Origin of the sequence: Bradyrhizobium barranii subsp. barranii, from assembly GCF_017565645.3 — a bacterium.
Classification (GTDB): Bacteria; Pseudomonadota; Alphaproteobacteria; order Rhizobiales; family Xanthobacteraceae; genus Bradyrhizobium; species Bradyrhizobium barranii.
Window position 1 is genome coordinate 3326825 of the sequence record NZ_CP086136.1, and the last position, 114765, is coordinate 3441589.

Below are 114765 nucleotides of genomic sequence, written 5' to 3' on the forward strand. Positions count from 1 at the left end.
AGCAATTGTTCGCAAGGCCCGCGCATCCCTACACGGACCTGCTGTTGCAGGCGATCCCGGTGCCCGATCCGGACGTGCGTCCCGTCGAGAGTGTGGCGACCGGCGAGCCGCCATCGCCGATTGCGCCGCCGTCCGGCTGCCGCTTCCGCACCCGCTGCCCGCGGGCCGACCAGCGATGCAGCGCGGAGATACCGGAGTTGCGCGAGGTCGCACCCGGCCAGTTCGCGGCTTGCCACCATCCGCTGGCCTGAACTAAGACCGCTCCCGGATTTGTTTCGTCCCGCCGGGCATGGCATGGTGGCGACGACAAGAAGTATGCCGGGAGGACGCCGATGAAGAGTTTCAAGGTTGCCGATTTCAAGGCGCCGCTGCAGGAGTTCGACGAGGCCACGCCGCAGCCGTCGGGCACGCAGGTGCTGATCAAGGTGAAGGCCGCCGGCGTCTGCCACAGCGACCTCCACATATGGGAAGGCGGCTACGATCTCGGCCACGGCCGCAAGCCGCTGTCGCTGAAGGATCGCGGCATCAATCTGCCGCTGACCATGGGCCATGAGACGGTCGGCGAAATCGCAGCCTTCGGCCCCGACGTGAAGCCGACCGACCAGGGCGATCTCAGGCTCGGCGATGTCGGCCTCGTCTATCCCTGGATCGGCTGCGGCAAGTGCGCCACGTGCCTGGCCGGTGACGAGAACATGTGCCTGACGCCGCGCTCGCTCGGCGTCTATTGCGACGGCGGCTACTCCGACCACATGCTGGTGCCGCATCCGCGTTACCTGCTTAACTTGAAGGGCCTCGATCCCGCCTCGGCGGCGCCCTACGCCTGCTCGGGCGTCACCACCTACAGCGCGCTGAAGAAGGTCGAGCAGCATTTTGACACGCCGATCGTGATGTTCGGCGCCGGCGGCCTCGGCCTGATGGCGCTGTCGCTGCTGAAGGCAATGGGCGGCAAGGGCGCGATCATGGTCGACATCGACGCCAGGAAGCGCGAGGCCGCCGAAAAGGCCGGCGCGCTCGCGACCGTCGATCCCAAGGCGCCGGACGCGCTGGAGCAGCTTGCCAAAAAGGCGGGCGGGCCGATCCGCGCCGTGATCGATCTGGTCGGTAACGCCGCGACCACGCAACTCGGCTTCGATTGCCTGACCAAGGGCGGCAAGCTCGTCATCGTCGGCCTGTTCGGCGGCGGCGCGACTTGGGCGCTGCCGCTGATCCCGATCAAGGCGGTGACGATCCAGGGCAGCTATGTCGGCAATTTGCGCGAGACGCAGGAACTGCTTGACCTCGTGCGCGCGAAGAACGTGCCGCCGATCCCGGTGACGAAGGCGCCGCTCAACAAGGCCAATGACGCGCTGGTGCAATTGCAGCAGGGCGCGGTGGTCGGTCGTACGGTGCTGACGCCGTAATAGACACTCTCTCCTTCGTCATTGCGAGCGAAACGGAGCAATCCAGGAATCCCTCTGCGGACACAGTCTGGATTGCTTCGTCGCTTCGCTCCTCGCAATGACGTCCTTGGCTCGCTCCTTCCTAAGGTCTCTCAAATGTCCGCAAACAACGCCTTTCACATTGCCGTGCTCGCCGGTGACGGCATCGGTCCCGAAGTCATGGCACCGGCCATCGAAGTCCTGCGCAAGATCGAGGCGAAGTCCGGCCTGAGCTTCCGCTTCACCGAGGCGCCCGCCGGCGCCAACAATTATCTCGCGACCGGCAAGTCGATGCCCGATTCCACCATCAAGCTCTGCGAGGAGGCCGACGCGATCCTGCTCGGCGCCTGCGGCCTGCCGTCGGTGCGCTACCCCGATAATACCGAGATCGCGCCGCAGATCGAGCTGCGGTTCATCTTCGATCTCTATGCCGGCGTGCGCCCGGCGCGGCTCATTCCGGGCGTGCCGAGCCCGATCGTCGGCGCCGACCAGCGCGGCATCGATCTCGTCGTGATCCGCGAATCCACCGAAGGCCTGTTCGCCTCGATGGGCAAGGGCGTCGTCACACATGAGGACGCGCGCGAGACCATGGTGATCACGCGCAAGACCTCCGAGCGCCTGTTCGAGTTCTCGTTTCGGCTCGCCGAGCGGCGCAAGGCGCGCGGCAAGCCGGGTATGCTTGCCTGCGTCGACAAGGCGAACGTGTTCAAGGCTTTTGCGTTCTTCCGCGGTATCTTCGACGAGATCGAGAAGAAGCATCCGAACGTGAAGACCGACCGGCTCTATGTCGATGCCTGCTCGGCGATGCTGGTGAAACGCCCCTGGGATTTCGACGTGATGGTGATGGAGAACATGTTCGGCGACATCGTCTCCGACATCACCGCGAGCCTGATCGGTGGCCTCGGCATGGCGCCGTCCGCCGACATCGGCGACAAATATGCCGTGTTCCAACCCTGCCACGGCACCGCGCCCGATATCATGGGGCAGGGCAAGGCCAATCCCACCGGCATGATCCTGTCGGCGGCGATGATGCTGGACTGGCTCGCCGACAAGCACGGCGTCGAGAGCGCGGCGGAAGCCGGCGAGCAGATCGAACGTGCAGTGGATCATATCTACGCCGGCGGCATCAAGCCGATGGAGTTCGGCGGCAGCAATGGCACGGCTGACATTACGAAAGCGGTGCTCGCTGCGCTGTAGTTACCGCAGGCGGCCGATATCGGAGGAGCCGGAAGTCAATGAGCAACCCGGTTCCCGAGCACTATCAGCACCTTCGAACCTTCGCCTTTGGCGACAATCCCGCGCTCGCGGATGAATTGGTCGAACTCGTCGTCAAGGGCGTCAAGACCGCGACTTGCAGCACGGAGGACGAACCGAACACGTCGACGCCGGGTGAGCGCTGGGTCGTACTCAACGGGCGCGGAGAACCGCGCTGCGTCATCGAATCCGTCGAGATCACCTATCGGCGCTTCAATGAAGTCGATGCCGCCTTTGCGCACGATGAGGGCGAAGGCGATCGAAGCCTCGCCTATTGGCGCAGCGCCCATCGGACCTATTTCGGTCGGCTCGGACGATTCAGCGAGGACATGATGCTGATGTGCGAGCGCTTTCGCCTGATCGAGGTGTTTGGTGATCAGAAGCTGACGCCTGCGCCTTGCTGAGCCCGGACGCCGAGGTTACTTGCCCGTAAACTGCGGCTTGCGCTTTTCCATGAAGGCCTGCCGGCCCTCGCGAAAATCCGCGCTGTCCATGCAGGCGTGACCGATCGCCTTGATCGCCTCCAGGTCGCGCTGGCTCTCGTCTTTCAACACCTGCGCGATGGTGATCTTGGCGGCCTTGATCGCGAGTGGGGCGTTCTCGGAGATGGTCTGCGCGATCGTCATCGTCTCACCCCACAACTCGTCGATCGGGAACAAGCGCTCGACGAGGCCAATGCGCAGCGCCTCGGCGGAATCGATCCGCATGCCCGTGTACATCAGAAGCCGTGCCCAGGACGGGCCGACCAGCGACACCAGATGCTTCAAGCCGTCATAGCCGTAGGCGATGCCGAGCTTTGCCGCGGGAATGCCGAACTGGCTGCCATGTGCGGCGAGGCGGATGTCGGCGAGCATCGCGACCTGCATGCCGCCGCCGAGGCAAAAGCCCTCGATGCAGGCGATGGTCGGCTTGGGATAGTCGGCGAGCAGCGCGCGCTGGGCGGCGCTGCGCTTGGCATATTCCTCGGACGCCGCCGCGTTGTGGCGGGTCTTCTCGAACTGGCTGATGTCGGCACCGGAGACGAATGCCTTGCCGCCGGCGCCGCGCAGGATCACGACGCGCACCGTCTCGTCATCGCGCAGGCTCGTCAGCGCCTCGCCAAATCCCTCCCACATCTCCAGCGACATCGCGTTGCGCTTGTCGGGATTGTTGAAGGTGATCACGCCGACGCCGTCGATGACCTGCTTGAGGATCTTGCCGTCGGCATGGGGTGTTTCGGTCGTGCTGGAAATGTCAGGCATTGCGCGCTCGCTGTCGTAGGCCGGGCGCAATGTGCGGCCGGGGCGCGGCCCGGGTCAACCGCGACGAGGGATGCCGCTCTGCATCCGCCTGTGCCGCGATTGCATGGCGCGAGAAGCGATTATTCCTTGAGCATGATCTTTTCGGAAAACCGCTGCACACTTTTCCGGATCATGCTCTACTGCGTTGCGTGCATGTGTGCGGTCAGGGGATGGCTGCCGGCATTGCTGAAGAACGCCGCCTCTTCGGCGGTGGCCTCCAGCAACTGCTCGTCCTGACTATAGACGTCGTTGCGGAACTGGACGGTCTGGTCCCTGGTCATCCATGCCGTGAGGTAAATCCAGGCCACCGGCACCTTCTTCGCCATGGCGACCTCGAGGTGCTGGCCGCTCGCAATCTCCGTATCGATCGCGGCGCGACTCCATTTCGGCTGGTCCTTCAGCAGCCAGGCGGCGAGATCGCGCACATTGTCGACGCGCGAGCAGCCATGGGAATCGAAGCGGTAGTCGTCGCTGAACAGGTTGCGCTGGTTGGTGTCGTGCATATAGACCGAATAGGAATTCGGCATGTCGATCTTCACCGCGCCGAGCGCGTTGAAGGTGCCGTTGTGCTGGCGCACGGTGAAGATCGGCGTGTGCGTGCCCGACCAGTCGACCGAATGCGGGTCGATCGGATTGTCGTGGGCGTCGAGCACCTCCATGTGCATGCGCGACAAATAGGTCGGATCCTTGCGCATATGCGCCGAGATCTCGGTCTTGGCGATCGAGGACGGCACCGTCCAGGTCGGATTGAGCACGACGCTGGTGATCTGGGCCGTCAGGGTCGGCGAGGGCTTTTCGGTCTTGCCGACGATGACGCGATAGCGCCGCACCACCACATCGTTCTCGACCGCTTCGGCAAACGCGGCGGGGATGTTGACCACGACATAGCGCTGGCCGAAGCCGAAATTCATGTTCTCGAGCCGCTGGAGCGAAGCCTCCAGCTGCCGGATGCGCTTCTGCACGGAGACGTTCATCGCCGCGACCGTGCGCGGCGTCACCGTGCCGGTCGGCGCCAGTCCATGGCGGGCCTGGAAGCGTTTTACGGCGTCGGCGAGATCTTGGTCGAAGGCGCCGGTCGCCTTGTCGGCGGCGAGATCGCCGGAGAGGATTAGTCGCTTGCGCAGCTGCTCGTCGCTGGCGCCTTGGACGCCGAGGGCGAACTTGGCATCGGCAGGGATGGTCGGCCAGCCGCCGCGTACGGCAAGATCGGAGTAGCTGAGCGCGGCATCCTTGATGCGCTGGGCCGAGCCCTCGTCATAGGTTGGCTCATGCGTCAGCGCGAGTGCCGCAGCGGAGCGGCTCTCCGCCGTCGAAGCGGGCGCGGCAGCCTTCGGCGCGGCAGCATGGGCCGGGTTCGCCGCCGCCGGTACCGTACCGGCCGTCGTGGCAGGCCTCGGGCCTGCCTGTCCCGTGGTTTCGGTTTGCGCCAGCGCGGAAGCGCTCGCGAGCACGCCGACGGCAACGATCATCGCATGGCGTTTCGACATGTGTCCCGTTTCCCCACGAGGACGAGGCCCGGACGGGCGCTCGCATTGGCAATTCCCGCTCGCCGCGCTGCGTGCGCCGATTCGCAAAAATCGGCGGGAAGCTAGCCCGTCTTATTCGTAAGAGTGCGCCTGAGGGCTGGCGAGCGTGGTGTAAAGCGCTGATGCGGCGTAGGATTCGGTTGCGAAGCCACCCCATCACCTTCAACCGCGAACGCCACGCCCGCCATGACCGATGATACGATTCTGCCCTTCTCGTTTCCAGCCGTTCACGCCAAGAAAGTCACAGCTGCCTTCGATGGCGGTCGCCTGACCTCGAACGGGGGCGTGATGCTTCTGGCGATGGCCGAGCGGCGTCTCGGCTTGGCCGACAATCTGGCCCGGGTGTTCCCGGATCGGCGCGATCCGACGCGGGTCGTGCACAGCCTTGTCGATATGTTCCGCGCGCGCATGTTCGCGATCTGCTGCGGCTACGAGGACGCCGACGACCTCGATCATCTGCGGTCCGATCCCGCATTCAAGCTGGCCTGCGGACGGCTGCCGGACACGGGCCGCGATCTGTGTTCCCAACCGACGCTGTCGCGGCTGGAGAATGCTCCGCGCCTGCGCGACGTGATCCGACTGACCTACATTTTGGTCGACGCATGGATGGATAGCTACCCGCGCGAGCCGGCATCCGTCACGCTCGACATCGATGATACCTGCGACGTCGTCCACGGCCATCAGCAGCTCTCGCTGTTCAACGCTCATTATGACGAACGCTGCTTCCTGCCGATCCACGTCTACGACACGGAGAAGAGCCGGCCCGTGGCCGTCGTGCTGCGGCCCGGCAAGACGCCGGGCGGCGTCGAGGTGCGTGCCCATCTGCGCCGCCTGGTACGGCATATCCGGACGCGATGGCACAACACGCAAATTACGTTCCGTGGCGACGGGCACTATGCCCGGCCGGAGGCCATGGCGTGGTGCGAGACCAACGGCATCGACTACATCTTCGGTCTGTCCGGCACCAAGCCTCTCGCCAGAAAAGTCGACGAGGTCGCCGACGACATCCGCACGCGACGCGCCATCGAGAACCTGCCGGTTCTGCGTGGCTATACCGAGACGCGCCACAAGGCAAAGTCCTGGGATCGCGAACGGCGCACTGTCGCCCGTATTGAGGCGACGATGCTCGGCCTCGACATCCGCTTCGTCGTCACCAGCCTCGATGTCGGCTCGGCCGAGTGGATCTACGACAGCCTGTATTGCGCGCGCGGCCAAGCCGAGAATCTGATCAAGCTGCATAAGACGCAGCTCGCCTCCGATCGCACCAGCTGCCGTTCGGCGCTCGCCAACCAGGTCCGTCTCGTGCTCCATACGGCCGCTTATTGGCTGATGCTGACCGTGCGCGACGCCATTCCCAAAGCCCGGGAATTGGCCGCTGCCGAGTTCGCGACGCTGCGTCTTCGGCTCTTGAAAATCGCCGCCCGTGTCGTCGAGACCACGAGCCGCATTCGCCTTGCGTTTGCCGCGGCATGTCCCGAAGCCGACCTGATCTGCGGCTTGCCCGGCGCGCTGCTGCCGCTCGGTCCTTGACCGGCGGGGCGTCCGCCCCCGTTCGCCCAACCCATCCCTCAAGCGCGTTGCAAAGTACCGGTCGTCAGGCGGCGAAAAGCCGAAGGCAATCCTGTGCGCCTCGTCAGACAAGATGTGCGGCCGCATCAATCGGGCCCAAATGCCGCACTCTCACGAATAGGACGGGCTAGAGCCCCGGAATTGAGGTCCCATTGAGCACGGCAGTCGAAAGCCCGCGCGTTCGAGGCGGGGCGTCTCGATTGGGTCGCAGCAGGGGTGGGATCGGTTCGCGAAATCCGCGGCGATGGTGGGCAAATTGCCGGGAAATCCGCAGCAAGAAACCCGCAAGAAAAAAGGGCGGCCTGACCGCCCCGAAAGGAGAGCCGCGCGCAAGCGCGCGGACTGGGTCTCGTTCAATCCGGCCGCGCCCCCGTGACGCGGCGGATTGAACATCGGCCGTAAAGGTCCGAGCCCGATCGGCTCAGGCCTCGTTCGCTGCGATCGATTCCATCAGCGAGACGAGCTGACGCTGCACCGTCTGGTCCTTGATCTTGCTGTAGGCGCGCAGCAGGCGGAGGCTGAAGGCGGAATCGAGGAACAGCAGGCTCTCGACTTCGCGCGCCTTGTTGTCGCCGTCATAGAAGAAGGTCACGGGCACATCGAGGGCGGTGGCGATCTGCTGAAGCCGAGCCGCGCCGACGCGATTGACGCCCTTCTCGTATTTCTGGACCTGCTGGAAGCTCACGCCGAGCTTCTCGCCGAGCTCGGCCTGCGAGATCTTCATCTCGACGCGCCGCAGACGGATCCGCTTGCCAAGCTCAATGTCCGGCTTGCCGGCGCTGCGCTGCTTCATTCTTTTCGCCGCTGCTTTCATACTCTCACCTTTGTTCTTCGGTTGAAAATCCCCCGAAGAGCTGGGTCAGGGGTTCGCCCATATACTCGTCCTTGAATTCATGCGGATGCACGAACTCTTCCTTAAACCACGGGAATCGCGCCGGATTGAAAGCTTCGATCAGCCAGTCAATCATGTGCCGAACGCGTGGAATCCGGCCGCTACCAGGGTGGTAGGACAACCAGATATCCAGCGGCCTGTTCAGCTCGACCTCCAGTGGAATCAACTTCCCGCCAAGCGCAATGGCGTAGCTCGGGAATACGCCGATGCCGGCGCCATTCGCGACCGCCCAATAATTGGCGCTTGAGACGTTGGTCTTCATGACCAGCAGGTCACGTTCCGGAACGCCTGGGAAGAAGCTCTCGAAGGTTTCCTTGGCGGCAAGCTGGTCGGCGAATTGCAGCACCAGGCGGTGCTTGATCAATTCGAGCGCCGAGCGCGGCGTGCCGTGTTTTTCAAGGTATTTTTCCGAAGCCCAGAACATCAGGTGCATGCGGCCGAGCCGCACCAGCTTGACGTCGAGCGCCGAGGGACGCGACAGATGGATGGCGACGTCGGCCTCGTGACGAGAGACGTCGGCCGAGCGCATCGCGCAATGCAAGTCGACCAGGATCTTCGGATAGGCCTGCTGGAATTCGACCAGCCGCGGGGCGAGCCAGAACGTCCCGAGACCCTCGGTGACGGCCACACGAACTTCGCCGGACAGGGCGTTGGCCGTCGAATCGCTGGTGCGCAGCACGTCGAAGGCGGCCGCCTCCATGCGCTCGACGGCGGAGACCACCAGTGCACCTTCATCGGTCAGATGCGTGCCGTGGACGTCGCGAGTGAACAGGGTGGTGCCGGTCTGGCGCTCGAAATCATCAATCCGGCGGCGGACGGCGTTGATCGACAGCGACAGGCGTTCAGACGCCGAGCGAAAACTGCCGCATCGAACGACTTCCAGGAATATGCGGGCCGCATCCCAATCGGAGAGGCCGCTGATGTTGATCTTTGGGCGTTCCTCCTGTGGAACGCCCCTTTCCGCCAAGGAGTGCATACAAGTCCCTTCGGGTTGCTAAACTGGCAGAATTGGGCGCAAACCACAACCACTGCGGGTTGGGGAACGGCGACTTTTGAACGCCATCGTTACTGCCTCGTGGGCGGTATCCGAGTGTTACCAAGGCTGAGAATCGAATCGGCCGACCAACGTTGGAATGAGGGGTGTGGCGTGAGTTCCGTTGCGAGCCCTGAAATGGCTGCAGGATTGTCGGCGCTTTCCGTCACGGAAGTCCTTGCGCGCGAGCTGTCGCCGCGCGGAATGGGTCGATCATCCGGTGCCGCGCGTTCGACTCCCGGCCACGACGATAATGGCGTCCCGCGCAGCGGGTCGATGTTCGCGGGAGCCACGGTTTCCCGGCAAAATCGTACTGAAATCATGTTCGGAGGCGTCGGCGCCTCGTGTTATTCTCGGTATCCCATGGGGGCCGAGGGGATTTCCAAAAACACGTCTCGCAGGCCGAACTAACGGAAAGAACGCCGGTGTCGCATTCAGACGAACAGTTGCAGTCGGTGCTGGAAACGCTTGAGGAGTGCCGCAAGGTTCTCAACGAGAGCAATAACCGCGAGTCGGCCGAGCTGCTGTCTATCGTCATCCTCGACGTGCGGATGAAGCTCAAAGGAATTGACAGTGCCGATCTCAAGGCGCTGTGCGACGAAATGTTGCGGAGCGCTGGAAGCGAACCGCAGCCCCCCTCCAAGCAGCAGGACCAGCCCCGGCGTCCGCTGCTCCGCGTGGTGAAGTAGCCGCGCCGCCGAGTCTCGCTTTTTGGCGAGGTTTGTGCGCGTCCCGATGCCGCATCTGTGATCGCAGACGGCATCGGGAGGAGCCTGGTTTCGTGCGCCTCTGTTGTGCGCATTCCCCGGCATCGGCTACACCAGAGCCGGTTCGGCTCCCGCCCGCGCGCATTCCCGGCGCGCGGCCAAAGAGCCTGAGATGGCTCCGACTGCATCATGCAAAATGTCTCGATCCCGGCGGCCCTGATTGCCGGCCTCGTCAGCTTCCTCTCTCCCTGCGTTCTGCCCCTGGTTCCGCCCTATCTGATCTATCTCACGGGCGCCACGATCGAGCATGTCGAGAACAAGGAGCCGGCCTCGGCGTCCAAGCGCGCCATCATGATGTCGGCGCTCCTGTTCGTGCTCGGTTTCTCCACGGTGTTCGTGGCGCTCGGCGCCAGCGCTTCGCTGATCGGCGGGCTGATTCGTGCCTGGTCGGCCGAGCTGTCGATCCTTGCCGGCATCGTCATCATCATCATGGGCCTGCACTTCCTGGGACTGACGCGGATCGGCCTGTTGATGCGCGAGGGGCGCCTGACCGCGCCCAAGCCTGTCGGCCTGTGGGGCGCCTATGTGATGGGCCTCGCCTTCGCCTTCGGCTGGACGCCGTGCATCGGCCCGATCCTTGCCGCGATCCTCTCGATCGCTGCGGCGGAGGCGACGGTGACGAAGGGGGCGGGCCTGCTCGCAGTCTATTCGGCCGGCCTCGGCATTCCCTTCCTGATCGCCGCCCTGATGATCGAGCAGTTCTCGAAGCTGTTCGCGCGCATGAAGGGCCAGCTCGTCAATGTCGAGCGCGCCATGGGCGTCCTGATGGTGATCACCGGCATCGGCTTCCTCACCGGCACGGTCTCGAATGTCAGCATCTGGCTGCTCGAGACGTTCCCGGCGCTGCAGACGATCGGTTAGCTCACGCGGTCGGCACGGTAGTCAGGTCAAGCCGGACATGCGCGACGATGCCGGTCGCGCCGCTCCGGTTCTGATGCATCAGCCTGAAGCCGTGCCGGTCGGCGGTGGATTTGGCGATCGCAAGACCAAGCCCGGTCCCCTCGACGCCCTGGGGCGCAGCCCTGAAGAAGCGGTCGTAGATGAACGGCATGGCGTCCTCGGGAATGCCTGGGCCGTCGTCGACGATCTCCAGCGCGCAAATCTTGCCGTCATTGACGACCCTGAGTTCCACGGAGCCGCCTGAACCTGAATAGCGAATAGCGTTATCCAGCAGGATGGCGATGAGCTTGGCGATCGCGTCGCGATCGCCGAGGAACCTGCACGGTGTCTCCGCCGTCATCGCGAGCTGGACGTCGCGCGCCTCAGCCAGCGGATAGAAGTCGGCCAGCAACGACGTCGCGAGCGCGGCAAGATCGATGTCGTCGCGCTTCTGGATCGAGGCGCCTTCCGTTCTGGCCATTTCGAGCAACTGGCTCGCCAGATGCGATGCGCGCCGCACGCCGTCCCGAAGTTCGTCGGCAAGCTCGCGAGTCTGTCCGGACAGGTCCGCGGCGATCAGGTTTTCCGCCTGGATCTGGAGAGCGGCCAGAGGTGTCCTCAGTTCGTGCGCCGCGTCCGCCACGAAGCGGCGCTGCGCTTCGAGTGCCGATCGGTGACGATCGACGAGCTTGTCGATGGCAACGATCAGGGGAGCCACTTCCGCCGGTACGCCCACCGGACGCAGGGGCTCCTGCGCATCGACGCTGCGCTGGCCGATTTCGGCCGACAGCCGTTGCAGACCGCCCATCGTGCGGCTGATCGACCAACCCAGAACGGCCCAGACCAGCGGGATGGCGAGCAGCAGCGGAAGCGCGGCGCCTGTCGCCGCGTGCAGCGCGATCTCGTGCCTGGCGCTCCACGCCTGCGCGATCTGGATATCGTGCTGCGCGTGGCTCCAGCGATAGACGCGCCAATCCTGCCCGTCGGCGGTCACGTCGGACAATCCCGGCACTGATTGCCAGGGAATATCGATCGGAGGACCCGCTCGATGCACCAGCGCGCCGGAGCGATCCCAGATGCGGACGACCAACTGATCCTCGTCTTCGCTTTCGAGCAGCGGACCCGCACCGTTGCGGTCGCCTGGACCGACATTGACGGCGATCTCCTGCAACTGCGCGTCGAGGAACTTGTTCATCTCATAGGCGACCAGGCCGAACGATGTTGCCGTCGCCAGGAGGCCGATGGCGGCCAGCAACAGCGTCGCACGCGTGATGATGGTCTTGCGAAGAGAGCTCATGATCCGGACTTCGTGACCATCCAACCGGCACCGCGGATGTTCCGGATGACGTCCTTGCCATACCGCTTGCGCAAGCCGTGGATGACGACGTCAACGGCGTTGCTCTGCACCTCGTCGCTCCAGCCGTAGATCCGGCTCTCGATCTGGCCTCGCGACAGAATGGTTCCGGGACGCTCCATCAGGACGTACATCACCGAGAACTCCCGCGCGGAAAGCGTCGATTGGATGCCGCGGAAGGTCGCCACATGGGTCGATGGATCGAGCGTGATCTCCTTGCTGCTCATCAGCGAATTGGAGCGGTCGTTGACCCTGCGCATGACCGCGCGGATGCGCGCGAGCAGGGCGCGCAACTCGAACGGCTTGACGATGAAGTCGTCGGCGCCGAGATCGAGTCCCGCGACCATGTCTTCGACCCGGTCGCGGGCCGTGATCACCAGGATGGGCGAAGCCTTCCTGCTGCGCGCGGCCTTGAGAATCTCGAAGCCGGTCATGCCGGGCAGTCCGATATCGAGCAGCGTGATCGCGTGCTCGGCGCGTTGCAGCGCGGCGTAGCCGTCCTGTCCGTCGCGGGTCCAGTCCACGGTCATTCCGTTTCGCTTCAATCCGCGGACGAGCGCCTTGCCGAACATCGGATCGTCTTCGATCAGCAGGAGGCGCATTGATTCAGGGAAATTCGCTGTGTTGGAGGGGCGGCGCGTCGCAGCACCAAGCGCCACATTCGACACCGTGGCCAAATGGTCAACCGCCTGCGCCTCAATTTAGAACTCTTACAAATTTGGGCGTGAGCGTAGAGAGGCTCGACCTATTCTAAATCCGATCTAATCCTCATCTAATTCTTCGCATTGCAGATGCGCCCCAGTTTGGGACCGCGAAGCCGTCTTTCAGAGCGGCACGCGAAGCTTTTGGGGCGTTGCAGATGGAATTGGGTTGTTGGGGTGGCCGTAAGGCGTTGCGTGGTTTTCTGCTGTCGACGACGGCAGCGCTGTCATTCAGTGGCGGGCTGACGATGCAGGCCGGCCCGGCCTCTGCGCAGCAGGGGCAGGCGGCGGGAGCCTTGCCGTCAGTCGTCGTTTCCGCTCCGCAGCAGCGCGCCCGCCGGGCGCAGACCGCGGCCACCTCGCGCGCAGCGCGATCGAATCGCCGGACGGCCACCGTCGCAGCGGTCGAGAAGAAGCCGCCGAGCGTCAACAATCAGGACGCGCGTACCGGCCAGAAGGGCTATGTCACGCGGAGCGTGACCAGCGCGACGAAGACCAATACGGCTCTCCTCAACGTGCCGCAGTCGGTGACGGTGCTGACGAAGGATTTCATCAGGGACCAGGCCTTCACCTCGATCGGCGAGGCGACCCGCTATGTGCCCGGCGTCATCTATCATCAGGGCGAATCGCATCGCGACGACCTCGTCATCCGCGGCCAGCGCAGCAACGCCGACTTCTACACCAACGGCATCCGCGACGACGTCCAGTATTTTCGCGACTTCTACAACATTCAGCGGCTCGAGGTCCTGAAGGGGCCGAACGCGATGATCTTCGGCCGCGGCGGCGGTGGTGGCGTCGTCAACCGCGTACTCAAGGAGGCGGACGGTACGACCATTCGCGAGGTGACGGTCGGCGGCAATTCCTATCCCGGCGCCCGCGTGACCACCGACGTCGGCCAGGCGATCAACGAGAACTGGGCCTTCCGCCTCAACGCGATGTACGAAAATACGCAGAGCTATCGTGATTTCGTCAACCTCGAACGCTGGGCGATCAATCCTACCGCGACCTTTGCGCCGAACGACACCACGACGGTCAAGCTGAGCTACGAGCATCTGCACGACCGGCGTACCGTCGATCGCGGCATCCCCTCGCAGATCCGCCCCGGAAACGCCTTCCCGCGCTATCCCTACGATACGTCGCCGTCTGCGTTCTTCGGTAACCCCAACCTCAACTATGCGCTCGCCGATGTGGATATCGGAACCGCTGTCGTCGAGCACGATTTCGAGAACGGGTGGACGATCAAGAATTCGTCGCAGATCGCCAACTACGACAAGTTCTACCAGAACATCTATCCGGGCGGAGGAGCCAATTCCGGTGCCGTCAATGCCGCCGGAACCTCGAGCAATCTGCAAGCATACAACAACGAGACCGACCGGACGAATTACTTCAACCAGACCGATCTCACCTACAAATTCGGGACGGGCCCAATTCGTCACACCGTCGTCTTCGGCGCCGAGGTGGGCCGTCAGAACGGCCTGAACTACCGGCAGAGCGGGCTCTTCAATGGCGTATCGTCGACCATCACGATCGATCCGAGGAATCCGACGTCGTACGTTCCGGTCACTTTCGCCAATAACGGGGGTACCGATGCCAACAACACCTACAAGCTCAATCTCGGCGCCGTCTACGTCCAGGACCAGGTCGAGATCACGCGCTATCTGGAGCTGATCGGCGGCCTGCGGTTCGATCACTTCGACCTGACGTCGCGAGACCGCCGCACATTCGTCGAGCTCAACCGGGTCGATGATCTGGTGTCGCCACGCGTCGGTGTCCTGTTCAAGCCGCTCGAAAACCTGTCGATCTACGGCAGCTACAGCATCTCGTATCTGCCGAGCGCCGGCGACCAGTTCAGCGCTCTGACACCGGGCCTGGCCATCGCAGCGCCCGAGAAGTTCGTGAACAAGGAAGTCGGGCTCAAATACGACATCTTCCCGTTCCTGCAGTTCGCTACGGCGATCTACGAACTGGACCGGACCAATCAGCGCTTTGCCGATCCCAACAATGCGGGATTCTTCATCCTGAGCGGAGCCACCAAGACCCGCGGCTTCGAAGCGTCTCTGACAGGCTACGTGACGGACGCCTGGCAAATCACGGGCGGCTACGCTTACACGGATGCGCGGATCACCAGCAACAACTCCGCGACCATTGTTGCCGGCAACCGCGTGGGACTTGTGCCGTACAATACCTTTTCTCTCTGGAACAAGTATCAGTTCACGGAGCAGTGGGCCGCGGGCCTCGGTGTGATCCACTACTCGAACTTCTTCGCATCGTCCGACGACACCGTGCTGATTCCGGAGTTCACGCGGGTGGACGCCGCCGTGTTCTTCAGGCTCAACGAGACCTGGCGGGCCCAGCTCAACATCGAAAATCTCCTCGACCGGAAGTACTATTCGACCGCGGACGGGAATAACAACATCACGCCGGGGTCTCCACGTGTGTTCAGATTGTCAGCCACGGCGAACTTCTGATGGTGTTGAGATGACACGCGCGAGTGGCCGAGCTGAAGGCAGGTCGACGGCACGCAAGAGCAATCGCGCCGCACAGGCGGCGCGACAGCGCTGCTTCGTGCTGGAGATCAACCAGAGACCGGTACTGGCGTTCTCGGCCAGCTCACTGCGATCCGCCCGGGCGCGCGTGCAGGAAGCGTGGTTCGTCCAGGAATTGGAGAGCATGCGTTCAGGTGGGCGTCCTCTCCTGTGCCCGGATCATGTCCGACAGGTCAGGCTCGCGCTTCCCGCCGAGATTGCCGCGGTGGAACTTGGACGCGGCCTCGATGAGGCGCGCGGCGAGGACGCCAAATATGGCTTCGCGTTTCTCGTTCCGATCGACGTGCCGCCGAATTAATGGCGTCGACCGCTTTTTCTATTGAACCGCGAAGCGCGCGAGCGCCTCGCGGTCGATATCGATACCTAGCCCCGGTCTGTCAGGCACCCGCACGAAACCCTTCTCGTGCTCGATCGGCTCCTTCAAAATCGCCTGTCGGATCGGATGCTCGGTGCGGTCGAATTCGAGCATCGGCTCGATCGGCGCAAGCGAGGTCGGCGTGTGTGACGGCAGCACGGCGAGGAGCTGCAGCGAGGCCGCGATCGCGATCCCGGTGCCCCAGACATGCGGATTGTAGCGGATGCCGAACGCCTCGCTCATGTCGGCGATCTTCTTGCATTCGGAGAGGCCACCTGCCGCGCAGGTGTCGGGCTGGGCGATGTCCAGCGCATGCGATGCGAACAGGTCGCGGAAGCCGAAGCGCGTGAATTCGCATTCGCCGCCGGCGATCGGAATCGTCAGCGCGGATCGCACCGCGCGATAGCCCGCGACGTCCTCCGGCGGCACCGGCTCCTCGAACCAGCCGATGTCATAGCGCTCGATCATGCGGCCGAGCCGGATCGCAGCAACGGCGTCATAGGCGTGGTTCGCATCGACCATCAGCGCGACATCCGGGCCGATCGCCTCGCGCACCGCGCGGGTGACCGCGGCATCCTCGGCGATGCCGAAGCCGACCTTCAGCTTCACGGCGCGGAAACCTTCCGCGGCGTAGCCGGCCGCTTCCTCCGGCAGGTATTTGAGCGGATCGCCTGATTTGCGCCGGTAGAGCCCGGTCGCATAGGCCGCTATCTCCTTGCGCGCGGCGCCGCCGAGAAGCTGATGCGCTGGCACGCCGAAATGCTTGCCCTTGATGTCCCACAACGCGATGTCGATGCCGCTCAGGCCCTGGATCACGACGCCCTTCTGGCCGTGATCGCGCAAGCGTGCGTAGACCATCTGCCACAGCACGTCGGTGCGCAGCGGATCCTCGCCGATCAGCCAGGGCGCGATGCTCTGCACCACCGCCGCCGTCATCCGCGCCGGCCCGTAGCATTCGCCCCAGCCGGTCAGGCCGTCATCCGTCTCGATCTCGACCAGCATCGCGGTGCGCGTGTCGTACCAGGCGCGCGAATAGGCGAACGGCTGCGAGAGCTTTGCTTCGAGGATGTGCGTGCGCACCTTGGTGATCTTCATCGCCGATGTTCCCTCAATCCGTTCACCGCGCCTCGTCCAGCACGCACGTCACCGTGCAGACGACGCCGCGCGGCAGGAAGTCGACGGTTGCCTCGCCGCCGAGCTGGTCGCGCGCGCTGCGCTCGATCAGGCGCGAGCCGAAACCGCGCTGCACCGGCTCCGTCACCGGCGGTCCGCCGATCTCACTCCAGATCAGCCGCAGCCGGGGCTTCGGCGTGTCGGCGATGACCTCCCAGTCCAGCGTGACCCGGCCGGTCTCGTTCGACAGCGCGCCGTATTTCGCGGCGTTGGTGGCGATCTCGTGCACGATCATCGACAGCACCACGGCGAGCCGCGGCGACAGCGGCACGGTGGGGCCGGCCATGCGGATGCGACCGGGATTGCTCAGCAGGAACGGCTGGAGCACGCGCGCGATCACATCCCTCAGCTCCGAGCCCGCCCATTTCTCCTGGCTCAGGAGATTATGCGCCTCGGCGAGCGCACCGAGCCGTCCCTCGAACTTGGTCCGCTCGTCCCGGCTTGAACTTCGGAAGGTCTGTACCGCGATCGCCTGCATCAAGGCCAGCGTGTTCTTGACGCGATGGTTGAGCTCCTCGATCAGCAGATTGTGCAGCATCTCGCCGCGCGCGATCGTGGTCGCCATCCGCACCGCGAAGGTCAGGCCGGTCAGCAGCAGGATGCCGCCGATCAGGCTGGTGATCGCGATGTCGCGCCAGAGCGGCGCGATCAGCGATCTCTCGGCGACACCGGCCACGACCGTCCAGCCGGTCAGCCGCGATCTCGTATAGGCGGAGGACAGCGCGACGCCGTCGAGCGAAACGGTGGATAGGGTCGCCTCCGGCGTCCGGGCCATCGCATCGTTCAGCGCGCCGGGGGCCTGCTTGCCGAACGTGTCGGCCGGGTTGGGCGCGCGCGCGAACACGCGGCCCTTGGTGTCCAGCAGCGACACCGTCCACTGATCGTTCGGCCGCTGCTGCTCGACCAGTTTCTGGAATGTCGCGATTGGCGGGCTGAAGGAGAGCGCGTAGACGACCTCATCGTTGCGCAGTACGGGAACCTCGACGGTCATGATCGGCCGGTTCTTGGTCGAGCCGGTGAACAGGTCGGAATATTGCGGTGACTTGCTCGCAAATACCCGCTCGACGATCTCGCGATTGTTGCGGGGCGGCAGGTTTGTCGTTTCACTCGTGACGGTCGAGAACAGCTGGTGCCCGCTCCCGTCCGCCACCAGCAGGACGCTGTCCTCGCCATATTGGCTGATGAACCCGGTTGCCAGCCGGCGGAAGTCGTCGAAGTCGCCGCTTTGCAGGGCGTTGCTGAGCGCCAGCACCTGCAAGCCGCCGGTCATTCGCTGCACTTCGGAATCGAGCACGAGGCGCATGCTTCGCACCGTCTCCAGCACGCGTCGTGTCGCGTCGCTGCGGTCCTGGCGGTAGTTGGAATAGGCAATCCCGACCGCAAAGACGATCAGCGGCAACATCGTTCCCGTGACCAGAAGAGCGAGCCGGACCGGCAGAGTGAGCTTTGACAAGCGCGGGCGTCCCGGTTCCAGCGCAGCGGCGCCGGATTATGATTTTGGGGAGACCATACGGGAGAGACTTGCACCGCGCCACGATTTTCGCGTCCGGCGAGCACGTCAGAGCGGGATTTTGCAGCGCGGTCGCGGGCGTCAAGTCGCGCACCGAGGCTGAAAGCGGCATGAAGACCGTCTAGGTCTGCACGTCCAACTGAGGAGAATGACGCAGTTCTGATTTTGGGGGCCGTGCCCGCCGTTCTGGTGCTCGGCGGCGGAATTTATCCGGTCGGCCATATGCACTACAACGACGGGCCCTCGCGATCGATCGCGAGGGCCCGTTCTTGTTGAGACGCAGCTCAGAGATTGCTCTCGGTGATCGCCGCATAGACCATGCTGCGCAGTTCGCGCCGGAGCGGATAGGCGCTCGACGGCAGCACCTGCGTCATGAAGATGGTGATCAGCTCCTCGGCCGGATCGATCCAGAACGAGGTCGTGGCCGCGCCGCCCCAATTATATTCGCCCGGGCTGCCGGCGATCAGCGTCTCCGCCGGGCGCATGGTCACGGCAAAGCCGAGGCCGAAGCCGATGCCGTTATAGGTGGCTTCGGAGAACAGCGAACGCGATACCTCCGGCAGCGCGCGTCCGCCCGGAATGTGGTTGCTCGTCATCAGCGCCAGCGTTTTCGGCCCGAGCAGGCGGACGCCGCTCAGCTCGCCGCCATTGAGCAGCGCACGGCAGAAGGTGAGATAGTCGGCGACCGTCGAGCATAGCCCGCCGCCGCCCGAGATGAACGAGGGCGGCGACAGGAACGAGCTCTTGGTCGGGTCGTCCTGGAGCGTCAGGCCCTCGCGGCGCTGGCCGGCATGGAAGGTCATGCCTCCACCGGGATCAGCTGAATAGCAGGCCGCGAAACGGTGCGCCTTGGCGGCCGGCACGTGAAAATCAGTGTCGGTCATGCCGAGCGGATCGAGGATGCGCGTTTTAAGGAACTGCTCGAAGGGAATCCCGGAGATCTTTCCGACGAGATAGCCAAGCACGTCGGTCGCCACCGAGTAGTTCCAGGATTCGCCCGGCGAGAACTCCAGCGGAATTTTTGCCAGCGCCTCGATCATGGTCTGGAGCGTGCCTGACTTCTCGACCTCGCCGATCTTTTCGGTGCGATAGGCGGCATCGACGTTGGAACGCTGCTGGAAGCCGTAGGTGAGACCGGCGGTGTGCCGCAGCAGGTCGACGATCAGCATCGGCCGGGACGGCGGCCGGGTCAGGAAGGCCGGCGCGGTGCCGGCGACGAACACGCCGAGATCCTTCCATTCCGGAATGTATTTGGCGACGGGCTCGTCGATCGCCACGAGGCCTTGCTCGACCAGCATCATGAAGGCGACGCTGGTGAGCGGCTTGGTCATGGAATAGATGCGGTAAATGGTGTCGTCCTTGACCGGCGCCTTGCGCTCGACGTCGGCAAAGCCCTGCACCGAGCTGTGGGCGACCTTGCCGCGGCGATAGACCAGCAGGTGCGTGCCCGGGAAGCGGCCGGCATCGATGTAACGGCTCTTCAGATGCGCATCGACGCGGTCGAGCGCGGCCTTGGACATGCCCACGGATTCGGGCGAGGCGGGGGTAGGGGCGAGCATCAGTTCCTCCGGGGCGTTTTGTCGGAAAGTTGATAGCGAAATGCCGGCCCCATTCCAAGCCGGTTGCGCTTAACGCGGCCGGGCCTGCTGGTGTAGGCTGCACTGTGGAACGCCTCCAAGGAGCCCACCCGGGCCAACGAGAAAACTCAGGGCAAACGCACCATGACCCAGTTCAACGAGACCGAACTCACCGAAGCCGTCGTCAAAAGCTTCGACAATACGCCGAACCCTCGGGCAAAATTCCTGCTCCAGGAATTGGTGAAGTCGCTGCACGATTACGTGAGCAAGACCGGTCTCACCTTCGAGGAATGGGAATACGCCATCGATTTCCTGACCCGCACCGGCCACAAATGCACCGACACAAGGCAGGAGTTCATCCTGCTCTCCGACGTGCTCGGGGTCTCCATGCTGGTCGACGCCGTCAACCACAGGGATCGCGAGGGCGCCACCCAGACCACGGTGCTCGGCCCGTTCTATGTCGGCGAGCACAAGGTCACCGCGCACGGCACCGACATCTCGCCGAACAATCAGACCGGCGAACGGATGTTCGTGCAGAGCCGCGTCACCGACCTCAAGGGCAAGCCGCTTGCGGGCGTTCCCGTCGACGTCTGGCATGCCGACGATGACGGCTTCTACGATTCACAGAAGCCGAACTACGACGAGGTCGGCGCTTCGGCGCGGGCGCGCTTCATCACCGACGCCGACGGCCGCTTCTTCTTCCGCACCATTTTGCCTTGCAGCTATCCGATCCCGACCGATGGCCCGGTCGGCGAGATGATCATGCAGACCAAGCGGCATCCGATGCGCCCCGCGCATGTGCACTTCCTGGTCAATGCCAAGGGCTACGAGCCGCTGATCACGCACGTCTTCATGGACGGCGACAAATATCTCGATTCCGACGTGGTGTTCGGGGTCAAGGACGACCTCGTCGCCAAGGTCGAGCCGCGCAACGATCCCGTGATGCCCGACGGCTCCAAGGCAAACGGGCAGTGGCACCTGATGACGTACGAATTTCACCTCAAGCCCGGCGGCGGCATGGCGCCGAAGCCGCTGGGGGTGAAGGCGGAGGAGCCGGCGTGAGGGCCCGCAGCTGGAGCGCACATTCGGCCGCTCGGTAGTCAGGGCGCGTGCGACGTCCGCTGTGCTTCTGGTAGCTGCGCAACAGCGGACCTCACTGGATGTCCGAGTTGGGCCAACAACAAACATACTGCGAACATAAGAAGACGCGAGGCGAGCCGGCCTTAACGCCCCCGGAGCGTCCCGATCAAGCAGGACGGATACCGCCTGTTCGTGCAGCGCGTGGGTTCACATGCCACTCCCTCCGCTACCGCCGCCACCACCAGCTTGTCTGGACGCTTCGAGATTTCTGTCTAAACGACTGGGTTCATTAGGGGCGTAACCGAAAGCTCCCGGATAGCCCTTCTTCGATCCCATTGTTTGCAGCTCATGCAGCGGAGCGTAGCCGGGGACGCCCGGGTGATGTCTCTTAGAGATCTTATGCTGCAGACCAACTGCTTTGCCTGGTACACCCTGCGCAAGCGCGGCTGGTGCGGCGGCGATGAGAGCGGCGGCACAAAGTGCGATGATCGTTGTCTTCACTTTTCGGTCCTCCCTCCTTGAAACAAAAGAGCCCGCGTTGCGGATTCAACGCCGTCGCGACGGCATAGTCGAGCGCAAAAACGTCTAGCCGCAGTCAACCTTTAAACCCAGCTAATCGCGCGATGTTTGGGCTATTTGGCCGATGTCGCATATGGGTCACCAGCGGCAATGCTCTGACGAACGATAATGGTTCCACTTGGCCGCTAGAAGTGGACGTCTGCGCCCTTCTGCGCCCTATCGCCCGTGCAGCAGCGCCAGCAGCACGACGACTGCGCAAGCAAGCGCTGCCGTGGTCAGCTTCCAGAACATCAGCGGGCTGCGCTCTAAGAGCGGCGTGATCCGTGTGTCGAGATAGGCCGGATTAGGCGTGCGAAGCTCGAAGACGAATTCGGACAGATCTTCGTGCCGCTTGTAGGGATCGGGATGGAGCGCGCGCCTGAGCGCGCCGTCGACCCAGGCCGGCACATTGCGGTCGTCGTCGGCCGGGCGGTACTGAAGTCTCCGCGCGTCCGCCTTGCGCCGGATCCTGGCGATCTGGGTGCCATAGGGAAGCTTTCCCGCCAGCATCTGGTAGCAGATCACGGCCAGCGAAAACATGTCGGAGCGCGGCGAGCCGCCTTGCCCAAGAAAATACTCCGGCGCCGTGTACTGGACCGTTCCCAGGATGTCGTCGGCCTCGTCTCGCGGCGCCGCCTCCGCGACGCCCGCGACCCTGACCGACCCGAAGTCGATGATCTTTGCGGTGCCCGTCTTGTCGATCAGGATGTTGTCGGGCCTGAGGTCCTGATGCAGCATTTCCATGCGGTGGAAGGCGCGCAGCCCCGCGGCGATCTGCTCGACCAGCCCACGGACGGTTTCGAGATCGGGGCGCGGATTGTCGGTCATCCACTGCTTCAGCGTCTGCCCTTCGACGAATTCGGTCGCGACGTAGAGATAACTGCGCCGTCTCGACTGTGACAGCGGCTTCAGCACGTGCGGGCTGTCGATCCTGCGCGCGATCCACTCCTCCATCAGGAAGCGCTTGAGATAGGCGGCGTTGTCGCGCAAATCGATCGACGGCAGCTTGAGCGCGACCGGCGCCTCAGTCTCCACATCGACGGCGAGATAGATATGACTGCGGCTGCTGCCGTGGATTTCCCGGATGATCCTGTAACCGTCGAAGACTGCTCGCGGCTCCGGCAGCGGCGGAAGCGGCAGCTGTGACGTCTGATTGAAGATGCCGGCCGGCTCGCGCTGCGGCACCGCGTCGATGCGCAGGATCTGGACGGTGATGTTGTCGTCGCTGCCACGCCGATAGGCTTCCTCGACGATCGCCTTTGCCGCCCCGTCGAGCTCGGCTGCGTGCTCGCCAAGTGCGCTGGTGATGAAACGCTGATCGACGAATTCGTAGGCACCGTCGGTTGCCAGGACAAAGGTATCGCCGGCCTCGATCTCGAAAGCCTGGTAGTCGATCTCGATCTGCGGATTGATGCCGAGCGCGCGGCCGAGATAGGTCTGCTCCGACGACACGATGATCCGATGATCGTCGGTCAGCTGCTCGAGCGCCTTGCCAGCGACGCGGTAGACGCGACAGTCGCCGACGTGGAAGATGTGCGCCGTAGTCGCCTTGATAACCATGGCGGTCAGGGTGCAGACATAACCCTTGTCGCGATCATAGGCATATTGGCTCTTGCGCGTCTGCGCGTGCAGCCAGGAATTGGTCGCGTCCAGCACGCGGCGGGCGGAGGTCTTCACCGTCCAGGATTCCGACGTGCAGTAATAGTCCATCAGGAAGCTCTTGACCGCCGACTCGCTGGCGATCTGGCTCACCGTGCTGCTCGAGATGCCGTCGGCGAGAACGGCCGCGATGCCCTTCAGGCTGAGCAGCGGCTCTTCCGGAATCAGGACGCCGTGAAAATCCTGATTGACGGGCTTGCGCCCCTTGTCGGAGTGCTGGCCGACGGAGATCAGGAGTCCGCGGGTCATCGTCATCACCAGGCGAAGGGAGCCTCACCCTGGTCGGGCGAGGCTCCTCTGTCGAGACGTATCAGGCCGCAACGCGGGTCGGCGCGGCCTTGCCGGCCTGGCGCTTCGGCTTGGTCATGACGTGGGTGGCGTAGAGGGTCATGCCGGTGAAGGCGAGGCCGCCGACGAGGTTGCCGAGCACGGTCGGGATCTCGTTCCAGATCAGATAATCCATGATCGAGAATTTGGCATGGAGCATCAGGCCCGACGGGAACAGGAACATGTTCACGACGGAATGCTCGAACACCATGTAGAAGAACAGCATGATGGGCATCCACATCGCGATGACCTTGCCGGGGACCGAGGTCGAGATCATGGCGCCGACGACGCCGGTCGAGACCATCCAGTTGCACAGCATGCCGCGCATGAACAGCGTCGCCATGCCGGCCGCGCCGTGCGCGGCATAGCCAAGCGTTCGGCCTTCGCCGATGTTTCCAATGGCCGCTCCGACCTTGTCGGGGTCTTGCGTGAAGCCGAACGTCGTCACGAAGGCCATCATGAAGGCGACGGTGAAGGCGCCGGCGAAGTTGCCGACGAAGACCAGGCCCCAGTTGCGCAGCACGCCGCCAAGCGTGACGCCGGGACGCTTGTCGATCAGGGCGAGCGGCGAGAGCACGAACACGCCGGTGAGCAGATCGAAGCCGAGCAGGTACAGCATGATGAAGCCGACGGGAAACAGTATCGCGCCGATCAGCGGCTGGCCGGTGTTCACGTTGATGGTGATGGCGAACCATGCGCCGAGTGCAAGGATGGCGCCGGCCATGAAGGCGCGGATGGCAGTATCCCGGGTGGACATGAAGATCTTGGACTCGCCCGCATCCACCATCTTGGTGACGAATTCCGAAGGCGCGAGATACGACATCAATGGTTCCTTTTGCTTCGTAAGTGAGATCGACACGCCCGAGAGAGCGCAGCTGAACATCATTGGCCGTGCGGACAGCTCTGCCGCGCACGAGGGCTTTGGAAGGTTTGGAAGCCTTGGGAATCGCGTCACGAGGACTGAGCCGGGAGGGCCGCGAAGCAGTTGAGCTTCCGGGATGCAACCGCCAGAGGCTGCAACAATGCGGCAAGCCGCAGTCTTCGTTGACGTCGGTGAAGAAGCAAGTTGCGTGCCGTGTTGGCGTGTTGGAAAAGGCTAGCGATATCAATCAGATGTCGCACGCGTTCAGCTGACTTTTGCGGACGCGCGGCCTTTTGCTTGGGCGGCTGCATAAGATTTGTGCGACGCACAAGGAGTGAGCAATTCGCAAGTTCCGCGTGCGCAGCAGGTCTGCGACAGTCTGGCGCGGTATCAATAACCCATTCATTTTTCGATAGTTTTCGAGGCGCCGGGCTTGGCATGAAGCTTGAATCATTCAAGCCGACGCCATTGAAGCCGTCCCGCGAGACTTCTCATCCGATTTGCCGACGCCACCAGACGGGGGTCTCCCCCGTCATGCGTTCGCATGCGCCTTTTTCTGGCGTCACGGACGGACGGGCTGCTCGCGAGCACTGACGCCATCAATTCTGCAACGATGCAAAGGACGACACTGCCTATGACCAAGCGCACCCGCCAGCCCTCGGGCCTGAGCCGCCGTCAATTGTTGAAGGCCGCCGGCTCGACCGCTGCACTTCTCGCCGCCGCAAAACTGAATTTCCCCGCCGGTGCGTTCGCACAGGACGCTGGCCCCGAGGTCAAGGGCGCCAAGCTCGGCTTCATCGCGCTGAGCGATGCCGGCCCGCTCTTCGTCGCCAAGGACAAGGGCCTGTTCGCCAAATACGGCGTGCCCGACACCGACGTGCAGAAGCAGGCCTCATGGGGCACCACGCGCGACAATCTCGTGCTCGGCTCGGAGGGGAACGGCATCGACGGCGCGCACATCCTGACCCCGATGCCGTACCTGATTTCCGCCGGCAAGGTGACGCAGAACAACCAGCCGACCCCGATGTACATCCTGGCGCGGCTCAATCTCGATGCGCAGTGCATCTCGGTCGCCAAGGAATATGCCGACCTCAAGGTCGGTGCCGACGCGTCGGTGCTGAAGGCGGCGTTCGAGAAGAAGAAGGCCGATGGCAAGTCGGCCAAGGTCGCGATGACCTTCCCGGGTGGCACACATGACCTCTGGGTCCGCTATTGGCTCGCCGCCGGCGGCATCGATCCCGACAAGGACGTCGAGACCATCACCGTGCCGCCGCCGCAGATGGTGGCGAACATGAAGGTCGGCACCATGGACGCGTTCTGCGTCGGCGAGCCCTGGCCCGGGCAGCTCGTGCATCAGGGCATCGGCTACACCGCCGTCAACACCGGTGAGATCTGGAGCAAGCATCCCGAAAAGTCGCTCGGCATGCGCGCGGCCTGGGTCGACAAGAACCCGAAGGCTGCCAAGGCGATCCTGATGGCCGTGATGGAGGCGCAGCAATGGGCCGACAAGATGGAGAACAAGGAAGAGCTCGCGACCATCATGGCGAAACGGCAGTGGATCAACTGCCCGGTCGAGGACATCGCCGATCGCGCCAAGGGCAAGTTCGACTACGGCAATGCCGGCAAGGTGGTCGAGAACTCACCGCACATCATGAAGTACTGGCGCGACTTCGCCTCCTATCCGTTCCAGAGCCATGATCTCTGGTTCATGACCGAGGACATCCGGTGGGGCAAATATGAAGCTTCCTTCGACAGCAAGGCGCTGATCGGCAAGGTCAACCGCGAGGACATGTGGCGCGATGCGGCCAAGACGCTCGGCGTCGCGGCTTCCAAGATCCCGGCCTCCACCTCGCGCGGCAAGGAGACCTTCTTCGACGGCAAGGTGTTCGACCCCGAAAATCCGGCGGCCTATCTGAAATCGCTCGCGATCAAGCGCGTCGAAGTCTGATGGAGCCAGCGGCCGCCCTTGGGCGGCCGCATCTTCCTTGAGCTGGAGAGAGATTGCGATGAACATGCCTGCCACGAAGATGGACATTGAGACTGCGACCCCTGCGGGCACCGCCGCGCCGGTCGTCGCGATGACGCCGAAGCGCCCGCCGCGCAGCGAAGCCTACGCGCGGATGGCAAGGGAGACCGCCGTGCGCGTGATCCCGCCGCTGGTCGTGATCGCGCTGCTGACGCTGGTGTGGGAGCTGATCTGCCGCCGCGCCGGCTCGACGCTGCCGCCGCCGTCGCGGGTGTTCAAGGACACCAAGGGACTGATCTTCGATCCGTTCTTCGATCATGGTGGCATCGACAAGGGCCTGTTCTGGCATCTCTCCGCCAGTCTCCAGCGCGTCGCGCTCGGCTATTCGTTGTCGGCGATCGCCGGCATCGCGCTCGGTGTGCTGGTCGGGCAGTCGGTCTGGGCGATGCGCGGGCTCGATCCGCTGTTCCAGGTGCTGCGCACCATCCCGCCGCTCGCCTGGCTGCCGCTGTCGCTCGCGGCGTTCCGCGACGGCCAGCCTTCGGCGATCTTCGTCATCTTCATCACCTCGATCTGGCCGATCATCATCAACACCGCGGTCGGCATCCGCAACATCCCGCAGGACTACCGCAATGTTGCGGCCGTCGTGCAGCTCAATCCGCTCGAGTTCTTCGCCAAGATCATGATCCCGGCGGCGGCGCCCTACATCTTTACCGGTTTGCGCATCGGCATCGGTCTGTCCTGGCTCGCCATCATCGCGGCTGAAATGCTGATCGGCGGCGTCGGCATCGGCTTCTTCATCTGGGACGCATGGAACTCATCGCATATCAGCGAGATCATCCTGGCGCTGTTCTATGTCGGCATCGTCGGCTTCGTGCTCGATCGCCTGATCGCGGGCATCGGCAAGATCGTCACCCGCGGCACGGCGCAGAACTGAGGGAGAAGGACACATGACCGCCTATCTGAAGCTCGACCATATCGACAAGGTCTTTACCCGCGGCGCCGCCAGCACGGAGGTGCTGAAGGACATCAACCTGACGATCGAGAAGGGCGAATACGTCTCGATCATCGGCCATTCCGGCTGCGGCAAGTCGACCCTGCTCAACATCATCGCAGGCCTGACCGGCGCCACCACCGGCGGCGTGTTGCTCGAGAACCGCGAGGTCAACTCGCCGGGGCCCGATCGCGCGGTAGTGTTCCAGAACCACAGCCTGCTGCCATGGCTGACCGTCTACGAGAACGTCAAGCTCGGCGTCGACAAGGTCTTTGCCAGGACCAAGTCCCGCGCCGAACGCGACGCCTGGGTCATGCACAATCTCAACCTGGTGCAGATGGCCCACGCCAGGGACAAGCGTCCCTCGGAAATCTCCGGCGGCATGAAGCAGCGCGTCGGCATCGCCCGTGCGCTGGCGATGGAGCCGAAGGTCCTGCTGCTCGACGAGCCGTTCGGCGCGCTCGACGCGCTGACCCGCGCGCATCTGCAGGACTCGGTGATGGCGCTGCATCAGAAGCTCGGCAACACCATTCTGATGATCACCCACGACGTCGACGAGGCGGTGCTGCTATCCGATCGCATCGTCATGATGACGAACGGGCCGAGCGCGCGCATCGGCGAGGTGCTGGAGGTGCCGCTCGCACGTCCCCGCAAGCGGCTCGATCTTGCGACCAACTCCACCTATTTGAAGTGCCGCCACCGCGTGCTCGAGTTCCTCTACGAGCGTCATCGCTTCGTCGAGGCCGCGTAAACGAAGGTTTAACGAGGAAGATAAGCGCGCCTAAATAATTGACACCTCGCTCAATCCTTGTGCGCCGCACAAGGATTGAGCGAACCGCTAAATTTGCGAGCGAAATACGCCTGCAAGAACTTCGGGCAATGCGAACAAGCCCCTGAATTCCCTGTATTTCCCGAACGCGCGCAATTGGCACGGAAATTGAAATACCTTTTCCGACGCCAACGACGACGTCCCTCAACATCATCAATCAGCATCGTGAACTCGCCACCGGGGCATGGCCTCGGCGCGCGCCTCCGCGTGGAGGCTGAGCCTGCAACGACGCAGCGGTGAGCCTAGAAGGGATTATCAATGACGACGAATCCGACTCGAAATCCGACGTGGATTTCTGATTGGCGCCCCGAAGACGAGGCGTTCTGGAATGCGGGCGGCAAAGTGATCGCCCGGCGTAACCTGATCTGGTCGATCGTGGCCGAGCATATCGGCTTCTCGGTGTGGCTGATCTGGAGCATCGTCACCACCAAGCTGCCGCAGGCGGGCTTCCACTACACCACCGACCAGCTGTTCCAGCTCGTCGCGGTGCCCGGGCTGATCGGCGCATTGATGCGCTTCCCCTATACGTTCGCGGTCACGACCTTCGGCGGCCGCAACTGGACCATTTTCAGCGCGGCTGTCCTGTTCATCCCGACGCTGTCGCTCGCCTACTTCGTCGGCCAGCCCGACACCCCGTTCTGGCTGATGCTGCTGATCGCATCGACCGCGGGTCTCGGTGGCGGCAATTTCGCCTCCAGCATGACCAACATCTCCTTCTTCTTCCCTGACCGGATGAAGGGATGGGCGCTGGGGCTGAACGCGGCGGGCGGCAATATCGGCGTCTCCAGCGTGCAGCTGTTGACCCCGATCCTGATGACGCTCGCGGTCATCAACCTGTTCCAGGCGTCCCCCGTCGACGGCATCTTCCTCCAGAACGCAGGCCTGATGTGGGTGCTGCCGATCGCGATCGCGGTGTTCGGCGCGGTGTTCTTCATGAACAACCTGACCACGGCCAAGTCGTCGATCAAGAACCAGCTTGCGGTGGTCAAGCGCAAGCACACCTGGATCATGGCGTATCTCTATATCGGAACATTCGGATCCTTCATCGGCTACTCGGCGGCGTTCCCGCTGCTGATCAAGACCCAGTTTCCGGCGATCTCGATCTCGATCTCGATCGCGTTCCTCGGGCCGCTGGTCGGTTCGCTGTCGCGGCCGCTCGGCGGCTTGCTCGCCGACAAGATCGGCGGCTCCATCCTCACCTTCTGGAACTTCATCGCGATGGCGGGCGCCACCGTCGGCGTGCTCTACTTCGTCGGGCACAAGGACTTCACCGGCTTCCTTGCGATGTTCCTGATCCTGTTCGTGACGACGGGCATCGGCAACGGCTCGACCTACCGCATGATCCCCTCGATCTTCCGCGAGCAGAACCTGTTCAGGGTGCGCGGCAAGGGCGATGCGGCGCGCGCGGCGGCCTTGAAGACCGCGAGCATCGAGAGCGGTGCGGCGGTCGGCTTCATCGGCGCGATCGGCGCGGTCGGCGGCTATCTGATCCCGACCGGTTTCGGCAAGTCGATCGCTATGACCGGCGGGCCGTCGCTCGCGCTCGCGATCTATCTCGCTTTCTACGCCTCCTGCCTCGGACTGACCTGGTGGTTCTACCTGCGTCGCAGCCCGCAGGGTGAGGGCGCGTCAAGCCTCGCGGAAGCGCGAGTCTGAGTTTGGCACGAATGTCGCTTCTCCCCGTACGCGGGGAGAAGACTCTCTGATGACGTTTGACCCATGAACCTTGTTCGCAACGGCGCGGACAAAGGCAGACCGAAACAGACAGGAGAACATCATGACTTCAGAACAGATCACCCTCGTCCAGCAGAGCTTTTCCAAGGTCGCGCCGATTTCAGAGGCGGCCGCGGTGCTGTTCTACGATCGCCTGTTCGAGGTGGCGCCGTCCGTGCGCGCGATGTTTCCCGAGGACATGACCGAGCAGCGCAAGAAGCTGATGGGCATGCTCGCCGCCGTCGTCGGCGGACTGTCGAAGCTCGAGACGATTCTTCCCGCGGCCTCGGCGCTCGCCAAGCGTCACGTCGCCTATGGCGCCAAGGCCGAGCACTATCCGGTGGTCGGCGCGACCTTGCTGTGGACGCTGGAAAAGGGCCTCGGCGAGGCCTGGACGCCCGAACTCGCCACGGCCTGGACCGACGCCTATGGCGTGCTGTCCGGCTACATGATTTCCGAGGCCTACGGCGCACAGGCGCAGGCCGCCGAGTAGGAGATGCCTTGTGAGTGAACCGCTGGTCATCGTCGGTAACGGTATGGCGGCCGCGCGTCTGGTCGACGAGCTCGCCAAGACCTCGCTCGGCCGCTACGCGGTCGCGGTGATCGGCGAAGAGCCGCGGCTCGCTTACAACCGCGTGCTGCTCTCCTCCGTGCTGGCCGGCGAGACCGGCTCGCACGAGATCGAGCTGAGGCCGGCGGACTGGTGGCGCCATCGCGGCGTCACCGTGCGCTACGGCTACCGCGTCACCGAGATCGACACCGGCCGCCGCGAGCTTAAGATCGAAGGTGAAGAGAGCGTCGAATATTCCAAGCTCGTGCTCGCCACCGGCTCGACGCCGCTGCGGCTCAACGTCCCCGGCGCCGATCTCACCGGGGTGCACACCTTTCGCGATACGCGCGACGTCGATCTGCTGCTGACGCTCGCTGCGGCGAAGAAGCGCGTCGTCGTGGTCGGCGGCGGCCTGCTCGGGCTCGAAGCGGCCTATGGCCTTGCGAAAGCCGGCGCGCCGGTGACGCTGCTGCACCTGATGGACCGGCTGATGGAGCGCCAGCTCGATCTGCCGGCGGCCGACCTGCTGAAGACGCTGGTCGAACGCAAGGGCATCCGCATCCTGCTCAACGCCTCCACCGCCCGCATTCACGGCGAGGGCCATGTCGAAGCCGTCGAGCTCGCCGACGGTACGCGCATCGAGGCGGATGCCGTGATCTTCGCCGCCGGCATCAGGCCGAATGTGGCGCTTGCCAAAGAGGCGGGCATCGCGGTCAACCGCGGTATCGTCGTCAACGACGAGATGCAGACGGCCTCGCCCGACATCTACGCGCTCGGCGAATGTGCCGAGCATCGCGGCACCTGCTACGGCCTGGTCGAGCCCGCTTACGAGCAGGCGCGCGTGCTGGCGCGGCATCTCGCCGGACGTCCCGCCGCCTATCAGGGCAGCGTGGTCTCGACCAATCTGAAAGTCTCGGGCGTCAGCGTCTTCTCCGCCGGCGACTTCATGGGCGGGGACGGCAGCGAGAGCCTGGTACTCACCGACCGCAGGCGCGGCACCTACAAGAAGCTCGTGATCGCCGACGGCCGGCTCACGGGTGCGGTGCTGATCGGCGATACCGTCGATGCGCTCTGGTATCTCGAGCTGATCCGCAATCGCGACAAGGTGGCGGCAATCCGCACCGACATGATGTTCGGCCGCGCTCTGGCGCGTCCTTCCAAGGCGGCTTGATAAGGCAGCTCGATATGACGGTGATCGATCCCACGCTCCGCGCCACCAAGACGACCTGTCCCTACTGCGGCGTCGGCTGCGGCGTGCTGGCGACGCCCGACGGCAACGGTGGCGCGGCGATCGCGGGCGATCCGGATCATCCCGCCAATTTCGGCCGGCTGTGCTCGAAGGGCTCGGCGCTCGGCGAGACCGTCGGGCTGGAGAGCCGGCTGCTCTATCCGATGATCCGCTGCAAGGGCGTGCTCGAACGCGTCGCCTGGAGCGATGCACTCGACCACGTCGCCCATCGCATGCAACACATCGTGGCGCGCGACGGCGCCGATGCGGTCGCGTTCTATCTCTCGGGCCAGCTCCTGACCGAGGACTATTACGTCGCCAACAAGCTGATGAAGGGCTTTGTCGGCACGGCGAATGTCGACACCAATTCGCGGCTCTGCATGTCGTCCTCGGTCGCCGGCCATCGCCGCGCCTTCGGTGCCGACACCGTGCCCGGCTGCTATGAGGATCTCGACCAGGCTGATTTGCTCGTCTTCGTCGGCTCGAATGCGGCCTGGTGCCATCCGGTGCTGTTCCAGCGCATGCTGAAGAACAGGCAGGAGCGCGGCGCGCGCATGATCGTGATCGATCCGCGCCGGACCGACACGGCCGGCGACGTCGATCTGTTCCTCGGCCTCAAGCCCGGTACCGACACCGCCTTGTTCTCCGGCCTGTTCGTCCATCTCGCCGACAGCGGCGCGCTGGACCAGGATTACATCGCGCAGAACACGTCTGGCTTCGACGACGCGCTGGCGCGCGCGCGCAACATCGCCGGCAGTGTCACCGCGACCGCGCTGGCGACGGGCCTGTCCGAACAGGACGTCGCCGCCTTCTTCAAGATGTTCCGCGACACCGAGCGCGTCGTCACGCTCTATTCGCAGGGCGTCAACCAGTCGGCGCAGGGCACCGACAAGGTCAACGCGATCCTGAACTGCCATCTTGCCACGGGGCGCATTGGCAAGCCGGGCGCCTCGCCGTTCTCGCTCACCGGCCAGCCCAACGCGATGGGCGGCCGCGAGGTCGGCGGCCTTGCCAACCAGCTCGCCGCGCATATGAACTTCACCCCGCCCGACATCGACCGTGTCAGGCGGTTCTGGAAGGCGCCGCGCATCGCCACCCATGAAGGGTTGAAGGCGGTGCAGCTGTTCGAGGCGATCAACCGCGGCGAGGTCAAGGCGCTGTGGGTGATGGGCACCAACCCGGCGGTGTCATTGCCGGACGCGGACGTCGTGCGTGAAGCGCTGAAGAAGCTCGAGCTGTTCGTGGTCTCCGAGAACGTGCTGTCTAACGACACGGTCGAGGCGGGTCCGCATGTGCTGCTGCCGGCGCTCGCCTGGGGCGAGAAGTCGGGCACGGTGACCAACTCCGAGCGCCGCATCTCGCGCCAGCGCTCGTTCCTGCCGGCGCCGGGCGAGGCGCGGCCGGACTGGTGGATTCTGAGCGAGACCGCAAAGCGGCTCGGGTTCGGCGACAGCTTTAACTATAAATCCGCCGCCGATATTTTCCGCGAGCATGCCGCGCTCTCTGCTTTCGAGAACGACGGCAGCCGCGATTTCGACATCGGCGCGCTGACCGCGCTCTCGGACGAGGCCTTCGACGCCTTGAAGCCGGTGCAGTGGCCGGCGCGCGAAGGCGAGGCGGCCGGCGAGCGCTTCTTCGCGAACGGCGGCTTCTTCACCAATGACGGCAAAGGCCGCTTCGTCGCGCCGGAGGTGCCGTCACTGCGCGGCGAGACCGGGCCGTCGCGCCCGCTGCGGCTCAACACCGGACGTATCCGCGACCAGTGGCACACCATGACGCGCACGGGCCTCAGCCAGCGTCTCGGCGCGCATCTGCCGGAGCCGTTCGTCGAGATCCACCCGGATGATGCCAGCAAACACGGCATCGCGCATGACGGCTACGCCCGCATCACCACCGATTACGGCCAGTGCATCCTGAAGGTCGTCGTCAGCGACCGTCAGCAGCGCGGCACGCTGTTCGCGCCGATCCACTGGAGCGCGATGAACGCCTCGCACGGCCGCGTCGGGGCGCTCGTGCAGTCCTTCACCGATCCGTTCTCGGGCCAGCCGGAGTCGAAAGCCACGCCGGCGGCGATCTCGCCTTATGAGTACGTCTTCCGCGGCTTTGCGCTGTCGCGCGAGCAGCTCGATCTGCCGCCGAACCTGATGTGGACCCGTGTCACGGTTACGGGCGGCTTCGGCTATCTCTTCGCCGACAATGCGGATCTGTCGCGCTGGCCGGCCTGGCTCGACGGCGTCGCCGGCGAGGACGTCGCCGACTATCGCGACTTCGGAGGCGGCGTTTATCGCGCGGCCTCGTTCGCGGGCGACCGCATCGAGACCTGCCTGTTCGTCGGCCCCGCGCATGATGCCGGCGACTGGGAGGTGGTGAAGAGCCTGTTCGTGGCCGATCACGTCACCGACGAGCAGCGCCGCATGCTGCTGTCAGGCAAATCGACGGAGGGCGCGGCCTCGACCGGCCCCATCGTCTGCGCCTGCTTCGGCGTCGGCCGCGGCACCATCTGCGACACCATCGCGAGCGGCGCGCGCACGGCGGCCGAGATCGGCGCCAAGCTCAAGGCCGGCACCAATTGCGGGTCATGTATCCCCGAGCTGAAGCGGCTGATCGCGACGACGGAAGTGGCGCCGGCGAAGCAGGTCAAGCTCGCGGGTGTGGCGGGGTAGGTCAGGCTCTCTCCTTCGTCATTGCGAGCGCAGCGAAGCAATCCAGAATCCGTCCGCGGAGACAGTCTGGATTGCTTCGCTGCGCTCGCAATGACGGTGTTGAGGCAGTTGTGCGCGACATCTCTCCTCAGGCGCCCCGAGGGAGGCCCGGCCCAATGCAGCCATGCCCTCCGCACCAATCGACGCGCCCTCGATTGTGCCCTATGTTGCCGCGTGCTCCCCCTCAACAGCCATAAAAACAACAATGATGTACCTGGAAACGCCGCCGCGCCTGATCGAAACCAAGATCTTCTCCGCTATGCCGGACCAATTCCGCCGCAAGGGCGTGCGGACCGATTGGGCCGATGCCAACCGACCGGGGGTGCCGACCGACAGCTTCATCGAAGGGCCGTCGTTCGACAAGGACGGCAATCTCTACATTGTCGACATTCCCTTCGGCCGCGTCTTCCGCATCGCGCCTGATGGCGCGTGGTCGCTCGTGATCGAATATGAGGGCTGGCCGAACGGGTTGAAGATCGCCGCCGACGGCCGCATCCTCGTGGCCGACTACATGCACGGCATCATGGAGCTCGACGCCGGGGCAGGGCGCATCAGGCCGATCCTGACCGCGCGCAATTCAGAATCGTTCCGTGGCTGCAACGATCTGCATCTCGCCTCCAATGGCGACATCTTGTTCACCGATCAGGGCCAGACCGGCCTGCACGACGCAAGCGGCCGTGTCTATCGCCTGACGCCGAGCGGCCGGCTCGATTGCCTGCTCGACACCGGCATCAGCCCGAACGGCCTAGTGCTCGACCCCAGCGAAACTGTGCTGTTCGTCGCCATGACGCGCGACAATGCGGTGTGGCGGTTGCCGTTCATGAAGGACGGCAGCGTGTCGAAGGTCGGCCGCTTCTGCTCGCTGTTCGGCACCAGCGGTCCTGACGGCATGACCATGGACGCGGCCGGTCGCCTGTTCGTCGGCCACGCCTCGCTCGGCCACGTCTTCGTGTTCGCGCCGAACGGAGAGCTGATCGCGCGGATCAAGTCGTGCGCGGGTACGAGCTGCACCAATGTCGCCATCGGTGGCGTCAGGAAAGATCGGCTCTATATCACGGAGTCAGGGACCGGCAGCGTGCTGGTTGCGGATATCAGTGGCCTGTAGAGCATCTGAAGGAACGAACATGAACACAAAACCCTTCGGCAAGACCGGCGCGAACGTCTCCGTCATCGGGCAGGGCACCTGGTATCTCGACCATGGCGACCGCAAGCGCGCAATCGCGGCGCTTCAACGCGGGCTCGATCTCGGCATGACCCACATCGACACCGCCGAGATGTACGGCGATGCCGAGCTCGTCATCGCGGATGCAATCGCAGGGCGCCGCGACGAGGTGTTCCTGGTTTCAAAGGTGCTGCCGAGCAACGCCTCGCGCGGCGGCACCATCACGGCGTGCGAACGCTCGCTGAGGCGGCTGAAGACCGATCGTCTCGACTGCTATCTGCTGCACTGGCGCGGTTCCTATCCGCTCGAGGACACGGTCGCCGCGTTCGAAGAGTTGGTGAAGGCCGGCAAGATTAAATCCTGGGGCGTCTCCAATTTCGACGCCGACGATCTCGAGGAAATTCTTGACGTCGCCGGCGAAGGCCGCATCGCGTGCAATCAGGTGCTCTATCATCTCAAGGAGCGCGCGATCGAGCATGCGGTGATCCCGTGGTGCGAGACGCATGGCGTTGCTGTCGCCGCATACTCTCCGTTCGGCCACGACGATTTTCCCGCAAGCAACAGCAAGGGAGGCGCAGTGCTGGCACGCATCGCGGAGGTGCGTCGTGTGACACCGCGTCAGGTCGCGCTGAGCTTCCTCACCCGTGCAACTACGGTGTTCGCGATCCCGAAGGCCTCGTCCGCGGAACATGCCGGCGAGAATGCGGCGGCCGGCGATCTCGTGCTGACGAAAGACGAGATTTCGGCGCTCGATGCGGCGTTTCCGCGCGGTCCGAAGCCGCGCGGTCTGCCCATGTTGTAGTGCACAAACGCCTATTATTAATGGAGTATTGACGCGCGGGGTCGTCAGCGCATATCGGCATCCTGTTTTCGGAAGTTGTGAAAGCGGCGCATTTGTCGTTTTTTACGATCGTTCCCGAATCGTAGTTTTCCCAGGTTCCAGCCGTGACACCGCCGCCCGCCGCAGCCGCAAGGCTCGACAGTATTCCCATGCCCGTGCCGGAGAAGAAGCAGGAGGCTCGCCGCGCGCCTGCGCGCGTCGATCATCCCTTCAAGGGCATCGCGCTGGTGCTGCTGTCGACGGTATTCCTCGGCTGCTCCGACGTCACCGCAAAGTATCTGTCGACGAGCCTGCCGTCGATCGAGATCACCTGGATCCGCTTCGTCACGTTCGCCCTGATGTTCACGCCGGTGATGCTGCCGGGCTCGCCGCTGCATGCGATGCGCACCGATCGCCTCGGCCTGCAATTGATGCGCGGCGTCGCGCTGCTCGGCTCCTCGCTGTTCTTCATCACCGGTCTCCGTTTCCTCCCCATCGCGGAAGCCTCGGCCACTGGCTTCGTCTCGCCGTTGTTCGTCACCGCGCTGTCGATCATCTTCCTGAGCGAGAAGGTCGGTATGCGCCGCTGGATCGCGACCGCGATCGGTCTCATCGGCGTGATGATCATCCTGCGTCCGGGCTCCAATGCGTTTCACGCCGCCGCATTCTTCCCGATCATCTCGGCATTCTGTTGGGCCGCTGCGCTGATCCTGACGCGCATGATGAGCGGGCGCGAAGCCGTCCTCACCACCATGGCCTATTCGGCGCTCACGGGCGTTGCGATCCTCAGCCTGATGGTGCCGTTCGTCTGGGTGACGCCGAGCTGGACCGCGATCGGGCTCGGCATCGTGATCGGCGTCGCGTCCACCGTGGGCCAGTGGATCATCGTGCTGGCCTATCGCTACGGCGATGCCTCGGTGCTGGCACCGTTCTCGTACACGCAGTTGCTGTGGGTCAGCATTCTGGGCTTCTTCCTGTTCGGCGAAGTGCCTGATATCTGGACCGTCACCGGTGCTGCCTTCATCGTCGCCAGCGGTCTCTACATCGCCCATCGCGAGCGCATCCGCCGCGCCCAGCTGCTGGTGCTGGAAGAGCGCTCCCCGAACCCCTGACGCAAGTTCGCGCGTCCCGCTTCGTGCTATCAACGGCTCCAACAACACGGGAGGAGCCGGATGCGCGCTGCGATTTTCAGGAACGGTGAGATTGTCGTCGACCGGATGGCGGAGCCGAAGCCGGGCCCCGGCCAGGTGCTGGTTAGGACGCTCGCCTGCGGCATCTGCGGCTCCGACCTTCACGCGCGCCAGCATGCCCCCCGCATGGTGGAGATGGCGAAGAAGACCGGCCGCAAGCCGATGGACCTCGCCCGCGACGTCGTGTTCGGCCATGAGTTCTGCTGCGAGATCGTCGATTACGGTCCCGGAACCGCGCGCAAGCTCAAGCCCGGCACCCGCGTCTGCTCGCTGCCGGCGCTCGTGACGCCGCAGGGCATCGAGGGCATCGGCTATTCCAACGACAATATCGGCGGCTATGCCGAGGCGATGCTGCTCAGCGAGCCCCTGCTGCTGGAGGTGCCCAACGGTCTCGCGCCCGAACATGCCGCGCTGACCGAGCCGCTCGCGGTCGGTGTCCACGCCGTGGCGAAAGCCAACATCCGTGGCGGCGAGGTGCCGCTCGTGATCGGTTGCGGCCCGGTCGGCCTCGCGGTGATCGCCGCGCTGAGGATCAAGGGCCTGCATCCGATCGTCGCGGCCGACTATTCGCCGGCGCGGCGTGCGCTCGCGGCAAGGCTCGGGGCCGATATCGTCGTCGATCCCAAGGTGACGCAGCCCTACGCGACCTGGGCCGAGCACGCGCAGATGTCGGAGGCCGAGAAGGCGGCGCGGCCGCCGTTGCAGGCCATGCTGCCGGCACTGAAGCCCGCAATCATCTTCGAATGCGTCGGCGTGCCCGGCCTGTTACAGCAGGTGTTCGAGGGCGCCCCGCGTGATGCGCGCATCGTGGTGGTCGGCGTCTGCATGGAGACCGACAGGAGCGAACCCATGCTCGGCATCATGAAGGAGCTCAACGTCCAATATGTGCTCGGCTACACGCCGGATGAGTTCGCAGCGTCACTGCGTTTGATCGCGGAAGGGCAGGTGGATGCGGCGGCGATGGTCACTGCCGAGGTCGGCCTCGACGGCGTCGCAAAAGCGTTCGCTGATCTCGCCAATCCTGAGGCGCACACCGAGATCATCGTGCAGCCGTGGAAATAGGGAATGGCTGAAGCACGCCGCCATCGGGTTTCGCGGCGACGTCGGCATCGCTCATCTGGGCGATCACGGCCCGGCGATCGACGATCGCCTGGTGGAATTGCGCCAGCACGAGACCGAAGGCGGTGAGGTCGCCGTCTTCGATGGCGCCGTCCTCGTGACAGGCCAGCGTCTCGCGCAGGATGTCGTCGGCTGCGCTCTGCATGGCGGCGAGATCGTCGAGCGACGTCGCCTCCCGCACGCTGGAGATCGCCGTCAGCAACCGGTCGCGATGCAGCGCGTTCTCGCTGCGCTCCTCGCGCCGTAGATAGTGCCGCAGCCACGCGGCCACCGAGCCGAAGCCCGAGAGCAGCAGCACTGCGCCCCAGATGTAGTCGCTGTACTTGTCCATGAAGCTGCGCTCGTTGCCGTCGATAAAGGCGGCAGCTCCTGGATGGGCCGGCAGCGCGGCGTCCTTGTCGGTGTCAGGCTTCTGGATGTGACTGGCGCCGGGCAAGTCCTTCACGAGCGACTGACGGACCGTAAACAGCTCGCGGGTGAAGGTCGCGACCGTGTCCTCGGACAGTGAAGCGGGCGCGACGATCAGATGATTGACGGCGATGGTGTCGATCTTGTCGTCCGGCCGCTGCGGCGTTGTGGAAAATGCGCTCGCGGGAATTTCCTCGGATTCGTAGAGCGGATGCCGCTCGGCGATGGCGTCGGAGACGTCGACGGACAGGAACTTGGGCTCGCCGCGCAGGCGTGCGGTGGTGGCGATCGTGCTTGCGATCGCCTTGTCGTCGAGTGCGCCCACCATCATGAAGGCGTCGAGCGTTGAGTCCTGGGCCATCTCGGAGATGCGGTCGATACCGAACTGTGCGATCGTGACCTTCTGCGGATTGACGCCTGACTCGGCGAGGATGACACGGAGCAGATTGAGATTGGCATCGCCAAGGCCGACGACACCGATGCGGCGCCCCGTGAGGGAGGCGATCTCCATGATCTTCGGCCTGGCGGCGCCCTTGCGCGCCACTGGCGCCCACAACACCACGAAATTTCGCCGCAGGATCGCCACCGAATTGGTGTCGGCCGGCATGGCGAAGTCGCCACGAGCCACCGCAAGCTCGGCCTTGCCGGCGCCGAGCAGGTTGAGGCTTTGCAGTGTGCCGTCGGTCTCGATCGGCACGAGCCGCACCGCGCCACCCCTGGCGTCGAACGCCTTCGCCACCGCCGCAATCAGCGCCTGGTCGTCACTGCCGGCCGGCCCGACTGCGATGCGTAGCGTCGCCGGCTGCCAGACCCAATAGGCGAGGGCAAGAGCGACCGCGAGCACCGAGAGCACGCTTGCGAGCGCGAGCCACGGGCCAAAGCGATTGCGGCGGCGAGACGACGCGTCTCTCCTCACGCTCAGATCACTCGGCACGGGCATCTCGCTTTCCTCATCGGCAAGCTCGCCCGACGGCAGGCGCGGCGGGTGCCGTCAGTATTTCGAAGGCACGTACATTTCCGGCGGAATCGGGCCGCGGTGATAGTCGGGGTTGCGGACGCGCGGCGGCAGCACCACGGGCACGCGGGCGACCTCCTGGTACGGCATCTGGCTGAGCAGATGCGCGATGCAGTTGAGGCGGGCGCGCTTCTTGCCGACGGCGTTGACGATCCACCACGGCGAATCCGGCAGATGCGTGTGCTCCAGCATCGTCTCCTTGGCCTTGGTGTACGCCTCCCAGCGGCTGCGCGCCTCGACGTCCATCGGGCTCAGCTTCCACTGCTTCAGCGGATCCCTGATGCGCATGCTGAAGCGGAACTGCTGCTCGTCGTCGGTGATCGAGAACCAGTATTTGACGAGCGTGATGCCGGAGCGGATCAGCATCCGCTCGAACTCCGGCACCGTCTTGAAGAACTCCTGGTATTGCTCGTCGGTGCAGAAGCCCATCACGCGCTCGACGCCGGCACGGTTGTACCAGCTGCGGTCGGACAGCACCATTTCGCCGCCGGCCGGCAGGTGCGCCACATAACGCTGGAAATACCATTGCGTCCGCTCGCGCTCACTCGGTGCGGGGAGCGCTGCAACGCGGCAGATGCGGGGATTGAGACGCTGGGTGATACGCTTGATGACGCCGCCCTTGCCGGCGGAATCGCGGCCCTCGAACAGCACCACGACCTTCTTCTTCTCGCTCTGCACCCAGTCCTGGAGCTTGACCAGCTCGCCCTGGAGGCGGAGCAATTCCCGGAAATAGAGCCTGCGATCCACCGTCGGGCGGAGCGCGTCCGTCTCGTCCAGCAGCTCGTCGAGCCTGCTGTCATCGAGCTCCATTTCCAGCTCTTCGTCGAGATCGTCGGTCATTTCCCGGATGATGCGCTCGCGTTTGGCCATTTCAGGGGTGCGGTCGGATGCGGTCATGGGTCCTTCTTTCGGCAGGGTGCCTGTCGCCCGTGACCATCGGCGGGGTTTATTGCGCCCATGTGACACCGGTTCCGAAATAGCCCGGCGGGGCCGTCAGACCGGCAGGGCGATCGAATATTTGACCTGGCTGAGCGCGAAGCTCGACTCGATCGAGGCAATGCCGTCGAGCCGGGTCAGCTTGGTCTTGAGAAAGGTCTCGTAGGAGGCGAGGTCGGCCGCCACCACGCGCAGGAGATAATCGCGGTTGCCGGTCATCAGATAGCACTCCAGCACCTCGTCCCATTTCGAGATCGCGCGCGCGAAGCGATTCAGATCCTCCTCCTTCTGCCGCGCCAGCTTGATCGAGATGAAGACGCTGACATGCAGCCCCAGCGCCTTCTGGTCGACGGTCGCGATGTAGCGGCTGATGACGCCGCGCTCCTCCAGCAGCTTGACCCGGCGATGGCAGGGCGACACCGAGAGCCCGACCTTGTCGGCCAGCTCCTGCATGGTCAGCCGGCTGTCGTTCTGGAGCAAAGCGAGGATTTTCCGGTCGATGGCGTCGAGGTCTGGCATTGGGATGAAACCTGTCTGAAGTGCTGATCCATTGGTAAAGTATCCCAATATTCGGGGGTATGGCGCGAGAAATTGAGAAGTTTGGCTCCGCCCGCAGGCGTATCATCGTCCGACCTGTTTCCGGGAGCCATTGTCATGCCCGTTGATACCGCCCGTCTGGACACATTGACCGCGCTGGCCCGCAAGGCGCTGTGGCTGTCGTCATGGACCATCCATCACGCCAACCACATCCGCGCCAACGCGGACGGGCTCAAGGTCGGGGGACACCAGGCCTCGTCCGCCTCGCTCGCGACCATCATGTCGGCGCTGTATTTTAGCGTGCTGCGTCCTGAGGATCGCGTCGCGGTGAAGCCGCATGCAAGCCCGGTGTTCCACGCCATCCAGTATCTGTTCGGCCGGCAGACGCGCGAGAAGCTGGAGAACTTTCGCGGGTTCAAGGGCGCGCAGTCCTATCCCTCGCGGACCAAGGACGTCGACGACGTCGATTTCTCCACCGGATCGGTCGGCCTCGGCGTCGCGCAGACGCTGTTTGCCTCGCTGGTGCAGGACTACGTCAAGGCGCATGGCTGGATGAAGGATCGCCGCGAAGGGCGGATGATTGCGCTGGTCGGCGATGCCGAGATGGACGAGGGCAACATTTTCGAGGCGCTCGCCGAAGGCTGGAAGCACGGCCTGCGCAACACCTGGTGGGTGGTCGACTATAACAGGCAGTCGCTCGACGCCGTTGTGCGCGAGGGGCTCTGGGAAAAGTTTGAGACCATGTTCCGCAATTTCGGCTGGGACGTGGTGATCGTGAAATATGGCCGCCTGATGCGCGAGGCCTTCGCCGAGCCGGGCGGCGAGGCGCTGAAGCGCTGGATCGACAATTGCCCGAACGCGCTCTACGCGGCGCTGTGCTTCCAGGGCGGTGCCGCCTTCCGCAAGCATCTGCACGATGAGATCGGCGACCAGGGCCCGATCACCAAGTTGATCGACAGGCGCAGCGACGAGGAGCTGCTGGCGCTGATGTCGAATCTCGGCGGCCACGACATGGCGAGCATGCTGGAGGCGTTCGAGTCGATCGATCACGATCGCCCGGTCTGCTTCATCGCCTACACCATCAAGGGCGTCGGCCTGCCGTTCCAGGGCCATAAGGACAACCACGCCGGCCTGATGACGGTCATGCAGATGGAGAAATATCGCGAGAGCCAGAACATTCGTGCGGGCCATGAATGGGACAAGTACGAAGGCCTCGCGCAGGACGCTGCCGAGCTCGACGCCTTCCTTGCGCGCGTGCCGTTCAACCAGGACGGCCGCCGGCTGACCGCGCCTGTTATCGAGGTTCCCCAGCAGCTCGCGTTCAAGCCGTCGACCCAGATGTCGACCCAGCAGGGCTTTGGCCTCGTGCTGAACGAGATCGCGCGCGGCGACAGCGAACTCGCACAGCGCATCGTCACGACCTCGCCCGACGTCACGGTCTCGACCAATCTCGGTCCGTGGGTGAACCGGCGCGGCCTGTTCGCGCGCGGCGAGAAGGCGGACTTATTCCGCAGCGAGAAAATTCCCTCCACGTTCAATTGGGACTTCTCGCCCAAGGGGCAGCATCTCGAGCTCGGCATCGCCGAAATGAACCTGTTCATCATGCTCTCGGCGCTCGGCCTGTCGCACCAGATCAACGGCGAGCGGCTCTTGCCGGTCGGCACGCTCTACGATCCCTTCATCGAGCGCGGCCTCGATGCGCTGAACTACGCCTGCTACCAGGATGCGCGCTTCATGGTGGCAGCGACGCCCTCGGGCATCACGCTGGCGCCGGAAGGCGGCGCGCACCAGTCGATCGCGACGCCGTTGATCGGCATGGCGCAGGACGGGCTCGCCTCGTTCGAGCCGGCGTTCGTCGACGAGCTCGCCGTGATCATGGCGTGGGGCTTCAATCACATGCAGCGCGATCCGGGCGAGGGCGGCTCGGTCTATTTGCGGCTCTCGACGCGCAGCATCGAGCAGGCGCAGCGGATCGTGACGCCGGAGCTTGAGCAGGGCATCACCGACGGCGCCTATTGGCTGCGCAAGCCGGGGCCCAATGCCGAACTCGTGATCGCCTATACCGGCGCGGTCGCGCCCGAAGCGATCGAGGCGACCGGCTTCATCGGCGAGAGCCGCCGCGACATCGGCCTGCTCGCGATCACCTCGGCGGATCGTCTGCATGCGGGTTGGACCGCTGCGCGGAAATTGCGGCGCGATCGGCGGGGTGTGCAGCATCTCAGCCACATCGAAAAGCTGCTCGCGCCGCTGCCGCGCGACTGCGGCATCGTGACCGTGATCGACGGCCATCCCTCCGCGCTCGGTTGGCTCGGCAGTGTCCGCGGTCATCGCGTCGAGGCGCTCGGCGTCGAGCAGTTCGGCCAGACCGGCACCATCGCGGACCTCTACCGCCATTACGGCATCGATGCGAACGCCATCATCGATGCGGCGGAAAGCCTCACCACCGGCGCGCCGGTGCTGCATCGGAAGATGGCGGTGTAGTTGAGGTAACTGCCCTGTCATTCCGGGGCGACGCGTAGCGTCGAGCCCGGAATCCATACTCCCGATCGTGGTTATGGATTCCGGGCCCGCGCCAAGTGCCGCGTCCCGGAATGACACCTGAGGGAGCCTTGCCTCGTTCCCGCCATCGGCTCATATATCCTCCGTCCGCCGCAACGCTGGCCCCGCATATGGCGGGTTCAATTGCCGGCGCTTTCGTGCAAGGATGCCTGCCGAAACGCCCCCTCCAAGCCCCCAAGAAGAGGTTAACGATGGTCAATCGCATGCAATTCTACATCGACGGCGCCTGGGTCGATCCCGCCGTCAAGAAGTCCACCGCCGTGGTGAATCCCGCGACGGAAGACGCGATGTACGAGGTTGCGCTGGGCTCCAAGGCTGACGTCGACAAGGCCGTCACCGCTGCCAAGCGCGCCTTTGCAACTTTCTCCCAGACCAGCCGCGAGGAGCGCGTCGCGCTGCTCACGAAAGTCATCGAGATCTACAAGGGCCGCCTCAAGGAGATCGGCGCCGCCGTCTCCGACGAGATGGGCGCGCCGCTGCCGATGGCTGAGAAGCTCCAGGCCGGCGCCGGCCTCGGCCACCTCATGACCACGCTCGACGTGCTCAAGAACTACCATTTCGAGGAACCGGTCGGCACCGCCATGGTGCTGCGCGAGCCGATCGGCGTGGTCGGCATGATCACGCCCTGGAACTGGCCGCTGAACCAGATCGCCTGCAAGGTCGCGCCCGCGCTCGCCGCCGGCTGCACCATGATCCTCAAGCCGTCGGAGTTCACCCCGACCTCGGCTTTGATCTTCGCGGAAATCCTCCACGAAGCCGGCGTGCCGAAGGGCGTGTTCAACCTCGTCAACGGCCTCGGCCCCGAGGTCGGCGCCGCCATGAGCGAGCATCCTGATATCGACATGATCTCGTTCACCGGCTCGACCCGCGCCGGCATCGACGTGGCCAAGCGCGCCGCGCCGACCGTGAAGCGCGTCAGCCAGGAGCTCGGCGGCAAGTCGCCGAACGTCATCCTCGAAGGTGCCGACCTGCAGAAGGCGGTGACTGGCGGCGTGATGCACATGTTCAACAACTCCGGCCAGTCCTGCAATGCGCCTTCGCGCATGATCGTGCCGCTGTCGAAGATGAAGGAAGTCGCCGCGATCGCGAAGGCGGTCGCCGACAAGACCAAAGCCGGTGATCCCCGCGCTGAAGGCACTACCATTGGTCCGGTCGTCAACCGCGGCCAGTGGGACAAGATCCAGGGCCTCATCAAGAAGGGCATCGACGAGGGCGCAACGCTCGTCGCCGGTGGTCCGGGCCTGCCCGAAGGCGTCAACAAGGGCTTCTACGTCCGTCCGACCATCTTCGCCGACGTCACTCCCGACATGACGATCGCCCGTGAAGAGATCTTCGGACCGGTGCTGACCATCATCGGCGCCAAGGACGAGTCTGAGGCCGTGCAGATCGCCAACGACACGCCGTACGGCCTCGCCGGCTACGTCTCGGGCGCTTCGGTTGAGGACGCCAAGCGCGTGGGTCGCCAGATCCGCGCCGGCAACGTCAATCTCCAGGGCGTGCCCAACGACCGCACCGCGCCGTTCGGCGGCTACAAGCAGTCGGGCAACGGCCGCGAATGGGGCAAGTACGGCCTCGAGGACTTCCTCGAAGTGAAGGCCGTTGCGGGCTTCAACGCGGCGTAAGGCTTATCGCCTGAACGATCATGACGCCGGAGCGGGAAACCGCTTCGGCGTTTTTTGTTTGCTCCGTCGTCATTGCGAGGAGCGCAGCGACGAAGCAATCCAGACTGTCTCCACGGAAAGACTCTGGATTGCTTCGCTTCGCTCGCAATGACGGAGGAGAGATCTCGTAGGGTGGGCAGAGGAGCGAAGCGACGTGCCCACCATCACGAGCCGGCAAGGAATGGTGGGCACGCTTTCGCTTTGCCCACCCTACGAGACCGTCTGTGCGGAACGCCTATCCCCCCACCGCGCCTTGCGTATTCACATACAGCGCGTAGATCGACTGGCTTGCCGCCATGAACAGGCGGTTGCGCTTGACGCCGCCGACGCAGAGATTGGCGCAGCGCTCGGGCAGCGAGATGCGGCCGATCATGACGCCGTCGGGCGCGAACACGACGACGCCGTCAAGCTCGGGATCGCCCATGCCCCAGCCGCACCAGAGATTGCCGTCGATGTCGCAGCGCATGCCGTCCGGAGTGCCCGGGCCGGCATCGATGTGGACGCGCTTGTTGGAGATCGTGGTGCCGTCAAGCGAGACGTCATAGGCGAGGATCTTTCGGTTCGGCACGCCGCGCGATTCCACGACATACAGAATCTTCTCGTCGGGCGAGAAGCACAGCCCGTTGGGGCCGAGCACGCCTTCGGCGACGATGGTCGCCTTGCCGGTCGAGGGATCGAGCCGATAGACGTTGGGCTCGATCTCGGGCTCCGCCTTGTAGCCCTCGTAATTGCCAAGCAGGCCGAAGGTCGGATCGGTGAACCAGATCGAGCCGTCGGACTTCACCACGACGTCGTTCGGCGAGTTCAGCGGCTTGCCGCCGAACGAATCCATCAGCACGGTGATGCTGCCGTCATATTCGGTGCGCACCACGCGGCGGCCGCCATGCTCGCAGGTGACGAGCCGGCCCTGACGATCCCTGGTGTTGCCGTTGGCGAAATTCGAGGGCTTTCGGAAGACCGAGACGGTTCCGGTCTCCTCCTCCCATTTGATGATGCGCTGGTTCGGGATGTCGCTGCACAGGAGATAGCGGCCGTCGCCGAACCACACGGGCCCCTCGGCCCAGCGCAGGCCGGTCGCCAGCCGCTCCACCGCCGACAGCTTCAGCCAGTATTTTTCGAAGCGGGGGTCCAGTGCTTTTATCGCCGGATCGGGGTAATAGGTCGCCGGCCGCCAGCCTTGAGCGTGGGACGATGCATCGTTCATGTGCAGGTCTCTTTGTTGCGTTCCCTCTGTCCAAGTCTGCTAGCATCAGTTATCTACGGCCGCAAATCGGTCACCACAGGCGAGGGAAGACATGCCGCGTATTTTGATGACAGGAGCTTCGGGCGGAATCGGCACGAGCCTGCGAAAGCTGCTGCCGCCGATCTATCCGGATCTCCTGCTCTCCGACATCAAGCCGCCCGCCGATCTCGGCGCGAACGAACAATTCAAGGCGGCGGATCTCGCCGATCTCGCGCAGTGCGAGGCGATCTGCGAGGGCGTCGACGGCATCATCCATTTCGGCGGCTATTCGGTCGAAGGCACCTGGGACCAAATCCTCCAGGCCAACATCATCGGCGGCTACAATTTGTTCGAGGCCGCCTACCGCAAGGGCGTCAAGCGCGTGGTGTTCGCCTCGTCCAACCACGCCGTCGGCTTCTATCCCCGCCACCACAAGATCGGGACCGACGTCACCCCGCGCCCCGACGGTCGTTATGGCGTCAGCAAGGTGTTCGGCGAGGCCGTCGGTGCGCTCTACGCCGACAAGCACGGCCTGAAGGTGACTTGCCTGCGCATCGGCAATTTCGGCGACATGCCGCTCGACCAGCGCCGGCTCTCGATCTGGCTGAAACCCGACGACCTCGTGCAGCTCTGCCGCATCGGGCTCGAACATCCCGACATTCATTTCGAGGTCTTCTACGGCGCCTCCCTCAACGAGCGCGCCTGGTGGGACAACCACCGCGCCTACGAATTCGGCTATCGCCCGACGGGGCGCGCCGAGGATTTCCGCGAGCACGCCATGGCCGAGCAGGCCAAGCTGAAGCCGGATCCGGTCGGCGACCACTACCAGGGCGGCGCGTTCTGCAGCAACGAGTTCGACGGCGATGCGAGCCGGATCATTGATTGGAGTAAGCGCTGAAATGCCATGCCCCCTCTCTACAGTCATGAGGTGAGGGGGCCTCTCCGCGGCACTCGCGCCGGCATGCAGCCTAGTCCATGCCTTCATCGGGAATGTTCAATACGGTGCCACAAGCTTTGCAATGCACCGCGTCGACATCGTGGCGCTGCAGGGCGCAAACCGGACAGGGGAAGCGTACCTTGGAGGGCGCGAGCAGTGCCTTGGCGAGATTCAGGAAAAGGGTCACGCCAAAGATCATGATGACGACGGTGATCAGGCGGCCGACGGTCCCGGGCAAGGTGATGTCGCCGAAGCCGGTTGTGGTCAGTGCGGTGACCGTGAAGTAGAGCGCGTCGGCATAGTTGGCGATCTGGTGATTGTGGGATTTTTGGGTCTCGTAGACGATCCCCGTCATCACGAAAATGAACACGCCGAGGTTCACGACGGCAAAAACGACTTCCTCGTTTCGCCGGAAGAAGGGGCTGTCGACCCGGAGGCGCGCCACCATCTGGTAGTCGCGCAGCAGCCTCAGTGTTCGAAATGCGCGCAGGAAGCCGCCGGCCTCTCCGGCGAGCGGCGCAAGGAACGAGATGATGACGACGATGTCGGTCCAGGTCGAAAGCCGCGCCAGGTCATGCAGCGGCCGGCGGCTGATGATCATCCGTGCGGCGAAATCCGCAAGGATCAGCACGCCGAACACCACATCGAGCGACTCGACGGCCCTGTTGCGAGGCAGGAACGAGGTCGCGATGATGAACAGAACAGTGACGACGTCCAGCGCGAGCAGGGCGTATCGGAATTTTATGCAGCCGAACGTGTCGCCTTCGTAAAGTTGCCGGATCCTGCCCTTCAGGGCCTCAAATGGGACGGCGATGGCGTCGAGCGGCCCATGTCCCTTCGTACTGTTGCGATAAAATGCCATGGTCAGCGACCGCCGCGCCTATCCCGGTAGCCTACGCTTCCGAAGGATCGAGCATTTCGCCGATCTTGTTGACGGCGACATTGATCGACATGCCCAAATAGTCGCCGGGATCGCCGAACCACGAGCCAGCCAACGGCACGGCCTGGCCCGGATGCCGCGCGATGGCCACCGGAATGAGGTCGAAGCCGGCGCTCAAACTGTTGGTTGGATCGTAATCCAGCCAGCCGGCGCCGGGCAGGAATACCTGCACCCATGCGTGGGTCGCGCCGGAGCCGGTCATGCCCACGGCGCCGCCATCGAGCGCCGCATCGTAGAGATAACCGCTGACGAAGCGTGCGGCAAAGCCGAGCCGGCGCAACGTCTCGATCATCAGCCAGGCGAAGTCCCGGCAGGTGCCCGATTTCGTGCGCAGCGTTTCGCCGGGTGACTGTGTGCCTTCGGCATCTCTGCCGCGATAGCTGAAGTCACTCCGAAACTTGCCGAGCATTCGGCGCAGCACGTCGGCGGTCTGATCCTGATCGCCGGCAACGAAGCTCTTGGTCCACGCCGCATGACTGCCGTCTGCATCGTCGGCATGCGGGCGCAGGTAACCGGCAAGGTCGGTCCATTCGTCCGGGGTGTACTGCACCGGGACCTCCTCGGCCCGGGGCTCCAGCGGAAATGTCTCCAGGCCTTTGACGCCGAAATAGACGCCACGAACCCTGAACGTGAATGTCAGCTCGCTGCCGGGTTCGCTGAAGTCCATCACCGTGACGGCATTGGAGCGGGAGTCGGTGACCCAATGCACCTTTGACGGCAGGCTGGTAGCAGCGGACCAGCGAAGCAGCCGGGTCGAGGCGCCGCGCCGCGGCAGGAACATCGCCCGGTGCGTGCCGAACCTCACCGGCTTTGCATAGCGGTAGGTCGTGGTGTGCGTGATCTCGCCTATGATCGCCATGCATCGATCCGCTTCGCATTGCGGGGCTCGTTGAGCACCTTCCGCACAAGAAAGAGCAGGGACCAGCTTTCGGCTCGGCCGCTGCTGCCCATTGATCTAGATCAACGTCGTTCCCGGGATCGTCTGGCCCATCAAGCGATCACGCATTCCTTCAGACGTTGATGTGCAAACCGACCGAATGGAGCGATGGACATGGGTATCCTTTGGACGATCATCATTGGATTTATCGTCGGCGTGGTCGCGAAATTCATCATGCCCGGCGACAAATCCGAGCCCACGGGGTTCATCCTGACGACGGTTTTGGGGATCGTCGGTGCGTTCGTCGCGACGTGGCTCGGTCAGGCCGTGGGATGGTATAAGTTCGGGGAGGGCGCCGGCTTCATCGGCAGCGTGGTCGGCGCCATCATTCTCCTCTTCCTGTACGGGCTTGTTATGGGTCGTCAGGGCCGCGCCTGATCGACCCGAATGATCTTGCTGCGCATGAAAATCAAATTGTCAGTCGTCGCGATGCTCGCGACGATCGTACCGGGAGTCATGTCAGGATCGGCGCGAGCCGCAGCCCTCAGCGATGCCGAGGCGACGTTCCTTGACCAGCTCGTCACCGCATCGGTGGTGCTGGAGCAGCGATGCGACGGTTACGAGGTCGACGGCGCCGGCGGCGTTCAACTCGGCGCCCGGCTTCTCGGCAGCCCTGAGGCGGCGATGGCCATGATCGACGCCTATGCTGCAGCCATCAAGGCCCGCGACGGCGAGACCTACGATCCCGGTAAATTCCGCCCCGAGGTGCGTGAGGCGGCCGGCAAAACGTTCAGGCGCGTCCGGACGGACTTGATCAAGAACCCGACAAGGGGCTGCGCTGACTACGGCGATGCCAGCGTGGACCGCGGTTTGCTGAGGCGGTACTGAACGCGAACAAGCTCTGATTGAGAAGGACCTGTCACTCGCGTCATGCTATCGTCTGTTCCGGGACGTGCATTGCCGTCCCAGGCAACAAGAACAGGGAGGATGGCTATGAAGACGTTAGCGATGTCAGCGTTGATCCTTGCTACCTTGTCGATCGCGCCGGTGAGCGCCGCACCGATCGGTCCCGCGGCTCACCTGAACCCAAACCAAGGTCCGGGATGCTCGCTCTCCGGCGGCGCGGTTGCGAATTGCAAGAACGTCCTCAACTTCAAGTCCTACTACGAGTGCCGCAGTAACCGCATGGAGCGAGGCTGGACGGGCGTTGAGAGCGGCTACTACTGCCGGGCTCTCGACCTCAAATAAGAGCGCGGGTCAGTTCAGAATTTTGGGAGGCCGCCTGCGTTGGCGGCCTCTTCTATCGCGATGAGTGTCAGGCACGCATCCCGATCGCCGGACGAAATGGCGGGCCGTCCCAGGGCTGCGGTGCGGCGGCATAGCGGTCGAAGCGCATTGTGTGGCTGGCGAGCCCCTGGCTCAACACGCGCAGGCTGTTCGCATAGCCGAACATCGCTATGAGCGGTACCGTCGCATCGATCGCGACCGTGTCATCGTCGACGACCCTGGAGTGGGCGGTCCCACGCCGTGATGTCAGGTCGTCAACGATCGATTGTGCGAACGGCGTCGGTGTCACCACTTCGACCTTCATGATCGGCTCAAGCAAGACCGATTCTGCCGTTTGCAGCGCCCTGCGGAACGCGGCATTAGCCGCGATCTCGAAGGCGAGCGGTGAAGAATCGACGTCGTGATACTTGCCGTCGATCAGCTGGACCCTGACGTTCACCACCGGAAAGCCCGCAATCACGCCGCAGGCCAGTACGCTTTCGAGCCCTTTCTCGATCCCGGGCATATATTTGTTCGGTAGCGCATCCACACCAGTCTTGCGTTCAAGCTGGTATCCCGTGCCAGGCTCATTCGGCTCGATGGCAAGCTTGACGGCGGCAAACTCCCCCTTGGGCCCGTAGATCTTTTTGTGAGTGTATTCCGCCTCCGCACGTTTGGTCGGATGCTCGAGAAATGCCACCTGCAGGGCACCAATATTGACGGCTATTCCAGAGGTCCGGTTGAGGGCGTCGATCGCGCTCTCGATGTGGGTTTCGCTCGTTCCCTTCAGGATGATCTGAGCAGAGTCTTGATCGACCGACACGGCGAGCGCTCCGTCCTTGGCGGTGAGCTTCAAGAGCGCAGCAACGAGCTTCTCATGATCGGCCCTGGACTTCGCTTCGATGGCGACGTCAACAAGCAGGGGTGGCGTGCTCACATCATGCGGCATTGTAAGACCTGTAGCGTTGCCTTGGTCTAGCGTCAGCTCTCCTCACCCGCAATCCTCGCCAGATAATCCGACTTGCTGAACTGCATGTGATCCACACACAGCTGCGCCAGCGCCCAGCTGTCGCGGCCCTTCAACAGCTCGATCATCAGCTCGTGCTGGCGCCGCGATTGCGCAAGTCCCTCGCGGTCGGCGAGGTTCTTGGCGCGCATCGGCAGCGTCAGGCTCATGTAGTCCTGGAGCGAGCGGACGAGATAGGGATTGCCGCAGGCCGAGAACAGCGCGAGGTGAAAGGCGTCGTTGGCCTCGTGAATGCCGCGCAAATCCTGCACGTCTGCCCTCGCGCAATATTGCCGTTGCAGCCCAGTCAGCTCGTCGATCAGGGCTTGCGGTGCAGGCAGGGGGATCATCAGCGCGGCCTGTCGCGTCAGCATCTCGCGGACCTCGTAGATCTGCCGGACTTCCTCGGCCGAGTAGAACCGCACGGTGGCGCCGACGTTCTTCTCGCGGCGGACGATGCCGCGGCGCTCCGCATCCACCAGCGCCTGGCGCACGAAGTGCCGGGAGGTGCCGTAGCGCGACATCAGCGCGTCCTCGGTGAGGCGCGCACCCGGCGGCAGGCGGCCGAAGATGATGTCCTCTTCCAGCCGCGCGACGACGTCGTCCGGATCGTCGCGCCGGACCGGCATGGCGTCTTCGGTGCGAATGTCGGACATGCCCTCAGCCTCCGGCATCTGCCGGTTCGTCTTGTGGAGCAGGGCGAGGCCGGATTGTCAATAATTTGTGTCCGCAGGCAGCGTCTGGAGCCAGAGAGCGCGGCGATCCGGCCCAATCTTATTGACAATCAGGGGGCAGGCTGTAGCACAATGGCAAGCGAGAAGGAGCGGCATGATGACGAGTGGTTTGCGCAAGGGTCTGACGAGCTATGGCGATGCCGGCTTCTCGCTGTTCCTGCGCAAGGCGTTCATCAAGGCCATGGGCTATTCCGACGACGCGCTGGAGCGCCCGATCGTCGGCATCACCAACACCTATAGCGACTACAATCCCTGCCACGGCAACGTCCCGCAGATCATCGAGGCCGCCAAGCGCGGCGTGATGCTGTCGGGCGCGATGCCGTTCGTGTTTCCGACCATCTCGATCGCCGAGAGCTTTGCGCATCCGACCTCGATGTATCTGCGCAATCTGATGGCGATGGACACCGAGGAGATGATCCGGGCCCAGCCGATGGATTCGGTGATCGTGATCGGCGGCTGCGACAAGACCCTTCCTGCGCAGGTCATGGCCGCGATCAGCGCCGATTTGCCGACCGTGGTCATTCCCGTCGGTCCGATGGTGGTCGGCCATCACAAGGGCGAGGTGCTCGGTGCCTGCACCGATTGCCGCCGTCTCTGGGGCAAGTATCGCGCCGGCGAAATGGATGATGCCGAGATCGAAGCGGTCAATGGCCGCCTCGCGCCGTCGGTCGGCACCTGCATGGTGATGGGCACGGCGTCGACCATGGCCTGCATGATCGAAGCCATGGGCCTGTCGCTGCCGATGAGCGCGACGATTCCCGCGCCGCATGCCGAACGCTTTCGTCTGGCCGAAGCGAGCGGCAGGGTTGCCGCCGAGATGGCCAAGGCCAAGGGGCCGAAGCCGAGCGAATTGCTGACGCCGGCTTCGTTCAGGAATGCGCAGGTCGTGCTCCAGGCGATCGGCGGCTCGACCAACGGCCTGATCCATCTGACGGCGATGGCGCATCGCTCGCCCCACCGCCTCGATCTCGAGGTGTTCGACCAGATTGGCCGCGAAGTGCCGGTGCTGGTCGACCTCAAGCCGTCGGGCGAGCACTACATGGAGCATTTCCACCACGCCGGTGGCGTGCCGAAATTGCTGGCGCAACTCGGCGATCTCGTCGATCTCGACGCGAAGACCATCAGCGGCCAGACGCTGCGCGATGTCGTCGCGAATGCGGAGGACGTGCCGGGGCAGGATGCGATCCGTCCGCGCGACAATCCAATCAAGAAGGAAGGCGGCCTTGCCGTCCTGCACGGCAATCTTGCCCCGCGCGGTGCCGTCATCAAGCAGTCGGCCGCGAGCCCCAAGCTGTTGCAGCACACCGGGCGCGCGGTGGTGTTCGAATCCGTCGAGGACATGACCTTGCGGGTCGACCATCCCGATCTCGACGTGAACTCCGACGACGTGCTGGTGCTGCGCAACGCCGGCCCCAAGGGCGCGCCCGGCATGCCGGAGGCGGGTTATCTGCCGATCCCGAAGAAGCTCGCGCGCGGCGGCACCAAGGATATGGTGCGCATTTCGGATGCGCGCATGAGCGGCACCGCGTTCGGCACCATCGTGCTTCACATCACGCCGGAATCCGCTGTCGGCGGACCGCTCGCGCTGGTAAAGAACGGCGACATGATCCGGCTGGATGTTGCCAAGCGCAGCATCGAGCTGCTGGTCGATGCCGCCGAGCTGGAGCGTCGGCGCGCCGCATTGAAGCCGGCCGCAGCACCCGATGAGGCGCGGCGCGGCTACGCCTGGCTGTTCAACGAGACCATCATGCAGGCCGACGAGGGCTGCGACTTCGATTTCATGCAGAGGACTGGGAAGCAGACTGAGAAGGGGTGACGAACCACCCGAACGAGCGCTCAGACCGCACAAGCGGCGGGCGATAAAACAGGGGGAAACGATGATTGCACGATCCATGCGTGGGTTGGTGGCCATGGCCGCCGTACTTTTCGTCACCGGGGCCGGGGCACAGGAGGTGAAGCATTATCGCTTTGCCTACGATCAGCCGCGCAACACCGGCTATTCCATCGCGGGCGACCTCTTTGCCGACAAGCTCAAGGAATTGAGCAAGGGCACCATGATCATCGATCAGTATCCGGGCGCGCAGCTCGGGCAGGAGCCGCAGGTGCTCCAGCACGTGAAGGCCGGCGACATCGAATTCGCCATCATCTCCTCGGCCAACACCGCGACGATCTCCCCGCAGGCCGGCGTGATGTCGCTGCACTTCCTGTTCCGCGACGAGAACCACGTGGTCAAGGGGCTGGCCGATCCCCGCGTGTTCGAAGCGCTCAAGACCATGATCGATGAGACCACGCAGGGCCTGCACGTGATTGCGACCGGTTCGCAGGGTGTGCGCCATATGTACTCCAAGAAGGAGATCCACAATGTCGGCGACATCAAGGGGCTGAAGATCCGCGTCCAGGCGACCGCGACCGAGGACATGATGTTCCCGGCCTACGGCGCTCAGACCGTGCACATGCCGTTCGGCAGCGTCTACACGAGCTTGCAAACCGGGGTCGTCGACGTCGCCGAGAACAGCATCAACGTCTACCTCGTCAACAAGCACTACGAGGTCGCCCCGGTCCTCAACATCACCGAGCACGAGGCCAACAACGCGCTGGTGTTCGTCTCCGACAAGCTCTGGCAGAGCCTGTCGGCGGAGCAGAAGGGGTGGGTGCAGGCGGCGGCCAACGAGGTCAGCACGAAAGAGCCGCAGAAGGCGTTCGACCTCGAGCGCACCGCGGCCGACAAGCTGAAGAAGATGGGCGTGAAGATCGTCGACAACGTCGACAAGAAGAGCTTCACGGTGATCGCCGATCCCTATCTCGACAAGCTCGCCAAGGAGCTCGGCCCGCATGCCGAGAAGATCAAGAATTTGATCCGGTCGGTGAACTAGTTACAGCAAAGTCGTCATGCCCGGGCAGAAGCGCGAAGCGCGCCTTCGCGCCAGATGTCCCGGGCATCTACGTTCTTCCTTCGAGCCCGCACCAAGTGCGTGGATGGCCGGGACAAGCCCGGCCATGACGGAAAGCTGCAGCCGGGAGCAACAATGCCCATCGCCGACAAACTGCTCGTTCAACGCCAGCGTCACCTCAAGTGGCGCTGGCTCGACTGGCTCGAGCTTGCGCTGATGATCCTCTGCGGCGTGCTCTGCTTCGGCTTCTCGCTGTCGGTCACCGCCGACATCGTCACTCGCACCATCGGCCACCCCTGGCTGTGGCTTCAGGAAGTCACCTCGACGCTGTTCATCTATGCGATCTTCGTCGGGACCGCGGTCGCGACCCGGCGCAACGATCACCTCTATCTCACGGCGATCTCCGAAGCAATGCACGGCACGGCGCGGCTGATCGTCGAAGTGATCATTCGTCTCGTCGTGCTCGGCGTCGCCTTCTGCCTGATCTGGTACGGCTATCAGAACTATCTCCGCGGCTTCGGCAGCTTTCGCTTGCCGTCTGGCACTCCGATCGCCTCGCTCTATGCGATCATCCCGCTGTCCGGCGTGCTGATCGGCCTGTTCACCATCGAGCAGCTCGTCAACGGCTTGCGCAACGGCTTTGACCATCACGAGCCGCCCGAAGAGGACGGAGCGCCCGTCATCACGGACGTGCAGATGAGGGCGCAGCCGTGAGCGCACCTGTTGTCCTGGCGTTGATGTCGATCTGCTTCCTGTCGTTCGGATATCTCGGCGTGCCCGTGCCGTTCTCGCTGATGGCCGGCGTGTTCATTGGTGCGCTCCTCTCCGATGTCTCGCTGGCCGCGATCATCCAGAAGATATTTGACGGCGTGGACTCCGAGGCGTTGCTGGCGATCCCGTTCTTCCTGCTGGTCGGCGAGCTCATGAGCTCGGCCAACGTGGTGGTACGAATAGCCAACCTGTCAGTATCGCTGGTCGGACACATCAGGGGCGGGCTGTCGCAGGTCGTCGTTGTCTTCAGCATGTTCTTCTCGGAAATGTCGGGCTCGACCACCGCCGACGTCGCCGTGATGAGCCGTGCGCTGGGCGGTCCGATGAAGCGCGAGGGCTACGAGCCCGCCTTCATCGCCGCGATCATCGCGTCTGCCTCGACCATCGCGGCGCTGGTGCCGCCGAGCATCACGGCGGTGGTCTATGGCGCGGTCGGCAACGTCTCGATCGCCGGCCTGTTCATGGCGGGCGTCGTGCCCGGGTTGATGATCGGCTTCGGCCTGATGATCTACTGCTACTTCTTCGGCCCGTCCGGCCTGCGCAAGCCGCGCGCGCCGCTGCGGCAGGTGGTGTTCGCCGCGGGTGACGCCGCCCTGCCGCTGATGATCCCTGTCATTTTGCTCGGCGGCATCCTCACCGGCTGGTTCACGCCGACGGAAGCCGGCGTCGTTGCGGTGGTCTGGATTGTCGTCGTCGTGATCCCCGCGCTGAACCGCGGGCATATCAAAAAGATCCCATATGATTTCTGCCTTGCAGGCCTGATCTTCTCGCTGCCGCTGATCACGATCGGCGCCGCCAATGCCTTCGGCTGGATGCTCGCTTACTTACGCGGTGCGAGTTACATCGCCGACATGATCACCTCGATTGCCGGCAACGATCCGCATCTGATCATGCTGCTGATGGTGCTGCTCTTCACAGTGGTCGGTGACTTCATCGAGCCGGTGCCGACCATCATCATCTTCATGCCGCTGGTCAACGCGCTGACTGAGGCCGGCGATATCAACGCCGTGCATATGGGCGTGGTGCTGATCGCCACGCTCGCCTTTGGCCTGATCACGCCGCCATACGGCCTGGTGCTGCTGATGGCCTCGAAATTCGTCGGCATCAGTTTTGCCAAGGCCTTACGCGCCGCATTGCCGATCTATGTGGTGTTCCTGGCCACGATCGCGTTCGCGATCTACTTCCCGAGCGTGGTGCTGTGGCTGCCGCAGAAAGTGCTGCCGGAATCGGTCGGCTGCTTCAAGTCGCCGGCGGGGACAGGCTACATCTGTCCTAAGTGACGAGCGGCGTGCCGTGGCTGTTCTTGAAATAGCTGCCGGCGAGCGATTTCGCCATTCCCTGCATCACCGCGTCGTGGCAGACGAACAGGAAGTCGTCGTCAGGATGACGGTCGAGCCATGCGGAGACGCAAGCCAGCGACCGTTCCGTCATGGCGTCCCAGTTTTCGCCGTCGGCGGGGAGGATCGAGACTAGGCCCGTCGCCGAGTTGACGCCGTGCTTGATCATGAGGTCGCGGACGGGGAGGCCCTCAAAGCTTCCGAAATCGAACTCGATGATGCCGTCATCGATCGAGAGCGGCACCGAGATGGCGTCTGCGATGATCTCGGCCGTTCGTGCCGCGCGCACCAGCGGGCTCGCGACGATTCGGCTGATGCCGATACCGCGCAACATGTCCGCGGCCTCGTGCGCCTGCGCGAGGCCATCCGCGTTCAGCGGGTTGTCGGTTCGTCCCTGAAACAGCCCCTGCCTATTCCAGTCGGTCGCGCCGTGGCGCAGGCCGCAGAACGAGCGCGCCGGTGCCGGCACGCTCACTTGCCCTTGCTCGTGAATTTCTTCACGGCGACGCGGAAATCCTCGGTGTTCATCGCCATGATGATCTTGTGCTCCTCGGCATCGAGCTGCTGCTTCACCGGCGTGGTCGCGGCCTGGTAGACCAACGACTTGGTGCCGGCGATCGCCGCCGGCGGATTCTGCGCCAGGCGCTCGGCGAGTTTTCGCGTGGCCGCCTTCAACTCCGCGGCGGGGACGACCTTCGCAAGCAGGCCCCATTCATGGGCCTGCTGCGCGGTAAAATTGTCCTCCGACAGGAATATCTGGAGCGCACGTCGCGATCCGACCGTACCGACGATTCCGACCGTCGAGCCGCCGTCCGGCGACACCCCGATCTTGGCATAGGCCGGCGTGAACTTGGCATCCTCCGCGGCGATGCAGAGATCGGTGACGAAGGCGAGGCCCATGCCGGCGCCGGCCGCCGAGCCGTGCACGCTGGACAGCGAGATCTTCGGCATGCGCCGAATGATCTCGATGAAGGCGTGATAATGCTTCAGCAACTCGCCGACCACCGGCGTGACCGTGCCGGCTTCTGCCGCAGCGCCGATCGTCTGCAGATCGCCGCCGGCCGAGAAGGCGCGGCCTTCTCCTTCGAGCACGATGACCCTGATGTCGTCGGCGCCTTCGAGATAGGCCGCGAGCTGTTCGAGCTTCTGCGCGATTGCAAGGTTGACCGAGTTGAACGCGGCGGGGCGGTTGAGCGTGATGGTTGCGATCGGGCCGTCGATCCGCAGCAGGGCGGGATCGTCGGGTTTGGAGACGGGAGCTGGCATCTGGAATATCCCCGGCATGAGGTCGTTGCTGCAACTAAATCGCAGAAGGTCGGGGGTGACAATCCCCGCATGCCGCTCTTGCGCAGGACGGAATGATGGGCTCAAATGGGCCGCCTTCGTTTAGGAACGGACACGAGCGCCGGCTCCTCCTGGGCAAGCCAAGCCAATATCAGCGAGAGAGGAGACGGCATGGGTGACGCTCGTGTCTCCGGAAATGGGCTGTTCCAATGACGGGTGGTCCGGTGATCATTGTCGGTGCCGGCCATGGCGGCTACCAGGTCGCGGCGTCCCTGCGTCAGGCGGGATTTTCCGACCGCGTCTGCCTGATCAACGACGAGGCGCATCTGCCTTATCAGCGGCCGCCGCTGTCCAAGGCCTATATCAAGGGCTCGGCCGGGCCGGAGAGCCTGATGTTCCGGCCGGAGAAATTCTACCAGGATCAGAAGATCGAGCTGATCGCGGGCCGCGCGGTGTCGATCGATCGCGCCGGCCACAAGGTGCATCTCGCATCCGGCGAGACGCTGCCTTACGGCCACCTCGTGCTGGCCACGGGCGCGCGCAACCGGCTGCTTGATTTGCCGAATGCGAATTTGCCCGACGTGAAATATCTGCGCATCCTCGACGACAGCGAGGCGCTGCGACAGATCATGCCGTCGAAGTCGCGTGTCGTGGTGATCGGCGCCGGCTTCATCGGCCTCGAATTCGCGGCCACCGCGCGGATCAAGGGCCTCGAGGTGGACGTGCTCGAACTCGCCCCGCGCGTGATGGCGCGCGCGGTGACGGCGGAGGTCTCGGAGTATTTTCAGGCGCGGCATCGCGAGGCCGGCATCCGCATTCACCTCGGTGTGCAGGCAACCTCGATCGAGGCTGAGGGCGGCAAGGTCACCGGCGTTTCCTTGAGCGACGGAAGGCATCTGCCGGCCGACCTCGTCGTGGTCGGTGTCGGCGTGCTGCCGAACATCGAGCTTGCGGCGGAGGCGGGGCTTGCCGTCGCCGCCGGCATCATCGTCGACGAATATCTCTCGACGTCCGATCCTGACATCTCCGCGATCGGCGACTGCGCGCTGTTCGCCAGTCCGCGCTTCGGCGGATCGCAGCGGCTGGAGTCGGTGCAGAACGCCACCGATCACGCCCGCTGCCTCGCGGCGCGGCTGACCGGCGACCGCAAGGCCTACGACAGCCATCCCTGGTTCTGGAGCGACCAGGGCGACGACAAGCTCCAGATGGCGGGGCTGACCACCGGCTACGACCGCGTCGTGCTGCGCGGCGATCCCGCGAAGAAAGCGTTCTCGGCGTTCTGCTACAAGGGCGACAGACTGCTCGGCATCGAGTCGGTCAACCGTGCCGGCGACCACATGTTCGGTCGCCGCCTGTTCGGACTGGAGCGCTCGATCACGCCGGAGCAGGCCGCGGATGAAGGCTTCGACCTGAAGAGTGCGCTGGCCTGATCATCCGGCCTTGATGACGGCGGCGACTTCCGCGGCCGTCGGCATCGACGGCCCGGCGCCCATGCGCTGCACGCTGATCGAGGCGGCCGCGTTGGCGAAAGCGAGCGCGGTACGCAGGGACACGCCCTCCGCCAGCTGCGCCGCGAGCGCGCCGACGAAGCAATCGCCGGCGCCGGTGGTGTCGACCGCTTTCACCACGCGGCCGGGCACCGCGAATTCCTCGCGGCCGGCGAGCGCGAGCACGCCCCGCTTGCCGAGCGTCACGCAGATGATCTGGTCCTCGCGTGCCTGCAGTTGCCGCGCGACGTCGACGATTGTTGCGGCCTCGTCGCCGTCGGAGAGCTCCACGCCCGCGAGGAAGCCGAGCTCGGTCTCGTTCAGCACGAGGATGTCGACGAGCGCCAGCAGCTCGGCGGACATCTTTTGCGCGGGTGCTGGGTTGAGCAGCGTCGTGGCGCCGGCGCTACGGGCGCGCTGGAAGAAGGCGGCAATCGTCGGCAGCGGAATCTCGAACTGGCTGACGGCCACATCGCCCTTCGCCAGCGGAACGTTCGCGACATCGTCGGCGCCGACCAGCGCATTGCTGCCGGGGATGACGACGATGGTGTTGTCGGAGGCCGCGACGGTGATGATCGCGGTGCCGCTATGCGTGTCGGCGTCCCGAACAGAGCCGAGCTCGATGCCCTGCGCACCGAGGAACGTTCGCAACTCAGCGCCAAACGAATCCTTACCAAGCCGGCCGATCAGCGTGGTCTTCGTACCGAGCCGTGACGCCGCGACGGCCTGGTTCGCGCCCTTGCCGCCGGGAAAATACAGCACCTGCCGGCCGGCGACGGTCTCGCCGACCTTGGGATGGCGATCGGCGGTCGCCACCACATCCATGTTGATGCTGCCGGCGATAAAGACGCGCCCCATGATATGCCCTTACAAAATCCTAGACCCTGACTTCGAACTCGTGCCTGACTTTGGCAATGTCCACAAGGGTCGGCAGGCCGGCCTCGTTGCCGAGGCGCTGGATCTTGAAGGTCGAGGCGGCGCGGGCAAAATCAAAGTGCTCGCGCCAGCTTTTGCCGGGATGGGCGAGGTAGGAATAGACATAGGCGCCGTGGAAGACGTCGCCGGCGCCGTTGGTGTCGATCACGCGCTCGCGCGGGATCGGCATCGCCGGCATGACCTCGACCGCACCCGTTTCATTGTACCAGAGCAGACCCTTCTCACCCATGGTGACGCCGCCGATCTTGCAGCCGCGGCTCTTGAGGTAGTCGAGCATCTTCTCGGGCGTCAGGTCCATCTGCTCACACAGGCGTTCGGCGACGATGGCGACGTCGATGAATGCGAGCAGCTCATGCGTGTTGGTGCGCAGGCCGCCGCCGTCGAGCGAGGTCAGGATTCCGGCCTCGCGGCAGACCTTTGCATAGTGGATCGCGGCATCGGGCTGATGGCCGTCGATGTGCAGGGCGCGGCAGCCGCCGAGATTGAGCATCGGGAACGGATGGATGTGCTCGTCGTCGCGGCAACGGACGATGGCGCGCTTGCCGTCCTTGGGCATGATGAAGGACAGCGAGGACTGATTCACCTTCCGCCCGTGCAGCGAGATCGCGTATTTCGCGCACATGTCCTGGAACATGCGCCCCAGCCAGTCATTGGCCGCCGTGGCGATGAGATCGGGCACGATGCCGAGCTTGGCGCAGCAGAACGCCGCCGTCACCGCGTTGCCGCCGAAGGAGACCGCGTAGTCCGTTGCCACGTGCTTTTCGTCGCCGGTCGGCATGTGGTCGGTGATGAAGACGACGTCGATATAGGTCTGACCGATAAAGAGAGCCTGCATTGGTTGTCCGTGATGCGCTGGGTGGTCCCGGCCGGCGAGCTTACTCTAACACCGGTTCCGCTCTTGGGACGCTGAAATTATTCGCAAATCTGCCGCCCGAGCGCTTGAGGTCGGCATGGGGCCGGAATACGACCATCACCGGTCCATGCCAAGCCCGGACAAACGCCGTCCTTCGGAATGGTTCCAGGTCGATCAAGGGGGGAATGATGATCACCGGCCTCGATCACGTCGTCGCCTTGGTGAGGGATATCGGTGCGGCCAAGGCGGCGTATCAGACGCTGCTCGGGCGCGCGCCGGCCTGGCAGAATTCCGGCGAGGGCGCCGACCGCGTGCTGTTCACGCTTGCGAACATGACGATCGAGCTGATGGCGCCGAGCGGCTGTAACGTTGCGGCGGACCGGATCCGCGCGCTGCTCGACGATCGCGAGGGCGTGCTCGCCAGCCTGTGCTTTCGTGTCGCAGACATGAGCAAGATGCACCGGCGGCTGGAGCGGGTAGCCTTGAGGCCGGATCCGGTCGCCGAGGTCGAAAGCAGCGACGTCGCGAGCGGCGCAGCCCTGCACTGGAAACGCACGCGTGCCGCAACCGAATTGACGCGCGGCGTGCGCATGTTCTTCCTCGAGCTCGCCGAGGAGCGGCCGCTGTCGGCTGCGACCGACATCGCGCCGATCGATGGGCTCGACCACGTCGTGGTCACCACCGAGGATACCGACCGCGCCGCCGCGCTCTATGGCGCGCGGCTCGGCCTTGATCTCGCACTGGACCGCTCGCACCAGGATTGGGGCCAGCTGATGTTCTTCCGCTGCGGCGACCTCATCGTCGAAGTGGTGCGCCGCCCCGTGGCGGGCGGGGATTCCCTGCATGATCGTCTCTGGGGCCTGAGCTGGCGGGTCGCCGACATCGACGCCACCCGCGCCCGCCTGCTCGCCGCCGGCCTCGACGTCACCGAGGTGCGCAACGGCCGCAAGCCGGGCACGCGGATCATGACGGTGCGGAACGGCACCTGCGGGATCCAGACTGTGCTGCTGGAGCGCTCGCCGAAGCCGGCGGAGTAGGCTCCGATCTCTCCACTCGTCATTGCGAGGAGCTCTTGCGACGAAGCAATCCAGAGTCTTTCCCCAGTGACAGTCTGGATTGCTTCGCTGCGCTCGCAATGACGAAACTATGCGGCGGGCCGCGCGCGTGATAAATGCGATCTGGACAAACACCCAGCGGGCACCCGGTTTGGCGAAAGCAACGGCAAAGCGAACTCTGAAATGGCAGCGCGACCCCGAGGGGATGCGGCTGCGCATTCTCGAAGCCGCCAAGCAGGAGTTTTCGGCGCACGGGCTCGCGGGCGCGCGTGTCGACCGCATCGCGGCGAAGGCCGGCGCCAACAAGCGCATGCTCTATTATCACGTCGGCAACAAGGACGAGCTCTATCTCGCGGTGCTCGAAGGCGCCTATGACAAGATCCGCAGCGAGGAGCGGGGGCTGGATCTCGAGCATCTCGATCCGCCCGAAGCGATACGGCGGCTGATCGAGTTCACCTGGAACTACTTCCTGCGCAACCCGGAATTCCTGTCGCTGCTCCAGACCGAGAACCTCGCGCGCGCAAAGCACCTCAAGCGCTCGACCAAGGTCAAGTCGATGCACTCGCCCTTCGTCGAGATGATCCGCACTGTGGTGCTGCGCGGCGTCGACAGCGGCGATTTCCAGGTCGCGGTCGATCCGGTGCAGCTCTACATCTCGATCGCGGGGCTCTGCTTCTTCTATCTCTCCAATTCGGCCACGTTGAGCGTGATCTTCGGCCGCGATCTGCTGGCCAAGGACGCCAAGGACGAGCGGCTTTCGCACATGGTCGGCCTCGTGCTGGCCGCGCTGACGGGGCGATCGACCGCGCTGTTCGAGATCGCCAAAGCGCCGAAGTCGCGCAGCGCGGTGGCGCAGACGGTTTAGTGCTCTTTTGTCGCTGGTCGTCGATCGGCCGCTGTTTCCAAGTTCTCCGCTGTCATCGCCCGACTTGTGAGCCTGTGGGCGGTCTCGTGCCCCGGACGCAGCGCAACACCCCTTAGCGGTGCGCTGCAGAGCCGGGGCCCATATATCCGCGGAGAACGGCGCCTCTGGGTCCCGGCTTTGTGCAGCAGCGCAAGGGCGCTGCAGTGCGTCCGGGACACGAGAGGAGGCCAGGAACCGGCACAAAACGTCACAGGGAAAGCTCTGGACAGTATTTATCCAACGAGTTAATTTCTCCCCCGAACGAAGAAGAATGCCGGGAGTGAGACGTGGCTGAAGTGAAGCCGCAGAGTGCGGTGTCCAAGATGCTGAATGCGGCCTGGGTCCGGCCGTTCCTGTTCCTGGTCTTCATCGTCGTCGCCTGGGATCTTGCGATCCGCCTGTTCAAGATCCCCGCCTATCAGATCCCGGCGCCGGGCGATGTTCTCGCTGTGCTGCGCACCGAATGGCCGGAACTGCTGCGCCAGTCCTGGCCGACCACCTATGCGACCGTCTGCGGCTTCCTGCTGTCGGCGCTGTTCGGCATCCCCGTCGCCATGCTGATCGCGGGCTCGAAGACGGTGGAGAGCTATGTCTATCCGCTGCTGGTGTTCTCGCAATCCGTGCCGAAGATCGCGATCGCGCCGCTGTTCGTAGTCTGGTTTGGCTTCGGCATCATTCCCAAAGTGATTTCGGCGTTCCTGCTCGGCTTCTTCCCGGTGGTGGTCTCCGCCGTGCAAGGCTTCAAGTCGGTCGATCCTGATATGGTCGACCTCGCCCGCGCCATGCAGGGCAGCCGGTTCCGGGTTTTCCTCGCGGTGAACCTGCCGCATGCGCTGCCGGCGATCTTCTCAGGCCTCAAAGTGTCGGTGACGCTGGCCGTGGTCGGCGCCGTCGTCGGCGAGTTCGTCGGCTCCAATTCCGGCATCGGCTACGTGATGCAGCGCTCGATCGGCACGTTCGATCTGCCGACGATGTTCGCAGCGCTGGTGATCCTGGCGCTGCTCGGCGTGATCCTGTTCTGGATCGTGGACCGGATCGAGAAGCTGGTCATTCCCTGGCATGTCAGCCAGCGCGAGGACGTGATTTTCGCCTCGTAACAAAAACTAAGGCAACGAACGGCCATCAGCGGCCGACGCAACAAGGGCAAGGGAGAGAAACGATGAAGCGGTGGATAGGAGCTGTCTCGGCTGCGCTGATGGTGTTTGCGGCGATGCCCGCGCAAGCAGCCGACAAGGTCGTGCTGATGCTGAACTGGTACGTCTATGGCGAGCACGCGCCGTTCTATTACGGCAAGGCCAAGGGCATCTATGCGGCTGAGGGCATCGACCTCGAGATCCAGGAAGGCCGCGGCTCGGCTGCGACCACGCAGGCCGTCGCCGCCAAGACCGCCGACTTCGGCTATGTCGACGTTCCCACCATGATGCGCGCCGCGATCAAGGGCGCGCCCGTCGTCGCGACCGGCGTGCTGCTCCAGACCAGCCCGATGTCGGCCATGGGCTTCGTCGACAAGAACATCAGGAAGCCTGAGGACATCAAGGGCAAGACGGTGGCGATCACACCGGCCGATTCCATGACCCAGATCTGGCCGCTGTTCCTGAAGAAGACCGGCCTGAAGGAGAGCGATTTCCAGACGGTCGCCGGCGACGGCCAGACCAAGCTCAACGCCGTCATCAACGGCCAGGCTGATCTGCTGCTCGGCTACGTCATGGACCAGTCGATGAAGATCAAGGACGCTACCGGAAAGGACGTGTTCCCGATCAAGTTCGCCGACTACGGCATCAACATGGTCTCCTCCGGCATCATCGCCAACGCCGACTATGTGAAGGCCAATGCCGACCTCGTCCGCCGCTTCATGTCGGCGACGACCAAGGCGGTTGAAGCCGCCGAGAAGGAGCCGAAGGCGGCTGCGCAATCGATCCTTGATGCCAACCCCAAGGGCGGCAAGATCGACACGTTGACGCAGGGCTTTGAGCTGACCATCCCGCTCTACCGGACCGCGGAGACCAAGAGCAAGCGGCCGTTCCAGGTCACCGACCAGAACATGACGGACTCCGTCAATCTGATGGTCGAATATGGCGGATTGGATGCCAAGGCCAAGGAGAACCCGAAGGCCTTCTACACCAACGATTATCTGCCGAAGAGCGGATCGTGAAGCAAGCCGCAGCCGTGAGCGAAACCGTGCAGCAGGCCGCGCATCTGAGACTGGTGAGCGACCGGGCTGCCGGCGATGCGTCGGGCATCAAACTGTCCGGCGTGTCGAAGACCTACCGGACGCGCGACGGCGACGTGCCGTCGCTGCGTCCGCTCGATTTCCACATCAACGACGGCGAGTTCTTCGTCGTGGTCGGCCCAAGCGGCTGCGGCAAGTCCACGCTGCTCAAACTGATCTCGGGGTTGCTGCCGCCGACATCAGGTGAGGTCCTGGTCGAGGGCGAGAAGGTCACGAAGCCGCACGGCAATGTCGGCATCGTCTTCCAGAACGCGCTGCTGCTGCCCTGGCGCAACATCCTCGCGAACGTGATGCTGCCGATCGACATGAAGCGGCTGCCGCGACAACACTATCTCGATCGCGCCAAGGCGCTGTTGAAGCTGGTCGGCCTCGAAGGTTTCGAGAAGAAGCTGCCCTGGCAGCTCTCGGGCGGCATGCAGCAGCGCGCCTCGATCTGCCGTGCGCTGGTGCACGATCCCAAGATCATGCTGATGGACGAGCCGTTCGGCGCGCTCGATGCGCTGACGCGCGAGCGCATGAATGTCGAGTTGATGCGGATCCAGCGCGAGACCAGGAAGACGGTGCTCCTGATCACGCATTCGATTCCCGAGGCCGTGTTCCTCGCCGACCGCGTGCTGGTCATGACCGAGCGTCCCGGTGCGATCGCTGCGATCTACGACGTGCCGCTGCCGCGCCCGCGGTCGCTCGATGTGATGGCCGATCCTGTCTTCACCGAGCTCGTGCAACGCATCCGCAAGCATTTTTTCTCGCAAGGTTCGCTGGATTAAAGTCATGGCGCCGCGCCTGAAGCTGCGAGACATCGCGTTCTTTGAACGTCCCGTGCATTTTGCGCGGCCGTTCCGCTTTGGCGCGATCACCATCAACGCGACGCCGCAGCTGTTCGTGCGGGTCGAGATCGAGGTCGAGGGCAGGGGGACGGTGGTCGGCGCCAGCGCCGAGTTGCTGGTGCCCAAATGGTTCGACAAGCGACCGGAGCTATCGCCGGCGCAGACGGTCGACGGCCTGCGCCGCTCGCTCGAGATCGCGCGCGGCCTTTATCTGGCGCGGACTGGATTTCTGACGGCGTTCGATCTGCATGCCTCGTGCATCGGCGCGCAGGTCGCGACTTGCGCGAAAAAGAATATTCCGGCGCTTGCGGCGGCTTATGGCCCCGCGGAAATCGACAAGGCGATCCTCGACGCACTGCTGCGTGCCATGGACACCAACTTCTTCGACGGGATGGCCGGCAACGTCGCGGGCATCGATGCGCGACTTTCTCCTGACCTGAAGGAAACGGATATCGCGCAGTTTCTCGCGGGCCGAGAGCCGCTGCCGCGCGTTGCCATCAGGCACACCGTGGGCCTCGACGATACCGTCGAAGGTGAGGGCGGTGTTGCCGATGCGCGCGAGAACGCCGGTGCTAATTACTTCAGGCTGAAGCTATCAGGGGATTTCGCGGCTGATGCAGCGCGGTTGACGCGTATTGGCAAGGAGCTCGATACGCTGCGGCGTGACTACAAGGTGACGCTTGACGCCAACGAGCAGTATGCCGATCTCTCGGCACTGCATGCGCTGACCGACCGGCTCGACCATGATGCCGCGTTGCGGTCGATCGCGTCACGGCTGCTCTATGTCGAACAGCCAATGCCGCGCGATATCACGCGGCAGTCGCCGCTCGGCTTGCTCGCCGCGCACGGCTTCATCATCGACGAGGCCGACGATTCCTACGACGCCTTCCCGGCGGCGCGGGCGCTCGGTTATTGCGGCATCTCCACGAAGTCCTGCAAGGGCCTCTATAAGTCCATCGTCAACGCGACGCGCGCGGCGAAATGGAGCGCGGGCGGCGCGCGGTTCTTCGTGACCGGCGAGGACCTGACCTGCCAGGCGGGCCTTGCCGTTCAGCAGGATCTCGCGCTCGGTGCCTTCATCGGCGTGACCCATGCCGAGCGCAACGGCCATCACTATGTCGACGGCTTCGGCGAGACGCCCGCCGCTGAAGCTGCGGCCTTCGCGGACGCGCATCCCGATCTCTATGCCGACGTCGGGCAGGGCGTCCGGCTCTCCATTCACAACGGCGATCTCCTGACGGGATCGCTCGCCACAACGGGCTTTGCGACGTCGGTCCATCCGGACTGGTCGGCGCTCACCCCGCTCGAACAGCCAAAATCACCTTGGGAGTAATTGGCATGACCACCCAACGCCTCGGCCTCATCATGAACGGCGTCACCGGCCGCATGGGGCTCAACCAGCATCTCATCCGTTCGATCGTCGCGATCCGCGAGCAGGGCGGCGTTCGGCTGAAGAACGGCGACCGCGTGATGCCCGATCCGATCCTGGTTGGCCGCAGCGCCGACAAGGTCGAAGCCCTCGCCAAGCGCTACAACATCACGCGCTGGACCACCGACCTCGATGCGGCGCTCGCCGACAATAACGACACCATGTTCTTCGACGCAGCGACCACGCAGGCCCGCCCCGGCCTGCTGACCCAGGCGATCAATGCCGGCAAGCACGTCTATTGCGAGAAGCCGATTGCGACGAATTTCGAGGAGGCGCTCGAGGTCGTCAAGCTCGCCAACGCAAAGGGCGTCAAGCATGGCACGGTGCAAGACAAGCTGTTTCTGCCCGGCCTGAAGAAGATCGCCTTCCTGCGTGACTCCGGCTTCTTCGGCCGCATCCTCTCGGTGCGCGGCGAATTCGGCTATTGGGTGTTCGAAGGCGGTTGGCAGGAGGCGCAGCGACCGTCCTGGAACTACCGCGACGAGGACGGCGGCGGCATCATCCTCGACATGGTCTGCCACTGGCGCTACGTGCTCGACAACCTGTTCGGCAACGTCCAGAGCGTGGTCTGCATCGGCAACACCGACATCCCCGAGCGTTTTGACGAGCAGGGCAAGAAGTACAAGGCGACCGCGGATGATTCCGCCTACGCGACCTTCCAGCTCGAGGGCGGCGTCATCGCCCACATCAACATGTCCTGGGTGACGCGCGTCTATCGCGACGACCTCGTCACCTTCCAGGTCGACGGCACACACGGCTCGGCGGTCGCAGGACTCACCGACTGCATGATCCAGACTCGGCAGGCAACGCCCCGGCCGGTGTGGAATCCCGACGAGAAGCGGCTGCACGATTTCTACGGCGATTGGCAGAAGCTGCCTGACAACGTCACCTACGACAACGGCTTCAAGGAGCAGTGGGAGATGTTCATCCGCCACGTCTACGAGGACGCGCCCTACAAGTTCACGCTGCTCGAAGGCGTCAAGGGCGTGCAGCTCGCCGAATGCGCGCTGAAGAGCTGGAAGGAGCGTCGCTGGATCGACGTCGCCCCGATCAAGGCCTGAGGAGGGACCCATGAACAAGCCCGTCCAGCCGATGTCGTCATTGTCGCTGAAGCTGCCGAAGGCGGATCGTTCGATCGAGACCTACCGGCTCGCGGCGTCGCGAACGTTCCCCGCGAAGCTCGAAGGACCTTTGAACCGCATCGCGTTCTCGGCCGTGCATACGGTCGTCGATCCCTTCGCGGACAACGATCCCTGGCTTTCGGCTACCGTCGACTGGGACAAGACCATCGCCTTCCGCGAGCACGTCTGGGACCTCGGCCTCGGCGTGGCCGAAGCCATGGACACCGCGCAGCGCGGGATGGGGCTGGACTGGCCGACCTCGCTGGAGCTGATCACACGCTCGGTCGCCGCCGCCAAGCGGCGCAACGCGCTGGTGTTCTCCGGCGCGGGCACGGATCATCTTGCGGTCGAGGACGCCAAGAGCCTTGACGATGTGATCCGCGCCTATGAGGAGCAGCTCTCGGCCGTCGAGAAGGTCAGCGGCCGCATCATCCTGATGGCGTCGCGCGCTCTCGCAAAACTCGGCCGCAGCGCCGACGATTACGCCAAGGTCTATAACCGCGTGCTGTCGCAGGTCCGCGAGCCCGTGATCATCCACTGGCTCGGCGATATGTTCGATCCCGCTCTGGCCGGATATTGGGGCACCAAGGACCTCGACAAGGCGATGGACGTTGCGGTGGCCATCATTAACAACAACGCCGCCAAGGTCGATGGCGTCAAGGTCTCACTGCTCGACAAGCAGCGCGAGATCGACATGCGCCGCCGCCTCGACAAGCGCATCAAGATGTATACCGGCGATGACTTCAATTACGCGGAGCTGATCGCCGGCGATAGCCAAGGCTTTTCGCACGCACTGCTCGGTATCTTCGATGCCATCGCGCCTGCAGCGTCCTACGCGCTGTCGCGGCTCGCGGCAGGCGACGAGGCCGGCTTCCACGACGTGCTGGGCCCGACGGTGCCGCTGTCGCGCCACATCTTCAAGGCGCCGACGCGCTTCTACAAGACCGGCGTCGTCTTCATGGCGTATCTCAATGGCCACCAGGATCATTTCACCATGGTCGGGGGACAGGAGAGCGCGCGCTCGATGCTGCATCTGGCCGAGCTGTTCCGGTTGGCCGATCAGGCCGGCCTGCTCGCCAATCCGGAACTGGCGACACGGCGGATGAAGACCGTGCTGGCCTCGCACGGACTGGAAGACTGATGCGCGATTTCTCGTCCGACCATCGCTGGCTGTCACTCAACACGGCGACGGTCCGCAAGCAGGCTGACCTCGTCGAGATCATCGAGGCCTGTGCGAAGCATGGCATCCGCGCCATCGACCCCTGGCGCGATCAGGTCGCTGCCGTCGGTCTCGACCGCGCCGCACGCGCGGTGCGCGACGCCGGCCTCGAGCTGTCGGGCTATTGCCGCGGCGGCATGTTCACCTCGGACGCATCGCGCCGGGGGGAAGTGCGCGACGACAATCGCCGCTGCGTGGATGAGGCCAAGGCGCTGGGCGCGCCCTGCATCGTTCTCGTCGTTGGCGGTCTGCCGCAATATTCGCGGCCGGGCAGTGAGGCGTCCAAGGACATCGTCGCCGCGCGCGATCAGGTCGAGGAGGCTCTCGCCGAGATGCTCGACTATGCCAGACAGGCAAAGCTGCCGCTGGCGATCGAGCCCTTGCATCCGGCCTATGCCGCTGACCGTGCCTGCGTGAACACGACGAAACAGGCGCTCGACATCTGCGAGCGGCTCGACCCCGGCCGCAGCGGCATGCTCGGCGTCGCGCTTGACGTCTATCACATCTGGTGGGATCCGGAGCTGATGGCCCAGATCGCGCGCGCCGGCCGAGACCGCCTGCTCGCGTTCCATGTCTGCGACTGGCTGGTGCCGACCAGGGACATCCTCAACGACCGCGGCATGATGGGCGACGGCGTGATCGACATCAAATCGGCGCGCGCCGCTGTCGAAGCGCAAGGCTATGCCGGTTATTCGGAGATCGAGATCTTCTCCAACGACTGGTGGGGCAAACCGATGGACGAGGTGCTGCGCGCCTGCATCGAGCGGCACAGGACGGTGGTGTAGTTCCCACCAGCGCCGTCCTTACGGGCGCGCGACCTGTTGCAGCGTGTTGAAGCGCGTCTTCCGCTTGACGGCACCGAAGCGGCGGGCTCGAGCGCTTCAGCGAGCCGGTTGGAGTACCACCAACGAGAGGTGGACAGCCGTCAGCTTTCAGGCAGAATGATATCATCCCGATGCCGCAGCCTCGCCACGGTCTGCGCCAGATCGGATGCGGTAATGAGTGGCATCAACGATCGGCAGGCACGGCGGATGTACCCACGCCTGATGATCTTGGATGGCCCCGACGTGCAATCGTCGGGGCCATTGTTGTGATCGGCGGGGCAACGCTAGCGACTTTTGCCGGAGGCCCCGGCGTGTTCCAGCCCCAGGCCAGTTCTATTACGGCGATAAGGAAAGACCGCCCGAAGGCGGTCTTGCAGTCCAATGTGCCGGGCCAAAATAGTTTCGGGATCAAACCTTGTCCGGCCCGGTCTAATCGCCAGCTAACCACTATCCCGGGAAGGCCGCTGACAATTAAGATTTCAGTCCTGAAATGGAATGCACCCGCGACGTGGGAACCCGTCGTCCGACGCGAGCCTTGTTGCGCGCCTAGGTACAGCGCTGGCCGAAGGTGCCGCGGCGCTGAGAGCTCGACTAGCTCTCAGGGCTGGAGCTGCTTACGTCGGTGAAAAGTCAGACGATTGCGCTATCATCGATTGACCGTCAAACACCGGACTATCACTCGGCAATTCAATCTGCGAAATTGTGACAACATAAATGCGCTTGTAAACAAGCTGGCGCGAAGGGAGGTTCGCAGTGGAGGCAGTGGAGAGAGTGCAGCGCTTGCGTGCGATGGGTTCGCTGTGCCGCCAACAGGCCGCGTACAACAGCATGAACAAATGGAAGCTGCTCGCAGAAGCAGAATACTGGGACCACCTGGCCGATCTTGAGTTGTCTGCTCACTCCCAGCAATGCAGCGCCATCAGCTCGGATGAGAAAGAGCGGCCTCAAGCGATCCCAACCGCGAATGACGCTGGACCGAAGACGATTTCCGTCGCGTGAGGTCAAGACGAGGCGGTGTTTGCATTCCGTGCCACCGCACTTCTCGCACAGAGAAGCGGCCCGGACACGCATGTTCTGGTCGAACCGTGGAGCAGGGCGATGATGGCACCCCGCGTCGCTCGGCCGCTGCTCGAATTGCAACGAGAGAATGCGACGCTGCCGTCACGGGCCTGCGAGCTGTTGCAGCGTGTTGAAGCGCGCCTTCTGCTCGCTGCTCAGCGTGGCATAGAACTCGTCCAGGGCGGGCTCGACCAGCTTGGCGGCCTGAAGCATGGCTTCGAGCCGGTGCTGCATCGCCTCCAGTCGTCCAACCGGCGTCAGCGGTACATCGTTCGGACAGGCCGCCTGTAGGCCCTCAACGCCCTTCGCCGTCGCTTCGCTGAGGCGGTCGAGCGCTTCCTTCTGCTTGCCCGCGGGGTGGAGCACAGCCTCGATCCTCTGGATCGGCAACTGGGTCAGGCCGGACTTCGGATCACCGCAGCCTTCGGGACTGGCTTCCTGGGCACTGGCTTCCTGCTGCCGAGGCGAGCGGTCGCCGATGTTGGGGCCGAGCGCGTTGAAGCGGGCCTGCTGCTCGTCACTGAGCGAGTTGTAAAAAGTCTCCAGTGCCGGTCGCACGATCTTGACCGCATCCAGTGTCGCGCTGACGCGGTTCATCATCGCCCGCAAGCGGCCAAGCGGCGTCAGTGCATAAGTCTCCGCACAGGAGTCCTTGAACACACCGGCGGCGTTGGCCGCCGCGGTCTTCAACGCGTCGAGCAGCGCGCGTTGCTCCGCCGTCGGCCGCACCGCCCGCGTGATATCGTCAAGCGGCCAAGCGGTGACGCCCTTGTCCGGCGTGCCGCACAATTGCTGCAGCGTTTGCGGGCTCACGCTGGCGCGCTGGCGCGCGCGGGTGCCGCCGCCGGCTTGCGGATAGTCATTCGGGTTGGTGCTGGCATAGGCGGAATAGGGGCTGTCATCGCCCCAGAACACGGTGTCGACGAAGTCGTCATACGCGTACGCCCAATAGCCGGGCTCGTAGGCATAGGACCAGAACGTGTAGTCAAAAATGTCGGAATAGGCGTAAGGCCAGAACACGGGCCCAAGCCATGCCACGAACACCGCGGGATGGCGGTGTCGCCAGGCCTTCCGGGGAGCCCAGCCGCTGTGGCGGGTGACGAGGGCCGCCTGGGTTTGCGCAGTCGCCCGCTCGCGGAAGTGCGCGGCAAACCGCCCGCGCGCGGCGGCCGCCGCTGCGGCTGTTGCAGCGGGGGCCTGCAGCCCCAGCCTCTGCTGGCGCGCCAGATCGCTTTGCTGCGCCCGTTGCTCATGCTGCAGCAGACGGTTCTGCGCCGTCAGTGCGCGTTCTTGTGCGCGTTGCGCGCGTGCGCCGTCCGGCTTTTGCGACTGCAACGTCTGAACACGCTGCTGGAGGCGATCGATGCGGGTCTGGCGCTCCGCGGTCTGGCGCGACAGCATCTCGCGCTGTCGCTGCTCGACGTGCTGCTCACGCTGTTGTACGCGTTGCTCGCGCTCCAGCAGCCTATTTTGCGACTGCAGCAACCGCTGTTGCTCGCGTTGCGCTCTCGCGCCTTCCGGCTTTTGCGACTGCAATGTCTGCACACGCTGTTGCAAGTGGTCGATGCGGCCCTGGCGTTCCGAGGCTTGGCGCGACAGCGTCTCGCGCGGCCGTTCCGGCCGCTCGCTCACGGCCGGCGGCGCGCTGGGGTGTGAGGGGGCGGCAATATGCGGCGTCGGCGGCGGTGCCATCGCCGGACGTTGCGGAGCTGCCGGAGCGCGGTGGAATTCAGGTCGCGGTGCCGCCACGTGCGGGGCAGCTCGCGGTGGCGGTGCAGCGAAGTGCGGGGCCGGGCGCAGTGGCGGTGAGGCCATGCGAGGCGCCGGATTCGGCGCCATGGCCGGTCGCTGCGGCATGGCCGGAGGATGAAATGCCGGCGCAGCGGGACGCGCCATCGCAGGTGGTGCCGCCGGTCGGGCCATCGCAGGCGGCGCTGCCGGTCGGGCAGCCGCTCCCGGCGGCCCACCCCGGCCATGATGGTCCTGGGCGGACGCACCGACGCTCGCCGTGAGCATCGACACACCGACCAAAAACGCCGAAAGGCACACGGCACGCGGAAGCATGATCGCAACTCCACGCTCGTCCCAGTCGCCCGGAACCGTTCAACGCGCAGGTGGCGAAATCGTTCGTTGTTGACTGCCAGCGGCCTTGCGGTCTTCCGACGCAGGCAGAGTTCAGGCGAAATCCTGCGTCAGGGTGGCAGCGAACTGCTCCAGCGCCCAGTCGACCTCATCGCTGGTGATCACCAGCGGCGGGGCGATGCGGATCGTGTGCCCATGGGTGTCCTTGGCGAGGATACCCTTGCCCTGGAGCGCCTCGCAGTAGCGGCGCGCGGGGCCGGCCTCTGGATGCAGCTCGACCGCCAGCATCAGGCCGCGCCCGCGTACGTCGCGGATCGTGTTGGCGCGAATGTCCTTCAAGCCTTCCAGAAGGCGCGCGCCCAGCCTGGCCGCGTTCTCGATCATGCCTTCCTCGACCAGCACGCGCATCGCCGCGCGCGCCACCGCGCAGGCAAGCGGGTTGCCGCCGAAGGTTGAGCCATGCTGTCCGGGCCTCAATGTCCCGAGCACCTCGTTGTTCGAGAGCACGGCCGACACCGGATAGAAGCCACCGGACAAGGCTTTGCCGAGCAGGGTCACGTCCGCCTCGATTCCCTCGTGTTGTTCGGCGAGCAGCTTGCCGGTGCGGCCGAGCCCGGTCTGGATCTCGTCGAGCACCAGCATGACGTTGTTGGCCGTGCAGAGCTCCCGCACCCTGGCGAAATAGCCGACTGGTGGAATGATGACACCGGCTTCGCCCTGGATCGGCTCGACCAGAAAGGCGACGGTGTTTTGCGTGATCGCTGCTTCGAGCGCTGCGGCGTCGCCGAACGGGATGATCTTGAAGCCCGGCGCGAACGGTCCAAAGTGTGTGCGGGTCTCAGGGTCTGTTGAAAAGCCGATGACGCCCAGCGTGCGTCCGTGGAAATTATCGGCGCAGACGATGATCTCGGCCTGGCCGTCCGGCACGCCCTTCACCTCGTAGCCCCATTTGCGCACCGACTTGATCGCGCTTTCGACCGCCTCGGCGCCGCTGTTCATCGGCAGCACCTTGTGGGAGCCAGTCAGCGCCGCGATCTCTTCGTAGAACGGGGCGAGCTGGTCGTTGTGGAAGGCGCGTGAGGTCAGCGTCAGACGGTGTGCCTGTTCCACCATCGCCGCTAGGATCTTGGGGTGGCAATGGCCCTGGCTGACCGCGGAATAGGCCGAGAGGCAATCGAGATAACGGTTGCCGTCGGTATCCCAGACCCAGACACCTTCGCCGCGCGACAGGACGACCCCGATCGGTTCGTAATTACGGGCGCCAAAGCGCGCTTCTGTTGCGAGGAAATCAATGACGGACGAGCTCATCTTTCGTCACTCCATTGCTGCGTGCCGGCGTCAACCGACTGCACCGCGCTCAAATTGATCCTGGCATCGGCGAGGTGCGCGACGCCGCTGATTTGCCTCCCCTCGTCAAATGGTTATGCGGATCCACAGAGGCAATCTTCCGCCAACCTCCGCTACTGTGCATGGGGTTGTTTTCGACATTTTTGTTTTAGGCCCTCAGCCGATCGCGCAGGGCACGCTCAGGAAGCCGCGGAACCGCACCCGTCCGCCCCGCACCGGATGGCCGCTCACGGCATAGTTCGGGAAGCGCGCCAGGAAACGCGAGATCGCGATCGCGCCTTCGAGCCGCGCCAGCGCCATGCCGGCGCATTGATGCGCGCCGGTGGCGAAGGCGAGATGCCGGTTCGGCGCGCGCGCGATGTCGAAGCGTTCGGGCTCCAGAAACTGGGCGGGATCGCGGTTGGCCGCCCCGATGCACAGCGTCACCGACGTGCCGGCGTCGAGCATGACGCCGCCGAGCTCGATCTTCTCTGTCGTCATGCGGTTGCCGAGCTGGTTCGAGCTCTCGTAGCGCAGCATCTCCTCGACGGCAGTCTTGATCATGTCGGAGTTTTCGATCAGCCGCTGCTTCTGGTCCGGATTCCGGTGCAACGCGACGAGGCCGTTGCCGATCAGATTGGTGGTGGTCTCGTGCCCGGCGTTGAGCAGGAAGATGCAGTTGTGCAGCAGCTCCTTCTCGGTCAGCCGCTCGCCGTTCTCCTCGCCGCTGCCTTCTCCCTGGATCAGGCGCGTCAGCACGTCACGCTCGGGATTGCCCGGCTTTTGGCGCCTGCGCGCGACCAGGGTTTCGAGATAGGCGAGGAAGTCCTTCACCGCCTTGTTGCCGCGCGCAGCCACTTCGGGCGACACCACCGGCTCGAGTGCACCGAGGATCGCAAGCGACCAGTCGCGCAGCGGCTCGCGTTCGTCGTGGGGAACGTCGAGCAGATTGCCGATCACTTCGATGGGGATCGACGCGGCGAAGTCGTCGATCAGCTCGCAAGCCCCCTTGGCGGCGATGGCATCGAGCAGGCCGTCGACCAGCTTGACGATATCAGGCTCCATCCCTGCGATCGCTCGCGGCGACAGCGCGCCCATGATCAGGCGGCGCACGCGGGTGTGGGCGGGCGGGTCGTTGAAGACGAGGCTCGTGGTGTGGTGCTCGTAGAGCGGGGTGTCGCCGTATTTCGGCGCGAACTCCCGCTTCTTGTCCGAACTGAACGACTTTGTGTTCTTGTAGGCGGTGACGAGATCGTCATAGCGGGTCAGGAACACAGTGCCGTTGGGGAGGCGCTTGACCGGCTCGTTTTCCCGCAGTGCACGATAAGTCGGGTAGGGATCGTCGTAGAATTCGGGTGTCAGCTTCTCCAGATCGAAATTGGCCGCCAGTTCTTTCGCACTTGCGTTCATCGCCGCCATACTCGCCGGTTGAGACCGATATGCTGTTTTCGCTCTTTCGAGCGGCTCGGCTCACCGTCTACAGTCGTGTCGTGATTTGCAAGCCGACCGGACAGGAAAATGCACGCCCGCGCTGACGCTGCCGACACGGCCCCGAATTGGCCCGACGATATCTTCGCGACATTGCAACGCTTCGACGTGCGGCAGGTGCCTTACCTGCCCGACGCCGGCCATTCGAAGCTGATCCAGCGCGTGCTGGCCTCATCCACGATGCGCGGCATTCCGCTGACGACGGAGGAGGAGGGCGTCGCGCTCCTGGCCGGGGCCTGGACCGGCGGACAGCGTGGCGTGCTTCTGATGCAGTCGAGCGGCGTCGGCAATTGCATCAACATGCTGTCGATGATCCCGATCCTGCGCTTTCCGTTCCTCACGCTCGTGACCATGCGCGGCGAGTGGGGCGAGTTCAATCCATGGCAGGTGCCGATGGGATCGACCACGCAGGGCGTGTTCGAACTCTCGGGCGTCCAGGTGCTGCGCGCGTCCAATGCGGCCGAGGTGCCGGCCGTGCTGGAGGCGGCCGCAGCGCAGGCCTACAACGCGCTCACGCCCACCGCCGTCCTGCTGTCGCAGCGCCTGATCGGCGCCAAGGTTTTCACCAAATGAGCAAGGCCAATCTCCTCGACCGCCGCCAGGTGGTGTCTACCCTGCTTGCGAACCGCAAGGACGTGGTTGCGATCGGCGGCCTCGGGGCCTCCACCAACGACATGTGTGCCGCCGGCGACCACGCGCGCAACTTCTACCTCTGGGGCGGCATGGGCGGCGCGGCGATGATCGGGCTTGGTCTGGCGCTGGCGCAACCAAAACTGCCGGTGCTGGTCATCACCGGCGACGGCGAGATGCTGATGGGGATGGGGAGCCTTGCCACCATCGGCCTGCAGAAGCCGTCCAACCTCTCGATCGTGGTGCTCGACAACGAGGCCTATGGCGAGACCGGCGGCCAGACCAGCCACACCTCCGCGGCCGCCGACCTCGTCGGCGTCGCCAGGGCCTGCGGCATCGGGGACGCCCGCGCGATCTCGACCATGGCCGAGGTCGAGGCCTTCGCCAAAGTAGTCCACGACATCTCGGCGGGGCCGCGATTTGCCAATGTGAAGATCGACAGCGCCAGCCTGGAACAGATTCTCCCAGTCCGGGACGGCACTTACATCGTCAACCGGATCCGTGGCGATCTCGGCTTCCAGCCGATCTAGCCCCACTTGGCTCCGTCCTGAGCAACGTCCCGGGCCCTCCGGGCGCGGAAGTGTGGCCATTTTCCAACAAGTTTGTACCCACGTAGGTTGCGCCGCAGCATTCTGCTTGACTTTTGCGTGGGTGAGTGCTTACTCACTAACATGAGCTCACTGCGAATGACGAGCGACCTGAGGCGTCAATTGATCCTCGGTGCCGCAAAACGCTGCTTTGCCCGACACGGCTATACCGGCACCACGACCAAGAGCGTGGCGGCCGCCGCAGCCATTTCCGAGGCGCTGCTGTTCAAGCATTTTCCGTCCAAGGCGGCGCTCTACGCCGAGATCCTCAGCGACGAGTGCGAAGCCGATCCGGCACTGACGGACCTGCTCGAGCGGGAGCCTTCGACGGCCACGCTGGTCGAGTTGATCCGCGGCATGGTCCAGCATTTTCTCCACATCGCCGACGGGCCTGATCAGGAAGAGGCGCAGCGCCTGCGACTGATGGCCACCAGCCATCTGGATGACGGCGAATTCGCCCGTCTGCTATATGCCAAGATCGAGAAGCTGATCGGGGCGGTCTTCCTCGCCTCGCTCGAGCGTGCGGTTGCCAGCGGTGACGCGCGGCCGTTCAGCGGCGATCCGCTCAACCTGTTCTGGTTCGCGCATCATTCGGTGATGATGGCTGCGCTGACCAGGCTGCCGGCCACGCCCTGCCTCGTCTACGGCAAGGCGAACGATCTGGAGCGGCAGCTCTGTGAGTTTCTCCTGAGGGGTATCGGACTTAACGACGCCGCAATTGCTTCGCATTTGGGCCGCGATCAGGCCGCGGATGCGGGCAAGACGGCGATTGCAGAAAGCGCATGACATGAACATCGTAACCGAACACAAGATTTCGGGCGAACCGATCGACACCAAGGCTCCCAAGCGTCCGGTCAGGCCGGTGCTGTGGTTCATCATCGTCGGCACGCTCCTGGGCGTGCTCGTTGGCGGCCTCGTCTGGTTCAATTACTTCCGCGGCCAGATGATCAAGCAGTTCTTCGCCAACAACAAGCCGCCGCCGACCGCAGTCAGCGCGGCCGAGGCGAAGTCCGAGGTGGTGCCGAACTTGCTCACCGCAGTCGGTGGCCTTGCCGCCGTGCACCAGGTCGACGTCAGCGCCGACGTCAACGGCCGCGTCACCGAGATCAAGTTCGAGCCGGGTACGCATGTCGATGCCGGCACGCCACTGGTGCAGTTCTTCGACATGCCGGAGCAGGGCGACCTCGCCAACTACAAGGCGCAGGCAACCGTCGCACAGCTCTCGCTCGACCGCGCCAAGCAGCTGGCATCGCGCCAGTTCGGCCCGCAGGCGACCGTCGATAACGCGCAGGCCGCCTACGATCAGGCGCTGGCCGGCATCGCCAAGACCGAGGCGGTGATCTCGCAGAAGCTGGTGCGTGCGCCGTTCTCCGGCGATCTCGGCGTCCGCAAGGTCGAAGTCGGCCAGTACCTGACGGCCGGCACGGCGATCGTCTCGCTGACCGATCTGTCGGAGCTGTGGGCCAACTTCACGGTGACCGAAAAGGACTCGGGCAACCTCAAGGTCGGCCAGCCGGTCCGGCTCAAGGTCGACGCCTACCCCGGCCGCACCTTCGATGCCAAGATCACCACGATCGAGCCGCAGGTCGCGGCCGACACCCGCAACATCCGCGTGCAGGCGACGGTCGCCAATCCGGAGAAGATCCTGAAGCCGGGCATGTTCGTGACCACGACGGTGGTGCTGCCGGCGAAGCCGGCCGTGATCACCGTGCCGGAAACGGCGGTCGATTACACGCTGTACGGCGACTCCGTGTTCGTGATCACCGAGAAGAAGGAAGAGGACGGCAAGACCAGCCTCTCCGCAGTGCGCACGTTCGTGCAGACCGGCAGCCGGGTCGACGGTCGCGTCGAAATCATCAAGGGCGTGAAGGTGGGCGACAAGGTCGTCGCTGTCGGCCAGCTCAAGCTGCAATCGGGCGCCCCAGTTGCGATCTCGACCGATCCGGCGCCGCAGATCCCGGCGCAGCCGCCGCGCTACTGATCCAATACATCCAGGTGATCCGGCCTCGCCGGGTCACTTTTCTTGAGACAAAGAAATCGAGATCGCCGCGATGCGCTTTACCGATATTTTCATCAAGCGACCGGTCCTGTCGGTCGTCGTCAGTCTGCTGATCCTGCTGATCGGCCTGCGCGCGGCGATGGTGCTGCCGATCCGGCAATATCCGAAGCTGTCGAACACGGTCATCAACATCACGACCGTCTATCCCGGCGCGTCCGCAGACCTGATCCAGGGCTTCATCACGACGCCGATCGAGCAGGCGGTCGCCTCGGCCGAAGGCGTCGACTACATGACCTCGTCCTCGGTGCTCGGCACCTCGACGATCCAGGTCTACATCAAGCTGAACTTCGATCCGAACCAGGCGCTCACCGAGGTGCTCGCCAAGACCAACTCGGTCAAGTACCTGATTCCAAAGGAATCCAACGACCCGATCGTCACCAAGACCACCGGCCAGACCACGGCCGTGATGTATCTCGGCTTCTCCTCCGAGGAGCTGTCGGGCTCGGCGATATCAGACTATCTGACGCGTGTGGTGCAGCCGGTGCTGTCGACGGTCGACGGCGTGGCCTCGGCCGACATTCTGGGCGGCCAGACCTTTGCGATGCGGCTGTGGCTCGATCCCATGAAAATGGCCGGCCGCAACGTGTCGCCGGCCGATGTCGCCGCCGCGATCGCCGCCAACAACTTCCAGTCCGCAGCGGGGCAGACCAAGGGCTATCTGATCGTTTCCAACATCTCGACGAACACCAGCCTGACTGACGTCAACCAGTTCAGGAAGATGATCGTCAAGGCGAAGGACGGCGGCTTTGTGCGGATGGAGGACATCGCCACAGTCGAACTCGCCGCCCAAAGCACGGATGCCAGCGTCGCCTTCAATGGCGAGCATGCGATCTTCATTGGCGTGAACGCGACGCCGCAGGGCAACCCGCTGACGCTGGTCAAGGGCGTGCGCGCGCTGTTCCCCGAACTCGAGCGCAATCTTCCGCCGTCGATGAAGATGAAGGTCGCCTACGACTCGACCAAGTTCATCCAGTCTTCGATCGACGAGGTGGAGAAGACGCTGGGTGAAGCCGTGATCATCGTGATCGTGGTCATCTTCCTGTTCCTGGCCTCGCTCCGTTCGGTCATCATTCCCGTCGTCACCATTCCGCTGTCGATGATCGGCGTCTGCACCTTGATGCTGGCGTTGGGTTTCAGCTTCAACCTTCTGACCCTGCTCGCGATGGTGCTCGCGATCGGCCTCGTGGTCGACGACGCCATTGTCGTGGTGGAGAACATCCATCGCCATCTGGAGGAGGGGAAGACGCCGGTTCAGTCGGCGCTGGAAGGCGCGCGTGAAATCGTTGGGCCGGTCATCTCCATGACCATCACGCTCGCGGCGGTGTACGCGCCGATCGGCTTCCTCGGCGGCCTGACCGGTTCGCTGTTCCGCGAATTCGCCTTCACGCTCGCGGGCTCGGTGATCGTGTCAGGTGTGATCGCGCTGACGCTGTCGCCGATGATGTGCTCTATTCTGCTCAAGAATACCGAAGAGGGCCGCTTCGCCAAGCTGGTCAACAAGGTGTTCGGCGCTTTGACGCGCTGGTATGGGCGCAGGCTCGACCGCTCGCTCGATTACAAGGCGATCACCGGTCTGTTCGCGGTGACGATCCTCGGGCTGGTCGGCTTCCTCTACATGCACACCTCGAAGGAGCTGGCGCCTGAGGAGGACCAGGGCATCGTGTTCGCGGTGACCAAGGCGCCGAAATACGCCAACATCGATTATGTCGATTTCTACGGCGAGAAGCTCGACGAGAAATTCCAGAAGTTCCCCGAAACCGATCTGCGCTTCGTGCTGAACGGCATCAACGGCCCGCAGGGCGGCATCGCCGGCATGCTGCTGAAGTCGTGGGACGAGCGCAAGCGCTCGTCGATCCAGTTGAAGCCGCTGGTGCAGGCCGAGCTTTCCAAGATCGAGGGCGTGCAGGCTTTCGCGTTCAACCTGCCGCCGTTGCCGGGTGGCCCCGGCGGTCTGCCGGTTCAGATGGTGATCAATTCCACCGCGGGCTTCCAGACGGTCTATGAGCAGATGGAGAAGCTGAAGGACGCCGCGCGCAAGAGCGGCATGTTCATCGTCTCCGACAGCGACCTCGCCTACAACCAGCCGAACGTGGAGGTCACGATCGACCGCACCAAGGCGCAGGATCTCGGCGTTAACATGCAGAACCTCGGCTCTACGCTCGCGGTGCTGCTCGGTGGCAACTACATTAACCGCTTCAATCTGGAGGGCCGGTCCTACCAGGTGATCCCACAGGTGCCGCGCAGCAGCCGGCTCTCGCCGGAATCGCTCGGCGGCTATTATGTGACGACCAACACGGGCCAGCAGCTCCCGCTGTCGACCGTGGTCTCGGTCAGGACCAAGACTGATCCGAATTCGCTGACGCATTACAATCAGCTCAATTCGGCGACGTTCTCGGCTGTGCCGATGCCCGGCGTGACGGTCGGATCGGCGGTCGACTTCCTCGAAGGCGAGGCCAAGAAGCTGCCGGCCGGCTTCAGCCACGATTATCTCGCGGACTCCAGGCAATACGTGCAGGAGGGCAACCAGCTTGCGATCACCTTCGGTTTTGCGTTGATCATCATCTTCCTGGTGCTGGCGGCGCAGTTCGAGAGCCTGCGTGACCCGTTCGTGATCATGATCTCGGTGCCGATGGCGATCGTGGGTGCGCTGATCCCGCTGTTCTTTGGCATGGCGACCATGAACATCTACACCCAGGTCGGTCTGCTGACCCTGGTCGGGCTGATCACCAAGCACGGCATCCTGATGGTGGAGTTCGCCAACGAGCTCCAGGTCAACGAGCGGCTCGACCGCCGCTCGGCCATCGAGATGTCGGCCCGCATTCGTCTGCGGCCGATCCTGATGACCACGGCTGCGATGGTGACCGGCCTGATCCCGCTCCTGACTGCGTCCGGCGCGGGCGCGGCCAGCCGCTTCTCGATCGGCCTCGTGGTGGTCGCCGGCATGTCGATCGGTACGCTGTTCACGCTGTTCGTGCTGCCCGCAGTCTACGTCGTGCTGGCAACCGACCACCGCGCGGCGGCCGATTCCGAGCGGAACAAGGAGGTCAACGATCTCGACCTCAATTCCAAGGCGCTGAGACCGACCTGAGCTGCAGGTCAGCGAACCAGAAGGGCGGCAGCGGCATCCGTTGCCGCCCTTTTCATTTGCCCCGCAGCCTGCGGACGCCGTCAGGCTTAGGGGGAGCCCTTTCCGCGTTGGCGAGAGACAAGTTCCGGCCTTCTTGCTAGATTCGCCGGGATGAGCATCTCCCTCCACCCCGACACCCCGCAAGCCAGGACGGCGCCGAGCGCGGCCGCGGCTGGCGTCGTGCCCGGCGAGGCGGCGGGGCGCGGGATCAGGACCCGGCTTTTCACCAAATATGTCGCGCTGTTCGTGGCCGTCGTCGCCATTGCGCTGCTGGCCAACGGGCTGTTCGAGGTCTTCTTCTATTATCGCGAGCACAAGGCCGCGCTGATCCGGGTCCAGCATGAGCAGGCCGAGGCAGCGGCGGCCAAGATCGGCCAGTTCGTCAAGGAGATCGAGAGCCAGCTCGGCTGGACCACGCAGCTGCCCTGGTCGGCGGGCTCGATCGAGCAGCGCCGGTTCGACGCGCAACGGCTGCTGCGCCAGGTGCCCGCGGTCACAGAGCTCGCCCAGGTGGATGCGACCGGCAGGGAGCGCTTGCGAGTCTCGCGGCTGGCCATGGACGCGATCGACAGCGGGATCGACCTGTCGGCCGACCCGAAGTTCACCGAGGCGGTCGCGCACAAGGTCTATTACGGCCCGGTCTATTTCCGCAGGGAGTCCGAGCCCTACATGACGCTCGCGCTGGCCGGCGCGCGCAAGGATGCCGGCGTCAGCATCGCGGAGGTCAATCTCAAGCTGATCTGGGACGTCGTGTCCCAGATCAAGGTCGGCGAGCACGGACACGCCTATGTGGTCGGCCCGGAGGGGCGCCTGATCGCGCATCCCGATATCAGCCTGGTCTTGCGCAACACCGACATGTCGGGCCTCGCGCAGGTGCGCGCCGCGCAGGCTGGAGGCGGCACCCTGTCCGACGCGCTCCCCGAAGCGCGCAATATCCAGGGGCAGAAGGTGCTGACCACATCGGCCCCGATCGAGCCGCTGCATTGGACCATGCTCGTCGAGCTGCCGGTCGAGGAGGCCTATGCGGCGCTCTATGCTTCGCTGCAGCGGCTGGCGATCGTGCTGCTCGCCGCGTCGATCTTCGCGGTGCTGGCCGGGATTTTCCTCGCGCGCCGCATGGTCGGCCCGATCCAGGCACTGCGCAGCGGCGCCGAGCGGATCGGCGGCGGCGATTTCTCCCAGCGCATCTCGATCAAGACCGGCGACGAACTCGAGGGGCTCGCCGACCAGTTCAACGACATGGGCGCGCGCTTACAGGAATCCTATGCGGATCTGGAAAATAGAGTCGAGCTGCGAACGGCTGAATTGTCCGAAACGCTCGAGCAACAGACGGCGACTTCTGAGGTGCTGGAGGTCATCAGTTCCTCTCCGGGCGAACTCGCTCCCGTGTTCTACAAAATGCTCGAAAATGCGACGCGGGTCTGTGGCGCAAGTTTCGGCGTCATGAATCTCTGGGACGGTGAAAGCTTCACGATTGCGGCGGATTACAATGTGCCGGCTGCGTTCGCTGCTTCGCGAAAAGATGTGGAAATCCGACCTCGTCCGAACAGCGCGCTCGCCGAGGTCGTCAGGACCCGTGAGGTCGTCCACGTTCACGATGTGCGAAACACACCTGCCTATCTTGCTGGTGGGCCTGCCGTTCGCGCGATCTCAGACGTCGCCGGCGCCCGTACGATCGTCATCGTGCCGATGCTGAAGGAGAACGAGCTGATTGGCACGATCGCGGTCTATCGCAAGGAGGTCCGTCCGTTCGCCGACAAGCAGATCGCACTGGTTGAGAATTTCACCAAACAGGCTGTGATTGCGATCGAGAACGCTCGACTACTCAAGCAGCTTCGTGAGCGTACCACGGAGCTGTCGCAGTCGCTCGACAATCTGCGTACCGCGCAGGATCGCCTGATCCAGACCGAGAAGCTCGCCTCCCTCGGCCAGCTCACGGCGGGGATCGCCCACGAGATCAAGAACCCGCTCAATTTCGTCAACAATTTCTCCTCGGTCTCGACCGAGCTGATCGATGAACTCAACCAGGCCCTGCAATCGGCTTCGCTCGACGGCAAGACGAAGGAGGAGGTCGAGGAGCTGACCGGCATGCTCAGGAGCAATCTGGAAAAGGTGGTGCAGCACGGCAAGCGCGCCGATTCCATCGTCAGGAACATGCTGCTGCATTCGCGCGCGGGTTCCGGCGAGCATCGTCCCAGCGATATCAATGCCATCGTCGAGGAAAGCCTCAATCTCGCCTATCACGGCGCGCGCGCGGAACGGCCCGCCTTCAACGTCACGCTCGAGCGCGAGTTCGATCCCGGGGCCGGGATGGTCTATGTCTATCCGCAGGAGATCGCGCGCGTCTTGCTCAATTTGATCTCGAACGGCTTCTATGCTGCGGCCAAGCGCAAGGAGAGCGCGACGGACGCCTTCGAGCCCACCTTGAACGCGGCCACCAAAAACCTCGGCGACAAGGTCGAGATCCGGATCCGCGACAACGGCACAGGGATTCCGCCCGAAGTGAAGGCGAAACTGTTCAATCCGTTCTTCACCACCAAGCCGGCCGGCGAGGGCACCGGGCTTGGCCTGTCCATGAGTCATGACATCGTCGTGAAACAGCACGGCGGCACGATCGACGTGAACACCGAGCCCGGTGTATTCACCGAATTCATCATCACGCTGCCGCGCCAGATGGCGGCGGACGATACTCCCGGAGGCAAGAATTGAACGTTTACATCCTGGTCGTCGATGACGAGCCCGACGTCGAGGCGCTGTTCCGGCAGCAGTTCCGGCGTGACCTGCGCGCCGGACGCTTCCAGATGGAATTCGCGCCGTCCGCGTCCGATGCGCTCAGGCTCGCCTCCGAGGTGCGCGACCCCTCGTTGATCCTGATCCTGTCCGACATCAACATGCCCGGCATGAGCGGGCTCGACATGCTGCCGAAGGTGCGCGCCGAGCATCCGGACGTTCCCGTCATCATGATCACGGCCTATGGCGACGCCGAGACGCGCCGAAAGGCGATCGAGCGTGGCGCCATCGGGCTCCTCACCAAGCCGATCGATTTTGCGCTGCTGCGGCAGGAGATCGACACGAGGCTCGAGCAAGCCGCATGACTTCGACCATCCTCTTCGTCGATGACGAGCCAGACCTCGAGGCGCTGATCCTGCAAAAGTTTCGCAGGCAGATCCGCGACGGGCTCGTCGACATCATGTTTGCACGCGACGGCGTCGAGGCGCCGGAATCTCTCGAGCAGAACCCGCATGTCGACATGGTGGTCTCCGACATCAACATGCCGCGCATGGATGGGCTGTCGCTGCTGGCGAAGCTCCAGGAGGCCGAGGACAAGAAGTCGACCATCATCGTCTCGGCCTATGGCGACATGAGCAACATCCGCACCGCCATGAACCGCGGCGCGTTCGACTTCCTCACCAAACCGATCGACTTCGCCGACCTGGAAGCCACGATCGAGAAGACCATTCGCCATATCGAGATGCTCCGCGAGGTGCGGCGCCGTCAGATGGAGGCGGAGCGGGCCCATGCCGCGCTGTCGCGCCATTTCTCGCCCGAGCTCGCCAAGCGTCTGGTGGCGGGCGGCGAGGGTGAGGGGATCGAGGTGCAGTGGCGCGATGTCGCCACCATCTTCACCGATATCACCGGGTTCACCTCCCTGGTCGAGAGCGCGCCGCCCGAGACGCTGGGCGCGCTCCTCAACGAATATGTCGGCGGGATGACCGAAACCATCTTCGCGCATGAGGGGACGGTCGCAAAAATCATCGGCGATGCGATCCAGGTGCTCTTCAATGCGCCCGGCGATCAGCCGGATTATGCGACGCGTGCGGTCGCCTGCGCCCATGACCTCGATGCCTGGGCGCAGGATTTCTGCGCGCGCCAGAGGGCCGTGGGCGTGAATTTCGGCACCACCCGCATCGGCATTCACGCCGGGCCGGCACTGGTCGGCAATTTCGGAGGCAACCGCTTCTTCGACTACACCGCCTATGGAGACACCATCAACATCGCGGCGCGACTGGAGGCCGCCAACAAGCATCTGGGAACACGCATCTGCGCCAGTGCCAGCGTCGCCAAGGCGGCCGAGCATTTTCAAGGCCGTCCCGTGGGTGATCTGATGCTGCGCGGACGCAGCGAACCGCTGCGTGCGTTCGAACCGTTGCCGCAGGAAAAATTCGAAGCGCCAAGGACGACGCAATATTTCGAGGCTTTTGCCAAGATGGAAGCCGGCGACGTCGCGGCCATGCCGGCCTTTGCCGCGCTGGTCGGGATGCATGCCGACGATTCCCTGGCCGGCTTTCACCTGAAGCGCCTGCTCAACGGCGCCAAGGGTGTCCGCATGAAACTGGAATAGGAGTTCGACATGATTGGTGATTTCTCCGCCGGCAACTATCGTTTCATTCCGTCCGTGTTCCAGTATTCGGCGGGTGCTGCCGCTGACGACGGATACGAGATCGAGCGGGTTCGGTTCGATCGCCTGGTGCCGCTGGCCGAGGGATTTGCGCTCGCGGCGAAGTATATCCAGGAAGCAGGGCGTCCGCTGACGGCGTTCTGTGCCTGCGAGTTGCGCTCACCGGCGGCCTTCAGCGAGGAAGGCTTTCGCGCATTCAACCTGCATTATGTGAAGACGCTGTCCGAATGGGGCATCTTCGACGGCACCACCAATCCGGTGGCGCGCAGCAATGTCTGTCCGGAGTTCGATCCGCCATCCGAACCGTCGTTCTATGCCTTCTCCTTCACGCGTCCGACAACCTCGAAGAGTCCTAGCTTCGTGATCGCCGGTGGCGCCGAGGCGCGCGAGGGCGGCGGGACCTATGTCGAGCGCACGGTGCGCTATCGCGACCTCAGTCCGGAGGGTCTTCGCGAGAAGGTGCGGTTCACCACGACGTCGCAGATGGAGAACCGGATGACGGCCTTCGGCTTCGGCTGGAAGGACACCACCGGCGTGCAGGCCTATTCCGTGCACGATTTCCACCACGCGCTGGTCGACGAGCTGGTCCGCCACGGCGCGCTGCGCTCCGGCCTGACCTGGCATTTTGCCCGGCCGCCGGTGGTCGACCTCGAGTACGAGATGGATTGCCGACGGGTGCTGCGCGAGACGGTGATCTAGCGCTGGCGCGGGTCGAGCGCGTCGCGCAGGCCGTCGCCGAGCAGGTTCAGCGACAGCACCACTAGGAAGATCGCAAGGCCTGGCCAGATCGCCATCCACGGTGCCTGGGTCAGGAAGCGTTGCGCCGCGTTGAGCATGCTGCCCCAGGACGGTGCGGGCGGCTGCTGGCCGAGGCCGAGGAAGGACAGCGCGGCTTCGGCGATGATGGCGGCGGCGATCGACAGTGTGGCCTGCACCAGCAGCGCGGGCAGGATGTTCGGCAGGATGTGTGAGAAGGCTATCCGCCACGGCGGATTGCCGAGCGCACGCGCAGCCTCGACATAGTCTTCGGCCTTGACGCTCAGCACCTGCCCGCGTGTCAGACGGATGAAGATTGGCGTGGCCGAGATACCGATCGCGATCATGGCATTGCCGAGGCTGGGACCGAGGAAGGCGGCGAGCGCAATCGCCAGGATCAGGAAAGGGCAGGCCAACATTGCATCGGTGATCCGGCTGATCAGCGCATCAACAAATCCGCCGCGATAGCCGGCGAGGAGGCCAAGAGGGACGCCGATCCCGAGCGCAATCGCGACCGAGATCAGACCCGCCATCAGGGAGGCCCGCGCGCCGTAGATGACGCGGCTGAGGATGTCGCGGCCGAGATCGTCGGTGCCGAACCAGTGGGCGGCGGTGGGCGGCTTGCGCACCAGGCTCCAACTCGTCGCAATCGGATCATAGGGCACGACCAGCGGCGCAAGGGCCGCAAGCAGAATGAAAGCCGTGATCACGACAAGTCCGAAGACCGCAGCCTTGCGCTTGAACAGGCGCCGCCGCGCACGGCGGGCTGGGCTGTCCAGCTCGTAGGCCTGGGTGGCGGGACTGGCTGGCAGTGCGGCGTCGGTCATCGTCTAACCTCGCAGCCGCGGATTGACGAGGACATAGGCGATGTCGGCAACGAGATTCAGCGTGATGTAGACCGTGGCCGTCACCAGCACAACGCCCTGCACCACCGCATAGTCACGGTTGAAGACGGCATCCACGATCAGCTTGCCGAAGCCGGGAATGGAGAAGATCTGCTCGGTCAGCACCGCGCCCGACAACAGCGTGCCGAGCTCGAGCGCACCGAGGGTGATGATCGGCGTCAGCGCGTTGCGCATAGCATGCTTGAGGATCACCGAGCGCTCGGAGAGACCTTTCGCGCGCGCGGTGCGGACATAGTCGCTCTCCAGAACCTGGAGCATTGCGCTGCGCGTGTGCCGCATCAGGACCGCCGAAATCGCGTTGCCGAGCACGAAGGCCGGCATGATGGTGGCAGCCAGACTCGCGCGCCAGTCCTCGGTGAGCGGCACATAGCCTGAGGCCGGCAGCCAGCCCAGGTGAATCGAGAACAGGAAGATCATGAGAATTCCGAGCCAGAAATTCGGCGTCGAGATGCCCCACAGCGCGAACAAATTGGCGCCATAGTCCCAAACCGTGCCCTTCTTCACCGCGGAGATGATGCCGGCGGGAATGCCGATGAGGAATGCGATCAGGATCGCCATCGAGCCGAGCTGGAGCGTCACCGGCAGTTTCTGTGCGATCAGCTCGCGCACCGGCATCTTGTTGCGCAGCGACTCGCCGAAATTGCCTGATAGAACGCCCTTGAGCCAATAGACGTACTGCACGGGGATCGGCTGATCGAGCTTGTACTGCTGGCGGATCTGTTCGATCACGGCGGGATCGCGCTCCTCGCCGGCCATCACCAGCGCGGGATCGCCCGGCAGCAATTGCTGGAGCGAGAAGATCAGCACCGACACGAAGAACAGTGTCGGCACGATCTGCGCGATTCGGTGGGCGACGAAATTCAGCATGGTCCCACGCGCGTCCCAAGCGCTGCCGTGATCACTTGAACTTCAATCCGACCACGCGCACGAGGCCATCGGGCATCTGCTTGTAGCCTTGAAGCTTGGTCGTGTGCGCGATCAGGAGCGTGCGGTGGTAGATGTAGATGATCGGCAGGTCGTCGAGCAGGATCTTGGTCAGCTTTTCGTAGATCGCCTTGCGCTCCTCGACGTTGGACGTCATGCGTCCGTCTTCCATCAGCTTGTCGGCCTCGGGGTTCGCGTACACGCCGTCGTTTTGCGGCGCCTTGCTGCGCATGAAGATGTAGGAATTGCCGTCGGGATCGATGCGGCCGCTCCAGTTGATCTGGAAGATCTGGAACTCGCCGGCCTGGGCCTGCTTGAAGGTCGTCGCGAATTCGACCGCGCGGATCTTGATGTCAAAACCCGCTTCGGCGGCCATGGACTGGACGACCTGGGCGACGGCTTCGTTCTCCGCGCCCTTGGGGATCATGTAGTCGACCGTCACCGGCGCGGTGAGGCCGGCTTCTTTCAGCAGCGCCTTGGCCTTCGCGATGTCGCGACCGCGAACCGAGAACGCTTTCTGGTAATAGGGATGCTTCGGGCTGACCCACTGATTTCCGGGCGTGAACTCGCCGTTGAAGACGACCTGGTTGAGGGCCTCGCGGTCGATCGAGAGATCGAGCGCCTGGCGGACCTTCGCCGACTGGCTCAGCGGCCCCTTGGTCTTGTCGTTTCCGATATTGACGGTCAGGCCGAGATAGCCGAGCTCCGGCGCGGTCGACAGCACGAGGCGGGAATCGGCGCGCACGTCCTTGATATCAGTGGCGAGCACGCGCTCGATCAGATCGAGCCCGCCAGACTTCAGGTTCGCGAGCCGCACAGTGGCGTCGACAATCGGCAGGAACACGACGCGGTCGATATGGATGTTGTCCTTGTTCCAATAGTCGGCAAACCTCTCGAACACCATGCGGTCCTGCTGGACGCGCTCGACGAATTTGTAGGGGCCGGCGCAGACCGGATGCAGGCCGAACTTGTCGCCCGCCTCCTTCGCTGCCTTCGGCGAGACCATCATGCCGGAGCGGTCGGTGAGCTGGGCGATCAAGGGCGAGTAGGGCGTCTTGAGCACCAGCTTGATGGTCAGGGGATCGACCACCTCGATATGGTCGACGCTGGCAAGCTCGGACTTCCGGAACGAGGTCGGCAGCGTCATGTGACGCTCGATCGAGAACTTTGCGGCTTCGGCGTCCAGCGGCTCGCCGTCATGGAATTTGACGTTAGGCCGGAGCTTGATCGTCATCTCCTTGCCGTCGGCCGAAGTCTCGTAGGACAGCGCGAGCTGCGGCACGATGTTGAGCTTCTCGTCGATGTCGAACAGCTTGTCGCAGAAGGCGGAGAAGACGATGCGGCCGACATAGGTGCGGCCGATGCTGGGATCGAGGATGTCGGGGTCTTCGGCGATGCCGATGCGAAGCGTGGTCTGAGCCTGGGCTGCGCCCGCGAGCGACGTCAGCACTGCCGACGCCAGGATTGTCAAACGCATGAAACTCATCGCTCTCAACCTCTGTTTTGCGGCTATGCCGGGTCCGTTCCCAATGAACTAACCCCGCTGCCGCGGACTGCTTCCGGGCCGCCGCTGAAGGCGGCGACCAATTTTTCAAGGACCGGCGAGAAGCCGCCGTCGGACGGGACGATCGCCGCGGAGGACGGCAGTTCCGACGTTCGGTGACAGGCCGTTGCATGTCCGATGCCATCCGGTACGAGCTGCGGCATTTCACTGCGGCAGCGGTCGACCACGTAGGGGCAGCGGGTGTGGAAGCGGCATCCCGGTGGCGGGCTGAGTGCGCTGGGGATCTCTCCCTGCAGCACAATCCGGCTGCGCTTTGCCCGCGGTTTAGGCATGGGGATCGCGGACAGCAGCGCACGGCTGTAGGGATGGCGGGGTGCCGCGAACAGGGCGTCCGCCTCGGCTGTCTCGACGATCTGGCCGAGATTCATCACGGCGACATGGTCGGCGATGTGCTTGACCACAGCCAGATCGTGCGAGACGAAGATGTAGGCCAGCCCAAGCCGGTCCTGCAGCTCGCGCAGGAGGTTGAGGATCTGCGAGCGGATCGAGACGTCCAGCGCCGAGACCGGCTCATCGCAGATGATCAGTTTTGGTTCGACCGCGAGCGCGCGGGCAATGGCGATGCGCTGGCGCTGGCCGCCGGAGAATTCGTGCGGATAACGCCGCTCGAGCCGCGGCTCGAGGCCGACCAGCCGCAGGATTTCCGCGACGCGCTCGCGCCGTTGCGCCGGCGGTACCAGATCGTGCAGCGCCAGCGGCTCGGTGAGAATCTGGCCGACCGTCATGCGCGGATTGAGCGAGGCGTAGGGGTCCTGGAAGATGATCTGCGCCTCGCGGCGGAAGGCGCGGAGCGCCCCGGCGTCCAGCGAGAGCAGGTCACGGCCGGCGAAACGCACCGTGCCTGCATCCGGCTCGATCAGCCGCAGCACCAGGCGACTCACGGTGGATTTGCCGCAACCGGATTCGCCGACCAGGGCCAGCGTCTTGCCGGCGTCGAGAGAGAAGCTGACGCCATCGACCGCTTTGACATGCCCCAGTGCCCGGCCGAACAGCGAGCGCCCGGCGACAAAATGCTTGACCAGGCCTTCGACCTCGAGAAGCGCCATCACGACACCAGACGTTCGAGCGGTGCGCGGATGCAGCGCGAGAGGTGGCCGGGGCTGACCTCGACCAGCGGTGGCGGCACCTCCGTGCAGGCGTCCAGCACGAAGGGGCAGCGCGCGGCGAAACGGCAGCCGGCGGGTGGCTGCGCCATGTTCGGCACCATGCCTTCGATCGTGGCCAGCTGCTCGGCGCGGTGGTCGAGCCGCGGGATCGAGCCCAGCAGGCCGACGGTGTAGGGATGCTGCGGCATCGCGAACAGCTCGTCGACCGGCGCGCGCTCGACGATCTCGCCGGCATACATCACCGCGACCTCGTCGCAGACTTCGGCGACAACACCGAGATCGTGGGTGATCAGGATGATGGCGGCGCCGCTCGCCGCCTTCAGTTCGCGCATCAGCTCCAAGATCTGCGCCTGCAGGGTGACGTCGAGCGCGGTAGTCGGCTCGTCTGCGATCAGCAGTCGCGGGTCGCAGGCCAGCGCCATCGCGATCATCACGCGCTGGCGCATGCCGCCGGAGAGCTTGTGCGGATATTCGTCGATCCGCCGCTCCGGCGAGGGGATGTGGACGCGGCGCAAGAGCTCGATGGCCCGCTCGCGCGCGCTGCGCCGGGAGCCGCCGCGGTGGCGCAGAATGGTCTCGATGATCTGGTCGCCGATGGTGAAGCTCGGATTGAGCGACGTCATAGGCTCCTGAAAAATCATCGCCAGCCGGTTGCCGCGGAGGTCGCGCAGCGTCTGGTCAGGAGTCTTCAGCAAGTCGAAGCCGTCGAAGCGGATTGCGCCCGAGATCTCCGCGCTTTGCTTCGGCAGCAATCCCATGATCGCCAGCGACGTCACGCTCTTGCCGCAACCGGATTCGCCGACGAGGCCGAGCGTCGCGCCATTGGCGACGCTGAGATCGACGCTGTCGACGGCGTGGGTCACGCGGCCGTCGTCGCCGTGGAATCGGATGCGCAGATCCTTGATCTCGATGAGAGGGCTTGCGCTCATGATTGCCTTGCTCGGCTTGCAGCGATGCTGGCGTCGATGACGCTGCGATCAGTGTTGCCTGCCGGATTCTGCCGCGTCGGCATGGAGGAGCGGAAATGCACCCAGAGTTCCTGACTGACGCGCTCCAGTCGTTCGAGCTCGCCCAACGGATCGAGATGATCGTCGGCGCGAATGTCCAGCGCCGGCCATTCCTCCTCGCCGTGGATCAGGAGCGCAGCCGATTGCTTGCCGCGCTTGTCGCCGCCGGCGGCCTCGCCCGCGCGCATGGCGGCAAGCAGGCGGCGCGGGAAGGGCAGGCTGTCATTGGCGATATAGGTCTTCGCGGTCTCGTCGAGCACGTCGGCGCCTGCCAACATGTTGCCGGCAATGGAGAAGCCGCTGCCGGCGATGTGTCCACACCAGTCGACGCAGTCGCGCCCGGTATGCGCGGCGATCGCGCCGCTGGCGTCCATGATGTGGATCTGGCGGCTCTCGCGGCCGTCGTCGGTCGCGAGCTGGGTGGCGAGAACGTCATGCGCGTTCAGGCCCTCGCGCAGCAGCTTGACGCCGTCGATGCCGTAATAGGGATTGACGAAGGCCTGGGTCGCGATGGCGCCGAGACCGGCCGCGACGTAGGGCACGCGCGCGCCGACGGCGAAGAAGCGGGTAGCTACAGCGATGCCGAACTGGCCGGTGGCAGGGTCTCGCGCGATGATCGACCAGGTCATGTGCTGCCTTCAGCGCCCTGCGGCGTAGCCCTGCATGCCACGCGGGTTGGCGGCGGCGCGGCGGCGCACCCCGACGCGCGAGGCCGCGGTGAGGCGACCTTCCGACCAGTCGGGGCCGACCTCGACAATGTGTCCGCGCTCGCGAAGGTTCTCGATCGTCGCCTTCGGCACGCGGTTCTCGACCACGAGCACGCCGGGGCGCGCGGTGCGCGGCCAGAACGAGATCGGGAAATGCTCGGAGTGCCAGGCCGGCGCGTCGATCGATTCCTGGAGATTGAGGTTGCAATGGACGTGCCGTAGGAAGAACTGCGTGATCCACTGATCCTGCTGGTCGCCGCCGGGCGAGCCCCAGGCGAGGTACGGCTCGCCGTCGCGTAGCGCCATGGTCGGCGACAGCGTCGTGCGCGGCCGCTTGCCCGGCGCAAGCGCTGCGGGATGGTCTTCCTCCAGCCAGAACATCTGCGCGCGGCTGCCGAGGCAGAAGCCGAGCTCCGGAATGATCGGCGAGGATTGCAGCCAGCCGCCCGATGGCGTCGAGGACACCATGTTGCCGGCCTTGTCGATGATGTCGAAATGCACGGTGTCGCCGCGCACCTCGCCGAAGCGCCCGACTGTCGGCTCGCCCGCGCCAAGCGCGCCGACCGCCTCACGCTGCCCCTCGGCGCGGCGCAGCTTGACCACGCCGCCAAAACCTTCGACCGAACCGGGGAGGAAGTCGAGCGAGGCCTTCTCTGAGATCAGTTTGCGGCGTTCGTCGTTATAGGCATCCGACAGCAGCGTCGCGATCGGGATCTCGCTGAATTTGGGATCGCCGTAGAACTTTTCGCGGTCTGCGAAGGCGAGTTTTGCGCACTCGATCTGGAGGTGAATGAATTCCGGCCCGGTCGGATCGAGCCCGTCGAGCGCAAAGCCCTTGAGCAGCGCGAGCTGCTGGAGCGTCACCGGACCCTGGCTCCAGACGCCGGCCTTGCAGACGGTGTAGCGGCCATAGTCGTAGGTGAGCGGTGCCTCGATCGTCGGCTGCCAACGCGCCATGTCGTCGGCCGAGAGCACGCCGCGATGCGGCGAGCCGCTGACATCCATCACTTCCTGGGTGCGGCAGAACTTGTCGATGGCTTCCGCAACGAAACCTTGCGACCAGGCCTTTCGCGCGCGCTCGATCTCGGCGTCGCGGTCACCGCCGCCGCTCTCGGCTTCGCTGAGAATGCGGGCGTAGGTCGCAGCCAGCGTCTTGTTGGTGAAGAGGGTGCCGGGCCTCGGCACTTCGCCATTGGGCAGATAGACCGCGGCCGAGGTCGGCCAATGCTTGCGGAACAGTTGCTCGACGGTCTGGATCGTGGCGCAGGCGCGCTCGACCAGCGGATAGCCGTCGCGCGCGTAGGAGATGGCTGGCTCCAGCACGTCGCGCACGCGCATCGTGCCGTAGTCGCGCAGCAGCATCATCCAGGATTCGAACGTGCCGGGGACGCAGGCCGCGAGCAGGCCGGTGCCCGGCACCATGTCGAGGCCTTCGCTCTTGTAATGCGCGATGGTGGCGCGCGCCGGCGCCGGGCCCTGGCCGCAGATCACCTCGGTGCGTGCGCGTTTGACGTCATGCGCGATGATGGGCACGTCTCCGCCGGGGCCGTTCAAATGCGGTTCGACGACCTGGAGCGTGAACGCCGTGGCGACGCCGGCGTCGAAGGCATTGCCGCCCTTTTCCAGGATGGCCATGCCGACCGCGGTCGCGATCCAGTGTGTGGTGGCGACGACCCCGAACGTGCCCTCGATCTCGGGGCGCGTCGTGAAGGGATCGGGATTGACGTTGCTGGCCATGGGATTTCGCTACCTTATTTGTCGCGCGCGCAATTGATCGCAGGCGATGCCGTGCCGCCAATGCGTGGACCGCATGGCACGCGCGCGTCACGCCGGGACCGGCGCGGTGTTCACCGCATGGCAGGCGACGCCGTCGATCAGTTCCGGGGCTTCCTTGCGGCAGAGATCGAATGCCAGCGGGCAGCGCGGATTGAAGGCGCAGCCGGGCGGCGGATTGATCTGACTCGGGATCTCGCCCTTCACTGGAATACGCTGGCGGCCCGACATTGCGAGATCGGGCACGGCGCCCAGCAGCATCTTGGTGTAGGGCATGCGCGGTCGGGCGAACAACTCGCGTCCCTCCGCGATCTCGACGATGCGGCCGAGATACATCACGCCGACGCGGCTCGCCATGTGGCGGACCACGGCGAGGTTGTGGCTGATGAACATGTAGGTCAGGCCGAACTTGTCCTGGAGGTCGCGCATCAGGTTCAGGATCTGCGCCTGCACGGAGACGTCGAGCGCCGAGGTCGGCTCGTCGCAGACGATGAACTCAGCGTCGGAGGCGAGCGCGCGGGCGATCGCGATGCGCTGGCGCTGGCCGCCGGAGAACTCGTGTGGAAATTTCAACCGGTCGTCGGGATGCAGCCCGACAAGGCTGAGCAATTCGCCGACGCGCGCCTGGATATCGCGCTCGCCCTGGATCAGGTCGAAAGCGCGGATCGGCTCGGAGATGATGGCATCGACCCGGAAGCGTGGGTTCAGGCTCGCATAGGGGTCTTGAAAGATCATCTGGATGCGGCGGCGCAGTTTTCGCCGCGCCTGCGCCTGCCGTGGATCGGTCATCGAGATGCCGTCGATCAGCACGTTGCCGGAACTCGGCGGCAGCAGGCCGACCACCATTCGCGCCACCGTGGTCTTGCCCGAGCCGGACTCGCCGACCAGAGCAAAGGTCTCGCCCTTCCTGATGTCGAAGCTAACGTGATCGACAGCCTTGAGATATTCGAGATGCCCGCCTTCGAGCACGCGGTTGAGCCAGGGTTTTGAGACGTCGAAGACGCGGCGCAGATTTGTGGCCTGGACGAAAGGCGTGCTCATGCCGCGCTCTCCGCAGGCACGGTGTCGTAGAGATGGCAGGCAACGGATTGTGTGCCGCGCGATAGTGGCTCCGGCCGTTCAACCCGGCAGCGATCGAAGGCGAAGGCGCAGCGCGGATTGAACGAGCAGCCACGCGGGATCGCCGATAGGCGCGGCATGGAGCCGGGGATCTGCACCAGGCGCTTGTCGTCCCCGGCAAGCGTCGGAATCGCGCCCATCAGGCCCTTGGCGTAAGGGTGCAGCGGATTCCTGACGACGTCCTGTACCGGGCCGATCTCGGCGACGCGGCCGGCATACATCACCGCGACGCGGTCGGAGGTCTCCGCGATCACGCCCATGTCGTGGGTCACCAGCATCACGGCGGTGCCGTGATCGCGCCCGAGCCGCTTGATCAGGGAGATGATCTGCGCCTGCACGGAGACATCGAGCGCGGTGGTCGGCTCGTCCGCGATGATCAACTCGGGCTCGGCGCAGATCGCCAGCGCAATCACAACGCGCTGGCGCATGCCGCCGGAGAATTCGTGGGGATAGCCGTCGATGCGCTTTTCCGGCGCGGGAATGCCGACCTCGGCGAGCAGGTCGATGGCGCGGCGGCGGGCGGCCGCCTCGGACAGGTTCAGGTGGGTTTTGATCGTCTCGATGATCTGGTCGCCGACGCGGTACAGCGGATTGAGCGAGGTGAGGGGATCCTGGAAGATCATGCCGATCCGTTTTCCCCGGATGCGGCGTATCTGCTCGGCGGGCAAATTGTCGATGCGCTGGCCGGCGAGACGAATCTCACCGCCGGCGATGCGGCCGGGCGGATCGATCAGGCCGATCACCGCCAGGCCGGTGACGGACTTGCCGGCGCCGGATTCGCCGACCACGCCGAGCACCTCGCCCTTGGCGATGTCGAACGAGACGCCGTCGATCGCGCGCAGCGTGCCGCGGCGAGAGGCGAACTCGACCTGAAGATTGCGCACGGAGAGAACGGGTTCGGTCATGGGCGAGGCGTTTTCATCGAAGCTTTGCTCATCGAAGTTTCGGGTTGAGCGCGTCGCGCAGCCAGTCGCCGAGCAGGTTGATCGACAGGATCAGCGCGGCGAGCGCAAGCCCGGGGAAGGCGACGATCCACCATTCGCCCGCGAACAGATAGTTGTTGCCGATGCGGATCAGCGTCCCGAGCGACGGCATGGTGTCGGGCAGGCCGACACCGAGGAAGGACAGGGTCGCCTCGGTGATGATGGCAAGCGCGAGGTTGATGGTGGCGATGACCAGGATCGGTCCCATCGTGTTGGGCAGTACGTGCCGCAGCATGATCTTTGGCGCGGGCAGGCCGATCAGTTGCGCTGCGGCCACGTAATCCTTGTTCTTCTCGACCATCACGGAACCGCGCACCGTCCGGGCATATCCGACCCAGAAACTCAGCCCGATCGAGATCACCAGCACCACCAGCATGCTGTTGGCATCCAGCCGGTTGCCGAGGATCGATTTCGCGATGCCGTTGACCAGCAGCGCGATCAGAATGGCGGGGAAGGTCAGCTGCACGTCGGCGATCCGCATGATCACGCCGTCGACCGCGCCCCCGAAATAGCCGGCGGTCAGGCCGAGTGCGATTCCGAGCGCGCCGGCGAAGACCACGCCGGCGACGCCGACGGCGAGCGAGATGCGCAAGCCATAGAGGATGGCGGAGAACACGTCGCGGCCCTGCTCGTCGGTGCCGAGCAGGAACGGGGTCTGGCCGTCGGCGGTCCAGAGCGGTGAGATCCGCGAGTTCATCAATTGCAGCTGCGCCGGATCGAACGGGTTCTGCACCGCGAGTGCCGATGCAAAGATCGCGAGCAGGAAGAACAGCACGGTAATGGCCGCCGCCACCATGGTCAGCTTGGAGCGGCGGAACGAATAGAAGATGTCGCTGTCGAGCGCGCGGCTGAACCAGCTGCGGGCGGCATGCGTCGGCAGCGTGCTCGGCTTGTCGGAATTTGAGGCGACTACGTCGGACATGGAGGCTGCCTCATGCGGCGCGGCCGATGGTCGAGCGCAGGCGCGGATCGACCACGGTGTAGAGGATGTCGACCACCAGATTGATGGTGACGAAAATCAGAGAGACCATCAGCAGGTAGGCGGCCATAATCGGGATATCGACGTTTTGCACGGCCTGCACGAACAGAAGTCCCATGCCGGGCCATTGGAATACGGTTTCGGTGATGATCGAAAATGCAATAACCGAGCCAAACTGCAGTCCGGCCACCGTGATGACGGGAATGAGCGTGTTCTTCAGCGCGTGGCCGAAATGGATGGCACGGGTGGTCAGCCCGCGGGCCCGAGCGAAGCGAATATAGTCGGTCCGAAGCACTTCCAGCATTTCCGCGCGCACCAGCCGCATGATCAGGGTCATCTGGAACAGGCCGAGCGTGATCGAGGGCATGATCAGCGCCTTCAGGCCCGACAGCGTGAGCAGCCCCGTCGTCCACCAGCCGAGCTTGACCACCTCGCCGCGACCGAACGAGGGCAACCAGCCCAATGTCACCGCGAACAGATAAATCAGGAGAATGCCGATCAGGAAAGTCGGCAACGAGATGCCGATCAGCGAAACCGCCTGGAATAATTTGGCGAGCACGGTGTCGCGTTTGAGCGCCGAATAGACGCCCATCAGGATGCCGAACACCATTGCGAATACGGTCGCGCAGATCGCAAGTTCCAGCGTCGCCGGCATGCGCTCCATCAACAGCGCCGAGACCGGCTGGCGGAACTGATAGGAGACGCCGAATTTGAACTGCGCGGCGTTGCCGAAATAACGGACGAACTGCACCGGCACGGGATCATCGAGGCCGAGCGATTTGCGCACAGCTTCGCGTTCGGCCGCCGACGTATCGATCGAGACGATCTGGTTGACCGGGTCGCCGGCGAAGCGGAACATCGAGAACGCGATGATGCCGACGGCGAACATGACGCCGATGGCCTGAAGGGCGCGGCGAAGAGTGAAAGCGAGCATGCCTTCCACTATCCTTGGGTGTGCGTTTGGCTGACGTCTTTGTCAGCCGGAAAAGGAAAGGTCCCGGAAGCCTGACGCTGCCGGGACCTCGTGTTCAACTGTCGCTATTCCTTCTTGGTCGCCCAGTGGAACATGACCAGATTGTCGGCGCGCTGCGGCAGGTTGACCTTCTTCGATACGCCCCAGGCCAACGCCTGCTGGTGCAGCGGGATGTAGGACCAGTCCTTGTTGCCGATCTCGTAGGCCTGCTTGATCAGCTGGTTGCGCTTGGCGGTGTCGGTTTCGACCAGCACCTTGTCGGTGATGGCGTCGAACTCCTTGTTGCAGTAACCGCCGAGATTGGCTTCGCCGCGCGAGGATTTGGCATCGTCGCGGCAGCCCATGATGTCATAGAGCACGTTGTGGGAGTCCATCGTGCTCGGCGTCCAGCCCAGCATGTAGAACGAGGTCTGGTAGCCGCCTTGCTTCAGCACCTTGGCGAAGTATTGCGCCTTCGGCTGCGCCAGCAGATTGATCTTGACGCCGATGCGGGCGAGCATGCCGACGACGGCCTGGCAGATCGCGGCGTCGTTGACGTAGCGATCGTTCGGGCAATCCATGGTGACCTCGAAGCCGTCGGCGTAACCGGCCTCGGCCAGGAGCTTCTTGGCACCGTCAGGGTCGAATTTCGGCCGGGTGAACTCCTTGGACAGCAAGAACAATTCCGGAGCGATCATCAGGGCCGACGGCGTCGACAGCCCGCGCATCACGCGCGTCTTGATCAGCTCGATGTCGATCGCCTTGTAAAAGGCCTCGCGGACGCGGATGTCCTTGAATGGGTTCTTGCCCTTGATGCTGGAGTAGAGCAACTCGTCGCGGACCTGATCGAAGCCGATGAAGATGGTGCGCAGCTCCGCCCCCTTCAGCACCTGGGCGTTCGGGCTCGAATCGACGCGGGAGATGTCCTGGATCGGCACCGGCTCGATGACGTCGACTTCGCCCGACAGCAGCGCGGCGACGCGGGTGGCGTCGGAGGCGATCGGGGTGAAGATGATCTCCTTCAGGTTACCTTCGACCTTGCCCCAGTAATTGGGGTTGGCCTTGAACACGGTCTTCACGCCGGGCTGGTGGCTTTCAATGACGAAGGGACCGGTGCCGTTCTCGTGGAGCGAGGCGTAGCTCGGCGTGGTCGCCGCCACCGGCGTCGGATCGACGACGTTGTTCTCCTCGGCCCATTTCTTGTCCATGATGTACCAGACATCCCACGCGTTATGCAGGATGGGATTGGGCGAGGGCAGGACGAAATCGACGGTGTAGTCGTCGACCTTGATCACCTTGACGTCCGGAGCAAGGCGGGTCTGCATGTTGGACCCCTTCTTGCGGACGCGATCGGCCGAGAACAGCACGTCGTCGGCGGTGAAGGGATCGCCGTTGTGGAATTTCACGCCTTTGCGCAAATGGAAGCGCCAGCGGGTCGGCTCCGGGGTTTCCCAGCTTTCCGCCAGCGCCGGAATGATCTTGAGGTCCTTGTCGCGCGCGGTGAGGCCTTGATAGACGTGACCGAGATGGGCGTGAGTGGTGCTCTCGTTGAGGGTATAGGGATCGAGCGACTTCAGGTCACCCTGGTTGGCATAACGTAGCGTCTGGCTCGACGCCGACGAGACCGTCAACGCAAGCGTACCGGCGAGCGTCGCCGCAAACAGAGTTCGACCGACTGACATTCTTGACCCTCTCCACTCTGCCGCGCCGTGATTTTTGATTGTTCGGCGGGCGTCCCAATCCATGTTGCCCAGAGTTCACGACCCGTGCAAGCGCCATTCCAGCAAGGAACGCGCCAAGTTGCGCCGCTGTGCAGCAATGCTGGCCGACAATCTGGCGGCGAGGGGTTCGCGGGCGATATTCGACTTTCGATCGGTGAAGTCCCCGGCCGCGGGGCCCTCGTGCCCCGCCGGGCGCCGAGGAAGCGGGCTCATGGCGGGCGCGATTTCATTGACCATATCCGCCGATCGCGGAAGCAAGGCCGGCCGCCAGCCTCAGGTCGCTTGCGTTGCACACCGTCTCGCGGCGATACTGCGACAGGCCGCTCGAATCTCATCTGGAGGGGACATGAAAGTTAACATCGAAATTGACTGCACCCCCCTTGAAGCCCGCCAGTTCTTCGGACTACCCGACGTGATGCCGATGCAGACCGCCGTGATGGACAAGTTGCAACAGCAGATGATGTCCAACATCGACAAGGTCTCGCCGGAATCGCTGATCCAGAGCTGGTTCACCTTCGATCCGAAGATCGCGGAGCGGTTTCAGGACATGTTCGTCACCATGGCCGGCCTCGGCAGCCCGCGCAGCGGCGACAAGAAGAAATAAATGCCGCCCGGGCCGGACGAGCCGCAGGTGTCGGGCCGGCTTCGTCCGCCGAGCCTCGGCATGCTGCTGGCCGAAGCGCGTGGACTGTTCGAATTCAACGCCAGCCTGATGCTGTCGCCGCTCCTGATGCGCGCGCCCAGGGGCGACGGCCATCCGGTGCTGGCACTGCCGGGCTTTCTTGCCAGCGATCTCTCCATGGCACCGATGCGGCGCTATCTCAGCGAGCTCGGCTATGAGGCGCATGCCTGGCGGATGGGGCGCAATCTCGGTGGGCTGGAACGGATGAGGGAAGCCCTGCGCGCGCGCCTTGCCGAAATCCACGCCACGAGCGGACGCAAGGTCAGCCTGGTCGGTTGGAGTCTCGGCGGCGTCTATGCCCGCGATCTCGCGCTCCAGGCGCCCGAGATGGTCCGCTACGTCGTCACGATCGGTAGCCCGTTTGCCAACGACGTGCGGGCGACCAACGCCACGCGGCTGTACGAAGCGCTGACCGGCGAGCGTGTCGAGGATTTCGCCGAACTGCGCGAGGCGATCGCCGGCGATCTGCCGGTGCCGGCGACGTCGATCTATTCGCGCGCCGACGGTGTCGTGAACTGGCGAACCTGCTTGTTGCGTCCCTCCGACCGCGCCGAGAACATCGAGGTGCACCTGGCGAGCCATATCGGGCTTGGCGTGAACCCCGCGGCGCTGTGGGCCGTGGCGGACCGCCTGGCGCAACCGGAGGGGGAATTCTGGCCGTTCGACCGGGCAGGGCCGTTTGCCATTGCATATGCCCCGCCGGAACGGGCAGTATCGGCCTGACGAGAAGCGCCGGCAAAGGCGCCCGTCAAAATTAGCGGAGGGAACTATGGCTGACGGTAAGAAGCTGTCGTCGCTGGACGCATCATTTCTCTATCTGGAAACGCCGGAGATGCCGATGCATGTCGGCAGCATGGCGATCTTTCGCCTGCCTGACGACTACAAGGGCGACTTCTTCGAAGACTTCAAGGCGATGATCGTCTCGCGCCTGCACATCGCGCCGATCCTGAAGGCACGGCTGGAGAAGGCGCCGCTTGATATCGATCATCCCTCCTGGGTCGAGGACGACCAATTCGACATCGACCGCCACATCTTCCGCGCCAGCCTGCCGCAGCCGCGCGACCGCGCCACGCTCGAACGGATCGTCGGCTGGATGCACGCCAAGCTCTTGAACAGCGCCCGGCCGCTCTGGGAGTTCTACGTGTTCGAGGGCATGAAGGACAACGAGGTCGGGCTCTATTCCAAGATGCACCATGCCGCCATCGACGGCGGCGCCGGGGCGGCGCTGACCAACATGATCTACGATATCTCGCCCACCCCCCGGAAGGTCGATCCGCCGACGGCGGGCAGCAAGCCCGGACAGGAGCCGCGCGACATCGCCGCCAACCTGCTCGATTCCTATCAGCAGCTCTTCACCCAGCCGCTCGATGCCTCGGCGGCAGCGAAGAACCTGCAACTGCCGCGCACGGGCAAGAGCGACATCGGCTCGATCCTGTTCGACAATGCGATGTACCAGATCGAGAGTGCGGTGCGCTTCGCCGGCAACATCCCGACCATGGTCAAGAGCGTCTCCGACGTGCTCGGCAAGATCTCCGATCCGAAATCCCGGGAAAGCCTCGCCAGCATGGTGTCGCCGCCGACCATGCTGAACAAGACGATTTCCTCGGAACGCAGCTTCGCCGGCGTCTCGATCTCGCTGTCGCGTTCAAAGGCGCTCGCCAAGCAGGCCGGCGGCAAGCTCAACGACGTGGTGCTGGCGCTCGCCTCCGGCGTGGTCCGGCGTTACCTCCAGCAATATGGCACGCTGCCGGCGAAATCGCTGACCGCCGCCGTGCCGATCTCGCTGCGCGAGGAAGGCAACACCGAGGCCAACAACCAGGTGTTCGGCATGATCTGCTCGATCGCGACCAATATCGACGATCCCAAGGCGCGGCTGGAGGCGATCATCGCGCAGTCGACCAAGTCCAAGGAGATGTCGCATCCGTTGCGGGCCTTGATGCCGCAGATTTCCAACATCTCGATGCTGGGTGCGCCGATGATGGTGCAGGTTCTGGCGCTGCTCTACAGCCGCTCGAACCTGTCGGATGTGCTGCCGCCGGCGGCCAACATCACGGTGTCCAACGTGCCGGGGCCGCGGCAGACGCTCTATGCCGCCGGCGCGGAGCTGTTGCACATCTTCCCGGTGTCGATCTCGACGCATGGACAGGCGCTCAACATCACCGTGCAGAGCTATCGCGACCAGCTCGACTTCGGCTTCATCGTCGGCGCCAACATCATTCCGCACGTGCAGGTGATGTGCGACATGCTGCCGGAGGAGTTCGCCGCGCTGGAGGCGGCCTACGCGCCGCCGGCGGCCGATGTCAAGGGCGCCGCAGAGTAGGAATATTGCGATGATTGAGATGCCACCGCTCAAGTTCGTGCAGACGAACGGAATCCGCATGGGCTACTACGAGGCGGGCCCGGTCAGCGACAAGCCGCCGATGGTGCTGTGCCACGGTTGGCCGGAACTCGCCTTCTCCTGGCGTCACCAGATCAAGGCGCTAAGCGAGGCCGGCATCCGGGTGATCGCGCCGGACCAGCGCGGCTATGGCGCGACCGACCGGCCCGAGCCGGTCGAGGCCTACGACATCGAACATCTGACCGGCGACCTCGTTGGGCTCCTCGATCATCTCCAGATCGACAAGGCCATCTTCGTCGGTCACGACTGGGGCGGCTTCATCGTCTGGCAGATGCCGCTGCGGCACATCGACCGGGTTGCGGGGGTGGTCGGCATCAACACGCCTCATACCAACCGTGCCTGGGCCGATCCGATCGAGCTGCTGCGCGCTCGCTTCGGCGACAAGATGTACATCGTGCAATTCCAGGATCCGGCGCATGAACCCGACAGGATCTTCGGCAGTCGCGTCGAGCAGACATTCGATGCGTTCATGCGCAAGCCGGCGCCGCGCCCGCCCGATGCGCCGGCAGAGGAAGTGATTGCCGGCGTGGGCGCTTCGCCGCGGGTCAATCTGGCGTTTCCGCAGATGATTGCAGCTTACGACGCGAAGCACGATCCGCGCACGCCGATCCTTTCGCCGGAAGAGAAAAAGGTGTTCGTCGACAATTTCACCAGAACGGGCTTCACCGGCGGCATCAACTGGTACCGCAACATGTCGCGCAACTGGACGCGCGCCGAAGGGCTCGATCACACGGTGCGGGTGCCGTCGCTGATGATCATGGCCGAGAACGACGCGGTGTTGCCGCCGTCTTCCGCCGATGGCATGGACAAGCTAATTCCCGATCTCGAAAAATATCTGGTCCGCGATAGCGGCCATTGGACGCAGCAGGAGAAGCCGGAAGAGGTCAGCGCCAAGTTGATCGAATGGCGTAGAAGGCGGTTTGGTTAGCGCTCGTCGTTGCGAACTCGTCATTGCGAGGCGCGAAGCGACGAAGCAATCCAGACTGCCTCCGCGGATATATTCTGGATTGCTTCGCTTCGCTCGCAATGACGAACATTGAGGCAGGGGGACTACATTTCAATGTCATCCAAGAACCGTCTGGACCCGATTCCGCAGCCGCCGACCAAGCCGGTGGTCGGCAACATGCTGTCGCTGGATTCGGCCGCGCCGGTGCAGCACCTGACCCGGCTTGCCAAGGAGCTCGGGCCGATCTTCTGGCTCGACATGATGGGCTCGCCGATCGTCGTCGTCTCCGGCCACGATCTCGTCGACGAGCTCTCCGACGAGAAGCGCTTCGACAAGACGGTGCGCGGTGCGTTGCGTCGCGTGCGCGCGGTCGGCGGCGACGGCCTTTTCACGGCCGACACCCGCGAGCCGAACTGGAGCAAGGCACACAACATCCTGCTGCAGCCGTTCGGCAACCGCGCCATGCAGTCCTATCACCCGAGCATGGTCGATATCGCCGAGCAGCTCGTCAACAAATGGGAACGGCTCAACGCCGACGACGAGATCGACGTCGTCCATGACATGACCGCGCTGACGCTGGATACGATCGGCCTGTGCGGCTTCGAGTACCGCTTCAATTCCTTCTACCGGCGCGACTACCATCCCTTCGTCGAGTCGCTGGTACGCTCGCTCGAAACCATCATGATGACGCGCGGCCTGCCGTTCGAGCAGCTGTGGATGCAGAAGCGCCGGAAGACGCTCGCCGAGGACGTCGCCTTCATGAACAAGATGGTCGACGAGATCATCGCCGAGCGCCGCAAGAGCGCGGAGGGGATCGACGACAAGAAGGACATGCTCGCCGCGATGATGACCGGCGTCGACCGCTCGACCGGCGAGCAGCTTGATGACATCAACATCCGCTACCAGATCAACACGTTCCTGATCGCGGGGCACGAGACCACCAGCGGCCTGCTGTCCTACACGCTCTACGCTCTGCTCAAGCACCCGGACATTCTCAAGAAGGCCTATGACGAGGTCGACCGCGTCTTCGGCCCCGACGTCAACGCGAAGCCGACCTACCAGCAGGTGACGCAGCTCACCTACATCACGCAGATCCTCAAGGAAGCTCTGCGGCTGTGGCCGCCGGCGCCGGCCTATGGCATCTCGCCGCTGAACGACGAGACCATCGGCGGCGGCAACTACAGGCTCAGGAAGGGCACCTTCATCACCATCCTGGTGACGGCGCTGCATCGCGATCCCTCGGTCTGGGGGCCGCATCCGGATGCGTTCGATCCCGAGAATTTCAGCCGCGAGGCGGAGGCCAAGCGGCCGATCAATGCCTGGAAGCCGTTCGGCAACGGCCAGCGCGCCTGCATCGGACGCGGCTTCGCCATGCACGAGGCCGCGCTCGCGCTCGGCATGGTCCTCCAGCGTTTCAAGCTGATCGACCACCAGCGCTATCAGATGCATCTGAAGGAAACGCTGACGATGAAGCCGGAAGGCTTCAAGATCAAGGTACGTCCGCGCGCCGATCGCGAGCGCGGCGCCTATGGCGGCCCTGTCGCGGCTGCGTCCTCGGGCCCGCGGGCGCCTCGTAAGCCGACGACGCGGCCCGGCCACAATACGCCGATGCTGGTGCTGTACGGCTCCAACCTCGGCACGGCCGAGGAGCTCGCAACGCGCATGGCCGACCTTGCCGAGATCAACGGCTTTGCCGTGCATCTCGGGCCGCTCGACGATTACGTCGGCAAGCTGCCGCAGGAGGGCGGCGTGCTGATCATCTGCGCCTCCTATAACGGCGCGCCGCCTGACAATGCGACGCAATTCGTCAAATGGCTCGGCGACGATCTGCCGAAGGATGCCTTTGCCAATGTGCGCTACGCCGTGTTCGGCTGCGGCAACAGCGATTGGGCGGCAACCTATCAATCGGTGCCGCGCTTCATCGACGAGCAATTGTCGAAGCATGGTGCGCGCGCGGTCTATCCGCGCGGCGAAGGCGATGCGCGCAGCGATCTCGACGGCCAGTTCCAGAAATGGTTTCCGGCGGCCGCGCAGGTTGCCACCAAGGAATTCGGCATCGACTGGAATTTCACCCGCACCGCGGAGGACGATCCGCTCTATGCGATCGAGCCTGTCGCAGTAACCGCCGTCAACACCATCGTCGCGCAGGGCGGTGCTGTCGCGATGAAGGTGCTGGTCAATGACGAGCTTCAGAACAAGTCCGGCGCCAATCCGTCCGAGCGTTCGACGCGCCATATCGAGGTGCAGCTGCCGTCCAACATCACCTACCGCGTCGGCGATCACTTAAGCGTCGTTCCGCGCAATGATCCGACGCTGGTGGATTCGGTTGCCCGTCGCTTCGGCTTCCTGCCGGCGGACCAGATCAGGCTTCAGGTCGCCGAAGGCCGGCGCGCGCAGCTGCCGGTCGGCAATGCCGTCTCGGTCGGACGCCTGCTCAGCGAGTTCGTCGAGTTGCAGCAGGTGGCGACACGGAAGCAGATCCAGATCATGGCCGAGCACGCCCGCTGCCCGGTCACCAAGCCGAAGCTGCTGGCCTTCGTTGGCGAGGAGGCCGAGCCGCTCGAGCGTTATCGCACCGAGATTCTGGCCAGGCGCAAATCGGTGTTCGACATGCTGCTCGAATATCCGGCCTGCGAGTTGCCGTTCCACGTTTACCTGGAAATGCTCTCGCTGCTGGCGCCGCGTTATTACTCGATCTCCTCCTCGCCGTCGGTGGATCCATCGCGTTGTAGCGTCACGGTCGGCGTGGTCGAAGGGCCGGCCGCCTCCGGGCGCGGTGTCTACAAAGGCATCTGCTCGAATTATCTCTCCAACCGACGTGCGGGCGATGCGATCTATGCCACCGTGCGCGAGACCAAGGCCGGCTTCCGGCTCCCGGATGAGTCATCGGTGCCGATCATCATGATCGGGCCGGGCACCGGGCTTGCGCCTTTCCGCGGCTTCCTCCAGGAGCGCGCTGCGCGCAAGGCGAAAGGCGCCGCGCTCGGTCCGGCCATGCTGTTCTTCGGCTGCCGCCATCCCGAGCAAGATTTTCTCTACGCGGATGAGCTGAAGGGGATGGCCGCAAGCGGCATCACCGAGCTTTTCACCGCGTTCTCGCGCGCGGATGGACCGAAGACCTATGTGCAGCACATGCTTGCGGCGCAGAAGGACAGGGTCTGGCCGCTGATCGAGCAGGGCGCAATCATCTATGTCTGCGGCGACGGCGGCGAGATGGAGCCCGATGTAAAGGCCGCGCTCGTCGCGATCCATCGCGAGAAGAGTGGCAGCGATGCCGCCACGGCTGCGCGCTGGATCGAGGAGATGGGCGCGAAGAACCGGTATGTGCTGGACGTCTGGGCGGGAGGGTGATTGTTCGCCCGATCGTGCTAAAGCTCTCGCATGATTCCCTGGGAAAAGATCGACACCGCAAAAATCCCCGGCTCCGACGAAGAGCTCCGCCTGATGCGGCGCGGCAAGGAGTTCTCCATCAAGCTCGGCACCAACGAGCTGATGAACAACCGCCTGTCGGGCTCTGAGGCCGCGCTCGCGACACTGGCGGCGAAGCAGATCGAGAAGGTCGCAAAGCCCGTTGTCCTCATCGGAGGCCTTGGTATGGGCTTTACGCTGCGCGCGGCGCTGACTGTGCTCGGGAGTAAGGCGAAGATCGTGGTCTCCGAGCTCGTGCCGGCGGTGGTCGCCTGGGCGCGCGGCCCGATGGCCGAGGTCTTCGGCGACAGTCTCGATGATGTCAGGGTGAAGATCCGGGAGACCGACGTCGGCGAGATCATCCGCGCGCAGCGGTCGGCCTTCGACGCCATTCTGCTCGACGTCGACAACGGGCCGGAGGGGCTGACCCGGAAGGGCAATAACGCACTCTACAATGCGAGCGGGTTGAAAGCGGCGAAGGTGGCGCTGCGGCCGGGCGGCGTGCTCGCCGTCTGGTCGTCGGGACCCAACCCGGCCTTCACCAAGCGCCTCGGCAGCGCCGGCTTCGATGTGAACGAAGTCAATGTTCGCGCTACCGGACGAGGCGGCGGCGCGCGCCATGTGATCTGGATTGCGCGGAAGAGCTAGGCGGCGATTTGTAGCCCGGATGGAGCGAAGCGAAATCCGGGGCGGTCGATCCGCAAAGAGTGGTCCCGGATTACGCTGCGCTCCATCCGGGCTACGGCTCTAGAACATCGTATTGTTGTTCGCCGGATTTTCCGGGATGTCCTGAACGACGTCCCAGTGTTCGACGATCTTGCCGTTCTCCAGCTTGAAGATATCCACGATCGCGCGGCCCCTGCTGCCGGGCTCGCGAACGGAGTGAACGTGCAGGATGACGAAGTCGCCGTCGACGAATGAGCGCTTGATCTCGCTGTGCGAGTTCGGGAACTTTTCGCGCAGGAAGCCGATGAACTTTCGAAAACCGTCCGGACCATCGGGCGCATTCGGATTGTGCTGGACATAACGGTTGCCGACATAGGCGAGGGCGGCGTCGGCGTCCTTCTGGTTGAGGCCCTTCTCGTAGAAGGCTAGCACGGCGGCGCGGTTGGCTTCTTCCTGCGCGCTGGCGGCCAGCGCAGCGCCGTTGCCGACAGACAGCATGAGAATGGAAGCCGCAATCATTGCGACGGGCCGGACGATGAGGTGCATGTGAACTCCGAGAGGCCGCAGCCTCTGTCTTGCGATTGAGGAAGGCCTGTATAGCTTTCGCACCGGCTCGCGTTAAGAGAGTAACCGGCGGCTCACATGGTCACCGCGAGGAGACTGCCCGCGTCGCTCTACGCCGCCTGCGCTGCCGCGCCTCGCGCGTGCTTGTCGATGGCGCCGACGATCTCGGGCCAGAAGCGCATCGGCAGTGCGTGGCCCATCCCGTCGATCATCAGCAACTTTGCACCCGGAATTGACTCCGCTGTGTCCTTGCCGCCCTCCGGACGGACTAGCGGATCGACCGTGCCATGGATCACCAGCGTCGGCGTTTTTACGCCGCGCAGCCGCTCCTTGCGGCTACCGGAGGCGAGCACGGCGCGGAGCTGCCGTCCGACGCCGGCCGGATTGAGCCCGCGCGCGAACACGCGCTCGGCACGGCCGAGGTCGAGGGCTTCCTCTTCCGGAAAAGACCCGACACGCAAGATCTTCCAGGTCTGGCCGAAGCGGACGATGAACTCTTCCTTGCTTTGCGGCGGCGGCGCCATCAGCATCGCGGCGGCCTCGCGCGTCGGCGGCGGCACGCGCGGATTGCCCGTCGTCGACATGATCGAGGTCAGCGAGCGCACGCGCTCGGGAAACGACAGCGTCACCTCCTGCGCGATCATGCCGCCCATGGAGGCGCCGACCAGATGCGCGGACTTGATGCCGAGCGCATCCATCAGGCCGACCGTGTCCTTCGCCATGTCGATCAGCTTGTAGGTTGCGGCCACGGGAATCCTGAGGAAGCGCAGCTTCAGCAGCTCAAGCGGCGTCAGGCGCTTGCCGCCCGTCAGGTGGCTCGACTTGCCGATGTCGCGATTGTCGAAGCGGATCACGCGAAAGCCGTGCACGGCGAGCTGCTCGCAGAACGCATCGTCCCAATGGATCATCTGCGCCCCGAGCCCCATGATCAGCAGCAGCGGCTCGGCATTGTCGTTGCCAAAGATCTCGTAGCAGATGTCGATGCCGTTGGCGCGGATGGTCTGAGGCGGCTGATGGGTGGTCACGGGCGCGTTCCCTCCTGCTGATCGATGCTGTATCGCACGGTTTGCCGCCGCAATGAAGCCGTGTGCGCCGCACCGCGCGACCTGCCGGTTGACCGCTCCCTCGCAACGGTGTGGTATGGCGAAAAAAGAAGGGCATCGCAGCTCTCGATTTCAGGAGGACGCCGATGACCGACAAGACCAATGACCCCGTCGCCATGTGGCAGAAGATGGTTGGTGAGATGGAGAAGGGGTTCAACTCCTTCGCCAACCAGGCCATGTCGTCGCCCGAGTTTTCACAGGCGATGAACCGCGCGGGAGGGGTTGCTGCAGGTGCTCAGAAGCAACTCGGCGAGCTCATGGAAAAATATCTGGTCTCCATGAACCTGCCCAGCCGCGATCAGGTCACTGGCCTTGCCGAAAGGTTGCAAGCCATCGAAGGCCAGATCGGTGAGATCAAGTGGATGCTGAGCCAGATGGCGGCACGTTCCGGCGTATCTCAGGGCTCCGATACGGCATTGCGACCGCCGCGCACCAGGCGCCCGCCGTCCGAGGGCGGAGAGCAGACATGAATGCAGCCACCGGACTAGATTTCGCATCGATCCCGGATCGCATCCAGTCCGAGGTGCAGCGCGCCATCCAGCGCAGCATCAAGGGCGTCGAATATTTCTCGACTTCGGGCCCTTCGCTCGGCTCGACTCCGAAGGACGTGCTGCATTCGCGCGGCACCATGAGCCTCTATCACTACCGGCCGATGTCCGACGAGATCTACCGCGTGCCGGTCTTGATCGTGATGGCGACCACCAATCGCGGCTACATCCTCGATCTCGTGCCTGGTCAGAGCTTCATCGAGTTCCTGCTCAAGCGCGGCTACGACGTCTACATGCTGGACTGGAGCGCGCCGCGGCCGGAGGAGAAGAGCCTGCGCATGGAGGACTACGTCCTCGACTTCATCCCGGATTGCGTCCGCCGCGTGCAGGCCGATTCCGGCGAGCAGGACGTCTCCGTGATCGGCTATTGCTTCGGCGGCGTGCTGTCCCTGCTCTATGGCTCGATCCACAAGGACGGGCCGATGAAGAATTTGATCTGCTTCACCACCCCGATCGATTTCCGCGAGATGAAGCTGTTCTCCAATTTCTCCGACCGCCGCTATTTCGACGTCGACCGCCTCGTCGACAGCGTCGGCAACGTGCCGCCGGAGATGATCCTGTCCTCGTTCGAGATGCTGCGTCCGGCCTCGCGCACGGTGAGCCAGATCCAGCTTTGGGAAAACATCTGGAACGATGAGTTCGTGAAATCGTACCGCATGTTCGACCGCTGGGCGACCGACACGCTGCCGCTTGCGGGCGAGTATTTCCGCACGATCACCAAGGATCTGATGTGGGACAACAAGCTGTTCAACGACACTATGTCGGTCGGCGGCCGCGCGGCGAAGCTCGAAGACATCAAGGTGCCGTTCCTGCATGCGGTTGCCGAGCACGATCACATCGTGCCGTATGACGCCGCAAAGCACCTGATCGCGAAGATCGGATCCGATGACAAGGAAGAGGTGATGCTGAAGGGCGGTCACGTCTCGCTTGTTGCCGGCGCCAACGCTGTGAAACGGCTGTGGCCGAAACTGGATTCCTGGCTGGGGAAGAGATCGACATGAGTGAGCAGCGTTCCTATCCGCGTCAGGTCAAGACCGACGCTGGCGATATCGAGATCCGCCTGATGTCGCCTGCGGACGAGGCCGCGATGCTGGCCTTCGGCAAGGGCCTGCCGACCCATGATCTGTTGTTCCTGCCGCGCAACATCAGCGAGCCGAAGGTGCTCTCGGCCTGGGTCAAGGAGATCGAGCGCGGCGCGATTACCAGCCTGCTCGCGGTCAGGGACGCCGAGGTCGTCGGCTGCGGCACGCTGGTGCGCGATCCGCATTCCTGGTCGCCCCATGTCGGCGAGATCCGGATGGTTGTTTCCCTCGACGTGCGCGGGAAGGGGGTCGGGCG

At 64.3% G+C, this 114765-nt stretch carries 101 protein-coding genes (2 of these 101 only partly in view); 61 read left to right on the forward strand and 40 right to left on the reverse strand.

Annotation, left to right across the window (positions count from 1 at the left end):
- The 4 genes from J4G43_RS15975 to J4G43_RS15990 all read left to right on the forward strand — a co-directional run.
- On the forward strand, positions 1-251 hold the 3' portion of the coding sequence (locus tag J4G43_RS15975) for an ABC transporter ATP-binding protein (protein ID WP_208085487.1). The gene continues 721 nt to the left of window position 1, outside the view; the window shows 251 of its 972 coding nt (coding positions 722-972); its start codon lies off the left edge, out of view; its stop codon occupies positions 249-251.
- A gap of 81 nt (positions 252-332) precedes the next feature.
- Positions 333-1400, forward strand: a complete 1068-nt coding sequence (locus J4G43_RS15980; protein WP_208085489.1) for an alcohol dehydrogenase — start codon at positions 333-335, stop codon at positions 1398-1400.
- A 135-nt stretch (positions 1401-1535) separates the two neighbouring features.
- Entirely contained in the window at positions 1536-2615 is a 1080-nt protein-coding gene (locus J4G43_RS15985; RefSeq protein ID WP_208085491.1) for an isocitrate/isopropylmalate dehydrogenase family protein, read from the forward strand.
- 38 nt (positions 2616-2653) lie between these two features.
- Entirely contained in the window at positions 2654-3076 is a 423-nt protein-coding gene (locus J4G43_RS15990; RefSeq protein WP_208085492.1) for an ASCH domain-containing protein, read from the forward strand.
- A 15-nt stretch (positions 3077-3091) separates the two neighbouring features.
- Here J4G43_RS15990 and J4G43_RS15995 read toward each other — a convergent pair whose 3' ends face one another.
- Positions 3092-3913, reverse strand: coding sequence for an enoyl-CoA hydratase (locus J4G43_RS15995; RefSeq protein ID WP_208085494.1), 822 nt, complete (start codon positions 3911-3913; stop codon positions 3092-3094).
- A gap of 176 nt (positions 3914-4089) precedes the next feature.
- Entirely contained in the window at positions 4090-5439 is a 1350-nt protein-coding gene (locus tag J4G43_RS16000) for a L,D-transpeptidase family protein (protein ID WP_208085496.1), read from the reverse strand.
- Between the two features lie 225 nt (positions 5440-5664).
- Between J4G43_RS16000 and J4G43_RS16005 the strand changes: the two genes are divergently transcribed.
- Positions 5665-7008 (forward strand): IS1380-like element ISBdi2 family transposase, encoded by a 1344-nt coding sequence (locus J4G43_RS16005; RefSeq protein WP_208085497.1) that lies wholly within the window; start codon positions 5665-5667, stop codon positions 7006-7008.
- 460 nt (positions 7009-7468) lie between these two features.
- Here J4G43_RS16005 and J4G43_RS16010 read toward each other — a convergent pair whose 3' ends face one another.
- Together J4G43_RS16010 and J4G43_RS16015 are read right to left on the reverse strand one after the other, a co-directional pair.
- Positions 7469-7840, reverse strand: a complete 372-nt coding sequence (locus tag J4G43_RS16010; RefSeq protein WP_014497036.1) for a helix-turn-helix domain-containing protein — start codon at positions 7838-7840, stop codon at positions 7469-7471.
- A gap of 25 nt (positions 7841-7865) precedes the next feature.
- Positions 7866-8915, reverse strand: coding sequence for a LysR family transcriptional regulator (locus J4G43_RS16015; RefSeq protein ID WP_038943246.1), 1050 nt, complete (start codon positions 8913-8915; stop codon positions 7866-7868).
- Positions 8916-9397: 482 nt separating this feature from the next.
- Here J4G43_RS16015 and J4G43_RS16020 point away from each other — a divergent pair, with 482 nt between their 5' ends.
- Complete coding sequence (locus J4G43_RS16020; protein ID WP_208085499.1) at positions 9398-9661, forward strand: hypothetical protein; 264 nt, start codon at positions 9398-9400, stop codon at positions 9659-9661.
- Positions 9662-9868: 207 nt separating this feature from the next.
- Complete coding sequence (locus J4G43_RS16025; protein ID WP_085404442.1) at positions 9869-10600, forward strand: cytochrome c biogenesis CcdA family protein; 732 nt, start codon at positions 9869-9871, stop codon at positions 10598-10600.
- A gap of 1 nt (position 10601) precedes the next feature.
- On the opposite strand, the gene J4G43_RS16030 is transcribed toward J4G43_RS16025, so the two are convergent.
- Positions 10602-11915 (reverse strand): ATP-binding protein, encoded by a 1314-nt coding sequence (locus J4G43_RS16030; RefSeq protein WP_208085506.1) that lies wholly within the window; start codon positions 11913-11915, stop codon positions 10602-10604.
- Positions 11912-12574, reverse strand: coding sequence for a response regulator transcription factor (locus J4G43_RS16035; protein ID WP_208085508.1), 663 nt, complete (start codon positions 12572-12574; stop codon positions 11912-11914). Before J4G43_RS16035 ends, J4G43_RS16030 begins: the two co-directional genes overlap by 4 nt.
- A gap of 257 nt (positions 12575-12831) precedes the next feature.
- Here J4G43_RS16035 and J4G43_RS16040 point away from each other — a divergent pair, with 257 nt between their 5' ends.
- Both J4G43_RS16040 and J4G43_RS16045 read left to right on the forward strand, forming a co-directional pair.
- Complete coding sequence (locus J4G43_RS16040; protein ID WP_208085509.1) at positions 12832-15141, forward strand: TonB-dependent receptor; 2310 nt, start codon at positions 12832-12834, stop codon at positions 15139-15141.
- A 10-nt stretch (positions 15142-15151) separates the two neighbouring features.
- The gene (locus tag J4G43_RS16045; protein ID WP_166350759.1) at positions 15152-15517 is read left to right on the forward strand and encodes a hypothetical protein; all 366 of its coding nucleotides are present in this window, start codon (positions 15152-15154) and stop codon (positions 15515-15517) included.
- Between the two features lie 18 nt (positions 15518-15535).
- On the opposite strand, the gene J4G43_RS16050 is transcribed toward J4G43_RS16045, so the two are convergent.
- The 3 genes from J4G43_RS16050 to J4G43_RS16060 form a co-directional block, all read right to left on the reverse strand.
- The gene (locus tag J4G43_RS16050; RefSeq protein ID WP_208085511.1) at positions 15536-16669 is read right to left on the reverse strand and encodes a mandelate racemase/muconate lactonizing enzyme family protein; all 1134 of its coding nucleotides are present in this window, start codon (positions 16667-16669) and stop codon (positions 15536-15538) included.
- A gap of 22 nt (positions 16670-16691) precedes the next feature.
- Positions 16692-18149 (reverse strand): sensor histidine kinase, encoded by a 1458-nt coding sequence (locus tag J4G43_RS16055; protein WP_208089333.1) that lies wholly within the window; start codon positions 18147-18149, stop codon positions 16692-16694.
- 392 nt (positions 18150-18541) lie between these two features.
- Positions 18542-19816, reverse strand: coding sequence for a serine hydrolase domain-containing protein (locus J4G43_RS16060; RefSeq protein WP_208085513.1), 1275 nt, complete (start codon positions 19814-19816; stop codon positions 18542-18544).
- Positions 19817-19978: 162 nt separating this feature from the next.
- On the opposite strand from J4G43_RS16060, the gene J4G43_RS16065 reads away from it, so the two are divergent.
- Positions 19979-20896: an intradiol ring-cleavage dioxygenase gene (locus J4G43_RS16065; protein WP_208085515.1), complete on the forward strand. Its 918-nt coding sequence runs from the start codon at positions 19979-19981 to the stop codon at positions 20894-20896.
- Positions 20897-21649: 753 nt separating this feature from the next.
- Here the strand turns inward: J4G43_RS16065 and J4G43_RS16070 are convergent.
- The gene (locus J4G43_RS16070; protein WP_208089334.1) at positions 21650-23386 is read right to left on the reverse strand and encodes a bifunctional protein-serine/threonine kinase/phosphatase; all 1737 of its coding nucleotides are present in this window, start codon (positions 23384-23386) and stop codon (positions 21650-21652) included.
- A gap of 55 nt (positions 23387-23441) precedes the next feature.
- Positions 23442-24281 (reverse strand): formate/nitrite transporter family protein, encoded by an 840-nt coding sequence (locus J4G43_RS16075; RefSeq protein ID WP_028146778.1) that lies wholly within the window; start codon positions 24279-24281, stop codon positions 23442-23444.
- A 673-nt stretch (positions 24282-24954) separates the two neighbouring features.
- On the opposite strand from J4G43_RS16075, the gene J4G43_RS16080 reads away from it, so the two are divergent.
- The 11 genes from J4G43_RS16080 (at position 24955) to J4G43_RS16130 (ending at position 38536) form a co-directional block, all read left to right on the forward strand.
- On the forward strand, positions 24955-26268 hold the full coding sequence (locus tag J4G43_RS16080; RefSeq protein ID WP_208085517.1) for a CmpA/NrtA family ABC transporter substrate-binding protein: 1314 nt from the start codon (positions 24955-24957) through the stop codon (positions 26266-26268).
- 58 nt (positions 26269-26326) lie between these two features.
- Positions 26327-27223 (forward strand): nitrate ABC transporter permease, encoded by an 897-nt coding sequence (gene ntrB / locus J4G43_RS16085; RefSeq protein WP_208085518.1) that lies wholly within the window; start codon positions 26327-26329, stop codon positions 27221-27223.
- A gap of 13 nt (positions 27224-27236) precedes the next feature.
- Complete coding sequence (locus tag J4G43_RS16090) at positions 27237-28031, forward strand: ABC transporter ATP-binding protein (RefSeq protein ID WP_208085520.1); 795 nt, start codon at positions 27237-27239, stop codon at positions 28029-28031.
- 336 nt (positions 28032-28367) lie between these two features.
- A complete protein-coding gene (locus J4G43_RS16095; protein WP_208085522.1) occupies positions 28368-29765 on the forward strand; it encodes an MFS transporter in 1398 nt (465 codons plus the stop codon).
- 121 nt (positions 29766-29886) lie between these two features.
- The gene (locus tag J4G43_RS16100; RefSeq protein WP_063986572.1) at positions 29887-30315 is read left to right on the forward strand and encodes a globin family protein; all 429 of its coding nucleotides are present in this window, start codon (positions 29887-29889) and stop codon (positions 30313-30315) included.
- 10 nt (positions 30316-30325) lie between these two features.
- A complete protein-coding gene (locus J4G43_RS16105; protein ID WP_208085524.1) occupies positions 30326-31543 on the forward strand; it encodes an NAD(P)/FAD-dependent oxidoreductase in 1218 nt (405 codons plus the stop codon).
- A gap of 14 nt (positions 31544-31557) precedes the next feature.
- Positions 31558-34263, forward strand: coding sequence for a nitrate reductase (locus J4G43_RS16110; protein ID WP_208085526.1), 2706 nt, complete (start codon positions 31558-31560; stop codon positions 34261-34263).
- A 247-nt stretch (positions 34264-34510) separates the two neighbouring features.
- Positions 34511-35407: an SMP-30/gluconolactonase/LRE family protein gene (locus J4G43_RS16115; protein ID WP_208089335.1), complete on the forward strand. Its 897-nt coding sequence runs from the start codon at positions 34511-34513 to the stop codon at positions 35405-35407.
- Positions 35408-35426: 19 nt separating this feature from the next.
- On the forward strand, positions 35427-36266 hold the full coding sequence (locus J4G43_RS16120; protein WP_208085530.1) for an aldo/keto reductase: 840 nt from the start codon (positions 35427-35429) through the stop codon (positions 36264-36266).
- Positions 36267-36454: 188 nt separating this feature from the next.
- On the forward strand, positions 36455-37396 hold the full coding sequence (locus J4G43_RS16125) for a DMT family transporter (RefSeq protein ID WP_208089336.1): 942 nt from the start codon (positions 36455-36457) through the stop codon (positions 37394-37396).
- 60 nt (positions 37397-37456) lie between these two features.
- Positions 37457-38536, forward strand: a complete 1080-nt coding sequence (locus tag J4G43_RS16130; RefSeq protein WP_208085531.1) for a zinc-binding dehydrogenase — start codon at positions 37457-37459, stop codon at positions 38534-38536.
- On the opposite strand, the gene J4G43_RS16135 is transcribed toward J4G43_RS16130, so the two are convergent.
- From J4G43_RS16135 to J4G43_RS16145, 3 genes are all read right to left on the reverse strand, one after another.
- On the reverse strand, positions 38514-39941 hold the full coding sequence (locus J4G43_RS16135; RefSeq protein WP_208085536.1) for a TAXI family TRAP transporter solute-binding subunit: 1428 nt from the start codon (positions 39939-39941) through the stop codon (positions 38514-38516). The genes J4G43_RS16130 and J4G43_RS16135 overlap by 23 nt on opposite strands.
- A gap of 51 nt (positions 39942-39992) precedes the next feature.
- Positions 39993-40913, reverse strand: coding sequence for a polyphosphate kinase 2 (ppk2, locus tag J4G43_RS16140; protein WP_208085545.1), 921 nt, complete (start codon positions 40911-40913; stop codon positions 39993-39995).
- Between the two features lie 96 nt (positions 40914-41009).
- Positions 41010-41471: an Lrp/AsnC family transcriptional regulator gene (locus J4G43_RS16145; protein ID WP_014497003.1), complete on the reverse strand. Its 462-nt coding sequence runs from the start codon at positions 41469-41471 to the stop codon at positions 41010-41012.
- A 135-nt stretch (positions 41472-41606) separates the two neighbouring features.
- Here J4G43_RS16145 and J4G43_RS16150 point away from each other — a divergent pair, with 135 nt between their 5' ends.
- Together J4G43_RS16150 and J4G43_RS16155 are read left to right on the forward strand one after the other, a co-directional pair.
- Positions 41607-43970, forward strand: a complete 2364-nt coding sequence (locus J4G43_RS16150) for a thiamine pyrophosphate-binding protein (protein ID WP_208085547.1) — start codon at positions 41607-41609, stop codon at positions 43968-43970.
- Between the two features lie 269 nt (positions 43971-44239).
- Positions 44240-45670, forward strand: a complete 1431-nt coding sequence (locus J4G43_RS16155) for an aldehyde dehydrogenase family protein (protein WP_208085548.1) — start codon at positions 44240-44242, stop codon at positions 45668-45670.
- Between the two features lie 274 nt (positions 45671-45944).
- Here J4G43_RS16155 and J4G43_RS16160 read toward each other — a convergent pair whose 3' ends face one another.
- Complete coding sequence (locus J4G43_RS16160; RefSeq protein WP_208085550.1) at positions 45945-46913, reverse strand: SMP-30/gluconolactonase/LRE family protein; 969 nt, start codon at positions 46911-46913, stop codon at positions 45945-45947.
- Positions 46914-47004: 91 nt separating this feature from the next.
- Here J4G43_RS16160 and J4G43_RS16165 point away from each other — a divergent pair, with 91 nt between their 5' ends.
- Positions 47005-47829: an NAD-dependent epimerase/dehydratase family protein gene (locus tag J4G43_RS16165; protein ID WP_208085551.1), complete on the forward strand. Its 825-nt coding sequence runs from the start codon at positions 47005-47007 to the stop codon at positions 47827-47829.
- A gap of 70 nt (positions 47830-47899) precedes the next feature.
- On the opposite strand, the gene J4G43_RS16170 is transcribed toward J4G43_RS16165, so the two are convergent.
- Both J4G43_RS16170 and J4G43_RS16175 read right to left on the reverse strand, forming a co-directional pair.
- A complete protein-coding gene (locus J4G43_RS16170) occupies positions 47900-48730 on the reverse strand; it encodes a potassium channel family protein (protein ID WP_208085553.1) in 831 nt (276 codons plus the stop codon).
- Between the two features lie 31 nt (positions 48731-48761).
- Positions 48762-49667, reverse strand: coding sequence for a transglutaminase family protein (locus J4G43_RS16175; protein ID WP_208085555.1), 906 nt, complete (start codon positions 49665-49667; stop codon positions 48762-48764).
- Positions 49668-49859: 192 nt separating this feature from the next.
- On the opposite strand from J4G43_RS16175, the gene J4G43_RS16180 reads away from it, so the two are divergent.
- The 3 genes from J4G43_RS16180 to J4G43_RS16190 all read left to right on the forward strand — a co-directional run bounded on the left by J4G43_RS16180 (position 49860) and on the right by J4G43_RS16190 (position 50933).
- A complete protein-coding gene (locus tag J4G43_RS16180; RefSeq protein ID WP_028146794.1) occupies positions 49860-50123 on the forward strand; it encodes a GlsB/YeaQ/YmgE family stress response membrane protein in 264 nt (87 codons plus the stop codon).
- Between the two features lie 24 nt (positions 50124-50147).
- Positions 50148-50573: a hypothetical protein gene (locus tag J4G43_RS16185; RefSeq protein ID WP_085404551.1), complete on the forward strand. Its 426-nt coding sequence runs from the start codon at positions 50148-50150 to the stop codon at positions 50571-50573.
- Positions 50574-50678: 105 nt separating this feature from the next.
- A complete protein-coding gene (locus J4G43_RS16190; protein WP_135216299.1) occupies positions 50679-50933 on the forward strand; it encodes a hypothetical protein in 255 nt (84 codons plus the stop codon).
- A 67-nt stretch (positions 50934-51000) separates the two neighbouring features.
- On the opposite strand, the gene J4G43_RS16195 is transcribed toward J4G43_RS16190, so the two are convergent.
- Together J4G43_RS16195 and J4G43_RS16200 are read right to left on the reverse strand one after the other, a co-directional pair.
- On the reverse strand, positions 51001-51900 hold the full coding sequence (locus J4G43_RS16195) for a translation factor GTPase family protein (protein ID WP_208085562.1): 900 nt from the start codon (positions 51898-51900) through the stop codon (positions 51001-51003).
- A gap of 32 nt (positions 51901-51932) precedes the next feature.
- The gene (locus tag J4G43_RS16200) at positions 51933-52613 is read right to left on the reverse strand and encodes a GntR family transcriptional regulator (protein ID WP_208085563.1); all 681 of its coding nucleotides are present in this window, start codon (positions 52611-52613) and stop codon (positions 51933-51935) included.
- Between the two features lie 175 nt (positions 52614-52788).
- Here J4G43_RS16200 and J4G43_RS16205 point away from each other — a divergent pair, with 175 nt between their 5' ends.
- From J4G43_RS16205 to J4G43_RS16220, 4 genes are all read left to right on the forward strand, one after another.
- On the forward strand, positions 52789-54507 hold the full coding sequence (locus tag J4G43_RS16205; protein WP_208085565.1) for an IlvD/Edd family dehydratase: 1719 nt from the start codon (positions 52789-52791) through the stop codon (positions 54505-54507).
- A 61-nt stretch (positions 54508-54568) separates the two neighbouring features.
- Positions 54569-55564, forward strand: a complete 996-nt coding sequence (locus J4G43_RS16210) for a TRAP transporter substrate-binding protein (protein ID WP_208085566.1) — start codon at positions 54569-54571, stop codon at positions 55562-55564.
- A 153-nt stretch (positions 55565-55717) separates the two neighbouring features.
- On the forward strand, positions 55718-56296 hold the full coding sequence (locus tag J4G43_RS16215; protein WP_208085568.1) for a TRAP transporter small permease: 579 nt from the start codon (positions 55718-55720) through the stop codon (positions 56294-56296).
- Entirely contained in the window at positions 56293-57633 is a 1341-nt protein-coding gene (locus tag J4G43_RS16220) for a TRAP transporter large permease (protein WP_166099373.1), read from the forward strand. Before J4G43_RS16215 ends, J4G43_RS16220 begins: the two co-directional genes overlap by 4 nt.
- On the opposite strand, the gene J4G43_RS16225 is transcribed toward J4G43_RS16220, so the two are convergent.
- Together J4G43_RS16225 and J4G43_RS16230 are read right to left on the reverse strand one after the other, a co-directional pair.
- Complete coding sequence (locus tag J4G43_RS16225; RefSeq protein WP_208085571.1) at positions 57626-58165, reverse strand: histidine phosphatase family protein; 540 nt, start codon at positions 58163-58165, stop codon at positions 57626-57628. The two genes, J4G43_RS16220 and J4G43_RS16225, sit on opposite strands and share 8 nt — an antisense overlap.
- On the reverse strand, positions 58162-58956 hold the full coding sequence (locus J4G43_RS16230) for an enoyl-CoA hydratase/isomerase family protein (protein ID WP_208085572.1): 795 nt from the start codon (positions 58954-58956) through the stop codon (positions 58162-58164). The genes J4G43_RS16225 and J4G43_RS16230 overlap by 4 nt, the downstream gene beginning before the upstream one ends.
- A gap of 227 nt (positions 58957-59183) precedes the next feature.
- On the opposite strand from J4G43_RS16230, the gene J4G43_RS16235 reads away from it, so the two are divergent.
- Positions 59184-60404 (forward strand): NAD(P)/FAD-dependent oxidoreductase, encoded by a 1221-nt coding sequence (locus tag J4G43_RS16235; protein WP_208085574.1) that lies wholly within the window; start codon positions 59184-59186, stop codon positions 60402-60404.
- Here J4G43_RS16235 and J4G43_RS16240 read toward each other — a convergent pair whose 3' ends face one another.
- Both J4G43_RS16240 and J4G43_RS16245 read right to left on the reverse strand, forming a co-directional pair.
- Complete coding sequence (locus tag J4G43_RS16240) at positions 60405-61319, reverse strand: ribokinase (protein WP_208085577.1); 915 nt, start codon at positions 61317-61319, stop codon at positions 60405-60407.
- A gap of 19 nt (positions 61320-61338) precedes the next feature.
- Positions 61339-62232 (reverse strand): sugar kinase, encoded by an 894-nt coding sequence (locus J4G43_RS16245; protein ID WP_014496984.1) that lies wholly within the window; start codon positions 62230-62232, stop codon positions 61339-61341.
- Between the two features lie 206 nt (positions 62233-62438).
- On the opposite strand from J4G43_RS16245, the gene J4G43_RS16250 reads away from it, so the two are divergent.
- The 10 genes from J4G43_RS16250 to J4G43_RS16295 all read left to right on the forward strand — a co-directional run bounded on the left by J4G43_RS16250 (position 62439) and on the right by J4G43_RS16295 (position 72858).
- Positions 62439-63287, forward strand: coding sequence for a VOC family protein (locus J4G43_RS16250; protein ID WP_208089337.1), 849 nt, complete (start codon positions 62439-62441; stop codon positions 63285-63287).
- Positions 63288-63510: 223 nt separating this feature from the next.
- A complete protein-coding gene (locus tag J4G43_RS16255) occupies positions 63511-64170 on the forward strand; it encodes a TetR/AcrR family transcriptional regulator (protein WP_028157074.1) in 660 nt (219 codons plus the stop codon).
- A 326-nt stretch (positions 64171-64496) separates the two neighbouring features.
- Positions 64497-65306 carry an ABC transporter permease gene (locus tag J4G43_RS16260; RefSeq protein WP_208085579.1) on the forward strand — a complete coding sequence of 270 codons (810 nt, stop codon included), beginning with the start codon at positions 64497-64499 and terminating at the stop codon, positions 65304-65306.
- Positions 65307-65368: 62 nt separating this feature from the next.
- The gene (locus tag J4G43_RS16265; RefSeq protein ID WP_208085586.1) at positions 65369-66361 is read left to right on the forward strand and encodes an ABC transporter substrate-binding protein; all 993 of its coding nucleotides are present in this window, start codon (positions 65369-65371) and stop codon (positions 66359-66361) included.
- Positions 66358-67206 carry an ABC transporter ATP-binding protein gene (locus tag J4G43_RS16270; protein ID WP_166099344.1) on the forward strand — a complete coding sequence of 283 codons (849 nt, stop codon included), beginning with the start codon at positions 66358-66360 and terminating at the stop codon, positions 67204-67206. Before J4G43_RS16265 ends, J4G43_RS16270 begins: the two co-directional genes overlap by 4 nt.
- Positions 67207-67210: 4 nt before the next feature.
- Entirely contained in the window at positions 67211-68599 is a 1389-nt protein-coding gene (locus J4G43_RS16275) for an enolase-like domain-containing protein (RefSeq protein ID WP_208085588.1), read from the forward strand.
- A gap of 5 nt (positions 68600-68604) precedes the next feature.
- Positions 68605-69756, forward strand: coding sequence for a Gfo/Idh/MocA family protein (locus tag J4G43_RS16280; RefSeq protein ID WP_208085589.1), 1152 nt, complete (start codon positions 68605-68607; stop codon positions 69754-69756).
- Positions 69757-69766: 10 nt separating this feature from the next.
- Complete coding sequence (locus J4G43_RS16285) at positions 69767-70957, forward strand: dihydrodipicolinate synthase family protein (RefSeq protein ID WP_208085591.1); 1191 nt, start codon at positions 69767-69769, stop codon at positions 70955-70957.
- Positions 70957-71820 carry a sugar phosphate isomerase/epimerase family protein gene (locus tag J4G43_RS16290; protein WP_208085598.1) on the forward strand — a complete coding sequence of 288 codons (864 nt, stop codon included), beginning with the start codon at positions 70957-70959 and terminating at the stop codon, positions 71818-71820. The genes J4G43_RS16285 and J4G43_RS16290 overlap by 1 nt, the downstream gene beginning before the upstream one ends.
- Positions 71821-72630: 810 nt before the next feature.
- Entirely contained in the window at positions 72631-72858 is a 228-nt protein-coding gene (locus J4G43_RS16295; RefSeq protein ID WP_321576331.1) for a hypothetical protein, read from the forward strand.
- Positions 72859-73020: 162 nt separating this feature from the next.
- On the opposite strand, the gene J4G43_RS16300 is transcribed toward J4G43_RS16295, so the two are convergent.
- Entirely contained in the window at positions 73021-74610 is a 1590-nt protein-coding gene (locus J4G43_RS16300; RefSeq protein WP_208085603.1) for a Spy/CpxP family protein refolding chaperone, read from the reverse strand.
- Between J4G43_RS16300 and J4G43_RS16305 the strand changes: the two genes are divergently transcribed.
- Positions 74604-74930 (forward strand): hypothetical protein, encoded by a 327-nt coding sequence (locus tag J4G43_RS16305; RefSeq protein WP_225004929.1) that lies wholly within the window; start codon positions 74604-74606, stop codon positions 74928-74930. The two genes, J4G43_RS16300 and J4G43_RS16305, sit on opposite strands and share 7 nt — an antisense overlap.
- A 163-nt stretch (positions 74931-75093) precedes the next feature.
- Here J4G43_RS16305 and rocD read toward each other — a convergent pair whose 3' ends face one another.
- Together rocD and J4G43_RS16315 are read right to left on the reverse strand one after the other, a co-directional pair.
- Complete coding sequence (gene rocD, locus J4G43_RS16310) at positions 75094-76308, reverse strand: ornithine--oxo-acid transaminase (protein WP_208085605.1); 1215 nt, start codon at positions 76306-76308, stop codon at positions 75094-75096.
- Positions 76309-76503: 195 nt separating this feature from the next.
- Entirely contained in the window at positions 76504-77736 is a 1233-nt protein-coding gene (locus tag J4G43_RS16315; RefSeq protein WP_208085606.1) for a cytochrome P450, read from the reverse strand.
- A 108-nt stretch (positions 77737-77844) separates the two neighbouring features.
- Between J4G43_RS16315 and J4G43_RS16320 the strand changes: the two genes are divergently transcribed.
- The 9 genes from J4G43_RS16320 (at position 77845) to cnbZ (ending at position 89315) form a co-directional block, all read left to right on the forward strand.
- Entirely contained in the window at positions 77845-78387 is a 543-nt protein-coding gene (locus J4G43_RS16320; RefSeq protein ID WP_208085608.1) for a phosphonopyruvate decarboxylase, read from the forward strand.
- The gene (locus tag J4G43_RS16325) at positions 78384-78974 is read left to right on the forward strand and encodes a thiamine pyrophosphate-dependent enzyme (RefSeq protein ID WP_208085612.1); all 591 of its coding nucleotides are present in this window, start codon (positions 78384-78386) and stop codon (positions 78972-78974) included. Before J4G43_RS16320 ends, J4G43_RS16325 begins: the two co-directional genes overlap by 4 nt.
- Positions 78975-79115: 141 nt before the next feature.
- A complete protein-coding gene (locus J4G43_RS16330) occupies positions 79116-79817 on the forward strand; it encodes a TetR/AcrR family transcriptional regulator (RefSeq protein ID WP_085404399.1) in 702 nt (233 codons plus the stop codon).
- A 1-nt stretch (position 79818) separates the two neighbouring features.
- Positions 79819-81012: an efflux RND transporter periplasmic adaptor subunit gene (locus J4G43_RS16335; protein WP_071915900.1), complete on the forward strand. Its 1194-nt coding sequence runs from the start codon at positions 79819-79821 to the stop codon at positions 81010-81012.
- A gap of 70 nt (positions 81013-81082) precedes the next feature.
- A complete protein-coding gene (locus J4G43_RS16340) occupies positions 81083-84178 on the forward strand; it encodes a MexW/MexI family multidrug efflux RND transporter permease subunit (protein ID WP_071915899.1) in 3096 nt (1031 codons plus the stop codon).
- A 150-nt stretch (positions 84179-84328) separates the two neighbouring features.
- Positions 84329-86926 (forward strand): sensor histidine kinase, encoded by a 2598-nt coding sequence (locus J4G43_RS16345; RefSeq protein ID WP_208085613.1) that lies wholly within the window; start codon positions 84329-84331, stop codon positions 86924-86926.
- Positions 86923-87312 carry a response regulator gene (locus J4G43_RS16350; RefSeq protein ID WP_014496960.1) on the forward strand — a complete coding sequence of 130 codons (390 nt, stop codon included), beginning with the start codon at positions 86923-86925 and terminating at the stop codon, positions 87310-87312. Before J4G43_RS16345 ends, J4G43_RS16350 begins: the two co-directional genes overlap by 4 nt.
- Positions 87309-88559 carry an adenylate/guanylate cyclase domain-containing protein gene (locus tag J4G43_RS16355; RefSeq protein ID WP_208085614.1) on the forward strand — a complete coding sequence of 417 codons (1251 nt, stop codon included), beginning with the start codon at positions 87309-87311 and terminating at the stop codon, positions 88557-88559. Before J4G43_RS16350 ends, J4G43_RS16355 begins: the two co-directional genes overlap by 4 nt.
- 9 nt (positions 88560-88568) lie before the next feature.
- Positions 88569-89315, forward strand: a complete 747-nt coding sequence (cnbZ, locus tag J4G43_RS16360) for a 2-amino-5-chloromuconate deaminase CnbZ (RefSeq protein WP_071915896.1) — start codon at positions 88569-88571, stop codon at positions 89313-89315.
- On the opposite strand, the gene J4G43_RS16365 is transcribed toward cnbZ, so the two are convergent.
- The 12 genes from J4G43_RS16365 to J4G43_RS16420 form a co-directional block, all read right to left on the reverse strand.
- Positions 89312-90199 (reverse strand): ABC transporter permease, encoded by an 888-nt coding sequence (locus J4G43_RS16365; RefSeq protein ID WP_039151440.1) that lies wholly within the window; start codon positions 90197-90199, stop codon positions 89312-89314. The genes cnbZ and J4G43_RS16365 overlap by 4 nt on opposite strands.
- A gap of 3 nt (positions 90200-90202) precedes the next feature.
- Positions 90203-91144: an ABC transporter permease gene (locus J4G43_RS16370; protein ID WP_208085615.1), complete on the reverse strand. Its 942-nt coding sequence runs from the start codon at positions 91142-91144 to the stop codon at positions 90203-90205.
- Between the two features lie 31 nt (positions 91145-91175).
- On the reverse strand, positions 91176-92687 hold the full coding sequence (locus J4G43_RS16375) for an ABC transporter substrate-binding protein (RefSeq protein ID WP_208085616.1): 1512 nt from the start codon (positions 92685-92687) through the stop codon (positions 91176-91178).
- A gap of 23 nt (positions 92688-92710) precedes the next feature.
- Positions 92711-93811 (reverse strand): ABC transporter ATP-binding protein, encoded by a 1101-nt coding sequence (locus tag J4G43_RS16380; RefSeq protein WP_208085617.1) that lies wholly within the window; start codon positions 93809-93811, stop codon positions 92711-92713.
- On the reverse strand, positions 93811-94800 hold the full coding sequence (locus J4G43_RS16385; RefSeq protein ID WP_208085618.1) for an ABC transporter ATP-binding protein: 990 nt from the start codon (positions 94798-94800) through the stop codon (positions 93811-93813). The genes J4G43_RS16380 and J4G43_RS16385 overlap by 1 nt, the downstream gene beginning before the upstream one ends.
- Positions 94797-95507, reverse strand: a complete 711-nt coding sequence (locus J4G43_RS16390) for a DUF1028 domain-containing protein (RefSeq protein WP_208085619.1) — start codon at positions 95505-95507, stop codon at positions 94797-94799. Before J4G43_RS16390 ends, J4G43_RS16385 begins: the two co-directional genes overlap by 4 nt.
- 9 nt (positions 95508-95516) lie before the next feature.
- The gene (locus tag J4G43_RS16395) at positions 95517-97322 is read right to left on the reverse strand and encodes a gamma-glutamyltransferase family protein (protein ID WP_208085620.1); all 1806 of its coding nucleotides are present in this window, start codon (positions 97320-97322) and stop codon (positions 95517-95519) included.
- Between the two features lie 87 nt (positions 97323-97409).
- Complete coding sequence (locus J4G43_RS16400) at positions 97410-98399, reverse strand: ABC transporter ATP-binding protein (RefSeq protein ID WP_208085621.1); 990 nt, start codon at positions 98397-98399, stop codon at positions 97410-97412.
- Positions 98396-99382: an ABC transporter ATP-binding protein gene (locus tag J4G43_RS16405; protein ID WP_063984748.1), complete on the reverse strand. Its 987-nt coding sequence runs from the start codon at positions 99380-99382 to the stop codon at positions 98396-98398. Before J4G43_RS16405 ends, J4G43_RS16400 begins: the two co-directional genes overlap by 4 nt.
- Before the next feature lie 28 nt (positions 99383-99410).
- Positions 99411-100382 (reverse strand): ABC transporter permease, encoded by a 972-nt coding sequence (locus J4G43_RS16410; protein WP_208085622.1) that lies wholly within the window; start codon positions 100380-100382, stop codon positions 99411-99413.
- Between the two features lie 10 nt (positions 100383-100392).
- Positions 100393-101373 carry an ABC transporter permease gene (locus tag J4G43_RS16415; protein ID WP_208085623.1) on the reverse strand — a complete coding sequence of 327 codons (981 nt, stop codon included), beginning with the start codon at positions 101371-101373 and terminating at the stop codon, positions 100393-100395.
- Between the two features lie 104 nt (positions 101374-101477).
- On the reverse strand, positions 101478-103073 hold the full coding sequence (locus J4G43_RS16420; protein ID WP_208085624.1) for an ABC transporter substrate-binding protein: 1596 nt from the start codon (positions 103071-103073) through the stop codon (positions 101478-101480).
- A gap of 385 nt (positions 103074-103458) precedes the next feature.
- On the opposite strand from J4G43_RS16420, the gene J4G43_RS16425 reads away from it, so the two are divergent.
- The 6 genes from J4G43_RS16425 (at position 103459) to J4G43_RS16450 (ending at position 111194) form a co-directional block, all read left to right on the forward strand.
- Positions 103459-103716, forward strand: coding sequence for a DUF6489 family protein (locus J4G43_RS16425; protein ID WP_071915885.1), 258 nt, complete (start codon positions 103459-103461; stop codon positions 103714-103716).
- A complete protein-coding gene (locus tag J4G43_RS16430) occupies positions 103717-104517 on the forward strand; it encodes an esterase/lipase family protein (protein ID WP_208085625.1) in 801 nt (266 codons plus the stop codon).
- A 46-nt stretch (positions 104518-104563) separates the two neighbouring features.
- Positions 104564-106114, forward strand: a complete 1551-nt coding sequence (locus J4G43_RS16435) for a WS/DGAT/MGAT family O-acyltransferase (RefSeq protein WP_208085626.1) — start codon at positions 104564-104566, stop codon at positions 106112-106114.
- Positions 106115-106124: 10 nt separating this feature from the next.
- Positions 106125-107120: an alpha/beta fold hydrolase gene (locus J4G43_RS16440; protein WP_038957159.1), complete on the forward strand. Its 996-nt coding sequence runs from the start codon at positions 106125-106127 to the stop codon at positions 107118-107120.
- A gap of 132 nt (positions 107121-107252) precedes the next feature.
- Entirely contained in the window at positions 107253-110489 is a 3237-nt protein-coding gene (locus tag J4G43_RS16445; RefSeq protein WP_208085627.1) for a bifunctional cytochrome P450/NADPH--P450 reductase, read from the forward strand.
- A gap of 30 nt (positions 110490-110519) precedes the next feature.
- Positions 110520-111194 (forward strand): spermine/spermidine synthase domain-containing protein, encoded by a 675-nt coding sequence (locus tag J4G43_RS16450; RefSeq protein WP_085404381.1) that lies wholly within the window; start codon positions 110520-110522, stop codon positions 111192-111194.
- 99 nt (positions 111195-111293) lie between these two features.
- Here J4G43_RS16450 and J4G43_RS16455 read toward each other — a convergent pair whose 3' ends face one another.
- The gene (locus J4G43_RS16455) at positions 111294-111758 is read right to left on the reverse strand and encodes a nuclear transport factor 2 family protein (RefSeq protein ID WP_208085628.1); all 465 of its coding nucleotides are present in this window, start codon (positions 111756-111758) and stop codon (positions 111294-111296) included.
- 128 nt (positions 111759-111886) lie between these two features.
- On the reverse strand, positions 111887-112801 hold the full coding sequence (locus J4G43_RS16460; protein WP_208085629.1) for an alpha/beta fold hydrolase: 915 nt from the start codon (positions 112799-112801) through the stop codon (positions 111887-111889).
- Between the two features lie 164 nt (positions 112802-112965).
- Between J4G43_RS16460 and J4G43_RS16465 the strand changes: the two genes are divergently transcribed.
- The 3 genes in view from J4G43_RS16465 to J4G43_RS16475 are tightly spaced (each overlapping or abutting the next) and all read left to right on the forward strand, a layout consistent with a single transcriptional unit that may run on beyond the window.
- Positions 112966-113349, forward strand: coding sequence for a hypothetical protein (locus J4G43_RS16465; RefSeq protein ID WP_085404378.1), 384 nt, complete (start codon positions 112966-112968; stop codon positions 113347-113349).
- Positions 113346-114428 carry a PHA/PHB synthase family protein gene (locus J4G43_RS16470; RefSeq protein WP_071915877.1) on the forward strand — a complete coding sequence of 361 codons (1083 nt, stop codon included), beginning with the start codon at positions 113346-113348 and terminating at the stop codon, positions 114426-114428. The genes J4G43_RS16465 and J4G43_RS16470 overlap by 4 nt, the downstream gene beginning before the upstream one ends.
- Positions 114425-114765, forward strand: partial view of a GNAT family N-acetyltransferase gene (locus tag J4G43_RS16475; RefSeq protein WP_208085630.1) — the 5' portion only. 253 nt of this gene lie beyond the right edge of the window; only the first 341 of its 594 coding nucleotides appear in the window; it begins with the start codon at positions 114425-114427; the stop codon falls past the right edge of the window. The genes J4G43_RS16470 and J4G43_RS16475 overlap by 4 nt, the downstream gene beginning before the upstream one ends.

Bases quoted from the DNA above. Each gene is read 5' to 3' on its own strand.
- J4G43_RS16100 (WP_063986572.1), top strand. From the start codon at position 29,887: ATGACTTCAGAACAGATCACCCTCGTCCAGCAGAGCTTTTCCAAGGTC.
- J4G43_RS16315 (WP_208085606.1), bottom strand. From the start codon at position 77,736: ATGAACGCAAGTGCGAAAGAACTGGCGGCCAATTTCGATCTGGAGAAG.
- J4G43_RS16015 (WP_038943246.1), bottom strand. From the start codon at position 8,915: ATGCACTCCTTGGCGGAAAGGGGCGTTCCACAGGAGGAACGCCCAAAG.
- J4G43_RS16125 (WP_208089336.1), top strand. From the start codon at position 36,455: ATGCCCGTGCCGGAGAAGAAGCAGGAGGCTCGCCGCGCGCCTGCGCGC.
- J4G43_RS16435 (WP_208085626.1), top strand. From the start codon at position 104,564: ATGGCTGACGGTAAGAAGCTGTCGTCGCTGGACGCATCATTTCTCTAT.
- cnbZ (WP_071915896.1), top strand. From the start codon at position 88,569: ATGATTGGTGATTTCTCCGCCGGCAACTATCGTTTCATTCCGTCCGTG.
- J4G43_RS16235 (WP_208085574.1), top strand. From the start codon at position 59,184: ATGACGGGTGGTCCGGTGATCATTGTCGGTGCCGGCCATGGCGGCTAC.
- J4G43_RS16355 (WP_208085614.1), top strand. From the start codon at position 87,309: ATGACTTCGACCATCCTCTTCGTCGATGACGAGCCAGACCTCGAGGCG.
- J4G43_RS16385 (WP_208085618.1), bottom strand. From the start codon at position 94,800: ATGAGCGCAAGCCCTCTCATCGAGATCAAGGATCTGCGCATCCGATTC.
- J4G43_RS16130 (WP_208085531.1), top strand. From the start codon at position 37,457: ATGCGCGCTGCGATTTTCAGGAACGGTGAGATTGTCGTCGACCGGATG.
- J4G43_RS16165 (WP_208085551.1), top strand. From the start codon at position 47,005: ATGCCGCGTATTTTGATGACAGGAGCTTCGGGCGGAATCGGCACGAGC.
- J4G43_RS16245 (WP_014496984.1), bottom strand. From the start codon at position 62,232: ATGCAGGCTCTCTTTATCGGTCAGACCTATATCGACGTCGTCTTCATC.
- J4G43_RS16285 (WP_208085591.1), top strand. From the start codon at position 69,767: ATGAACAAGCCCGTCCAGCCGATGTCGTCATTGTCGCTGAAGCTGCCG.
- J4G43_RS16290 (WP_208085598.1), top strand. From the start codon at position 70,957: ATGCGCGATTTCTCGTCCGACCATCGCTGGCTGTCACTCAACACGGCG.
- J4G43_RS16275 (WP_208085588.1), top strand. From the start codon at position 67,211: ATGGCGCCGCGCCTGAAGCTGCGAGACATCGCGTTCTTTGAACGTCCC.
- J4G43_RS16415 (WP_208085623.1), bottom strand. From the start codon at position 101,373: ATGCTCGCTTTCACTCTTCGCCGCGCCCTTCAGGCCATCGGCGTCATG.
- J4G43_RS16335 (WP_071915900.1), top strand. From the start codon at position 79,819: ATGAACATCGTAACCGAACACAAGATTTCGGGCGAACCGATCGACACC.
- J4G43_RS16455 (WP_208085628.1), bottom strand. From the start codon at position 111,758: ATGCACCTCATCGTCCGGCCCGTCGCAATGATTGCGGCTTCCATTCTC.
- J4G43_RS16410 (WP_208085622.1), bottom strand. From the start codon at position 100,382: ATGTCCGACGTAGTCGCCTCAAATTCCGACAAGCCGAGCACGCTGCCG.
- J4G43_RS16365 (WP_039151440.1), bottom strand. From the start codon at position 90,199: ATGACCGACGCCGCACTGCCAGCCAGTCCCGCCACCCAGGCCTACGAG.
- J4G43_RS16070 (WP_208089334.1), bottom strand. From the start codon at position 23,386: ATGACGATGACCCGCGGACTCCTGATCTCCGTCGGCCAGCACTCCGAC.
- ntrB (WP_208085518.1), top strand. From the start codon at position 26,327: ATGAACATGCCTGCCACGAAGATGGACATTGAGACTGCGACCCCTGCG.
- J4G43_RS16465 (WP_085404378.1), top strand. From the start codon at position 112,966: ATGACCGACAAGACCAATGACCCCGTCGCCATGTGGCAGAAGATGGTT.
- J4G43_RS16095 (WP_208085522.1), top strand. From the start codon at position 28,368: ATGACGACGAATCCGACTCGAAATCCGACGTGGATTTCTGATTGGCGC.
- J4G43_RS16005 (WP_208085497.1), top strand. From the start codon at position 5,665: ATGACCGATGATACGATTCTGCCCTTCTCGTTTCCAGCCGTTCACGCC.
- J4G43_RS16425 (WP_071915885.1), top strand. From the start codon at position 103,459: ATGAAAGTTAACATCGAAATTGACTGCACCCCCCTTGAAGCCCGCCAG.
- J4G43_RS16280 (WP_208085589.1), top strand. From the start codon at position 68,605: ATGACCACCCAACGCCTCGGCCTCATCATGAACGGCGTCACCGGCCGC.
- J4G43_RS16090 (WP_208085520.1), top strand. From the start codon at position 27,237: ATGACCGCCTATCTGAAGCTCGACCATATCGACAAGGTCTTTACCCGC.
- J4G43_RS16265 (WP_208085586.1), top strand. From the start codon at position 65,369: ATGAAGCGGTGGATAGGAGCTGTCTCGGCTGCGCTGATGGTGTTTGCG.
- J4G43_RS16040 (WP_208085509.1), top strand. From the start codon at position 12,832: ATGGAATTGGGTTGTTGGGGTGGCCGTAAGGCGTTGCGTGGTTTTCTG.
- J4G43_RS16395 (WP_208085620.1), bottom strand. From the start codon at position 97,322: ATGGCCAGCAACGTCAATCCCGATCCCTTCACGACGCGCCCCGAGATC.
- J4G43_RS16055 (WP_208089333.1), bottom strand. From the start codon at position 18,149: ATGTTGCCGCTGATCGTCTTTGCGGTCGGGATTGCCTATTCCAACTAC.
- J4G43_RS16195 (WP_208085562.1), bottom strand. From the start codon at position 51,900: ATGCCGCATGATGTGAGCACGCCACCCCTGCTTGTTGACGTCGCCATC.
- J4G43_RS16110 (WP_208085526.1), top strand. From the start codon at position 31,558: ATGACGGTGATCGATCCCACGCTCCGCGCCACCAAGACGACCTGTCCC.
- J4G43_RS16190 (WP_135216299.1), top strand. From the start codon at position 50,679: ATGAAGACGTTAGCGATGTCAGCGTTGATCCTTGCTACCTTGTCGATC.
- J4G43_RS16155 (WP_208085548.1), top strand. From the start codon at position 44,240: ATGGTCAATCGCATGCAATTCTACATCGACGGCGCCTGGGTCGATCCC.
- J4G43_RS16170 (WP_208085553.1), bottom strand. From the start codon at position 48,730: ATGGCATTTTATCGCAACAGTACGAAGGGACATGGGCCGCTCGACGCC.
- J4G43_RS16380 (WP_208085617.1), bottom strand. From the start codon at position 93,811: ATGGCGCTTCTCGAGGTCGAAGGCCTGGTCAAGCATTTTGTCGCCGGG.
- J4G43_RS16375 (WP_208085616.1), bottom strand. From the start codon at position 92,687: ATGAGTTTCATGCGTTTGACAATCCTGGCGTCGGCAGTGCTGACGTCG.
- J4G43_RS16230 (WP_208085572.1), bottom strand. From the start codon at position 58,956: ATGCCAGCTCCCGTCTCCAAACCCGACGATCCCGCCCTGCTGCGGATC.
- J4G43_RS16000 (WP_208085496.1), bottom strand. From the start codon at position 5,439: ATGTCGAAACGCCATGCGATGATCGTTGCCGTCGGCGTGCTCGCGAGC.
- J4G43_RS16325 (WP_208085612.1), top strand. From the start codon at position 78,384: ATGAGCAAGGCCAATCTCCTCGACCGCCGCCAGGTGGTGTCTACCCTG.
- J4G43_RS16330 (WP_085404399.1), top strand. From the start codon at position 79,116: ATGAGCTCACTGCGAATGACGAGCGACCTGAGGCGTCAATTGATCCTC.
- J4G43_RS16370 (WP_208085615.1), bottom strand. From the start codon at position 91,144: ATGCTGAATTTCGTCGCCCACCGAATCGCGCAGATCGTGCCGACACTG.
- J4G43_RS16080 (WP_208085517.1), top strand. From the start codon at position 24,955: ATGACCAAGCGCACCCGCCAGCCCTCGGGCCTGAGCCGCCGTCAATTG.
- J4G43_RS16400 (WP_208085621.1), bottom strand. From the start codon at position 98,399: ATGAGCACGCCTTTCGTCCAGGCCACAAATCTGCGCCGCGTCTTCGAC.
- J4G43_RS16240 (WP_208085577.1), bottom strand. From the start codon at position 61,319: ATGGGGCGCGTCTTTATCGCCGGCAGCATCAACATGGATGTGGTGGCG.
- J4G43_RS16450 (WP_085404381.1), top strand. From the start codon at position 110,520: ATGATTCCCTGGGAAAAGATCGACACCGCAAAAATCCCCGGCTCCGAC.
- J4G43_RS16145 (WP_014497003.1), bottom strand. From the start codon at position 41,471: ATGCCAGACCTCGACGCCATCGACCGGAAAATCCTCGCTTTGCTCCAG.
- J4G43_RS16035 (WP_208085508.1), bottom strand. From the start codon at position 12,574: ATGCGCCTCCTGCTGATCGAAGACGATCCGATGTTCGGCAAGGCGCTC.
- J4G43_RS16050 (WP_208085511.1), bottom strand. From the start codon at position 16,669: ATGAAGATCACCAAGGTGCGCACGCACATCCTCGAAGCAAAGCTCTCG.
- J4G43_RS16340 (WP_071915899.1), top strand. From the start codon at position 81,083: ATGCGCTTTACCGATATTTTCATCAAGCGACCGGTCCTGTCGGTCGTC.
- J4G43_RS16175 (WP_208085555.1), bottom strand. From the start codon at position 49,667: ATGGCGATCATAGGCGAGATCACGCACACCACGACCTACCGCTATGCA.
- J4G43_RS16300 (WP_208085603.1), bottom strand. From the start codon at position 74,610: ATGGCACCGCCGCCGACGCCGCATATTGCCGCCCCCTCACACCCCAGC.
- J4G43_RS15990 (WP_208085492.1), top strand. From the start codon at position 2,654: ATGAGCAACCCGGTTCCCGAGCACTATCAGCACCTTCGAACCTTCGCC.
- ppk2 (WP_208085545.1), bottom strand. From the start codon at position 40,913: ATGACCGCATCCGACCGCACCCCTGAAATGGCCAAACGCGAGCGCATC.
- J4G43_RS16115 (WP_208089335.1), top strand. From the start codon at position 34,511: ATGTACCTGGAAACGCCGCCGCGCCTGATCGAAACCAAGATCTTCTCC.
- J4G43_RS16345 (WP_208085613.1), top strand. From the start codon at position 84,329: ATGAGCATCTCCCTCCACCCCGACACCCCGCAAGCCAGGACGGCGCCG.
- J4G43_RS16150 (WP_208085547.1), top strand. From the start codon at position 41,607: ATGCCCGTTGATACCGCCCGTCTGGACACATTGACCGCGCTGGCCCGC.
- J4G43_RS16470 (WP_071915877.1), top strand. From the start codon at position 113,346: ATGAATGCAGCCACCGGACTAGATTTCGCATCGATCCCGGATCGCATC.
- J4G43_RS16255 (WP_028157074.1), top strand. From the start codon at position 63,511: ATGCGGCTGCGCATTCTCGAAGCCGCCAAGCAGGAGTTTTCGGCGCAC.
- J4G43_RS15995 (WP_208085494.1), bottom strand. From the start codon at position 3,913: ATGCCTGACATTTCCAGCACGACCGAAACACCCCATGCCGACGGCAAG.
- J4G43_RS16390 (WP_208085619.1), bottom strand. From the start codon at position 95,507: ATGACCTGGTCGATCATCGCGCGAGACCCTGCCACCGGCCAGTTCGGC.
- J4G43_RS16250 (WP_208089337.1), top strand. From the start codon at position 62,439: ATGATCACCGGCCTCGATCACGTCGTCGCCTTGGTGAGGGATATCGGT.
- J4G43_RS16135 (WP_208085536.1), bottom strand. From the start codon at position 39,941: ATGCCCGTGCCGAGTGATCTGAGCGTGAGGAGAGACGCGTCGTCTCGC.
- J4G43_RS16420 (WP_208085624.1), bottom strand. From the start codon at position 103,073: ATGTCAGTCGGTCGAACTCTGTTTGCGGCGACGCTCGCCGGTACGCTT.
- J4G43_RS16025 (WP_085404442.1), top strand. From the start codon at position 9,869: ATGCAAAATGTCTCGATCCCGGCGGCCCTGATTGCCGGCCTCGTCAGC.
- J4G43_RS16445 (WP_208085627.1), top strand. From the start codon at position 107,253: ATGTCATCCAAGAACCGTCTGGACCCGATTCCGCAGCCGCCGACCAAG.
- J4G43_RS16405 (WP_063984748.1), bottom strand. From the start codon at position 99,382: ATGACCGAACCCGTTCTCTCCGTGCGCAATCTTCAGGTCGAGTTCGCC.
- J4G43_RS16160 (WP_208085550.1), bottom strand. From the start codon at position 46,913: ATGAACGATGCATCGTCCCACGCTCAAGGCTGGCGGCCGGCGACCTAT.
- J4G43_RS16010 (WP_014497036.1), bottom strand. From the start codon at position 7,840: ATGAAGCAGCGCAGCGCCGGCAAGCCGGACATTGAGCTTGGCAAGCGG.
- J4G43_RS16180 (WP_028146794.1), top strand. From the start codon at position 49,860: ATGGGTATCCTTTGGACGATCATCATTGGATTTATCGTCGGCGTGGTC.
- J4G43_RS16430 (WP_208085625.1), top strand. From the start codon at position 103,717: ATGCCGCCCGGGCCGGACGAGCCGCAGGTGTCGGGCCGGCTTCGTCCG.
- J4G43_RS16065 (WP_208085515.1), top strand. From the start codon at position 19,979: ATGACCCAGTTCAACGAGACCGAACTCACCGAAGCCGTCGTCAAAAGC.
- J4G43_RS16200 (WP_208085563.1), bottom strand. From the start codon at position 52,613: ATGTCCGACATTCGCACCGAAGACGCCATGCCGGTCCGGCGCGACGAT.
- J4G43_RS16320 (WP_208085608.1), top strand. From the start codon at position 77,845: ATGCACGCCCGCGCTGACGCTGCCGACACGGCCCCGAATTGGCCCGAC.
- J4G43_RS16030 (WP_208085506.1), bottom strand. From the start codon at position 11,915: ATGAGCTCTCTTCGCAAGACCATCATCACGCGTGCGACGCTGTTGCTG.
- rocD (WP_208085605.1), bottom strand. From the start codon at position 76,308: ATGAGCTCGTCCGTCATTGATTTCCTCGCAACAGAAGCGCGCTTTGGC.
- J4G43_RS16205 (WP_208085565.1), top strand. From the start codon at position 52,789: ATGACGAGTGGTTTGCGCAAGGGTCTGACGAGCTATGGCGATGCCGGC.
- J4G43_RS16185 (WP_085404551.1), top strand. From the start codon at position 50,148: ATGAAAATCAAATTGTCAGTCGTCGCGATGCTCGCGACGATCGTACCG.
- J4G43_RS16075 (WP_028146778.1), bottom strand. From the start codon at position 24,281: ATGTCGTATCTCGCGCCTTCGGAATTCGTCACCAAGATGGTGGATGCG.
- J4G43_RS16045 (WP_166350759.1), top strand. From the start codon at position 15,152: ATGACACGCGCGAGTGGCCGAGCTGAAGGCAGGTCGACGGCACGCAAG.
- J4G43_RS15980 (WP_208085489.1), top strand. From the start codon at position 333: ATGAAGAGTTTCAAGGTTGCCGATTTCAAGGCGCCGCTGCAGGAGTTC.
- J4G43_RS16440 (WP_038957159.1), top strand. From the start codon at position 106,125: ATGATTGAGATGCCACCGCTCAAGTTCGTGCAGACGAACGGAATCCGC.
- J4G43_RS16060 (WP_208085513.1), bottom strand. From the start codon at position 19,816: ATGCTCGCCCCTACCCCCGCCTCGCCCGAATCCGTGGGCATGTCCAAG.
- J4G43_RS16120 (WP_208085530.1), top strand. From the start codon at position 35,427: ATGAACACAAAACCCTTCGGCAAGACCGGCGCGAACGTCTCCGTCATC.
- J4G43_RS16215 (WP_208085568.1), top strand. From the start codon at position 55,718: ATGCCCATCGCCGACAAACTGCTCGTTCAACGCCAGCGTCACCTCAAG.
- J4G43_RS15985 (WP_208085491.1), top strand. From the start codon at position 1,536: ATGTCCGCAAACAACGCCTTTCACATTGCCGTGCTCGCCGGTGACGGC.
- J4G43_RS16210 (WP_208085566.1), top strand. From the start codon at position 54,569: ATGATTGCACGATCCATGCGTGGGTTGGTGGCCATGGCCGCCGTACTT.